The organism is Chryseobacterium sp. HNCC26DJ240 (assembly GCF_057180485.1).
On sequence record NZ_JBXUGK010000006.1, the window covers coordinates 288,357 to 395,443 of the forward strand.

At 35.5% G+C, this 107,087-nt stretch carries 103 protein-coding genes; 39 read left to right on the forward strand and 64 right to left on the reverse strand.

What is annotated here, in order from left to right:
• Positions 1-70 precede the first annotated feature (70 nt).
• From AC2A1G_RS13780 to AC2A1G_RS13800, 5 genes are all read right to left on the reverse strand, one after another.
• Entirely contained in the window at positions 71-418 is a 348-nt protein-coding gene (locus AC2A1G_RS13780) for a cupin domain-containing protein (RefSeq protein ID WP_484047489.1), read from the reverse strand.
• Between the two features lie 70 nt (positions 419-488).
• Positions 489-1,109 carry an alpha/beta hydrolase gene (locus AC2A1G_RS13785; protein WP_484047490.1) on the reverse strand — a complete coding sequence of 207 codons (621 nt, stop codon included), beginning with the start codon at positions 1,107-1,109 and terminating at the stop codon, positions 489-491.
• 2 nt (positions 1,110-1,111) lie between these two features.
• Positions 1,112-1,834: a VOC family protein gene (locus tag AC2A1G_RS13790; protein WP_484047491.1), complete on the reverse strand. Its 723-nt coding sequence runs from the start codon at positions 1,832-1,834 to the stop codon at positions 1,112-1,114.
• Between the two features lie 36 nt (positions 1,835-1,870).
• Positions 1,871-2,065: a VOC family protein gene (locus AC2A1G_RS13795; RefSeq protein WP_484047492.1), complete on the reverse strand. Its 195-nt coding sequence runs from the start codon at positions 2,063-2,065 to the stop codon at positions 1,871-1,873.
• A gap of 78 nt (positions 2,066-2,143) precedes the next feature.
• Complete coding sequence (locus AC2A1G_RS13800; RefSeq protein ID WP_484047493.1) at positions 2,144-3,076, reverse strand: ring-cleaving dioxygenase; 933 nt, start codon at positions 3,074-3,076, stop codon at positions 2,144-2,146.
• A gap of 253 nt (positions 3,077-3,329) precedes the next feature.
• Between AC2A1G_RS13800 and AC2A1G_RS13805 the strand changes: the two genes are divergently transcribed.
• The 12 genes from AC2A1G_RS13805 to AC2A1G_RS13860 all read left to right on the forward strand — a co-directional run bounded on the left by AC2A1G_RS13805 (position 3,330) and on the right by AC2A1G_RS13860 (position 14,875).
• Positions 3,330-3,803 carry a Dps family protein gene (locus AC2A1G_RS13805; RefSeq protein WP_484047494.1) on the forward strand — a complete coding sequence of 158 codons (474 nt, stop codon included), beginning with the start codon at positions 3,330-3,332 and terminating at the stop codon, positions 3,801-3,803.
• Between the two features lie 159 nt (positions 3,804-3,962).
• Positions 3,963-4,658, forward strand: coding sequence for a LytR/AlgR family response regulator transcription factor (locus AC2A1G_RS13810; protein ID WP_484047495.1), 696 nt, complete (start codon positions 3,963-3,965; stop codon positions 4,656-4,658).
• 282 nt (positions 4,659-4,940) lie between these two features.
• On the forward strand, positions 4,941-7,148 hold the full coding sequence (locus tag AC2A1G_RS13815) for a hybrid sensor histidine kinase/response regulator (RefSeq protein WP_484047496.1): 2,208 nt from the start codon (positions 4,941-4,943) through the stop codon (positions 7,146-7,148).
• A gap of 113 nt (positions 7,149-7,261) precedes the next feature.
• Positions 7,262-7,864, forward strand: a complete 603-nt coding sequence (locus AC2A1G_RS13820; RefSeq protein ID WP_484047497.1) for an antibiotic biosynthesis monooxygenase — start codon at positions 7,262-7,264, stop codon at positions 7,862-7,864.
• Positions 7,865-8,505: 641 nt separating this feature from the next.
• On the forward strand, positions 8,506-9,063 hold the full coding sequence (locus AC2A1G_RS13825) for a hypothetical protein (protein WP_484047498.1): 558 nt from the start codon (positions 8,506-8,508) through the stop codon (positions 9,061-9,063).
• Between the two features lie 53 nt (positions 9,064-9,116).
• Positions 9,117-9,560: a lipocalin-like domain-containing protein gene (locus AC2A1G_RS13830; RefSeq protein WP_484047499.1), complete on the forward strand. Its 444-nt coding sequence runs from the start codon at positions 9,117-9,119 to the stop codon at positions 9,558-9,560.
• A 27-nt stretch (positions 9,561-9,587) separates the two neighbouring features.
• Positions 9,588-10,556 carry an NAD(P)H-quinone oxidoreductase gene (locus AC2A1G_RS13835; protein WP_484047500.1) on the forward strand — a complete coding sequence of 323 codons (969 nt, stop codon included), beginning with the start codon at positions 9,588-9,590 and terminating at the stop codon, positions 10,554-10,556.
• Between the two features lie 561 nt (positions 10,557-11,117).
• Complete coding sequence (locus tag AC2A1G_RS13840) at positions 11,118-12,164, forward strand: cupin domain-containing protein (RefSeq protein WP_484047501.1); 1,047 nt, start codon at positions 11,118-11,120, stop codon at positions 12,162-12,164.
• 25 nt (positions 12,165-12,189) lie between these two features.
• Positions 12,190-12,891 (forward strand): YoaK family protein, encoded by a 702-nt coding sequence (locus AC2A1G_RS13845; protein WP_484047502.1) that lies wholly within the window; start codon positions 12,190-12,192, stop codon positions 12,889-12,891.
• 4 nt (positions 12,892-12,895) lie between these two features.
• Entirely contained in the window at positions 12,896-13,303 is a 408-nt protein-coding gene (locus tag AC2A1G_RS13850) for a redoxin domain-containing protein (protein ID WP_484047503.1), read from the forward strand.
• Between the two features lie 3 nt (positions 13,304-13,306).
• A complete protein-coding gene (locus tag AC2A1G_RS13855) occupies positions 13,307-13,822 on the forward strand; it encodes a DsbA family protein (protein WP_484047504.1) in 516 nt (171 codons plus the stop codon).
• Positions 13,823-14,053: 231 nt separating this feature from the next.
• The gene (locus AC2A1G_RS13860) at positions 14,054-14,875 is read left to right on the forward strand and encodes an alpha/beta fold hydrolase (protein ID WP_484047505.1); all 822 of its coding nucleotides are present in this window, start codon (positions 14,054-14,056) and stop codon (positions 14,873-14,875) included.
• 430 nt (positions 14,876-15,305) lie between these two features.
• On the opposite strand, the gene AC2A1G_RS13865 is transcribed toward AC2A1G_RS13860, so the two are convergent.
• The 3 genes from AC2A1G_RS13865 to AC2A1G_RS13875 all read right to left on the reverse strand — a co-directional run bounded on the left by AC2A1G_RS13865 (position 15,306) and on the right by AC2A1G_RS13875 (position 17,876).
• Positions 15,306-16,115 carry a helix-turn-helix domain-containing protein gene (locus AC2A1G_RS13865; protein WP_484047506.1) on the reverse strand — a complete coding sequence of 270 codons (810 nt, stop codon included), beginning with the start codon at positions 16,113-16,115 and terminating at the stop codon, positions 15,306-15,308.
• Positions 16,116-16,181: 66 nt separating this feature from the next.
• Positions 16,182-17,597, reverse strand: coding sequence for an aldehyde dehydrogenase family protein (locus AC2A1G_RS13870; protein ID WP_484047507.1), 1,416 nt, complete (start codon positions 17,595-17,597; stop codon positions 16,182-16,184).
• 138 nt (positions 17,598-17,735) lie between these two features.
• Positions 17,736-17,876, reverse strand: coding sequence for a helix-turn-helix domain-containing protein (locus tag AC2A1G_RS13875; protein ID WP_484047508.1), 141 nt, complete (start codon positions 17,874-17,876; stop codon positions 17,736-17,738).
• A gap of 593 nt (positions 17,877-18,469) precedes the next feature.
• Between AC2A1G_RS13875 and AC2A1G_RS13880 the strand changes: the two genes are divergently transcribed.
• Both AC2A1G_RS13880 and AC2A1G_RS13885 read left to right on the forward strand, forming a co-directional pair.
• Entirely contained in the window at positions 18,470-19,048 is a 579-nt protein-coding gene (locus tag AC2A1G_RS13880) for a hypothetical protein (RefSeq protein WP_484047509.1), read from the forward strand.
• 79 nt (positions 19,049-19,127) lie between these two features.
• Positions 19,128-19,835, forward strand: a complete 708-nt coding sequence (locus AC2A1G_RS13885) for an ABC transporter ATP-binding protein (RefSeq protein WP_484047510.1) — start codon at positions 19,128-19,130, stop codon at positions 19,833-19,835.
• Between the two features lie 103 nt (positions 19,836-19,938).
• On the opposite strand, the gene AC2A1G_RS13890 is transcribed toward AC2A1G_RS13885, so the two are convergent.
• Positions 19,939-22,023 (reverse strand): M13 family metallopeptidase, encoded by a 2,085-nt coding sequence (locus tag AC2A1G_RS13890; RefSeq protein ID WP_484047511.1) that lies wholly within the window; start codon positions 22,021-22,023, stop codon positions 19,939-19,941.
• A gap of 130 nt (positions 22,024-22,153) precedes the next feature.
• Between AC2A1G_RS13890 and gloA2 the strand changes: the two genes are divergently transcribed.
• On the forward strand, positions 22,154-22,531 hold the full coding sequence (gene gloA2, locus AC2A1G_RS13895) for an SMU1112c/YaeR family gloxylase I-like metalloprotein (protein WP_484047512.1): 378 nt from the start codon (positions 22,154-22,156) through the stop codon (positions 22,529-22,531).
• Positions 22,532-22,652: 121 nt separating this feature from the next.
• Here the strand turns inward: gloA2 and AC2A1G_RS13900 are convergent, their stop codons facing one another.
• Complete coding sequence (locus AC2A1G_RS13900) at positions 22,653-23,036, reverse strand: DUF1634 domain-containing protein (RefSeq protein ID WP_484047513.1); 384 nt, start codon at positions 23,034-23,036, stop codon at positions 22,653-22,655.
• Entirely contained in the window at positions 23,033-23,863 is an 831-nt protein-coding gene (locus AC2A1G_RS13905; protein ID WP_484047514.1) for a sulfite exporter TauE/SafE family protein, read from the reverse strand. The genes AC2A1G_RS13900 and AC2A1G_RS13905 overlap by 4 nt, the downstream gene beginning before the upstream one ends.
• A 74-nt stretch (positions 23,864-23,937) precedes the next feature.
• Between AC2A1G_RS13905 and AC2A1G_RS13910 the strand changes: the two genes are divergently transcribed.
• Entirely contained in the window at positions 23,938-24,498 is a 561-nt protein-coding gene (locus AC2A1G_RS13910) for a DUF1543 domain-containing protein (RefSeq protein ID WP_484047515.1), read from the forward strand.
• Positions 24,499-24,633: 135 nt separating this feature from the next.
• Positions 24,634-25,743, forward strand: a complete 1,110-nt coding sequence (locus tag AC2A1G_RS13915; RefSeq protein ID WP_484047516.1) for a 5-(carboxyamino)imidazole ribonucleotide synthase — start codon at positions 24,634-24,636, stop codon at positions 25,741-25,743.
• A 45-nt stretch (positions 25,744-25,788) separates the two neighbouring features.
• Here AC2A1G_RS13915 and AC2A1G_RS13920 read toward each other — a convergent pair whose 3' ends face one another.
• A complete protein-coding gene (locus AC2A1G_RS13920) occupies positions 25,789-25,971 on the reverse strand; it encodes a hypothetical protein (protein WP_484047517.1) in 183 nt (60 codons plus the stop codon).
• Between the two features lie 5 nt (positions 25,972-25,976).
• The gene (locus AC2A1G_RS13925; RefSeq protein ID WP_484047518.1) at positions 25,977-26,333 is read right to left on the reverse strand and encodes a hypothetical protein; all 357 of its coding nucleotides are present in this window, start codon (positions 26,331-26,333) and stop codon (positions 25,977-25,979) included.
• 131 nt (positions 26,334-26,464) lie between these two features.
• On the opposite strand from AC2A1G_RS13925, the gene AC2A1G_RS13930 reads away from it, so the two are divergent.
• A complete protein-coding gene (locus AC2A1G_RS13930; RefSeq protein WP_484047519.1) occupies positions 26,465-27,007 on the forward strand; it encodes a lipocalin family protein in 543 nt (180 codons plus the stop codon).
• Between the two features lie 314 nt (positions 27,008-27,321).
• Here the strand turns inward: AC2A1G_RS13930 and AC2A1G_RS13935 are convergent, their stop codons facing one another.
• The 7 genes from AC2A1G_RS13935 to AC2A1G_RS13965 form a co-directional block, all read right to left on the reverse strand.
• Complete coding sequence (locus AC2A1G_RS13935; protein ID WP_484047520.1) at positions 27,322-28,515, reverse strand: VWA domain-containing protein; 1,194 nt, start codon at positions 28,513-28,515, stop codon at positions 27,322-27,324.
• A gap of 127 nt (positions 28,516-28,642) precedes the next feature.
• Entirely contained in the window at positions 28,643-30,208 is a 1,566-nt protein-coding gene (locus AC2A1G_RS13940; RefSeq protein ID WP_484047521.1) for a DUF4139 domain-containing protein, read from the reverse strand.
• A gap of 167 nt (positions 30,209-30,375) precedes the next feature.
• Positions 30,376-31,050, reverse strand: coding sequence for an SIMPL domain-containing protein (locus AC2A1G_RS13945; RefSeq protein WP_484047522.1), 675 nt, complete (start codon positions 31,048-31,050; stop codon positions 30,376-30,378).
• Between the two features lie 98 nt (positions 31,051-31,148).
• Positions 31,149-32,297 carry a hypothetical protein gene (locus AC2A1G_RS13950; protein WP_484047523.1) on the reverse strand — a complete coding sequence of 383 codons (1,149 nt, stop codon included), beginning with the start codon at positions 32,295-32,297 and terminating at the stop codon, positions 31,149-31,151.
• Positions 32,287-32,874, reverse strand: coding sequence for a hypothetical protein (locus tag AC2A1G_RS13955; protein ID WP_484047524.1), 588 nt, complete (start codon positions 32,872-32,874; stop codon positions 32,287-32,289). Before AC2A1G_RS13955 ends, AC2A1G_RS13950 begins: the two co-directional genes overlap by 11 nt.
• 171 nt (positions 32,875-33,045) lie before the next feature.
• Positions 33,046-33,972, reverse strand: a complete 927-nt coding sequence (locus tag AC2A1G_RS13960; protein ID WP_484047525.1) for an SIMPL domain-containing protein — start codon at positions 33,970-33,972, stop codon at positions 33,046-33,048.
• A 152-nt stretch (positions 33,973-34,124) separates the two neighbouring features.
• The gene (locus AC2A1G_RS13965) at positions 34,125-34,529 is read right to left on the reverse strand and encodes a nuclear transport factor 2 family protein (RefSeq protein WP_484047526.1); all 405 of its coding nucleotides are present in this window, start codon (positions 34,527-34,529) and stop codon (positions 34,125-34,127) included.
• A gap of 182 nt (positions 34,530-34,711) precedes the next feature.
• On the opposite strand from AC2A1G_RS13965, the gene AC2A1G_RS13970 reads away from it, so the two are divergent.
• Genes AC2A1G_RS13970 through AC2A1G_RS13985 form a run of 4 tightly spaced genes read left to right on the forward strand, consistent with a single transcriptional unit; the run spans position 34,712 to position 38,930 of the window.
• The gene (locus tag AC2A1G_RS13970; RefSeq protein WP_484047527.1) at positions 34,712-36,433 is read left to right on the forward strand and encodes a sensor histidine kinase; all 1,722 of its coding nucleotides are present in this window, start codon (positions 34,712-34,714) and stop codon (positions 36,431-36,433) included.
• Positions 36,434-36,444: 11 nt separating this feature from the next.
• Positions 36,445-37,179: a PA3715 family protein gene (locus tag AC2A1G_RS13975; protein WP_484047528.1), complete on the forward strand. Its 735-nt coding sequence runs from the start codon at positions 36,445-36,447 to the stop codon at positions 37,177-37,179.
• A gap of 25 nt (positions 37,180-37,204) precedes the next feature.
• Positions 37,205-38,185 (forward strand): hypothetical protein, encoded by a 981-nt coding sequence (locus tag AC2A1G_RS13980; RefSeq protein ID WP_484047529.1) that lies wholly within the window; start codon positions 37,205-37,207, stop codon positions 38,183-38,185.
• 10 nt (positions 38,186-38,195) lie between these two features.
• The gene (locus tag AC2A1G_RS13985; protein ID WP_484047530.1) at positions 38,196-38,930 is read left to right on the forward strand and encodes a LytR/AlgR family response regulator transcription factor; all 735 of its coding nucleotides are present in this window, start codon (positions 38,196-38,198) and stop codon (positions 38,928-38,930) included.
• Positions 38,931-39,113: 183 nt separating this feature from the next.
• Here AC2A1G_RS13985 and AC2A1G_RS13990 read toward each other — a convergent pair whose 3' ends face one another.
• Entirely contained in the window at positions 39,114-39,590 is a 477-nt protein-coding gene (locus tag AC2A1G_RS13990; RefSeq protein WP_484047531.1) for a DUF7832 domain-containing protein, read from the reverse strand.
• A 114-nt stretch (positions 39,591-39,704) separates the two neighbouring features.
• Here AC2A1G_RS13990 and AC2A1G_RS13995 point away from each other — a divergent pair, with 114 nt between their 5' ends.
• The gene (locus AC2A1G_RS13995) at positions 39,705-40,955 is read left to right on the forward strand and encodes a CinA family nicotinamide mononucleotide deamidase-related protein (RefSeq protein ID WP_484047532.1); all 1,251 of its coding nucleotides are present in this window, start codon (positions 39,705-39,707) and stop codon (positions 40,953-40,955) included.
• 163 nt (positions 40,956-41,118) lie between these two features.
• Entirely contained in the window at positions 41,119-43,155 is a 2,037-nt protein-coding gene (locus tag AC2A1G_RS14000) for a M13 family metallopeptidase (protein ID WP_484047533.1), read from the forward strand.
• Positions 43,156-43,196: 41 nt separating this feature from the next.
• Here the strand turns inward: AC2A1G_RS14000 and AC2A1G_RS14005 are convergent, their stop codons facing one another.
• Positions 43,197-44,009: an erythromycin esterase family protein gene (locus AC2A1G_RS14005; protein ID WP_484047534.1), complete on the reverse strand. Its 813-nt coding sequence runs from the start codon at positions 44,007-44,009 to the stop codon at positions 43,197-43,199.
• Positions 43,970-44,452 (reverse strand): erythromycin esterase family protein, encoded by a 483-nt coding sequence (locus tag AC2A1G_RS14010; RefSeq protein WP_484047535.1) that lies wholly within the window; start codon positions 44,450-44,452, stop codon positions 43,970-43,972. The genes AC2A1G_RS14005 and AC2A1G_RS14010 overlap by 40 nt, the downstream gene beginning before the upstream one ends.
• Positions 44,453-44,634: 182 nt before the next feature.
• Here AC2A1G_RS14010 and AC2A1G_RS14015 point away from each other — a divergent pair, with 182 nt between their 5' ends.
• Positions 44,635-45,714 (forward strand): endonuclease/exonuclease/phosphatase family protein, encoded by a 1,080-nt coding sequence (locus AC2A1G_RS14015; protein ID WP_484047536.1) that lies wholly within the window; start codon positions 44,635-44,637, stop codon positions 45,712-45,714.
• 71 nt (positions 45,715-45,785) lie between these two features.
• On the opposite strand, the gene AC2A1G_RS14020 is transcribed toward AC2A1G_RS14015, so the two are convergent.
• The 7 genes from AC2A1G_RS14020 to AC2A1G_RS14050 form a co-directional block, all read right to left on the reverse strand.
• Positions 45,786-46,199 (reverse strand): META domain-containing protein, encoded by a 414-nt coding sequence (locus tag AC2A1G_RS14020; protein WP_484047537.1) that lies wholly within the window; start codon positions 46,197-46,199, stop codon positions 45,786-45,788.
• Between the two features lie 52 nt (positions 46,200-46,251).
• Positions 46,252-48,126, reverse strand: a complete 1,875-nt coding sequence (locus AC2A1G_RS14025) for a type VI secretion system baseplate subunit TssF (protein ID WP_484047538.1) — start codon at positions 48,124-48,126, stop codon at positions 46,252-46,254.
• Between the two features lie 44 nt (positions 48,127-48,170).
• A complete protein-coding gene (locus AC2A1G_RS14030; RefSeq protein WP_262152388.1) occupies positions 48,171-48,611 on the reverse strand; it encodes a GPW/gp25 family protein in 441 nt (146 codons plus the stop codon).
• Between the two features lie 61 nt (positions 48,612-48,672).
• Positions 48,673-50,085 carry an APC family permease gene (locus AC2A1G_RS14035; protein WP_484047539.1) on the reverse strand — a complete coding sequence of 471 codons (1,413 nt, stop codon included), beginning with the start codon at positions 50,083-50,085 and terminating at the stop codon, positions 48,673-48,675.
• A 100-nt stretch (positions 50,086-50,185) separates the two neighbouring features.
• The gene (pheT, locus tag AC2A1G_RS14040) at positions 50,186-52,588 is read right to left on the reverse strand and encodes a phenylalanine--tRNA ligase subunit beta (protein ID WP_484047540.1); all 2,403 of its coding nucleotides are present in this window, start codon (positions 52,586-52,588) and stop codon (positions 50,186-50,188) included.
• 168 nt (positions 52,589-52,756) lie between these two features.
• Positions 52,757-53,887: a DNA polymerase III subunit beta gene (gene dnaN, locus AC2A1G_RS14045; RefSeq protein ID WP_484047541.1), complete on the reverse strand. Its 1,131-nt coding sequence runs from the start codon at positions 53,885-53,887 to the stop codon at positions 52,757-52,759.
• A 169-nt stretch (positions 53,888-54,056) separates the two neighbouring features.
• Positions 54,057-54,671, reverse strand: coding sequence for a hypothetical protein (locus tag AC2A1G_RS14050; protein ID WP_484047542.1), 615 nt, complete (start codon positions 54,669-54,671; stop codon positions 54,057-54,059).
• A 79-nt stretch (positions 54,672-54,750) separates the two neighbouring features.
• Between AC2A1G_RS14050 and AC2A1G_RS14055 the strand changes: the two genes are divergently transcribed.
• Positions 54,751-55,110, forward strand: a complete 360-nt coding sequence (locus AC2A1G_RS14055) for a diacylglycerol kinase family protein (RefSeq protein ID WP_484047543.1) — start codon at positions 54,751-54,753, stop codon at positions 55,108-55,110.
• On the opposite strand, the gene AC2A1G_RS14060 is transcribed toward AC2A1G_RS14055, so the two are convergent.
• From AC2A1G_RS14060 to AC2A1G_RS14095, 8 genes are all read right to left on the reverse strand, one after another.
• Complete coding sequence (locus tag AC2A1G_RS14060; RefSeq protein WP_484047544.1) at positions 55,107-56,015, reverse strand: hypothetical protein; 909 nt, start codon at positions 56,013-56,015, stop codon at positions 55,107-55,109. The two genes, AC2A1G_RS14055 and AC2A1G_RS14060, sit on opposite strands and share 4 nt — an antisense overlap.
• An 87-nt stretch (positions 56,016-56,102) precedes the next feature.
• Positions 56,103-56,645: a helix-turn-helix domain-containing protein gene (locus AC2A1G_RS14065; RefSeq protein ID WP_484047545.1), complete on the reverse strand. Its 543-nt coding sequence runs from the start codon at positions 56,643-56,645 to the stop codon at positions 56,103-56,105.
• A 20-nt stretch (positions 56,646-56,665) separates the two neighbouring features.
• Positions 56,666-57,049, reverse strand: coding sequence for a barstar family protein (locus AC2A1G_RS14070; protein WP_484047546.1), 384 nt, complete (start codon positions 57,047-57,049; stop codon positions 56,666-56,668).
• 61 nt (positions 57,050-57,110) lie between these two features.
• Positions 57,111-58,082 carry a LamG-like jellyroll fold domain-containing protein gene (locus AC2A1G_RS14075; protein ID WP_484047547.1) on the reverse strand — a complete coding sequence of 324 codons (972 nt, stop codon included), beginning with the start codon at positions 58,080-58,082 and terminating at the stop codon, positions 57,111-57,113.
• 161 nt (positions 58,083-58,243) lie between these two features.
• Positions 58,244-61,942 (reverse strand): phosphoribosylformylglycinamidine synthase, encoded by a 3,699-nt coding sequence (locus tag AC2A1G_RS14080; RefSeq protein WP_484047548.1) that lies wholly within the window; start codon positions 61,940-61,942, stop codon positions 58,244-58,246.
• A 54-nt stretch (positions 61,943-61,996) separates the two neighbouring features.
• Complete coding sequence (locus AC2A1G_RS14085) at positions 61,997-62,521, reverse strand: hypothetical protein (RefSeq protein ID WP_484047549.1); 525 nt, start codon at positions 62,519-62,521, stop codon at positions 61,997-61,999.
• A 48-nt stretch (positions 62,522-62,569) separates the two neighbouring features.
• Positions 62,570-63,997 carry an adenylosuccinate lyase gene (gene purB, locus AC2A1G_RS14090; protein WP_484047550.1) on the reverse strand — a complete coding sequence of 476 codons (1,428 nt, stop codon included), beginning with the start codon at positions 63,995-63,997 and terminating at the stop codon, positions 62,570-62,572.
• A gap of 398 nt (positions 63,998-64,395) precedes the next feature.
• A complete protein-coding gene (locus AC2A1G_RS14095) occupies positions 64,396-65,307 on the reverse strand; it encodes a DsbA family protein (protein WP_484047551.1) in 912 nt (303 codons plus the stop codon).
• A 225-nt stretch (positions 65,308-65,532) separates the two neighbouring features.
• Between AC2A1G_RS14095 and AC2A1G_RS14100 the strand changes: the two genes are divergently transcribed.
• The gene (locus AC2A1G_RS14100; protein WP_484047552.1) at positions 65,533-65,910 is read left to right on the forward strand and encodes a winged helix-turn-helix transcriptional regulator; all 378 of its coding nucleotides are present in this window, start codon (positions 65,533-65,535) and stop codon (positions 65,908-65,910) included.
• Positions 65,911-65,946: 36 nt separating this feature from the next.
• Entirely contained in the window at positions 65,947-66,534 is a 588-nt protein-coding gene (locus AC2A1G_RS14105) for a hypothetical protein (RefSeq protein WP_484047553.1), read from the forward strand.
• Here AC2A1G_RS14105 and AC2A1G_RS14110 read toward each other — a convergent pair.
• The 9 genes from AC2A1G_RS14110 to AC2A1G_RS14150 all read right to left on the reverse strand — a co-directional run bounded on the left by AC2A1G_RS14110 (position 66,448) and on the right by AC2A1G_RS14150 (position 76,129).
• Positions 66,448-67,077 carry a peptide deformylase gene (locus tag AC2A1G_RS14110; protein WP_484047554.1) on the reverse strand — a complete coding sequence of 210 codons (630 nt, stop codon included), beginning with the start codon at positions 67,075-67,077 and terminating at the stop codon, positions 66,448-66,450. The two genes, AC2A1G_RS14105 and AC2A1G_RS14110, sit on opposite strands and share 87 nt — an antisense overlap.
• A gap of 215 nt (positions 67,078-67,292) precedes the next feature.
• Positions 67,293-68,165, reverse strand: coding sequence for a ChaN family lipoprotein (locus AC2A1G_RS14115; protein ID WP_484047555.1), 873 nt, complete (start codon positions 68,163-68,165; stop codon positions 67,293-67,295).
• Between the two features lie 216 nt (positions 68,166-68,381).
• A complete protein-coding gene (locus tag AC2A1G_RS14120; protein ID WP_484047556.1) occupies positions 68,382-69,410 on the reverse strand; it encodes a hemin-degrading factor in 1,029 nt (342 codons plus the stop codon).
• A 4-nt stretch (positions 69,411-69,414) separates the two neighbouring features.
• Complete coding sequence (locus tag AC2A1G_RS14125; RefSeq protein ID WP_484047557.1) at positions 69,415-70,065, reverse strand: class I SAM-dependent methyltransferase; 651 nt, start codon at positions 70,063-70,065, stop codon at positions 69,415-69,417.
• A gap of 1 nt (position 70,066) precedes the next feature.
• Positions 70,067-70,837 (reverse strand): heme ABC transporter ATP-binding protein, encoded by a 771-nt coding sequence (locus AC2A1G_RS14130; RefSeq protein ID WP_484047558.1) that lies wholly within the window; start codon positions 70,835-70,837, stop codon positions 70,067-70,069.
• Positions 70,837-71,877 carry a FecCD family ABC transporter permease gene (locus AC2A1G_RS14135; protein WP_484047559.1) on the reverse strand — a complete coding sequence of 347 codons (1,041 nt, stop codon included), beginning with the start codon at positions 71,875-71,877 and terminating at the stop codon, positions 70,837-70,839. Before AC2A1G_RS14135 ends, AC2A1G_RS14130 begins: the two co-directional genes overlap by 1 nt.
• Positions 71,861-72,739, reverse strand: a complete 879-nt coding sequence (locus tag AC2A1G_RS14140; protein WP_484047560.1) for a heme/hemin ABC transporter substrate-binding protein — start codon at positions 72,737-72,739, stop codon at positions 71,861-71,863. Before AC2A1G_RS14140 ends, AC2A1G_RS14135 begins: the two co-directional genes overlap by 17 nt.
• 122 nt (positions 72,740-72,861) lie before the next feature.
• Positions 72,862-73,983, reverse strand: a complete 1,122-nt coding sequence (locus AC2A1G_RS14145; RefSeq protein WP_484047561.1) for an HmuY family protein — start codon at positions 73,981-73,983, stop codon at positions 72,862-72,864.
• A 10-nt stretch (positions 73,984-73,993) separates the two neighbouring features.
• Positions 73,994-76,129, reverse strand: coding sequence for a TonB-dependent receptor plug domain-containing protein (locus AC2A1G_RS14150; protein ID WP_484047562.1), 2,136 nt, complete (start codon positions 76,127-76,129; stop codon positions 73,994-73,996).
• Positions 76,130-76,433: 304 nt separating this feature from the next.
• On the opposite strand from AC2A1G_RS14150, the gene AC2A1G_RS14155 reads away from it, so the two are divergent.
• Complete coding sequence (locus AC2A1G_RS14155) at positions 76,434-77,705, forward strand: choice-of-anchor J domain-containing protein (RefSeq protein WP_484047563.1); 1,272 nt, start codon at positions 76,434-76,436, stop codon at positions 77,703-77,705.
• 196 nt (positions 77,706-77,901) lie between these two features.
• On the opposite strand, the gene AC2A1G_RS14160 is transcribed toward AC2A1G_RS14155, so the two are convergent.
• The 6 genes from AC2A1G_RS14160 to AC2A1G_RS14185 form a co-directional block, all read right to left on the reverse strand.
• A complete protein-coding gene (locus tag AC2A1G_RS14160) occupies positions 77,902-78,192 on the reverse strand; it encodes a putative quinol monooxygenase (protein ID WP_484047564.1) in 291 nt (96 codons plus the stop codon).
• A gap of 161 nt (positions 78,193-78,353) precedes the next feature.
• On the reverse strand, positions 78,354-79,238 hold the full coding sequence (locus AC2A1G_RS14165; RefSeq protein WP_484047565.1) for a sulfite exporter TauE/SafE family protein: 885 nt from the start codon (positions 79,236-79,238) through the stop codon (positions 78,354-78,356).
• Between the two features lie 22 nt (positions 79,239-79,260).
• Positions 79,261-80,502, reverse strand: a complete 1,242-nt coding sequence (locus AC2A1G_RS14170; RefSeq protein WP_484047566.1) for a sulfate adenylyltransferase subunit 1 — start codon at positions 80,500-80,502, stop codon at positions 79,261-79,263.
• 164 nt (positions 80,503-80,666) lie between these two features.
• Positions 80,667-81,575 carry a sulfate adenylyltransferase subunit CysD gene (cysD, locus tag AC2A1G_RS14175; protein ID WP_484047567.1) on the reverse strand — a complete coding sequence of 303 codons (909 nt, stop codon included), beginning with the start codon at positions 81,573-81,575 and terminating at the stop codon, positions 80,667-80,669.
• A gap of 25 nt (positions 81,576-81,600) precedes the next feature.
• Positions 81,601-82,293: a phosphoadenylyl-sulfate reductase gene (locus AC2A1G_RS14180; protein ID WP_484047568.1), complete on the reverse strand. Its 693-nt coding sequence runs from the start codon at positions 82,291-82,293 to the stop codon at positions 81,601-81,603.
• Positions 82,294-82,377: 84 nt separating this feature from the next.
• The gene (locus tag AC2A1G_RS14185; protein WP_484047569.1) at positions 82,378-82,785 is read right to left on the reverse strand and encodes an RrF2 family transcriptional regulator; all 408 of its coding nucleotides are present in this window, start codon (positions 82,783-82,785) and stop codon (positions 82,378-82,380) included.
• Positions 82,786-82,989: 204 nt separating this feature from the next.
• Between AC2A1G_RS14185 and AC2A1G_RS14190 the strand changes: the two genes are divergently transcribed.
• The 3 genes from AC2A1G_RS14190 (at position 82,990) to AC2A1G_RS14200 (ending at position 85,360) form a co-directional block, all read left to right on the forward strand.
• Positions 82,990-83,418, forward strand: coding sequence for a DUF4268 domain-containing protein (locus AC2A1G_RS14190; protein ID WP_484047570.1), 429 nt, complete (start codon positions 82,990-82,992; stop codon positions 83,416-83,418).
• A gap of 31 nt (positions 83,419-83,449) precedes the next feature.
• Entirely contained in the window at positions 83,450-84,358 is a 909-nt protein-coding gene (locus AC2A1G_RS14195; protein WP_484047571.1) for a hypothetical protein, read from the forward strand.
• A 165-nt stretch (positions 84,359-84,523) separates the two neighbouring features.
• Positions 84,524-85,360 carry a YegJ family protein gene (locus AC2A1G_RS14200; RefSeq protein ID WP_484047572.1) on the forward strand — a complete coding sequence of 279 codons (837 nt, stop codon included), beginning with the start codon at positions 84,524-84,526 and terminating at the stop codon, positions 85,358-85,360.
• A 533-nt stretch (positions 85,361-85,893) separates the two neighbouring features.
• Here AC2A1G_RS14200 and gldG read toward each other — a convergent pair.
• The 5 genes from gldG to kbl form a co-directional block, all read right to left on the reverse strand.
• The gene (gldG, locus tag AC2A1G_RS14205) at positions 85,894-87,561 is read right to left on the reverse strand and encodes a gliding motility-associated ABC transporter substrate-binding protein GldG (RefSeq protein WP_484047573.1); all 1,668 of its coding nucleotides are present in this window, start codon (positions 87,559-87,561) and stop codon (positions 85,894-85,896) included.
• Between the two features lie 3 nt (positions 87,562-87,564).
• Positions 87,565-88,293, reverse strand: coding sequence for an ABC transporter permease (locus AC2A1G_RS14210; RefSeq protein WP_484047574.1), 729 nt, complete (start codon positions 88,291-88,293; stop codon positions 87,565-87,567).
• Positions 88,294-88,578: 285 nt separating this feature from the next.
• Complete coding sequence (locus tag AC2A1G_RS14215; protein ID WP_484047575.1) at positions 88,579-89,130, reverse strand: CopD family protein; 552 nt, start codon at positions 89,128-89,130, stop codon at positions 88,579-88,581.
• Between the two features lie 93 nt (positions 89,131-89,223).
• Positions 89,224-90,498, reverse strand: coding sequence for a hypothetical protein (locus tag AC2A1G_RS14220; RefSeq protein ID WP_484047576.1), 1,275 nt, complete (start codon positions 90,496-90,498; stop codon positions 89,224-89,226).
• Positions 90,499-90,621: 123 nt separating this feature from the next.
• On the reverse strand, positions 90,622-91,818 hold the full coding sequence (gene kbl / locus AC2A1G_RS14225; protein ID WP_484047577.1) for a glycine C-acetyltransferase: 1,197 nt from the start codon (positions 91,816-91,818) through the stop codon (positions 90,622-90,624).
• Positions 91,819-91,973: 155 nt separating this feature from the next.
• Here kbl and AC2A1G_RS14230 point away from each other — a divergent pair, with 155 nt between their 5' ends.
• Positions 91,974-92,852: a cupin-like domain-containing protein gene (locus tag AC2A1G_RS14230; protein WP_484047578.1), complete on the forward strand. Its 879-nt coding sequence runs from the start codon at positions 91,974-91,976 to the stop codon at positions 92,850-92,852.
• Positions 92,853-92,956: 104 nt separating this feature from the next.
• Here AC2A1G_RS14230 and AC2A1G_RS14235 read toward each other — a convergent pair whose 3' ends face one another.
• On the reverse strand, positions 92,957-93,349 hold the full coding sequence (locus tag AC2A1G_RS14235) for a hypothetical protein (protein ID WP_484047579.1): 393 nt from the start codon (positions 93,347-93,349) through the stop codon (positions 92,957-92,959).
• Between the two features lie 103 nt (positions 93,350-93,452).
• Entirely contained in the window at positions 93,453-94,130 is a 678-nt protein-coding gene (locus AC2A1G_RS14240) for a TIGR02117 family protein (RefSeq protein ID WP_484047580.1), read from the reverse strand.
• A gap of 423 nt (positions 94,131-94,553) precedes the next feature.
• Between AC2A1G_RS14240 and AC2A1G_RS14245 the strand changes: the two genes are divergently transcribed.
• From AC2A1G_RS14245 to AC2A1G_RS14260, 4 genes are all read left to right on the forward strand, one after another.
• The gene (locus AC2A1G_RS14245) at positions 94,554-95,012 is read left to right on the forward strand and encodes a hypothetical protein (RefSeq protein ID WP_484047581.1); all 459 of its coding nucleotides are present in this window, start codon (positions 94,554-94,556) and stop codon (positions 95,010-95,012) included.
• Positions 95,013-95,265: 253 nt separating this feature from the next.
• Positions 95,266-96,351: an efflux RND transporter periplasmic adaptor subunit gene (locus AC2A1G_RS14250; protein WP_484047582.1), complete on the forward strand. Its 1,086-nt coding sequence runs from the start codon at positions 95,266-95,268 to the stop codon at positions 96,349-96,351.
• Positions 96,352-96,366: 15 nt separating this feature from the next.
• Positions 96,367-99,528, forward strand: coding sequence for an efflux RND transporter permease subunit (locus AC2A1G_RS14255; protein ID WP_484047583.1), 3,162 nt, complete (start codon positions 96,367-96,369; stop codon positions 99,526-99,528).
• Positions 99,521-100,990 (forward strand): TolC family protein, encoded by a 1,470-nt coding sequence (locus AC2A1G_RS14260; protein ID WP_484047584.1) that lies wholly within the window; start codon positions 99,521-99,523, stop codon positions 100,988-100,990. Before AC2A1G_RS14255 ends, AC2A1G_RS14260 begins: the two co-directional genes overlap by 8 nt.
• A gap of 368 nt (positions 100,991-101,358) precedes the next feature.
• On the opposite strand, the gene queG is transcribed toward AC2A1G_RS14260, so the two are convergent.
• The gene (queG, locus tag AC2A1G_RS14265; RefSeq protein WP_484047585.1) at positions 101,359-102,297 is read right to left on the reverse strand and encodes a tRNA epoxyqueuosine(34) reductase QueG; all 939 of its coding nucleotides are present in this window, start codon (positions 102,295-102,297) and stop codon (positions 101,359-101,361) included.
• Between the two features lie 108 nt (positions 102,298-102,405).
• On the opposite strand from queG, the gene AC2A1G_RS14270 reads away from it, so the two are divergent.
• Together AC2A1G_RS14270 and AC2A1G_RS14275 are read left to right on the forward strand one after the other, a co-directional pair.
• Positions 102,406-102,684: a rhodanese-like domain-containing protein gene (locus tag AC2A1G_RS14270; RefSeq protein ID WP_484047586.1), complete on the forward strand. Its 279-nt coding sequence runs from the start codon at positions 102,406-102,408 to the stop codon at positions 102,682-102,684.
• A 295-nt stretch (positions 102,685-102,979) separates the two neighbouring features.
• On the forward strand, positions 102,980-103,597 hold the full coding sequence (locus AC2A1G_RS14275; protein ID WP_484047587.1) for an HD domain-containing protein: 618 nt from the start codon (positions 102,980-102,982) through the stop codon (positions 103,595-103,597).
• 277 nt (positions 103,598-103,874) lie between these two features.
• On the opposite strand, the gene AC2A1G_RS14280 is transcribed toward AC2A1G_RS14275, so the two are convergent.
• From AC2A1G_RS14280 to AC2A1G_RS14290, 3 genes are all read right to left on the reverse strand, one after another.
• On the reverse strand, positions 103,875-104,111 hold the full coding sequence (locus tag AC2A1G_RS14280) for a hypothetical protein (protein ID WP_484047588.1): 237 nt from the start codon (positions 104,109-104,111) through the stop codon (positions 103,875-103,877).
• A gap of 243 nt (positions 104,112-104,354) precedes the next feature.
• Entirely contained in the window at positions 104,355-104,762 is a 408-nt protein-coding gene (locus AC2A1G_RS14285) for a hypothetical protein (RefSeq protein WP_484047589.1), read from the reverse strand.
• 899 nt (positions 104,763-105,661) lie between these two features.
• Positions 105,662-106,294, reverse strand: a complete 633-nt coding sequence (locus AC2A1G_RS14290; protein WP_484047590.1) for a DUF6266 family protein — start codon at positions 106,292-106,294, stop codon at positions 105,662-105,664.
• Positions 106,295-107,087: the final 793 nt, after the last annotated feature.

A 107,087-nucleotide genomic window follows, 5' to 3' on the forward strand; every position in this document is an offset into this window, starting at 1 on the left:
GGGGATTATTTAAAATATCTTTTATCTTTTATCTTTTATCTTTTATCTTTTATCTTTTATCTTTTATCTTTTATAATTGTATAAAGAGTGAAGTTCTTTCCTTTTTTTCAAGGTTCTTGGTTTTATGGCCTTTTCCTGAAATATCTTCCACCAAAAGAATTTCATCGGTCTGGAATTTTCGGATTTCTCCAAGCGAGGTTTCAATCTCCACGCCGCCATCCAAAAGTACAATATATTGCTTTTGTGGAGCGTGATGAAAATCGTAGTCGTAATCCGCAGAAACCTTTCTGAACTGTAGTTTTTTGACATTAATATCTTCTGATAAAAATCCGATTTCGCCTTGACTGATTAATGGAATTTCGATGTCTTTGAAGTGAGATTCGCCGTTTTCGTCACTGAATATTTTTGTGATTTTCATATTGTTTTTTTTTTGCCACGAATGCACGAATATTATATTCTATTTTTATTCGTGCATTCGTGGCTATAATTTATTTAAAAATAATAGAATTCGCCAATTCAATTTCTTCCTGATTAATCGAGTGTCCGAAATTAGCGTAAACTTTCTCCGTCACATCAGCATTCATTTCTTTCAGAATATTGGCTGTTGCATACACTCTTTCCACAGGAACGTGGAAATCCGGATTGCTTGTTCCCAGGAAAATCGGGGTTTGAGCAAAATCGCCTTTATAATTTTCACGGTTGATTTTATCACCAATCACGCCACCGATAATGGCCACTGCTCCACCGAATTTCTGAGCATTTCTTGCTAAAAATTCCAAACTAAGACAAGCGCCCTGAGAAAATCCGAAAAAGTAAATGTTTTCAGTTTTAATTCCCGCATCCAAAGCCGATTTCACAGTTTTCCCAACAGTTTCAATGGCTGATGACAACCAAGGTTCGTTTTGCTCAACCGGAGCGATGAAAGATAACGGATACCAACTTCCATTGGTTGCCTGTGGCGCGAGCAAAGCATAATCTTCTACATTCAAATGTTGGGATAAGCTCAAAATATCCTGAGCGCTTCCGCCTCTGCCGTGAATCATTATTAAAACTTTTTCTGCTTCATTTAATGATTTTCCGCCTGTTTTTATATCTAAAGTGTGACTCATTTTTATCTAAATTTTTCTGTTGGATAATTAATTTTTGGAAGAACATCTATCAAATGTCCTCTGTTTTCTTCAAACTGCTCCGGCAACATTAGATTTTCACCTAAAGAAGCCAATTCCTCATCAATGTCAAATCCCGGTCCTGAGGTGGCGATCTCAAACAAAACTCCTCCCGGTTCTTTAAAATAAATCGAGGTAAAATATTTTCTGTCCTTGACTTCCGTATGCTGTAAACCGAATTTGTTTAATTTTTCAATCATTTCAAGTTGCGTTTCCGCATTTGGAGTGGCAAAGGCAACGTGATGTACTGTTCCTCTTCCTGCCAAACCTTTTAAAGCTGTTGGTGTGCAAAGCAAATCGACATATTTTCCGGGTCTGTCTTCCGTTCCAAATCTGAATCTGTCAGAGCTTTCAGCAATCAGCTGATGATCCATTTGCGTCGTTAAAAGTGAGGCAGTTCTTTCGTAAGCATCGACCCAGATTTCAACGTGATGAATTCCTTTTATTGCAAAATCTTTCGGAATAAAGCCATTGTCATAGCCTTTTCTATCGTCTTTTTCATTAAAAACCAGCTCCAAACCCAATCCGTCAAAATCTTCCAGATAAATAAAAACTTCGCCCGAAACCCTTTGCTGTGCCTGTTTGTAAGGAATATTAAATTGATCAAGACGTTCCAGCCAGTAATCAAAAGCATCCATTGAAACAGAAAAAGCGGTGGTATTGAGCATGCCTTTTCCGTGCCTTCCGTTAGCCAAACCTTTACCTTACGGAAAAGTTGTCATAATTGTTCCCGGCGTTCCAAACTCGTCCCCGAAATAAAAGTGATATACTTCAGAATTATCGAAATTGACCGTTTTCTTAACTAATCGAAGTCCTAAAACTCCGGTGTAAAAGTCTATATTTTCCTGTGCGTCGCCGGTGATGGCGGTTACGTGATGAAGTCCTGTGATGAGTGCCATAATTTCTGCTTATTGCTTATTGCTTATTGCTTATTGCTTATTGCTAAGGTATTTTGTTTCCTAAAATTGAGTGATGACCTATGATAATTTCGGTAATGATTCTTCTACCTGAGCACGGATTGCCTCGTATTGTTTTGGAAGTTTTAAGTTTTGTCCCAATTCATTCAGTGGTTCATCGACTGTAAATCCAGGATTGTCTGTTGCAATTTCAAATAAAACGCCGCCCGGTTCACGGAAATATAATGAGTAGAAATAATCTCTGTCGATCTTCGGCGTGATGCTCAAACCTGCGGACATTACTTTTTCACGATATTCCATTAAAATATCATCATTTGCAACACGGAAAGCGATGTGGTGATTGGTTCCGGCGGCATTTCTACCAAAAGGCACTTTATCATTCTCAATAATATCGATAAGGTTAGCCGTTTCTATCGCATCCGTTGCGAAACGGTATCTTTCACCTTCCTGTTTTTGAAGATTGTATCCAAGAACATCAGTCAAAACTTTGATGGTTGGGTCAGCTTTTTTCAGAGTCAGAGTAACGTTGTGAAAACCTTTCAAGCCATTTTCGCCCTTGATATCATCAGTTGTCCAGATTTTTCTATCATCGGGTGTTGACGATTCGATAAACTGTAGCAGAAGTCCGTCCGGGTCTTTGAATGAAATCAGTTTTTCACCAAAGATTTCGCTTTCTTCAACATTGACATTGAACTGTTTCAATCTGTTTTTCCAGAATTCCAAACTTCCTTTTGCAACCGAATATCCGATGTGCGTAGCCAAACCTGCGCCGTTGGTTCCCTGCCCGATTCCTTCCCAAGGAAAGAAAGTTAAAATTGTTCCAGGCGTTCCTTCTTCGTTCCCGAAATAAAAGTGATATGTTCCCGGGTCATCGAAGTTCACTGTTTTCTTTACCAGTCTCAACCCCAAAACCTGAGTGTAAAAATCTAAATTTCTTTTTGCGTTGTTGGCGATTGCTGTGATGTGATGCAATCCTAAAATTCTATTTTCCATTTTGTCTATTTTTAATTATTTGATTTGTTTGATTTTGATATGACAAATTTAGGACGATGGAAAATCCTGGACATTTAACTAGTTTAATAAATCACATTTTTTACAATTTATCAATTAAGCATCAGATCTTTTTAGTTTAGAATTCACCGACTCATTTTGCCCATTCACCGAAAAACCCATCATATTTTCAAGATTCGTTCTGAACTTTACATCAGAAAAAGAGCAATACCGCTCCAACTTAAATCTTAAAATTATGAAAACAAACATCGGACTTACAGAGCAAAACACAGAAGCTGTCGCAGAACAATTGGCAAAACTTTTGGCAGACGAAACTGTTCTTTACATCAAAACCCGAAACGCCCACTGGAACGTGACCGGCGATAACTTTCACGCCAATCATATTTTCTTCGAAGAACAATACAAACAATTGGACGAACTCATCGACAGCGTTGCAGAACGTCTTCGAAAAATCGGTCATTATGCACCTGCAACTATGAAAGCTTATTTAGAACTGACGCATCTTACCGAATACAGCGACAGAACAAACGACGGTTTGGGTTATATGAAAGATTTGTTAAAAGACCACGAAAGCATTATCGACTTTCTAAGAGGAAATGTGACGCCTTTTGCAGACAAATACAAAGATTACGGAACCAGCGACTTCATCACAAGTCTGATAGAAACGCACGAAGAAATGGCTTGGATGATTCGTTCGTACTTCAGATAAAAACGTTGCCACGAATGCACTAATTTCTTTATAATAAAAAAACATATTTATTCGTGTATTCGTGGCATTCAAAAAGTTCGCATTAGAATCCAAAAAATTAAGCAAAAAAATTCTTAGTAGTTTTAATTATATTTGTGTCAACCATAATAAACTATCCCTATGAAAGCCCTGATTGTTGATGACAATGATATCGCAAGAACTACGCTCGCCCACCTGGCAAAACAAGTCCCAAATCTGACGATTGTCAATGAATATTCCAACGCGATTGAGGCTTACAATCATTTGCAGAACAATCAGGTAGATTTGATATTTTTGGATATCGAAATGCCGGAAATGACCGGAATCGAACTCACCAAAAACCTTTCAGGGAAGGATATTATCATCATTTTCACCACATCCAATAAAGATTACGCACTCGAAGCTTTCGAATTGAATATTGCAGATTACATCTTGAAGCCCGTGATGCCGGCGAGATTTTTACAGGCCGTGAGCAAAGCGCAATCGATTTTGGAAAGCAGAAAAGAAGATGTGGAAGTCACCAAAGATGAGTTTCTTTTCGTGAGAGATTCCAATATCACAAGGCGTTTGAAGCTGGACGATATTTTGTATGCGGAAGCGATGGGCGATTATGTCAAGTTTTACACAAGAGAAAAAATGTTCGCCATCCACGGCAAAATGAAAACAGCGGAAGAACGTCTCCCAAAAGATGATTTTATCCGTGTTCATCGCTCTTACATCGTTTCTGTCGGCAAGATAGACACGCTTCAGGACGGCGGAATTATGATAAACGGAAAATTCATTCCCGTTGCAGATGCGTATAGAAAAGCGCTCAATATGAGAATGAATGTCTTTTAAAATTTTTATTTGGGCAGCTTAATCCGCCTTCCGCTCCCAAACCTAACGAAGTGGTTCGACGAAGTCAATCTTTTTTGCAGACGATTTCAGTTTTAAATAGAAATTAAGTCAAAGCAAAAAAGGATTTCCGCTCAAGTCGGGCTGCGAGAGATTTAACGTTCCAATTCGAATGTAAAATTCCCCTCCCTTGGAGGGGTGGCGAAAATTCAAAGAAATTTTGACGGGGTGGTTTTTTACAATTCTAAAGTGGTTTTCAACAATTCAAAATAAGTACAAACACTTATGAAAAAAATATCCTCAGTAATGGGAAACAAACGGTTCAGTTATTTCATCATCCTCACATTTATTGCGGGTTCTCTCCTATTGATAGCTGTTCAAATCAATTCGGCTAAAAATACCAAAGAGCTCATTCAAAATAACAACCGACTTCTCAACGAGTTGCGTTCAAGCAATCATTTGCGTGAAATAGACCGTGATATTCTGGGTGTTGAAAGCAGAATCCGAGCTTCTATAGCGACCAACGACACCACTCATCTCGAAGGAATTGACCAAAAAATCAGTCAGATAGAAAACTTTCTCGATTCCCTTTCCAAAGACAATTCAGACGATGTTGAAGAAAAGTGGATACACAGACTGAGCGTTCTTGCGATGGAAAAGAAGACAACGAAGGATAAATTGCTGCTTCGTTATCACACCCTTGGAAATATGGACGACAACACTTCCATTGCCAATCCAAGAGCCAGAAAAATCTCGAACGAAATCACTTCCATCACTGCAAAAATCTACGAAAGTCGAAAACTTCATATGGTCGACCTCAGCAAAGACACTGAAGCGATGGGACAAAAAGCGAGATTGTATGATATTTCCCTTTTGATTCTATTGATTTTAAGCGGTTCCATTGTCGGTTATCATATTCTTCGTCAGTTCAATCGTCAGAGAAAGTTGATTCAGGAGTTGGATATTGCGGAGAAAAAAGCTTCGGTCGCCGCGCAAACCAAAGAAAATTTCCTTGCCAATATGAGCCACGAAATCAGAACGCCTTTGAGCGGAATTTTGGGCTTTACCAACCTTTTACAGAAAAGACCTCTGGACGAAACTTCGAAAGAATTTGTCTCGTCAATTCAACGTTCTGGGGAGAATCTGATGGCGATTATCAATGATATTTTAGACTTATCAAAAATCGAAGCTGGAATGATGCGCATCACAAAAGGGATATTCAGCATCAATGGATTGGTGAATTCAGTCGAAACATTTTTTGTTGAAAGAGCCAAAGAAAAAGGCTTAACCATTTCCAGTAAAATAGATTCGTCTATTCCTGATACTTTGAATGGCGATGCAACGAGACTGACTCAAATTTTGGTCAACCTCATCGGAAATGCGATAAAATTTACACATCAGGGAAACATTAATATCGAAATTTACAATAAACAACAGACCGAAAACGAAGTCATTGTCGGTTTTAAAGTTTCTGACACCGGAATCGGAATTGATAAAGAAAAACTCATTGAAGTTTTTGAAAGATTCAATCAGGGAGAAGATTCGACAACCCGAAATTACGGCGGAACCGGACTTGGTTTATCGATTGTAAAAAGTCTGATTCAGTTGCAGAACGGTGATATCGAAGTCATCAGCGAACAGGGAAAAGGCACGACTTTCCATTTTTATATTCCTTACACAATCGCAAAAGAACAGCTGAATGTAATTCCTAAAATTGACACCGATTATTTTAAAGATAAAACAAACGCACCTTTGAAAGTGTTAATCGTGGATGACAATGCTATCAATCAAAGTCTGATGAAGCATCTTCTCTCACAATGGAACATCGATTTTGAAACCGCAAACAACGGTCTGGAAGCGGTAGAATTTCTCAGAAATAACGACTGCGACTTGGTTTTAATGGACATCCAAATGCCACAAATGGACGGTTATGTAGCTACACAAACCATCCGTGAAGAACTGAAACTGAAAACACCAATCATCGCAATGACCGCACACGCTTTAGCTGGCGAACGCGAAAGATGTATGAGCCGTGGAATGAACGAATACATCTCCAAACCGATAAAAGAGGACGAATTATTCAAATTAATTTCCAATTTCGGACTGAAAGAAAACGAAAAAACGGAAATAAAAACCGACGAAATCGCTTTTAGTTACGAGTTCATCGACCTTACTTATTTGAAGTCCATCAGCAATGGCGACAAAGATTTTGAAAGAACAGTGACGCAACAGTTTTTAGATAAAGTCCCAACTCATTTGCAGGAACTGAAACTGGCTTACGACAATAAAGATTTTAAATTGCTAAAATTAAGAGCTCACGATTTGAAATCGAGTGTGGCGATAATGGGATTGCTCACTTTATTAGAGGAAAAATTAGATATTTTAGAATTAACAACCGAAGAAAATCCGTCATCACAACTGGCTTTGGAAGAGGTAAAAGATGTTTTGTTGAAATCTTTTTTTGAAACTAAATTGTTTATGCAATCGATTTAAAGGCTCATCAATTGCGTCGGGCTTTAGCCCGATGATTAAAATGCAAATAAACTCGGCTTTAGCCAAAATCTAGATTAAGTTTTGGCTAAAGCCTAACTTATTATTTTTCACAAATGAACGGGCTAAAGCCCATTCTTATTGATTTTTTTAATACCAAAATGATTATGGAAACCCAAGGCGCATCGGTGGTCATCACCCATCACGTTCTCGACGGCAAGCAAACCGAATATGAAAAATGGCTCGATGAAATTCTGCCCATTTCCAAAAGTGCCAAAGGTTTTATCGACTGGCAAATCGTTCGCCCGATTCCGAATCTGACGTTTGTTTACACCGTGATTATCCGTTTTGATACGATTGAAAATCTGCGAACCTGGATGGAATCTGATACCAGAAGAAAGTTAATTGACAAAGCGCATCCGCTTTTTACAAAAGAAGATAATTACGAAATCAAATCGGGATTGGATTTTTTGTTCTATGGCGAAAAAACAGACAACAAAGTTCCTGTCCGATGGAAACAATATTTAGCGACTTGGTCTACTATTTTTCCTTTATCATTATTGATGCAATTATTACTGTTACCGTCATTAAGACAACTTAATATTCCTGCCAATCGCTATTTTGATACTTTCATCAGTACAGGATGTCTGGTATTTTTAGTGATTTTTGTAGTGATGCCGAATTATACGAAGTTGATTAGGAAATGGCTGTATAAATAATTTAAATTTAGTTCTAAAATAAAATCCGTCTCAAACAAAATTGAGACGGATTTTTTGTTTAAATCTTTTTCTTAAAAAACAACTCGTTCAGACTCAAACACAACTTGTAATCTCTCAAAACAACCCGATTAGATTAAAACACAATTTGTTTTTCCCCAAAACAACTCGTTTAAACTAAAACATAACTTGTAATCTCTCAAAAACAACCCGATTAGACTAAAACACAATTTGTTTTTCCTCAAAGCAACTTGTTTAAATTAAAACCCATTTTGTTTTTCTCCAAAACAGCTTGTTTTGAGCAAAGCAACTTTTACCATTGCTCACGACTACCGTTTTGCAACCCACACAACTTTGGCGGAAGTCTCAAAACGGCCGTTTTGTAACCAAATGACTTTTACTTTGGTCACAAATCAAACGTTTTGTAACAAACAACTTTGGCGGAAGTCTCCCACGGTCTGCGGAAAACAAAACAACTTTTATATAGGTCGGAAATCGAAGGTTTTGTAACGAAACAACTTTCTATTTCAAATTTCAAACGACAGTTTCTGCCTATTCATCGAACATCAATTGATTTTGAAATTTGTTGAATGTAGCTTTACACCATCAAATTAACACATACAAACAATTAAACTTTAAACATTATGGAAATTATTCAAACACCAGAAAACGCATTGTCTCACTCTACAGTTACAGCGATTATCAATGCCCCAATCGAAAAAGTAAACATCGCAGATTGGTTATTAAACTTACCAGATGCCGAATATCAAAGATGCTCAACGCAGCACATCGGAGCGGCTATTTCTACTACTTACGACGGACAGCCAGTTTCTTTAAACGTTGAAACAATCGGAGATGCTTTGATGGTTCAGCATTATGTAGCGGTAGAGCACCGTCCGGATTACTGCAGAATGTTATCTATCTCAGATTCCATTACCAAAGGCGGCCGTACCAAAGTTCAGGTTTTATGGGAACTGAAAGCCACAAAAATCGATGATAACACAACATTGTACACCAACGAAATTCACGCGACGGCAACTCCCGAAATGTTCGAATATTTAAAAGAACACAACGTGAATCTTGCAGATGCAGCCGCTTCCAGACAAGCTGCTTCCGACGCCCACAACCACGAAGAAACGCCCAACTTTGCGAAAAGCATCGAAAACAAAGCATTGACAGGAAAATACAATCAACCTTTCTAATTCAAAAAAAAAATAATGAGCGTATTTCAGTACGCTCATTTCATTTTAAAGTTATGGAAACACTTTTTGAAAAACTATTAGGAAGCTGGACTTTGGTAGAGCTTATCGAAGTTCCTGTCAACGGCGGAGAAATCACGCATCCGATGGGCGAAAATCCGAAAGGACTGATTATTTACAATCCCGACGGATATATGTCGGCACAAATTATGGATATGCACCGGGAAAACTTTCATCAGGAACATTGGACCAATGCCACGCCGGAAGAATATACACAGGAAGGCTCAACCTATCTTGCGTATTCGGGACCGTTCAAAACGGACGATGAAAAACAGTTGGTGAGCCACACGATGTACATCTCGCTTTTCCCCAACTGGACGGGACAAACGCAGAATAGAATCGTTATCTTGAAAGATGGTTTTCTGCATCTAGAAAGTGAAAAACCATTCACCAACAATTCAAGGTTGGTGACTCACAAACTGACCTGGAAGAGAGTTTGAAATTAATCTGATATTAAAATTAAAAAAATGAAAGCAATTGTTATCACAAAATATGGCGCTCCTGAAGTATTGAAATTACAGGATTATCCAACTCCCGAAATTTCCGAAGACGAAGTTTTAATCGAAGTGAAAGCCGCAGGAATCAACCGTCCGGATGTTTTCCAGCGTGAAGGCAATTATCCTGCTCCAGATGGAGTTGTAGCCGATATTCCTGGACTGGAAGTTGCCGGAACTATTGTGAAATGCGGACCTGACGTCGTAGATTTCACCGTTGGAGACAAAGTTTGTGCACTTCTTGCAGGTGGCGGTTACGCAGAATATGTCGCTGTGAGGGAAGGTCAATGTTTACCAATCCCGGCAGATTTAAGTTTTGCTGAGGCGGCAAGCTTACCGGAAACAGTCTTTACAGTTTGGTCTAATGTTTTTCAGAGAGGAAATCTTCAACCAGGAGAAACCCTTTTACTCCACGGTGGAAACAGCGGGATTGGAATCACGGGAATCCAGATTGCGCACGCTTTGGGTTCAAAAGTAATTGTCACGGTGGGTTCCGATGAAAAAGGCCAAAAATGTCTTGAACTTGGTGCCGATTCTTACATTAATTATAAAACCCAAAATTTTGAAACTGAATTGCAAGATGAAGGCGTCGACGTCATTCTCGATATGATTGGCGGTGATTATTTGGCTAAAAACATCAATATTTTAAAGCCTGAAGGCAGATTGGTTCACATCAATGCAGTAAGTGGCAGTCGTGTCGATTTGGATATCTGGAAAGTAATGACAAAGCGTTTGACCATTACAGGAAGTACTTTGAGAAGCCGGGAATATGAGTTCAAAAAACAATTGGCCAAAGATATTCAGAAAAATGTCTGGCCTTTGATTGAATCAAAGAAGTTCAGACCTGTTATTTTTCAAACATTTTCTTTCTCGGAAGCCGCAGAAGCACATCGATTGCTTGAAGACGGTTCACATACAGGAAAAATTATTCTTGTGAGATAGAGTAATACATAGATTAAGTAATAATCTGACCAAAATTTCAATCCTTCTCAATTCAAATTGTGAAGGATTTTTTTGTTACTAAAATCAACTGGATTAGGTTCTCGTAATTAAGAATTCGAATCTAAAGTCGTCTACCTCTCATCTATTTTCTTTATTCTAAAGACAATGACAACAGCCACGAATGCACGAATTAATTTGATGAAAGTATTGTAAATTCCGATTTTGATTTAAAAAAATATGAATGCCCGTAATTAGTAATAAATTAGTTTTCAACAGTTTATCTGTCATTCTGGAGGAATCTCAACACACTGAAAATAAAGCTGTTTAGATTCCTCCAGAATGACAAAATGACTGATGATTTTAGTGTTATGATTAAAAACGGACATTCATAAAAAAAATCGTGTATTCGTGGCATCCAATAAACTTATCAACTATCTCTTTCAAATTCCCACCGACTCATTTTGCCCATTCACCGAAAACCACTTCAAAATCCTTTGTTTCCGGGATAGCTTTACAGTAGAAATAAAGACAAACTATCATTAATCACAAAAACTTATCATTATGAATACTGCATCATTAAGTTTCAAATACGAATTAGAAAAAAAAGAACCAAGAACCAACGATGGCGGAACTACAAGAGGTGCTTCTGTAAAAGATTTCCCTGCTTCTATCGGCATTGCCGGCGTTTCTATGAGACTACAACCGGGAAGTATGAGAGAATTGCACTGGCACGCCAATGCAGCAGAATGGGCTTATGTGATTTCGGGAACAGTTCGTACCACAATTATCCATCCCGACGGACACAGTTATACAGACAATTTTGAACCGGGTGATGTTTGGTATTTCCCAAAAGGTTATGGCCACTCGATTCAGGCGACAGGAACGGAAGAATGTCATTTTATTTTGATTTTTGATAACGGTAATTTTTCCGAAGACCATACGTTCAGCGTGACGGATTTTGTTTCGTCTGTACCACCTGAAATTGTTGCTCAGAATTTAGGTTTAACTTTAGAGGAAGTGGCGGCTTTACCTCAGAAAGAAGCCTACTTCGCAGCAGGAATTGTTCCGGACGAGATGTCTTTCGTGGCTGAAGCTCGTCCGAATGAATCTGACATCGAATTAACCAGTTTTCACCGTTATCCTTTGCATTCTCAACAGCCGAGAATTGTTCCGGGGGGAGGTTTGCAAAGATTGGTAACTAGTAAAGAATTCCCTATCAGTAGTACGATGTCCGGTTCTATTTTGGAGCTTCAACCGGGCGCTTTGAGAGAAATGCACTGGCATCCAAATGCGGACGAATGGCAATATTTTATTTCAGGACAGGCGGAAATGTCGGTTTTCTTAGCAGAATCTACTTGTGTTACAGAACAGTTCAGTGCCGGAGATGTGGGTTACGTTCCGATGGGAGCCGGACATTACATCAAAAATACAGGCGATACCGTTTGCAGAATTCTGATTGGCTTCAACAGCGGAAAATATGAATCAATCGATTTGAGCGAATGGCTGGCTGGAAATCCGAAAGATGTTGTTGTAACGAACTTTGGTTTGAAAGAAGGTGAAATTGAAAAATTTCCGACTGAGAAAGTTTTCATTCAGGCTAAGAAATAAGATTAGAATTAAATCTCTCTAAATAATGGATAATTCTGTCATCAAAACAAGCACTTCCGTTTCATCTGATTCGATTAAGATGCAAGAGAGATTGGCCATATTTTTAGCTTTGATTGCAGGATATATCGATGCAACAGGATTGATACAATGGAAAACGTACGTCTCTTTTATGAGTGGAAATACCACTTCTTTGGGAGCGGCCATTTCAACGGGTAAATCTGGAATCATTATCACATCAGTTACCGTCATAAGTTGTTTTTTACTAGGAATTTACGCCGGAACCTGCCTTTCATTATGGAAGAGAATTAAGAACCAAATATTAACATTCTATATAGTTTCCGGAATTCTTATTTTCTATTCAATTATTACTTATTTTTATAATATCAATAATTTATTATCCATTGCAATCGTCGGATTTTCAATGGGAATGATGAACACAATTGTGACTTCTGTAGGAAAGCAAAAAGTGAATACAGATTTCGTAACAGGAACTCTGAACAGCTTGGCAAGAAACACCGCAATGCTGACGATGACGAAAGATAAAGCAGAAAAAAAGGAATATCAATCCAACGCCATTCATCTTTTGCTTTTGTGGATAGGATTTTTATCCGGTGCGTTTATCGTTCCTTTCCTACTCGGTTATCTTGGAAAATGGACTCTGATGATTCCAGCATTATTACTGATGATTTGTGGAATATTGATTTCAAAAAATAACTTTAAAAACTAATATTATGTTACAAAAAAATGATGTTGCCCCGGATTTTACTTTGTACGCAACGCCAGACCAGAAAATTACACTCTCAGAATTCAAAGGTAAGAATGTCATCCTTGCTTTTTATCCAGCCGATTGGAGTCCGGTTTGCAGCGACCAGATGGCTTTGTACAACGAAACTTTGAAGTTCTTTCATAAATATGATGCTGAAATCTTTGGAATCTCTGTGGACAGCAAATGGTGTCATCTTGCATTTTCGCAATCTAGAAATTTACATTTTCCTTTGTTGGCAGATTTTGAAGCTAAAGGCGAAATCGCAAAACAGTACGGCGTTTATGATGATGAAGAAGGTGAATGCAAACGCGCACTTTTCGTCATCAATAAAGACGGAATTTTAGACGCTTTAGAAACCCTTAACACAAAATAAATTATGTCACTAAAACCAAACGTTAGTCAAGCTGACCACGCACAAGGCAACTTAGAAGCCGACCTCGTTATTGTAGAATATGGCAATTACCAATGTCCTTATTGTGGCGCCGCATATCCGGTTCTGAAGGAATTGATGAAAGAATTTGGAAGTCAAATAAAATTTGTTTTCAGAAACTTTCCATTATCTGAGATGCATCAATATGCAAGACCGGCGGCCATCGCAGCAGAAGCAGCCAATCTTCAGGGGAAATTCTGGGAAATGCACGATGCGATTTATGAAAATCAGCAAAATCTGAATGAATTGTATTTATTCGAATTGGCAGAAAAAATAGGCTTAGATATTTCTCAATTTAAAGATGATATCCAGAAAGCTGAATTGGAAGAAAAAGTAGATTCGGATTTTGAAAGCGGGGTTATGAGCGGTGTGAACGGAACGCCTTCGTTTTTCATCAATGAAACTAAATTTAATGGTGGAGCGGAAGATTTGCTTGAATTGGTAAGGGAAAACGTGAATTAACACCGAATCTGCAGCCCGACTTGAGCGGAAATCCTTTTTTGCAGGGGATTTAGCTTGGGAAAAAATAGCGGGAGTGGAAGGCGGAAATTGCTGCCCAAATAAAAAATCATAAAAAATGTACGATATTAAACTAGATTAACGAGAAACGAATTGAACCATCCTACATTTGCTAAAGAATTAAGACAACAAAATATTAAAATAAATCAATCACAACATTTAAAAAATTAAATTATGAGCACACTAAAATTAAAAGACGGAACAGAGATTTTTTACAAAGACCAAGGCGAAGGACCAGTATTGATGTTTCACCACGGATGGCCATTGTCATCAGACGATTGGGATGCACAGGTGATTTTCTTCTTGCAAAGAGGTTACAGAGTGGTGACGCACGACAGAAGAGGTCACGGCCGTTCTAGTCAGGATATTTATAATCACACGATTGAGCAATATGCTTCTGACGCAGCTGAATTGGTTGAAGTCCTTGACCTGAAAGATGTAGTTCACATCGGTCACTCAACTGGTGGTGGCGAAGTTATTCGTTATGTGGCAAAATATTCTAACGGAAGAGCGAAAAAAGCGGTGTTAATCAGTGCAGTTCCGCCGGTAATGGTGAAAAGTGAAAGCAATCCTGATGGTGTTCCGATGGAGGTTTTTGATGGAATCAGAGAACAGACTTTGAACAACAGAAACCAATTTTATATTGATTTGACGTTCCCTTTCTACGGTTATAACAGAGAAGGTGCTGTGATTAAAGAAGGTGTACAGAGAAATTGGTGGAGACAAGGAATGATGGGCGGAATTGTAGCTCATTACGATGGAATCAAAGCGTTTTCTGAAACTGATTTTACTGAGGATTTGAAGGCTGTGGATATACCTGTTTTGGTTCTTCACGGTGAAGATGACCAGATTGTTCCTATTGAAAACTCAGGTATTAAATCTGCAAAACTGTTGAAAAACGGAAAATTGATTACGTATCCTGGTTTCCCTCACGGAATGCCGACTACGGAGCACGAGACGATTAATAAGGATCTTTTGGAGTTTATTGAGGCTTAATCAGAAATATATGGAAAGCAAAAGTGAATCGATTGATTCACTTTTTTTACTATAGATCACTAAAAGTTTATGTTACCAGAAAATTATTTGATAAAATGAGCCTTGCAATTCTTGTCTAATTTGGCTCAAATGAATTAAATCACTGACAAAAGTGTTTGAAAAAGCGTGCGTGAATTTCCTAAATAGCCAAATGGTGGCAACTACAAACAGTTGACACCATTTTATTTACTTAAAGTAATTGTTTTTATTATTTAATAGAATAAATTTTTACTTTTCTGAAAAAGAATCAACTCCTTGGATCTGTCGGTTTGAATGATCTTCACCACTTTATTAATGTACCAATCATAAACATAAGAATTATGTAAAACCTTATAAAAAGCCTTCATGTATTTTTATAAGGCTTTTTCTTTATAGTTCATTCAAAATAAAATCAATAAAGAATTTTCTGTTTATCTAAGATATTTTTCGGGCTAAACCCAAACTGTTTTTTAAAGGCATAAGAGAAATGAGAAAGGTCTTCAAAGCCTAAATCCACATAGATTTCCGAAGGCGACTGCTGTTTTTCTTTCATTAAAAAATAAGCTTCGTCAAGACGTTTCTGCAAAATCCATTTATGTGGCGAGGAGTGAAAAATCTTCTCAAAATCACGTTTGAAAGTCGCCAAACTTCTTCCCGTGAGATAAGCAAAACGTTCCAGATTCACGTTATATTTATAATTTTGAATCATAAAAGACTGCAAATCAATTTTAAAAGGCTCTGAAAAATCGAAAAGAATATTTTTGAGTTCAGGCTGCGATTCTATTAAAATAAATAAAAGCTCTTTAATTTTAAGGTCGATAAAATCTTTAGTCAGTAGTTTTGGATTCTCAAGAATGGTCTGCAACGATGTGATGTAATTCTGCAGCACAGCATTCACTTCGATAGAAACCAAAGGCTTGGAAACTTCGGAATGATTGGATGAAAAATGATATTCCTTTGCCATATTCTGCAAAACCTCCTGATTCAGGTAAATATTCAGGCTTTCAAAACTTCCGTTTTCAGGTGGACATTTCGTGAATTTTACCAGCTGATTTTTTCGGATTAAATTAAAATCGCCCTCTTTTGCAATGTATTTTTCCTGACCGTCGGACAACACAAATTGTCCCGAAATTTGAAATGCAAGAACGTGCTGAGGAACAAAATTTTCGCCTTTTCGGCTTACCTCGTGATAGCAAGAATAGACAATATCAGATTTTTCCATTTTGATTGAATGCTAAAAGACAAAACGCCATTTTTGAAAACAACGCTTTATCAAATGTACAAAATATTATTGCAGAACAGCTTTTGGTTCAAGATAAGCTTCCAGACCATAAACACCGTATTCTCTGCCAATTCCTGACTGTTTGAAACCGCCAAACGGAACCATCGGGTCGTGACGGAAACCGTTGATACAAACTCTTCCTGCGTCAATTTGTGAAGCGACTTTTTGAGCTCTTTCCACATCAGATGAACTGATATAAGCCGCTAAACCGTAAGGTGTATCGTTTGCAATTTCTATCGCTTCCTCTTCTGTTTTATAAGGAATAATCGACAATACGGGACCGAAAATCTCTTCCTGAGCGATTCTCATTTTATTGTTTACGTTGGTAAAAATGGTCGGTTTTACAAAGTTTCCGGCTTCTAATCCTTCGGGTTTGCCTTCTCCTCCGGCTAAAACTACTGCGCCTTCTTCCACTCCGATCTTGATGTAGTTTTGAACTCGTTCAAATTGTTTTACACTAACCATCGGCCCCACATTTGTGTTATCATTTTGAGGCAATCCTACTAACACTTTTTCTGCGGTTGCTTTAGCGATTTCATTCACTTTATCAATTTGATTTTCAGGAACCAAAAGTCTTGTTGGCGCAATACAGGCTTGTCCGCTGTTCATATACGCTCCAAAAATCGCTGTCGGTATCACTTCTTCCAGATTGGCATCATCCAAAATAATATTGGGTGATTTTCCACCTAATTCCAGAGTCACTCTTTTCATTGTATCGACCGCTGTTTTTGCAATGAGTTTTCCAACCGCTGTAGAACCTGTGAACGAGATTTTTGAAATAGTTGGATTAATGGTTAATTCTGTTCCGACTACATTTCCCAAGCCTGTTACAAAATTGATAATTCCATTTGGTAAACCCGCATCGTGAAAGGCTTCCATCAAAACCTGAGTCTGCAGACCGCTCATTTCACTTGGTTTGATAACAACCGTACAACCAGCTGCAATTGCTGTGGCAACTTTACTGCAAACCGAGCTGTTACTGGCATTCCAAGGAGTGATAATTCCGACGACGCCAACTGGTTGTAAAAGCACTTTTGAAGAATTAATGGTTTTTTCAAACTCGAAATTTCGGATGGATTCTATCATTGAATCGAACCAAAGTCCTGTAAACTCGTTACTCATTGAAGAAAACTGAAAAGTTCCTCCGTACTCTTCAATCATCACTTCTGTAAAATCCTGCTTTCTTTTCTCTACAGCGGTTTTCAATTTTTCAAGATAAGAAATTCGTTCTTCAACGGTAGATTTTGAAAAGGTTTTAAAAGCTTCTTTCGCCGCTGCAATGGCATTTCTGGTATCCACTTCGTCGGCAAGCGTTATCTCTCCTATTTTTTGGTTATTAGACGGATTGATTAAGTCTAAAGTTTCCGTTCCGTGAGGCGTTACAAACTCGCCATTGATGTAAATTCTGTTTACTGTTTTCATTTCTAAAAATTTATAGTACAAAATTAGATGAGAAATGAAAGATAAACTTTGTAAAAAAGCTCAATGTTAGTTTGTAAAAAAGTTCAGTTTTTAATTTTGATTATTATTTAACCGCTTCTTTTTTATACTGAACAGGTGTTACCCTAACCACTTTTTAAATAATCTTGTAAAATAAGATGGACTTTCAAAACCTAAATCATAGGCAATTCCTGCGACATTACTTTCTGAATTCAGCAACAGATTTATTTCTTTCTCTATAAGAAAATGATGATGACCCAATTTTCCAGATTAAAACTTTTCGCTATATATTAGCGAATGTATAACAGACTATTGTTATCCATATTTGTACAGCCACTAATCCTACTTATCAAAACTTTAGGTTTAATTGGGGTAGGTTTTTATTTTGATGTATCTAATAAGAGTTTAAAAGAAATACTTTCTTTAATAGAATAGTTTCAACCTATGCAATCGATTGCTTAAGAACAAATGTATAATTTTGATGAAATTTCAGTACTTTATAACAGTATTTTCTCCATTATTAGAAATTCGTAAATTTTGACCGAAATTGGCTTAAAGATTGTTGGCTTTTCTGTAAATGTGTGATATAATTCAACCCTATTTTCAGGTAAAATTTTATTTAAACTAAATTTAACACTATTTCAACAGTATTGAATTTTTATTATAAATATCTAAAAACGAGACTGAAAGAAAAGGTACCAAAACAATGGTAATACAATACCAAAAGAAATATCATATTCTATTTAAAATCTTGTTGAAAAAAAAATGTTACTTTTGCGGGAGAAAAAAAATGTCAATTTTGTTATTATCGCTATCTTAGCGTTACCATATCAAAAATATTAAAAGGAAGAAGCATGAAAAAAATATTTTTACTATTTGCTATTGTGATTGGCTTTACTGCATTTTCACAGATCAAAGTTCTTAAAAATGAGACTTTGGTAGAAATCGGAAAAGATAATTCTGTGGGCCTGTACAAAAAAGATAACAGATATACTTTCAACTATCAGGATATCAACAATTCAAATCTAAATACTTTCAGATCATTCTCTTTTATTGATCTGAATGGTGATGTAATAGGACTTTACAAGATGATTTCAGACGGTTTCATCGACGAGCCTTCAGGAAATATTTCGCTTGAACTTCCAAATGATATTATTGAGCTGCATTTTGAGAAAAACTATGGTCAGCCAACGATGCAGTTTATTCAGTACATCAACAAAAACAAAAAATACGTTGGTAAATCTCAGTTTTTAAACAAGAAACAACTGGATAAAATTTTCGGTGTAGGAACTCCAAAAGCTGCACTTTACAACAAACCTGTGAAGCAACAAACTGCGGTAACTACACAACCTGCAACAACTGTTCAGCAGACCTACACACAACCAACACCAACAGAGCAGCCAGCAAAAAAACCGAGCAAAAAAAGAAAATAAAGTTATCTTTAAACAATATTTAAACTCATTCTTTACGGATGAGTTTTTTGTTTTATTTTTGTAAAATATCAAAATAGACATGTCATTAATCATAAATAATTTAACCAAGACTTTCGGAAGCCAGGTGGCACTGAATGACGTTACAATTTCTACAGAAAAGAACGAGATTATCGGGCTTTTAGGTCCCAATGGAGCAGGTAAATCTACTCTGATGAAATCTATCGTCGGAGCTCTGAAAATAGAAAAAGGAGAAATCTTTTTAGACGGAAAAAACATTGCTGAAAACGAAATTGAAACCAAAAAGAAAATAGGTTTTTTACCTGAAAACAATCCGTTGTATTTGGAAATGTATGTGAAAGAATATCTGCAGTTTGTTGCAAATATCCATAAAATTCCGATGTCCAGAGTTGATGAAGTGATTGAAACTGTTGGTTTAACGCCGGAAAAATCTAAGAAAATAAGTCAGCTTTCTAAAGGTTACAAACAGAGAGTCGGTCTTGCGCAGGCGATTATTCACCAGCCGGAACTTTTAATTTTAGACGAACCAACCAATGGTTTAGACCCGAACCAAATTCTGGAAATCAGGAGCGTCATCAAAGAAATCGGCAACAAAAAAACTGTAATTCTTTCCACTCATATTATGCAGGAAGTTGAGGCTTTGTGCAGCAGAGTAATTTTGATTCATAAAGGAAATATTCTGCAGGATTGCGCTATTGAAGATTTTAAAGGAAAATTCAATAGTTTGGAAGAAGCTTTTACTGCATACACAACTCAGGAAACAGTTTAAAATTTTTTAGATTTAATTTTAAAACTTTTAAAATCTGCTAAACCCATAAAACCAGCGAGATATAATAAAAAAAGACCTGCAAAATTTGCAGGTCTTCTTGATTTTACCAAATCATAATTCTTTCAGCGGGTGCTTTATACATTTTATCACCTTCTTTTATATCAAAAGCTTTGATAAACGAATCCTGATTAACCAAAGGCCCGAAAGCCCTGAAAATTCCCGGCGAATGCGGATCTGTTTTCACCTGATTAATCATATATTGCTCAGTAGATTTTGTTCGCCAGACCGTTGCCCAACTTAGAAAAAACCGCTGATCCTGATTGAAACCACTGATTAAACCTGGATTTCCCTTGTCTTTGAGATACATCTGTAATGCCTCATAAGCCACAGAAACACCACCAAGATCGCCAATATTTTCACCACTTGTAAATTTTCCGTTGACGAAACTTCCTTTTACAGGTTCATAAGCGTTATACTGTGCAGCCAACTGAGCCACTTTTGCATCAAAGTTTTTACGGTCTTCGGCTGTCCACCAGTTATTTAAGTTTCCATCACCATCGAATCTTGAGCCACTGTCGTCAAAACCGTGTGAAATTTCATGACCAATTACGGCTCCTATTCCGCCAAAATTCACGGCTGCATCAGCTTTCGGATTGTAGAAAGGAGGTTGTAAAATCGCCGCAGGGAAAACAATTTCGTTGTTGGAACCACTGTAATATGCGTTGACTGTTTGCGGCGTCATCCCCCACTCTTTTTTGTCAACAGGTTTACCCACTTTCTCCAGACTTTTCCCGTACTGCCAAGCTGAAACATTCTGAAGATTAGAATACAATGAAGTTCCTTTTTCCAGTTTCAGTTTAGAATAATCTTTCCACTGATCCGGATAGGCGATTTTTACGCTGAATTTAGAAAGTTTTTCGTGGGCTTTAACTTTTGTTTCAGGAGACATCCAGTCGATTTCTGTGATGTGTTTGTCGAAAGCCTTTACGATGTAATCGATGTAGGTTTCCATCTGTTGCTTAGATTCCGGCGTGAAATATTTTTCTACGTACAATTTCCCGAAAGCTTCACCCAAAATAGAATTCACCATTGCCAAACCTCTTTTGTTCATCGGACGTGGCTCTTTTTGCCCCTGCAAATATTTAGCATAAAAATCAAAACGGATATTCTCTAAATTTTCATCAAGATTGGATGCATTTCCATTGATAACATGGTATTTCAGATAATCTTTCAGAAGAGGAATATTTTTCTGAGTAAAAATCTGATCCATATTCTGGTAATATTTCAGCTCTCCAACGATTACACGATCAGTATTTACTCCGGCATCTTTAAGGTATTTCGGAAGATTTACACTTTTCACCAATGCAGGCAATTCAGAAACTTTTTTCGGATTGTATCTTAAATTCGCATCCCGGTTTTGCTCTAAAGTCAAAAGATCATTAGCCATTTTTTTCTCAAAATCGACCACAGCTTTTGCGGCTGCGTCAGCATTTTTATAGCCTAAAATAACGAAAAGTTTAGAAATATAGCTTTGATACTCTGCTAAAGTTTTGGTGTTGGCTTCGTTTACTTTCTGGTAGTAATCTCTTCCCAAACCGAGATCTGGGGCTCCAAGGTAAACGGCATTCATATTAGAATCTTTCATATCTGCAGACACTCTCCATCCGTAGAAAGAATTGTCGCCCAATTTTGTCGCTTCAAGCAAATATTTCTGAAGATCTGCTACATTTTTAATGGCATCAATTTTAGCTAAATCAGATTTTATTGGTGCTAAACCTTCAGCATTACGTTTTGAAGTATCCATGAAACTTGCATACAAATTCTGGATTTTCTGGCCTTCAGAACCTTCAGGATAGGTTTCACTTAATATTTTGTTTAAAATATCCAAAGAAGCATCATCCACATTTTCTCTCAAAGCATTGAAAGAACCCCAGCTTGCTTTATCAGAAGGAATCTGTGTTTCTTTCACCCAGTTTCCGTTTACATAATTAAAGAAATCATCCTGAGGTCTTACAGATTTATCCATGTAGGCAAGATTGATCCCCTCTTCTTTGATTTCTTCATTTTCAGGAAATTTCATTGCGGGAACAGGCCTTTCTTCTGTTACAACAGCAACTTTTTTAGTTCCACAGGAATTCAAAAAAACAAGACCTGAAAATGCCAGAACGGCAATATTTATTTTTTTCATTAAAATTTTAATTTATGATTTAAAAAAGAATATCAAATATAATGAATACTTAGAAAAAATAATCACATATTCTCTTATTAATCTTCTTAATAAAGCCAAAAATTTAAATGAAATATTTTACTTTTGAGTTATGAAAATACATCACATTGCTATCATCTGTTCAGATTACGAAGCTTCAAAATCATTTTATACTAACGTTTTAGGTTTAAAAATTTTACAGGAAGTGTACCGTGAAGAAAGGAAATCTTACAAACTGGATTTAGGCATCGATGACCATTATGTGATTGAATTATTTTCATTTCCTAATCCTCCTGAACGACCGTCCAGACCAGAAGCTTGTGGTTTGAGGCATTTGGCTTTTTCTGTCGAAAATGTGAATAAAAAGCGTGAAGAATTAATTCAGAAAGGATTAAACTGCGAAGAAATCCGCACCGATGAATTTACCGGAAAAGAATTTTTCTTTACTCAGGATCCTGATGGTTTGCCGATTGAGTTTTATGAGGAGTAAATTTTTGAACACAGAGTGCACAAAGTTTATTTTAAATGATATCGCATAAAGTCTCACAAAGCCGTTTTACTTAGATAAGCAACATGTTAACTGCTAAAATCTCAAATCTCAAACTTCAAATCTAATGCGCATAACCCGTGAAAAAGCTCACAGCCATAATCGCCAAAACAATTGAAGAAATAATAACATAAGTATAATCTTTCTCTTTCAAATATCCGATGAGAGCAAAGATAATTCTCATTAATGGTGTGAAAATCAGCATCAAAATTCCCAGTTGAATAATGGCCATACCTTCGCCTTTACAAAGCGTTTCCCAAAAATGGCTCCATACTTTTTCAGATGAAGTTCCCATGTTGAGCATTGTGTATTTCCTAGGCATTTTAAAACCTTCTAAAAAAAGTTTTACAAAGCCAATAATAGAAGTTGTAACTGCTAAAATAACGCCTAAACGGAGAAGATTTCCTACCGAACGGTTCAGGTCGATGTCTGTAAAAGTCTTTTTCATTTGAAATTACTGCTTAAACCGTTATACATCATATAAACCGAAAGAATCGTAATTACGATAGCGAAAAAGGTCTTTAATTTTTTTGTTTTTGAAACCATTAAAGTTTTAGAACCGATGAAACTTCCAACCACTACTCCAACCAGAACGGGAGCAACGATGACAGGAATAATTTCGCCTCTTTGGAAATAAATCAACGAACTTGCAACCGCAGTTACGCCGATCATAAAATTACTCGTCGTTGTAGAAACTTTGAATGGCAACCTCATCATATTATCCATCGCCAAAACCTTCAAAGCTCCGGAACCGATGCCCAAAAGTCCAGACATTGCGCCAGCAAACATCATCATAAAAAATCCCGGAACTGTATTTCTTGCAGAATAACTTTTTAAAACACCTTTATCAGGGAAAGTTCCGTATAATTTTAATTTATCTTCTAACGTGCCTTTAATTCGGGGCTCCTGATGATCAGGCTTTCCTTTTAAGTTTAAAATTACGGTTAGTAAAAGAATACTTGCAAAAATAATCCCGATGGTATTCGGATTCAGCATTCCTGAAACCAAAGCACCTGCAATTGCACCAGCTGTAGTAGCAATCTCTAAAAACATCCCAATTCTCATGTTGGTGAAACCTTCTTTCACAAAGGCAACCGCTGCTCCCGAAGAAGTACCGATAACCGAAATAAGAGAAGCACCGATTGCGTAATGCATTGGAACGCCGAAACCCAGCGTCAATAAAGGAATAATGATAACTCCACCTCCCAAACCGGTGAGAGATCCTAATAATCCTGCCGATATTGCTCCGAGGAAGAGAATAATGATTTCTGACATGCTACAAATATAAAACTATTGGCGTTGTCTGCCAAACGTTTAAAGAAAGATAAATTTGACGTATTTTTGCATCCATGGAAATGCGTCTTAAATTATTCTACATTATTCTCGGAGCAACGCCAAAAGGCAGAAATATTGAGCAGCACGATGTATTTTTCGGTATTGCGGAAACGATAAAAGAGCTCGTTCCTGATATGAAAGAATTTTGGAAAGAAGCGGAAGGAAAAATTCACCTCGATTGCTATCAGGAAGTGAAATTTGTGGATGGTTTTGAAGTAAAAATCGTAGAAAAATCGCATGAAAGCTCAGAAAACCAGCTGTATTTTGTAAATCTTGGAGGATATAAAAAAGGTTATTTTGAAGAATTTCATCAGCAACATTTGATGGTTGGAACGTCAATGTCTGAAATTGTGAAAAAGGCGAAAAAAACTGAGTTTTATAAAACAATGGGATTCGAAAATGCAGTAAGCCATATTGATGACAAACACGGAGTTGATATTGACGATATTTTTAATGTCAATGATATTTTACCTTTAAAAATGAAAGAAAAACATTCAATTTTGCTGGTGAAATCTGATGAAGAAAATCAGGAGAACTTTGTGGATATTGGGTATCGGAAGATTGATAAGTTGTAGGATGATGGATGCGGGGTGTATGATGCTGGGTGCTAGATTTTAGATGACCGATGAAATTTACTTGAACGAATTTCAAATCTCAAACATCAAATCTCAAATTAAATTTTAAATAAAATTTTAAATAAAAAGTAAACAATGAAAATAGGAATTTTAGGAGGCGGACAGCTCGGAAGGATGCTCATTCAGGAAGCGTTGAAGTATGATGACGAATTTTATACATTAGATCCGGCAGCTGATGCACCTTGCCATAATATTTCTTACTTTACACAGGGAAGTTTTAATGATTATGAAACCGTTTTAAACTTCGGTCAGGGCAAAGATGTAGTTACGATTGAAATCGAACACGTTAACGCAGACGCTTTGCAGGAGCTTGAAAATCAAGGAATAAAGGTAGTTCCGAATGCTAAAATCATTAAAACAATTCAGCAGAAAATTCTTCAGAAGAAATTTTATGAAGAAAATAATATTCCAAGTCCTGAATTTGAAATTATGGACGGAAGTTCAGACGAAATAAAAATGCCTTTGCCTTTCGTGCAGAAAATGAATACAGGCGGTTACGACGGAAAAGGTGTTCAGGTAATCCGCACCAACGAAGACATGAAAAATCTTTGGACTCAGGATTCTGTTCTTGAAAAACTGGTCGATATCGATAAAGAACTTTCGGTAATTGTTGCCATCAACGAAAGCGGAGAAAAACAGACTTTCCCCGTAACAGAGATGGTTGCAGATCCGAAGTTGAACCTTTTGGATTTTAATGTTTGTCCGGTTCACTTAACTGAAGAAATTGAAAATCAGATTTACTCTATTACAGATAAATTTCTGGCAGCAGTAAATTCTCCCGGGCTTTTTGCGATTGAATTGTTTTTAGATAAAGAAGGAAAAGTTTGGGTAAACGAAACCGCTCCGAGATTGCATAATTCGGGACATCAAAGTCAGGAAGGAAACGCCAATTCACAGTTTGAGCAGATGTATCGTGTGGTAAAAAACTTACCTTTAGCTGATACCGACGCCATTATCTACAGCGGAATGCTGAATTTGGTGGGAGCAGAAGGGTTTTCTGGAAAAGTAATTTATGAAGGTATGGAAGAAGTTTTGAAACTTTCTGAAACTTACGTTCATTTGTATGGAAAAACAGAGACCAAGCCGGGAAGAAAGATGGGACACATCAATGTTTTGGCAGATTCCAGAGAAGAATTGATGGAGAAATTAATTCAGGTAAAAGCGATGGTAAGAGTGATTTCTTAAGATTTTTAAAATATATTGAGAAAGACTGCCGAAAAGCAGTCTTTTTTAGTTTTCAAAGAAAAAACTTGCTACAAATAAACATCCACCAGTAAGCATCAGAAGCAGGCCAACCACTAATGCTGATGTATTTAAATTTGGACCGGGTAAAATTGTCCAGGCAAGGACATTTAAAATAAATCCTAAAACAAAACTAACAATTGATATACTAAATCCTTTTACTTTACTCATTTCTCTTAATCAATAATTTTAGGAAAATCAATCGTCCATTTTTTCTCATTTGAATTCCATAAAAGATAAGGTCCGCCTAAACCGTCATCATAAATCAATTCATAATTTCCGTTTTGATCGTTATTGTAAATTGTTTTTTCTGCGTTGCCTTTTTGTAAACCCAGTTTTTCTAAAGTTTGCCAATCACTTTCCTGAGGAAGTTTACCGTTTGTTTTCTGGTAATTTTCAATATTCTGAATTATTTTATTTCCTGATTTTATATCAGATTTTCTGGTGATTTCTATGGGAAGATTCCAATAAATTGTGATGGATAAAATAATGACCACGATGACCGTGAGTGAAATTAGGAGTGCTTTTTTCATCGAAAGATTTTAGCTGGTAGAGATTTTCTTAATTCTTTCAAATTTAATAAAATTAAAACTTATCATTGATTCTAAATTTCCAAAGGCATCATATTTGAATTTAATAAAAATCAACTCACAAAATATTCAAAATGAAAACCTATCAAAAAATAATATTTCCGGTTGCATTAGGCGTTTTAGGATTGTTAATTTTAAATTCATGCTCTGTGGGAATTCCGGATAATGCTGTCGCTGTACAGAATTTTAATGCCGACAAATACCTCGGAAAATGGTATGAAATTGCAAGATTTGACTATAAGTTTGAGAAAGATATGGATAATGTCACGGCGACCTATTCTTTAAATGAAAAAGGAAATATTAAAGTTCAAAACCGTGGTTATAATTATGTAAAAAAAGAATGGAAAGAGTCTGAAGGCGAAGCAAAATTTGTCAATTCAAAAAATGAAGCAAGGCTGAAAGTTTCTTTTTTTAAGCCGATTTGGGCAGGTTACAATGTGATTGATATTGATGATGATTATCAATATGCTTTGGTCGTAGGTCATAATTTAAAATACATCTGGATCTTATCCCGAACCACCGAAATTCCTGAAAGCATCAGATTGAGATTTCTTGAAAAAGCTCAAAAATTGGGTTACAATACTGATAATCTGATTTGGGTAAAGCATAACCAATAATGGGTTTCACGCAGATTTTGCTGATTGAGTTGTTAGAATTTTATGTGAAAAATTACTAAAAAATGTTTCGGGCGGCGGCTTCGCCGCCGCCCGAAACTAATAAACAATACTAACACTCATCTGTATAATTCTATGAAATTTGCTCAATTTGTGGAACTGGTGTTTGAGACCAGTTCCGTAAATATTAATTTTAAAAAATAATGCTTTGATGATAGGATTCCATCCTATCCTTTGCTAAATCGTCCCTTTGGGACTTGTAAATTTCCTTAGATCAAAAATAATAGAATCATAATTTCAAACCTCAAATTTCAAACCTAAAAAGCATAGCCATTTTTCTTAGCAATCTCCGCAATCGATTTCTCAATGGCTTTTCCCAAATCATCCGCATCAGAACTACCCCGTTTTTTGGTTTCAGCATCGATGAATTCCTGTCTTTTCTTCGCCAAAACTTCAATTTCTTTTTGAATTTTGTCTCTGTTAGCCGATTTCTGAGTTATAATTTTTTGAATTTCATCTTTGCTTTTACCTTTTAATTCAGACGGTAATTCTTCCTCTTTCATTGATATAATGTAGCTTTTATCTTTCTCAACTCTGTCTACCAAATCCCAGTGATCATTTTTGTAGGCATTCTTTTTAGATTTACTTACTGCTCTTTCCACAGCATTTGAGGCTGAAACCGATTCGGCATTAGAATCCTGTAAATACTGTTTGCTTTTCATCTCAGAACCTCGGCTTCCGTAAGAAACGTATGTGTCATTAAGCAGACCATTGCATTCATAAATTCGTTTATCGAAAGGCGTTTCAATATAAATCACTTTTTGGTTACTGTCGATATTAAAATATTTTCCTTCTCCCAAAACAGCACCATTTTGCCACGAAGTGGAAATTCCCTCTTCTCTTCCACCACAGAAAATCGTGTTGGTGTAAATGTTCTTTTTCTTAGCCGCAGAAACCGTTTCTTTATAGCTGATCCTTCCCTGATCAAACGGTTCATTTCCGGCAATGTAAATCAGTTTCATGCTTTTTTCGTTTCCGTCCCAGTTCAGATTGTTTGATGCATCACGAATCACGGCACCGCAATATTCATTTCCGCCATTGGTTCTCAGAGCAAAGAGTTTTTCTGATACCAAATCCAAATCCTGAGTCAAAGGCGTGACTTGTCTGATGTAATTTTCATCCTGCAATCCGTCATTTCCATATTCGTAAAGAGCAATTTCAATTTGGGGAGCTTGTCCGTTATACTTTAAAGTCGTCAACGTATTTACAATGTTCCAAAGTCTTGATTTTGCCTGGTCAATCAAACCATCCATACTGTTGGAAGTGTCTAAAAGCAAAGCCACCTGAATTTTATTTTCTTTTAAAACCGTAATTTTTGGTTCACTAGAGATATTACTTTCCATTACTGCTCTGTCGTTAGCTTTACTGCTACAACGGATGTCTGAAGTTTTTCCTGCGCTTAAAAATGCAACTACACTTGTTGTTAATGTTAAAAATTTTAGGGTGTTCATATTGTATGTTTTTACTGATTATCTTTTTGACTTTGATAGGATTTTATCCTATCCTTTATTAAATCGTCCCGTTGGGACTTTGCTATTCTCGTTTTAATTTTAAATTTTAAACCTTGAATTTTAAATTTTATCTACTGTAATACTGAATCTGCATATCTTTTGGATATTTCAATTCGTAGGAGAAATTAATTTTCTCTGATGCTCCGCTGTTGATTTTTCTGTTCCAAAGAATACTTCCTGTTTTATCGTCGTAGCTTCCGTCTCCGATATTTAAAGTTTTCACAGATATTTTATCATGCTGACTGATTGGCAACTGGTCTAAAATTTCAAGCTCAATATTTTCTTTAGTATTATTTCTGATACTGATTTCGAAAGATTCGATTTGGATTCTGTTGGAGCTCAATGTTTTCTCAGAAGTTTTATCTTCTATTTTCATGCGTTTTACCACAATTCTTTCATCAACACCCAGAGAAATCGGGAATTCATCTTTTACGTAATTGCTGGTAATATTGGTTTTTCCGATATAATTGTCTTCAAAATAAATATTCGCTTCACCTGAAATCAGATTGAGATTCTGCCAGTTTTTCACAAAAGCTATTAAGAAAACCTGATTATTTAATTTCGGAACAACATGATATTTATAAACAGATTCCACATTTTTCTTGTCTAAAATCACATACTGCTCTTTTTCCTGACTGAGAATGGTTTGACTATAATTTAATTCATACAAAACATTCATCTGGTTATCCGAAACCGTCGCCACAGGAATCTGACCCGGTGCAGCTTTTTCTTCTCTCATCTGATAAGAATTTGACATTTCAGCCTTTTTTAGCTTAGCATAACCTACCGTAACATCTTCATTATTATAAGCCGTATATTCTGCAACATAAAGTGGTGATAAAATCGGACGGTTTTGATTGTACGAAGGTCTGTAAGTAGAGACGAAAAGTTTGATATTACTCCAATCCTGTCCTGTTTTCTGGTAAATTTTGCCTTTGTAGACAATTTCCAGAGGCTTTTTGGTTGAAAGCGCACGCAAATCATAAGACGGAACCCAACCTGCGTTTGACACGATATAACTTACTCCAAGATTCAGATTCATTTCGTTTTCAGCTAAAATCTCAAGAATTAATTCTTTTCTGTTGTTGTTTTTATTGGTCTGTTCTTCAGAGAATTGTTTGTTGATTTTAGCAATGCTTTCATCCAGAACAGATCTTTGTTCATTGAGAATAAACACCTGATTATCAATTTCGAGCATTCTTTTTCTGTAAAATTCAGTCAGTTTAATCAGTTGATCCTGAGGTGTTGCTTTGTCGTTGGTAGAAACTTTTAGATTGTCATTAATAATATTCTGTTCGCCCGTGAGGTTTTTAATCTGAATATTTAAAAGATTTACCTGTCTCTGAAATTTCTTTCTTTCGTCATCCAGTTTCTTCTCGCCATCCGTCAGTTCATCACTTTTCAGATAATTGCTTTGAGGCGTGATGGATAAAAGTGTTGTGTTTTTCTCCAGATTGATTCTGTAGGTGTTTTCATCTAAATCATTGGGTAGATTAATGATTTTCACTGTGTTTTTACCTTTTTGAAGATTCACATTCGTGCTTCCGAAAACTTTAGCTCCCTGTAAAAAAACGGTGGCCTGTTTTACTTCGATTTCCTTTTTAATTTCCTGAGATTTAAAAAGTGAAATCATAAAAATGAGTATTACAATAGAATGTCGCATTGTTTATTATTTAAAGTTCTATAGTAAAATTACCCTGATTTTAAACCTGATTTTTGAAGACTTGGTAAACTGCCTTTTTCACTTGGTGGAAGTTTTTTAACTAAAAAAAGACAGCCATTTCTGACTGTCCAAAAAAACTAAAGAATTTCGTATTTTGTTTTGATACTGTATTTCAGCTTGATATTTTCGATGTTTTCGAAAGAATAATCGAGACTTTGGTCGGCTGCCTCCATCTGGATATTGGCTCTTGCACTTTTGTAAGCGACCGGGAGAATTGCATCACTCATATAATCTTCGATTTCTATTATTTCTGTTGGGTTTCCTGTTTTTTTATTGATGCTTCCCAAAAGATAATCTGCTTTCTCTTTAGCGGCTTTCAATGCATTGATTTTTACTGTCTTTCTGAAATCTGCAATCTTGGTATTTTTTACTTCCGCAATATTCAGATTGCTTACCCATTTTTGATTCAGCTGTTCAAAAAGGGCGCTCATATTGGTTTTAGCATTCACTTTAAACTGAAAACTCTTAGTAAACTTGGTGGTTTTAGAATACAAATTCTGATACATCGATTTGAATTTGATATCTTCGTTTTTCACACCATTATTTTTTAAAGTTTCAAACAAAAGTTTTTCGCTGTCTGCCAATTGGTTTTTGTTGTCGGCTTTTATTCCGATGTTAAAAATAATTTCATCCGGTTCTACTTCCATTTCGGCAACGCCCGTTACTTCAATTGTGTTTTTTCTAATTTCCTGAGCATTCACCAAACTTCCTGCTGCAAAAATTCCTGCTAATAAAAGGTGTTTCAATTTCATAATTGTTTTATTTTAAATTTCTAATGTAAAATTAGCCTGATTCAAAACTGAAAATATGAAGACTTGGTGAAATGGGGATTTGGCTTGGTGGAAAAGCATTAATCTACCAAAAGATGAAATCTGTCCTGCAATGCATTCATGTTTTTAAAATCAATCGGTTTCGCATCAATCTTTTGATTTTCAAAATAAAAACTGATGTTTCCTGTTTTTTCATTTTTCAATAATGAACTTTTAGAAATATTCTGTGTATCATCTTCAAGAATCAATTGATGATCAAAAGTAATTTCATAATGCAAAGCCCTCATTTTTTCGGATGACTTTTCCATTAAAATTAAATATTGGTCTTTATGAAAAAACATATATTGATAAGGACTTTCGGGAGAAGCCACTTGATAAGCTTTGTCAAAATGAAATGAATTTTGTTTAAAAACATCAATTCTTTTAACAAAATATGGCATTACGATTTTAATAAAAATAATGCCTAAAATAATGATTTTAACAAATGTTTTAAGAGGAAGAAATTTAGTCCGATCGAAAAGTGTTTTTGCAGGAAGACTGATTATTTTGAGCAAAAGTTCCCAACCGCTTTTTCGCAATAAAAATATATTCATAGCAAGCAAAATGAATGAGAAAAATTTAACAGAAATATCAAAACTCAAATTAATTATCAGAATTTGACAAAAGCATACAATCGCAAGCAATAATCCTAAATAATGACAGCGCTTGAACCATAATAAAATTCCAGAAAAAACCTCAATAGAACCTGTAATGGTATTGTATGTTTTGGAAGTTCCAATTGTACTCCAAAACAAAATATCTTTATCTAAATTTCCAAATCTTGTAAAAAGAATATTGGGTTCAGGTTCGGGAAACTGGGTTTTAAAAATTTTATCCAAACCATACTTTATAAGAATTATTGAAATATAAATCACGCAAAAATATTCAGTTATCAATAAAAACTTTTCAATCCATTTCTCCTTTAAACCAAAACTGAAAACTATGGATGTAAAAACCAAAATCAACAATAAAACCAGCATAGAAGCGCTGTCTGAGCTGTAATCTATTCTTACATTTCTTTTGTTGGAAACAATTTTTAAAATGAATTCCGTAAGATTTCCAAATAAAAAACGGGTAATTTTCAGCTGGAAATTATTCACAAAATCCAACGGAAAAAAGAGAATAAACTGAAGAAAGTAAGCACAAAAAAAAGTGCTTACTCTTTCTGATAAAAGCGGTTTAGTGAGCACTATTACGATATTTTCTATATACAAAAACAGAAGCTAGCACGGCAATGCTTAAAACCAAAACATAAAGAAATTCTTCTTTCGATTGTACTTTTTTAATTTCAGCTTTCTTTACTGTTCTTTTCGTAGAAATAGGTTTATATTCTTTCGTTTTCGAATCATATTTCAGAAAAACCGTGCTGTCGATGTCATTTTGAAAATGATAATCTCTTTTCAGTATTTTTTTTACTTCATCAATATTCTGATTTGAAAAAACCGGATGATTGTAAACCGTATCTCTGCCTGGCTTCCATTTTTCCAGATTTTCGCTTCTTCTGTTTTGGCAGAATCTTGAGGTAATCATTACACTTTTTTTGTCATCAATGATGATCACACTGTCCAATTTTGAATTGACAACATACCTTTCGGGAGCCATGCCAAGATTAGAATAATTGATATTCAAGCGGTTCTCAACAATACTTTTTTCAAAAAATTTTATATCGCCACTGTGGCTTTTGTAGGAAATAAGTTTGGTCTGAGCCAAAAAATGACCGCTCGACAATAGAAAGGAGATTTGAAAGAGGATAGATAAATTTTTCATGATAATTATTTTTAATTTATAAGACAAACTTAGGGTTATATAACGCATCGCCTTTTGTGAACTTGGTGAGTGATATTTTTCACTTGGTGGAAGTTATCGTAATTAAATATTTCTTATAAAATCGTAACGGCTTTTCAAAAACCCGTTACTTTTAAATCATAGAATTATTGTTTAACGATTCTTTTTAAAATCATATTTAATGCTCATATTAATCATATACTGAATTCCGATTTCCGGATCTTCATTATTGATAACCTTATCAAAACCATTGTAGGGTGCACTTTCGTAATAGAAAGTTTTGCCCTTTCTTTCCATTTTTTTAATCAAAAGATCGTTATTATTATAGCCTCTCATTAAATCAAAATCCGAACTTTCATAAGCGGTATATTGTTGATACTGTGAAGCCGGAAAAATATAGCCAAAACTCGAATTCATCGTTGGTGTTCCTATAACTTCTTTTTTAAATCTTTTAAAATAATCCTCTTTATTCTTATTAGCGATTTGGTTTGCCTCATCAGCAAGATCCTGATGAATTTTTTCGAGATCAGTATTTATATAATCAATTTTTATAATATCGTAAATTTGATATTCGGAAGCTTCGTTTATGATTTTTTCAATTTTTGAATGATCATTGGTTTTGATGATAATATTTTTCTTGATTTCAAAACCTTTTATTTTCTCACTGATGAGTTTTTTATCATCAGAAATGATCACATCATACACTTTGGTCTGGGAAATAAAATCCACATAAAAATCTTCTTTTTTAATACCTAAAGATGAAAGTTTTTTGGTGAAGCTCTGAATTCTGAAGCTCATGTTTTCAGAAGCTTTTTTTGGTGTTTCGGCTTCTTCATTTAATCCTAGCGTAATTTTGAAGAGGTCTGCTTTTTTATTCATTAAAACATTTACATTAATCACCAAAGTAGAATCTGTAGCATACAACTGCTTTTTTTCCGGGAGACTAACCCTATTGTTTTCATAGGAATTTTGGTTTCTGTATACTTGATTTCCCGAAATTTGCGCATTTCCTGATTCGAATATTAAAAGAAGTACGGCAATGATTAAAAATGATTTTCTTTTTAATAACTGATGTTTCATAATGATTAAGTTTAAAATTACTCTGCAAACTTAATCGCCTTGCGAAAGGCATTTATTTAAAACTTGGTGAATGATAATTTCCACTTGGTGAAAACAAAAAAAAGACAACCCAGCATGGAATTGTCTTAACTTTTTAAACAAAAAAATTCTATCTAAGGTAAAAAATAAACCTTCACAATTTTACCGTCTTTGATTTCATAAATAGCCGAGGCAACCACTTTTTCGCCTTTTCTCATCCCGGAAATACTTTCCTGATCGATGATGAAATTACCGTTTACAATTCTGTTTATAATCTCACAATGCAGCTCCGGAAGTTCCTGAAACATTTTAGAATAATCTCTCCGCATCGCATCTTTTCCTTTGCTCAGTAATTCATTTGGGAACATATATAGTTCTGCATCCTCGGAGTAAGGTTTTAGAAAAGCTTCTATATCTCTTGCGTTGTACCCGTCAACCTGTGCCTGAACGAGCTTTTCGGCAATTGATTTTGTGCTTTGAGCATGAATCATAAAATTCGCAAATAATAGAAAAACAATAAGATACAATTTTGATTTCATTTTCATTAGATTTTAGCTAAGCAAAATTAAACATTGAAAATCAAAAAAAGAAACTTCAACTTGGTGAATGCCAATTTTCACTTGGTGAATCATTTCTTGTACTTCAATTATATGTATATCTTTGTTTTATGAAATCCAGTCATCTCTTTTTTGCTTTTATATTGATGCTTTTTGGGAATAAAATGTATTCTCAAAACAGTGCTGTGGAAGAAGTCGTTACAGAAAGCAAAAAACTTAAAAAAGCGGTTGACACAAAAGACGAATCTGCCCAGGCCGACTCTTACTACAATATTGGCGAAACCTATTTTAAAAATGGAAATTTTGCCAAAAGCGAAGAGTATTTTTTTAAGTCAAAAAACATCTATGACAAGATGGATGATAAAAAAAATCTCGAAAAAGTTACCCGAAAACTCGCTCAATCTCAGGAAAGCCAGAATAAACTGAAAGCTGCTGCCTCCAATTACGAAGGAGCATCAAAAATAGGATATTCGAAGGCAAGCAAAAGGATGAATTCTAACGATGCATCGAGAGTTTCGACACCATCTTCAACATTAAGAGCAGAAGCTATTAAAAGCAATTTGGCCATCAGCGAAAAGGAAAATAATAAGGAAGATCTCGCCGCCAGCTACAGCCAAATGGCAGACGTAAACATCGAAGAAAACAACATTCCTAAAGCTGAAGAAAACCTTAATAATGCTTACAAAATTTCAAAAGAAGAAGCTCCGCAACAGGCTTTAGTCATTAACCAAAAATTAGCAAATATGTATGTTGAAAATAAAAATTTCGACAAAGCGATTGAGGTTAAAAAGAAAGTTCTGAAAGAAGATTTCGTAAAAGAAAATTCAAAAAAAGAAGTAGAGCAAATTCAGGAACTTGCCGATATTTACATTAAAAAAGATGATCCTAAAGAAGCCATCAATCTTCTCAAAAAATCTTATGGAATTGCTTTAGAAAAAGGGCATACTTTAGAAGCTCAGAAAAGTGTAAAAAGACTCGACAGTTTGTATCAGGTTTCCAAAAATATTGATGAATCCATCGTTTTATACAGAGATTTTCTTGGAAAATTGCCCGATTTGGTTTCAAAGGACAGGAGTTTGGTGGATGAAAAAATTCTGGAAGATACCGAACAAAAAATTCAACAGCTGGAGGAGGAAAAAAAGCTCAAAGACGAGCTAATTCACAAAAAAAACCTATTCAATTACAGTCTCATTGGAGCTTTAGCTATTTTAATTGGTCTCATATTTTTCATTTTTAGAACCTTGAAAAAAGTTCAAATTAAAAATAAAAAAATTGCTTTACAATCGCTTCGCCGTGAGATGAATCCGCACTTTATTTTTAACAGTTTAAACTCTGTAAATCATTTTATTTCAACCAATAAGGAACTGGAAGCCAACCAATATTTAACCAAATTTTCAAAATTAATGCGTGGCGTCATGGAAAATTCTAAAGATGATTTTATTCCGTTTCAGCAGGAACTGGATTTGCTTCAGAATTATTTAGCTTTAGAAAAAACCCGTTTCTCAGATAAATTTGATTACGAAATTGAAGTGGATGAAAGTTTAAATACTCAAAGTCTGAAAGTTCCGGGAATGTTGGTGCAGCCTTTTCTTGAAAATGCAGTTTGGCACGGCTTAAGATACCGAACCACAAAAGGTTTTTTAAAATTAAGATTTGAGAAATCATCTGAAAATCTGAAAATCACTATTGAAGACAACGGAATCGGCATCGAAGAAAGCAAAAAACAAAAAACCGAACACCAAAAAACCCGAAAAGGCCGTGGAATGAAAAATACGTTGGAAAGAATTGCATTGCTGAATGATTTATATAAGCAAAATATTGAGTGCAAAATCACAGATAAACCCGACTCTCAAGGTGTTTTTGTTGAAATAAAAATGAATTATTAAATTTACAAATGATGAAAAATTTATTACAATTTAAAGTTGTATTACTCTGTTTTTTATTTTTTAGAACATTGTTTTCAGCGCAAGAATATGATCAACAAAGGCAAGAAAGTGTTTTCAAGCAACTTGGTTTAGAAAAGACTAAAGTTCACAATGAATTATATGTAGAAAAGAAGATGCCCAATCAGGAAGATTCATATATCATTGTAGTTCCTGTTTTACAAGGTGAAGGTGAATTTGAATATGATGGATTTAACGTAAAGAACACGATTGTAATCACCAACAAAGAAGGACAAATAAAAATAAAATATGTAGATCCTACAGAATTTGGTTCAGACGCTATAATGCTGTCAGGTTTTACAATTGACACAGGGCTTTATAATCTAAACTCAAATACAAGAGCGTTCGGTATTTCCGCAAATTATACTGGAAGTAGCAGACCAAACCCTTATTATTCTTCGGATATATCTTTATTTATTCAAGATGGAGTAACCCTTAAAAAAATTCTAGAAAGCTACAATTTGAGAACCTTTTCCGGAGAATGGGACACCAATTGTTCTGGAGAGTTTGAAGAGAGTACATCTGTTATTATGATAGATCAGTCAAAAACAAACAGTTTTGCAAATCTTAAAATTAAAACAGAGACTTCCAAAATTTTAAATAAACCAACAAATGATGATTGCAAAGAAACCAAATCATCGAAAATTTCTTACAAAACCTTGAAGTTTTCTAAGGGTAAATATCAATAAATCTAAGCTCTAATTAAAACATAAAATGATAAAAAAAATAAATTTCTTACTTTTCATGTTGATTCTCATACACGTTTCAGCACAAAATCAAAATTTTTACGAATTTCAGTATAATTACAAAATGGGCGTTGTAGATGCTGAAGGGAATGAAGTTGTAGAACCCAACTATGATTGGAAACTTTACACTTTAAATCATAAGTCACCATTCTTTGTGTTAATGAGCAAAAGCTTAGATCCACTTATCGTTAATAAAGAAACTGGTAAAACTGAAACTATCAAATACATTACTGGAGCATACACAATTGACTTAGATAAAGCGCAGTACATTTACATTTACAACGAAAAAGATGGATTTTTGATGAATAATAAAAACCTGGAAGAAAGAATCCGACTGCCAAAAAAGTATGAGAATACATTACAGGAAGATGATTATTTGTTTGGAATTACGGGAAAAGGAAAAGCAGATGTAATTGCAAAAAACAATAGCTCTAAAATTTTAATGAATATTGATTATGAGAGTGTTGATGCATACTCTGATTCCAAATCAGGTAAAGTTTATGTGGTTCATAGTACAAAAGGCACAACTTTCTTTGACCAAAAATTCAACATATTATTTAAAAACAAAAATCAATTAAAAGATTTTGAAAAGATTGCTAATTTCTTAAAAACTAAAGGAATACAGATTACAGATAAGCCTTATGCAGCTACTGAAGCGACGATTGGAGATCCACCAGATTACCCGCATTTCAATTTAAAACAGGCAGAAGGACAGAAAGTTCTTTGTTACATTAGCGAATCCAAAACGTCACAATATGATTTGTTCACCTTTAACAGGAAAAATTATAAATTAAGTACAGATCGGTACAACAACGAATTAACGTTTTCACGAAATGAAGACAATCGGGTGTTTGATTATATTTCCTTTTATATTAATGCAAAAAACAAACAGATTTTGTTTCCAAAAAAATATTGGAATGCCATTGATTTAAGAGAAATTACTAACTAAAAAATAGAGCATGAAAATAAAAGCCGTAATCGTAGACGACGAACTCATTGCAAGAGAAGTTCTCAGAAATTACCTCACAAAATATTGTCCGCAGGTAGAGATTTTGGGCGAAGCGGAAAATATTAAAGAAGCAGTTCCTCTGATTGCTGAAAAGCAGCCACAATTGGTGTTTCTGGATGTTGAAATGCCTTTCGGAAATGCTTTTGATGTATTGGAAGCTACCAAAGAATTTTCCTACGAAACCATTTTTATTACAGCATTTTCTCAATATTCTTTGCAGGCTTTGAATAAATCTGCGAGTTATTATATTCTAAAACCAATCGATATTCAGGAATTGATTGTTGCGGTGAATAAAGTCGCTGAAAGCATTCAAAATAAAGAAGAGCTCAACAGGAATAAAATTCTTCTGGAAAATTTAAAATTAAAACCTGAAAAACAACAGCTTATTCTCCCAACTTTACAGGGATTTGATGTCGTGAAAACGGAAGATATTGTAAGACTTCAGGCCGATGGAAATTTCACTCAGGTCTATTTAACGGATGGTTCAAAGAAAATGGTTTGCCGGTTTTTAAAGCATTTTGACGATCTTTTAGAAACCCCTTTTGTGAGAGTTCACCGTTCTCATATCATCAATACGGGATTTGTGAAATCTTATCACAAAAGCGGAACAGCAACACTTTCCGACGAAACAGAAATTGAGGTTTCGGGTAGTTTTAAAGAGCAGTTTTTAAAAGTTTTTTCTTAGAATCTGAACTAAAGATTTTAAACCATTAAGATTTTTAATTGGTTAAGATTTTTTAAGAAAATCAGACAGATTTTATTAAGCATGCGCTTAAAGCGGAGCTCGACTTAATCATTCTAAACAACTTAATAAATCTTAATGGTTCAAATTACCACTCAAACCTCACAGGTTTTTTAAAAAAAAATTTTAATTGAGATTTTTATATTCTTTCCATTCCTGAAAGCGATGGTCAATCACCTGTTTCATCAAATCGTAGTTTTCGTAAGTATCTTCAATGTGATAAAAAGTTTCATATTCAGAATCACTTTCCTCGGCGATACTGTCGAAAATATTGATGTAATCTGTGGCAAATGAACTGTATCGATTTGCAAAATCAGTTTCGTCAACGTAATAATCTTTAGCGAAAGCATTTCCAAAATCATTCAGATCATCTTCAGAAAATTTTCCATCTAAAGCACTGATAATAAATTCGGCTCCGGTAATTTCACGTCTTTTTAAACTTTCAATTTCAATTTCATTATCTTCCTGCAATTCCTGCGAATGCAGATTATGATTAATGCACCAATTCAGAAACATTCCGGTATGCGTCGCACCGTTTTTTTGTGGAAGTCCATCGGGAAAATCTCCGCTGTAATGCCACGAAGCATCATCATATTTTGTCATGATATTTTATTATAGTTAAAGACAGTAGAATTCAAAGATATAAAAAATCATATTCTTTTGCTTGCTACAGAGATTTTCACTTCATTTGTAAGGAATTTTTTCAAAATTAAAAGCATGCAAAACGCAGTTCTTATCACCATTGGAGACGAAATTTTATCAGGAAATACCGTAGATACCAATTCAAATTTTATTGCAACAGAATTAAAAAACATTGGAATCAAAGTCTCTCAGATCATCACCATTTCAGACGAAATAGAAACCATAAAATCGACCATACAATCAGCTTTTGACATAGGTAATTTAATTATTACCACAGGCGGTTTGGGACCGACAAGAGATGACAAAACCAAGAAAGCAATTGCCGAATTTTTCAATGATGAAATCGCTTTGGATGAAACCACTTTTGCCCATCTGAAAGCGTATATGGAAAAAAGAGGCAGAATAGAAATTCTCGAAAGAAACCGCGAACAGGCTTTTGTGCCTACAAAATCAACTGTTTTTCAGAATCATTTCGGAACTGCACCGTGCATGATGATGGAAGAAAACGGGAAACTGCTTTTCAGTCTTCCAGGTGTTCCTTTTGAGGTAAAACCTTTGATTAAAGATCAAATTGTTCCTTATTTAAAAGATAAATTCAGTTTAAATTATCTTTCGACAAGGATTGTTTCGGTAGTTGGGATTCCAGAAAGTATTCTGGCAGATATAATTGAAGACTGGGAATTGGCTTTACCGCAGAACATCTCACTCTCCTATCTTCCCGTTGGAACCCGCGTGAAATTGAGAATCACAGCAAGCGGAAATGATGAAAACCAGCTTCACAGACAGCTTGAAGAAGAGATTCAGAAGCTTTTACCTTTAATAAAACCAAATGTAATTGCCACTTCTGAAGATAAGATTGAGAAAATTCTTGCTGAAATACTAGCTGAAAAAAAACTGACATTATCTACAGCTGAAAGTTGTACGGGAGGCGAACTTGCCCGATTAATTACCTCAAATCCCGGAAGTTCAAAGTATTTTTTAGGTGGAATAATCCCTTATGACACTCAGAAAAAAGTCGATATTTTAAAAGTAAAGAAAGAAACTGTTGATCAATTTACCGTTGTAAGTGAAGAAGTTGCGGCAGAAATGGCTTCCGGTTGTCAGAATTTGTTTAAAACAGATATTTCGCTTTCTACAACAGGAGTTGCAGGTCCCGGAAAAGGTGAAGACGGAAAAGATATCGGATTGGTGCATTATTCCATAAAAATTGGCGATAAAATTCACAGTTCAAAATTATTTATGCCTCATTTAGAAAGAGTAGATTTTATGAATTTTGTTTCGCAAAAAGTGATTCAGGATCTGGTTTCTATTTTAATTTCTGAATAGATCCCCAAAGTTTTTATTAAACATGAATTATTGCTTCAAAAAGGCGATAGCGCTTAGATAAGCAGAAATATATTACCGAAAAATTCTTGAAAATTTTAAAATAATTCCAATTTTAAGTAACAAAATTTAATGATAACAGACATATTGTACAAATTATAAAAAAATGAAAAAACTAACATTATCTTTAGTTCTTTTGGCCGGAACTTTTGCTGTACAGGCACAAAAAACGGTAAAACCTGTAGGAGAAAAAGGTTTGGAACTGAATTATATAGATAAAAATGTTCGTCCTCAAGATGACTTTTACAATTTTGTAAACGGAAGCTGGATGAAAACCGCAAAAATTCCTTCTGATAAACCAACGTGGGGAAGTTTCAATAAATTGGCAGATGATACAGATAACAACTCGATGACAATTTTGAATTCTTTACTGAAAGATAAATTTGCAGAGGGAAGCGAAGGCAAAAAAATCCAGGATTTGTATGCAACTTACATGAATATGGAGAAGCGTAATGCAGACGGAATAAAGCCTATTCAGGAGAACATCAGTAAAATTGATAAAATTAAAAACCTTACAGATCTTCAGAATTATTTGGCTTCTGTAACTAAAGAAGGTGAAAATAATTTCTACGGATGGGGTGTTTATTCTGACCTTAAAGATTCTAATATGAATGCTGTTTATCTGGGGGACGCTTCATTGGGAATGGGAAGAGATTATTATCAAAAAGTGGATGCTAAAAATACAGAAGCTTTAGCTGAATACGAAAAATACGTTGCTTCAATGTTGAAAGAATTGGGCTACAAAAATGCTGATGCCGCTGCAAAAGGAATTGTGGGCTACGAAAAAAGCATTGCAAAACATTTATTAACAAACGAGCAAAGCCGTGACAATACGCTTCAGTACAACCCAAAAACAATGGCTGAACTGAAAACTTTAGTGAAAAATGTAGACATTCCTGCATACCTAAAGAAAGTTGGAGTAAATACAGACCGGGTGATCATTGGAGAATTAGGATATTACAAAAACTTCGATCAGTTGGTGAGCGAGAAAAATCTTGCTGTCATTAAAGATTACTTAAAATTTCACATGATCAGCGGAAACGCTTCTTACCTGAGCGAAAAACTGGGTAATATGAAGTTTGCTTTCTATGGTAAATATTTAAGAGGTCAGCAGGAGCAGAGAGCTTTAAACAAGAGAGGTTTTGAGTTGATCAACGGTTCTTTGGGAGAAGCTTTCGGTAAATTGTATGTTGAAAAATATTTCCCTGCTGAAGCAAAAGCTCAGATGGTGGAATTGATCGATTATTTAAAGAAAAGTTTCGTTGTTCACATCAACGGATTAAGCTGGATGTCTTCTACGACTAAGGTTAAAGCTTTAGAAAAATTAAACAAATTCACAGTAAAAGTAGCTTATCCAGACAAATGGAAAGATTATTCTAAACTGGTTATCACTTCAGAAGCTCAAGGTGGAAATTTATACAAAAACCTTCAAAACGTTGGAGAATGGCAGTATAGCAAAGATTTGGCAAAAATCGGTAAGCCGGTAGATAAAACCGAATGGGGAATGACGCCACAAACAGTAAATGCTTACTACAATCCTGTAAACAACGAAATCGTTTTCCCTGCAGCAATCCTTCAGCCGCCTTTCTTTAATCCTAAAGCTGATGCAGCGGTAAACTTTGGTGGAATCGGTGCGGTAATCGGTCACGAAATGAGTCACGGTTTTGATGACTCTGGAGCGCAGTTTGATGCAGACGGAAACCTTGTTGACTGGTGGACGCCGGAAGATAAAGCGAATTTCGAGAAAGCTACAAAATCTTTGGCTGCACAATATGACAAATATGAGCCTGTGAAAGGAACTTATGTAAACGGAACATTTACCAACGGTGAAAACATTGCAGATTTAGGTGGTGTGAACATTGCTTATGACGCTCTTCAAATGTATCTGAAAGACAAAGGAAATCCCGGAAAAATCAGTGGTTACACACAGGATCAGAGATTTTTCTTGAGCTGGGCAACAGTTTGGAGAACTTTATCAAGCGAAAAATACATGATCAACCAAGTGAAGACAGATCCGCATTCTCCTGGATATTTCAGAAGTTTTGGTCCGCTAATCAATGTTGATGCCTTCTACAAAGCATTTGACGTGAAAAAAGGAGACAAATTGTACAAAACTCCCGAACAGAGAATTAAAATTTGGTAATATAATTTGAGTCGCTCAGAAATGGGCGACTCTTTTTATTTTCAGTTGGATAATAATTTTGAAGCTGTAGAATTTTTAACAAAAATAATGTAATCAAAATCTTCTGAAAGATTTCCGGAATCATGGTCTTTCTTATGTATCGCAGCGCCCACCGTTCTGTATTCGATTTTGTTTAATAGCTTCTTAGCCAGCTTATTATTTTCTTTTTTAATGCTTTTCAAATCTAAAATGAATAGTGGAATGTCAAACGAATTTAAAATATCTTCTATTGAGTTCGCAGAATTTTTCTCTATAAAAACAGGTTTTACTTTTTGGTCTTTCAAGTCAACAATAGAATTGTGGCCTTCATAGAAAAACGTCCCTACACTGATGTATTCATCTTTAAGTTTTTCCTCTAAAAATTTCCCTGTTTCTTTTGCTTCTTTTTTGATGTGATTATTGTGAGCCCAGATAACGAAGGCAGATTCCGGATATTTATCCTTTAGCCATAAAATATTTTCTGCCATATATTTTGTTCGGGCCCAATAGGAATTATTCAGATACTGGTCTAAAAGAACGACATTCTGCAGAAACCAGGACTTATCTTTTTCATCTTCTATTTTTGAAGAAAGTACTTTAATCTTGCCAAGCTTATCTAAAGCTTCAGTTCTCATACTCTCCTTCTCTTTGAGTTGCTTCTTATCAATCTTACTGTATGCGTTAATTTTTTTCAAAAAGTCTATCAAATCATCAAGAGGAATTTTATATTTATTCATCAGTATTGTGAGCTGCGTAACCGAACCCCTATAGTTCTGGTTATCAAAACCGCTGAATGTTATTTTTTGATATAGGTATCGTTGTACACTTTCATCCATTCCATCATATTCAGAATTTCCTGTGTCTGATAAATCCAGGCATTGATATTCATCAAATACGTTTTTCCTGTTCTTTCCCCTTTTATAAGGTAGTCATTAACAAGATATGAATTTGGCATATCTGCTTCGATAGAAAAAATACCTCCACTGTTCTTCTTTAAAATATATCGGGTCAGTTTATCTTTAATCTTAAAAATTTCTGCCGAACCATGCGAAGCTTCTCCCAATCCAACAAATTTAGAATTTGAAAAAAATTTATTGAAGACTAAAGAATCTTCTTTGAAACCAATTTCCGGCTCATAAGTCTGTAGAGGATAAATAAAATTTCTCAGATATTTATTTTCATCAGGCGAGATTGGTGAACTCTGTTTTGAAGACTGTGAAAAAGTGAAAACAGTTGTAAAAGTGATGATAAAAAGAACGATTTTATTTACTAAGTACATTAATTTTAATTTTTGTAAAATTAAATTTTAATTCTCTTACAGATGTATTAATAAAAATGAAATTAGAGTTAAAAATTTTATAAAAATCACTGTAAGAACAAGCGTTGAAAACAATAAATTAATATCATTTAAGTCCATAAATTTTAAATTTTGTTTAAATTAGTGCTTTGTTTTGAAGCGTCATGTGGGAACTTTATTTAATTCTAAGTATTTTAATCGTACTATTTTCTGTACTACCCAAAATTCCAAGTTCTTACTGGATTTTCAGGGTTCCGGATTTTGGTAAAATTCAGGTTTTCGTCATCGCAGTTCTTACTTTTGGACTGGGATTTTTTCTTGAAAAAGATTTAACATGGAAAATATTTCAGGGAATTCTGTTGTTGCTCATTATTTTTCACGGAATTGTTTTGATAAAATACACTCCAATCTACCCTATCAAAGCACACAAACCATCTGATAAAGCTTCAAAACCAATTCAGTTTATTTCCGCAAATGTTTATCAGTTTAATACAGATTTTAAACAGTTTATTGATCTCATTAATCACTGTAAACCCGATGTTTTCCTCACAATGGAAAGCAATGGAGACTGGGAAAATGCGATGAAAGTTCTAGAAAAAGACTTTCCTTACCATCATAAAGTAACTTTGGAAAATACTTACGGAATGCATTTTTATTCTAAATTTGAAATTTCTGAATCTAAAACCCACTTTTTTGTAGCTGATGATATTCCCAGTATTGAAGCACATCTGAAAACTGAAGACGGTTTCGAATTTGTATTTTTTGGTGTTCATCCGCCTCCGCCGAGTCCGACTGAAGAGAAAACATCCAAAGAAAGGGACGGCGATCTTTTAAGTACGGCAAAAAGAGTACAGGAAATTCACAAACCAGTAATTGTTGTAGGAGATTTCAATAATGTTGCTTGGTCAAAATCATCCATATTATTTAGGAAAACAAGTGAATTGATTGATCCCAGAATTGGCCGAGCTTTTATTTCCACGTTTCATGCGAAATACAGATTTTTCCGATTCCCAATTGATCTGATGTTTCACAGTGAAGAAATTTTTATTGAAGATTTAAAAACACTGGATAATTTTGGTTCAGACCATCTTCCTGTTTACTGTAAGTTCAAAATTGATCACGTGAATGATGATCAGGAAGAAAGAATAGATTCTGCAGATGCCGAAGAAAAAGCCGAAGCCGAGGAAATGATTGAAGAAGGAAAAAAAGAAGATGGTGAAAGAGATGCCATCGTTACCGAATAAAAACATAAAAACCTGATTGATGAATCAGGTTTTTTAATGATAATTTTTAAGTATTATTCAGCTTTTAAGTATTATTCAGCTTTGTTGAATTTTAAAAGTAACAAACTATCCTGATAAAGCTCTAAGCTGGAATCTGTTACTACATATTTATTTACTTTCTGTAAAGCACCAAGATAGTTGCTTTCAACACTCATATTTTCGCAAGCCATTTTTGTTGAACCCACTCCTGAAGGGGTAAAGGTTCCTGACTGTGCATCCATAGCCACAGTTCCGAAAAATCTGTTGCATCCACCATTTCCGTTGATTTTACTGCCCTCAATATTTAATGTTGGTACAGTTCCTTTTACTTTATCAGCCAAAACCCATTTTGTATTGGCGATAGAAGCCTGCGTTTTTCCCACTTTTGATGAAGAAGAACTTCCGCCCATCGTTCCACAGGAAACAATTGTTGCAGCAGCTAAAATTCCTAAGATATAATTTTTCATTTTTTAAAATTTATTGATTCAAATTTAGGCAAAATAAATTATCTGCCCGAATTTAGTTGATTAAATCATCCTCGTCTTTCACTTCCAAAATATATTCCAGACCGTCGATGGCGCGGGAAATAATTTGATTTTTTAAAACTCCCGCCATATTATCCCAATATCTTTTGCCGTAGAAAGCATAATTCTGTGGGATAATTGTAATCTGGACTGTTCGGATGAAACCTTCTTTTGGCTTACTGCTGATCATGGTTCCGCGCGTCACCCGAATTTCCTTCAGTTCATCTTTCAGCACCATTTCACAATAGTTTTTCACATCCTGAATGGTAATAATTTTGTCTGTGGATGTCAAAGCAAATTTAAAAGCCTGAATGCTGTCTGTTCCGGTCTGCTCTTCTGTCCCTCCCAAACTTTCTGTGAGAAGCGTCATAAACTGTGATTTTTTCTGATTGGAAAGTTCAGTTCCCGGTCTCATTTGATTGGCTAAAGTACAGTTGGTGTACCAAAAAGCCGCAAAAGTATGCTTTGAATTTTCCAAAGGCTCAAGAATCACGTAATTAAAATCCTGTCTCGTATTTTGTCTTACGTTATTTATTTTCTGCATCATCGTTTTCATTTGACCGGAAATTTCGTTGAGAACCGTTTTCACATTGTCTCTGTTTAAAAGAGAAAATGCCGTGATTTCGTCTCTTGTCAATTCAAGAACATTGGCAATCATATCGACAGCATTTCTGTTGTTGAAACGCTCCATTCCGCCTTTTCTTACGGTATAAAGTCCTTTTTTCAAATGATCATTCGGAGTAAACGGAATTTCCTGATAATAATTTCCGTCGCCGTCCTGCACTTCATCTACGTAAAGAAAATGTTCTCCGACATCGGTAATGAGAGGAATATTATTTCCCATCACGTCGAGACTGTATTCAGTTTTTTTCCATCCTCTGTTGTATACTGGAAAAGCGTTTAAAACAAAGGAAAAATTATCCAAAATCTCAGCAGTGAACTGTGGTGGAAATTTTATGGTCAGCCAAAGCATATTTTTACCTGAAACAAAATTCTGCAAAGATTCCAATTCAGATAAATGCTGAATTTCCTGAGGAAGTACATTTTCAAGCAAAAGTTTATCTGAAAGTCCGGTAATTTCTATAAATTTCTGTTCGTAAATATTCTTAAGTGAAGTTTTAATTTTAGTTCTGATCGACTGCTCGTTAAAGATTTCTTCATAACCCTGATATGAAACATTCTTCTCATAGGAAAGACCGCCACGCACGGCAATTTCGTTTCCATTGGAAGTAATTTCGGTAAACGGTAAAAGTTTAAAAACATAATCCAAATGCTCAAAAGAAGGATTTGAACAGTAAAGACTCAAATGTTTGGGAAATTTTTCGTTTTTAAGCTGGCTTGCGTCGATTCCAATTGTAATCTTTCTATAATCCTCGATCTTTCCCTGAATTCTTCCCATCGGAATTTTATTGAGCTTTTCGTCTATGCCATAACAGGTGTTCCCAACGATCATCACCGAAGTCTGCAGTTTGTTTAAAACAACAGAATCTATCGGTGTAAACGGAATGCTTACCTGTCTGTCAGACTCGCCTTTTATGCTGGAAGCAATTGTTTTCTTGAAAAAAAACTCGGTATGCTCCCATAGTTTTTCTGAAATTTCAGAAGGGTTCACAAACGCAATCGCATGTGCGGGAAAAGGATGGGTGTAAATATTTGGGGTAAGAAGTTTAGACAGTTTCTCCAGAATTCGGCTGTTCACCGACTGTACTTCGTTGTTGGTTTTAAATATTTCGGTACTGAAAGCATCGATCAGCAATTTCACAAAAGGATCCAGCGATTGCGGACTTTTTACACCCCAGATTTTGGTGGCGTTCTGCAACATTCGTGCTTTTACAGATTCTTTTGAATATATATTTTGATCCAGATTCATAAATGTTTTTGAAAAAAATTAAAAATAATTAAACAGAAGAAGCCTTAGTCAATAGACATTGGGCTGAGAAAAATTTCGGTGGCAAAACTGTAGCGCTCGCCACTTGCCTCCATGCGGGCATTGACAGCAATTTTCACCTTCTTTTTGATTTCTGTATGCTCTTTGGTATCGTAATTATGCTCTACAAATTCGAGGTGAGCATCTACTTTTGCATCTACAATTCTAGGTTCGTAGACTCTGATCTGCTGTCTGAGACTGTTGATAAAAATGGTTTCCCACATTCCGGAGCTTACGCCGTTATCAAATTCGAGATTCCAGACTTCGTTTCCGTAGTTGTCATCATAACGGTTTTCGCCTTTTTTTGTAGTAATCAAAAGCATGATGTTGTGGGCAATACTTTCGGCTTCATCGCATGTATCCACACTTCCGCCCTCTACCATCAAACTGTCCGGAGAAAAGGGCATTCTGTAATTGGTTTTATCCATAAACTGACTTCATATTTATTAAGGAATTGGTTATACCAAAATAAACATTTTTTATGAAAAATCAAACATCCTTTTTGCTGGAATTGATGAAGTAATAAATGGGAAGACCAATCAGCACCAAAAGCAGTCCGGGCCACGTGTACTGGGTTTTAAAAAATAAAAGCAATACACAAAAAGCAGTCCCAATCACCAGATAAACAAGCGGTGTCACAGGATAAAGCCATGTTTTGTATGGTCTTTCAAGATCAGGCTTTTTAAATCTTAAATAAATCACCCCGAAAACGGTAATCATGTAGAAAAGAACGATTACAAATGAAATCATATCAAGCAGATTTCCGTACTGACCGCTCAGACAAAGAACGCTCGCCCAGACTCCCTGCATCCACAAAGCATTTTCCGGCACCTGATTTTTGTTGTTTTCGGAAGCCGATTTAAAAAACATTCCGTCTTTTGACATGGTCTGAAAAACTCTCGCACCTGATAAAATAAGTCCGTTATTACAGCCAAATGTTGAAATCATTACAAGCAAAGCGATAATCAATGTTCCTGTGTTTCCGAAAATTGCTAATGCAGAAGAAACTGCTACTCTATCATCCGCCGCAAAAGCAATTTGATCTCTCGATAAGGTTGAAAGATACACCAAATTAACAGCGAGATACAAAACCATCACAGCGGAAGTTCCGAAAATCATTGACCTTACAACATTTTTCTTTGGATTTTCAATTTCACCTGAAACGAAAGTCACGCTTTCCCAAGCCACAGAACTGAAGACTGCACCCACCATCGCCGATGCGATTCCGCCAAAAAGCGTCAATCCGGAAACTGATTTCCAGCCGGTCTGAAGGAAATTTCCTAAAGAATCTTTTTCTAAATTGTTAAATGCTTCAAATCCAAAACTAAAATTTTCAGTGAAAAAACTGTTTTTAACTAAGAAAATCCCGGCAACAATAATTCCTATTAAAGCTAAAATTTTGGATCCTGTGAAAAGGTTTTGTAAAAATTTACCGCTTTCCACACCTTTTGTGTTGATAAAAGTAAGAAGCATAATGACAAAAATTGCCAAAATCTGAATGTAAGTAATTTTAAATTCCCCCTGCTGAAAAATGGGTTGAGCGTTATTTAAAGCGGGAATCAGATACGCTGTAAATTTCCCGAAAGCTACCGCCACTGCGGCAATTGTTCCGGTTTGTATTACTGAAAAAAGTCCCCATCCGTATAAAAAACCGATTCTTCTTCCGAAGATTTCTTTTAAATAAACGTACTGTCCGCCGGCTTTAGGAAATATCGCTGACAGTTCGCCATAGCTGATTGCTGCTGCCACCGTCATCACACCGGTGATAATCCAGACGATTACGAGCCACCAGCCGGAGCCGAGATTCCTCATGATATCTGAGCTGACGATAAAAATTCCGCTTCCGATCATTGAACCCATCACGAGCATGATGGCGTCCCAAAGTTTTAGTTTTTTCTGCATTTAGTTTTGTAAAACGTAAATATAATTAAAAGTTTAGTGTTTAAACATAAAAAAAGACTGCTCTTGCGAACAGTCTTGTATTTAAATATGAATCTTATTGCTAAGACCTCAATTCTGCATTGAATTCTTTCTGGAAAGATTTAATTAAAGAATCCATCACAGAAGCAATTTCTTTTTCTTCCAAAGTTTTTTCTTCATTTAAAAGTTCAAAACTCATGGCGTAAGATTTCTTGCCTTCCGGAAGGTTTTTCCCATCATAAACGTCAAAAAGATTGATGTTTTTGATATACGGCGACTTATTCTTTTTCGCAGTCTGATAAAGATCCTGATACTGAACATTTTTATCAATCAGCAAAGCCAAATCTCTTCTGATTTTGTTGAATTTAGGAATATCTTTAAATTTAAGTTCGTTTTCAGATCTTAATTTTTGAGCCAATTCCAGTTCGATTTCTGCGTAGAAACAATCCTGATCGATGTCAAAATCTTTCAGCATTTGAGGAGCTACTTTTCCTATTCTCACTAAAGTTTTTCCATCAACCTCATATTCCAACGCATCAGAAAACCTTTCGTCAGATGAAGCAATCTCTTTGTAATCAATCGATAATTTTTCAAGTAAAACTTTTACATAAGCTTTCAGATTATAGAAATCTGTAGCAGATTTTGGCTGAAGCCAGTTTTCGGCAACATTTCTTCCTGAAACTAAAACCGCAAGCTGTTTTCTCTCTTCGTATTTCTCCTTTTTATGGTAGATCTTACCAAATTCGAAAAACTTAATGTCCTGATTTTTTCTGTTGATATTGTAGATTGCATTCTGCAAAAGTCCTTCCAGTAAAGACTTTCTCATAAATGCCAAATCGTTGCTAAGAGGATTTAATAATTTTACAGCATCTGTTTCATCTTTTACGGAAGTCAAAGAATTGTTCATTACTTCGTTGAAACCTAAGCTCTGAAGCGTTCTTGCCCAAGAGTTTTCAAGCTCGTCCTGATCTTTTGCATTCAATTTTACAGGTGTAAACGAAATTTTTTGCGGAGCATCAATTTTATTGTAACCGTATATTCTTAAAAGTTCTTCTATTATGTCGATTTCTCTCGTCACATCGGCTCTGTACGCAGGAACTGAAACTTCAAAACCATTTTGAATTTCATTTAAAACCTGAATATCAAGTGCTTTTAAAATCTCTTTTACTTTTTCTCTGTGAATTTTTGTTCCTAAAATCTGCTCGATTTTTGAGAATCTGATGATCACATAACTGTCTTTGATTTTCTCAGGATATTCCTCAAGAATTTCACCAACCAACTTACCTTCAGCTAATTCAGAGATTAATTTCACAGCGTGAGTAAGTGCAGTTCTGGTAATATTCGGATCAACACCTCTTTCAAATCTGAATGATGCGTCGGTATTCAAACCGTGTGCTTTTGCAGCTTTTCTTACTGCTACAGGATTGAAATAAGCACTTTCAAGGAAAATTGTTTTTGTTTCTGCGGAAACACCAGAATTTAAACCTCCGAAAACTCCGGCAATACACAAAGGCGTATCATTTCCGTCTTTTATGATGATTTCTGAACCGTTTAAAGTTCTTTCCACACCATCCAAAGTTGTGAATTTTGTTCCTTCGGCAACGGTTCCTACTTTTACTTTTTTGCCTTCAATTTTGTCAGCATCAAAAGCATGAAGCGGCTGACCAAGCCCATGAAGAATATAATTGGTAATATCAACAATATTATTGATTGGGCTCAAACCGATGGCTTTCAATCTGTTTTTCAACCAAGATGGTGATTCCGCAACTTTCACGTTTTCAACTACAGCTCCGATATATCTTGGTGTAAGTTCTGTATTTTCAACTTCTAAGCTGAAGCTGTGCGAACCTTCGTTATTCAACACTTCAGAAGAAACCTTATTGAATTCCGATTTTTGCTGGTTGGTTGAAAGATAAGCAAAAAGGTCTCTGGCAACACCATAATGCGACATGGCGTCAGTTCTGTTTGGCGTTAACCCAATTTCGAATACTTCATCATTTGAAATATCAAAATAGTCTGCAAATTTTTTCCCTACTTCATATTTGGTTTCGTCTAAAACCATGATGCCACCGTGGTCTTCGCTCAATCCCAACTCATCTTCAGCACAAATCATTCCCTGGGAAACTTCCCCACGGATTTTTGCTTCTTTGATTTCAAAAAAACTTCCGTCTTTGGCGTAAATTTTTGTTCCCACAACTGCTACCGGAACTATTTGCCCTTCTGCAACATTAGGAGCACCACAAACAATATTCAAAATTTTGCCAGTGCCTACATCAACCGTCGTTTTGTTGAGCTTGTCTGCATTTGGATGCTTTTCGCAGGTTAAAACCTTCCCTACTACAATTCCTTCAAGGCTTCCTTTAATGCTTTCAATTTTTTCTATTCCTTCTACTTCAAGACCAATATCTGTAAGAAATTCACCGATTCTTTCGGTTTTAATATCTGTTTTGATGAAATCCTGAAGCCAGTTGTTTGATATTTTCATTAATGATGAATTTAAAATTTAAGCTTTAAAAAAAGAATTTAAAGCTATTTTTTACGTCTACAAATATCGTGTTTTTTTAAGAATTGCCGAAATATTTTAACTCTTAAAAAAGCACAAAAAAAGGCTTTGGAAAGCCAAAACCTTTTATTTTCTATTCAATTTTTAATCTTACAATCCTATTACCGGCATTGAAAGCATTAAGATATTTTCATTTTCTTCCAGTCCATCCAAAGGCTCGATGATTCCAGGTCTGTTTGGCTGAGACATTTTCATGGTGATATCATCTGCGCTTAAAATTCCCAACATTTCCGTTAAAAATTTAGAGCTGAAACCAATGTTGATGTCCTCCCCGTTGTAATCGCAAGGAATCTGCATGTCTGCTTTGTTTGCATATTCTGTATCTTCTGCGTGAAGGTGCAAAATGTTACCTGAAAGCTTAAATCTTACCTGATTGGTAGATTTATTAGACATAATTGAAGCTCTTTTAATTGCACTCAATAAAAGATTTCTGTTGATTGTCAATAGATTAGGGTTTTCTTTTGGAATTACCGCAGTATAATTAGGATATTTACCGTCGATTAATCTACAAATCCAGATATTTTTATCAAAAGTAAATTTAGCCATGTTATCATTAAATTCAATGATAACATCACCGTTTGTACTTGCTAAAATATTTTTAAAGATATTCAAAGGCTTTTTGGGCATGATGAATTCCATTGGCTCAGGATTCACCAAGTCTGTCCTCTTATAAACGACCAATCTGTGAGAATCTGTAGAAACAAAATTGGTTTCGTTTTCTCCAAACTGGAATAAAACCCCTGTCATTACCGGACGAAGAGAATCATTACTTGTTGCAAAAAGTGTATTGGTAAGAGCTTCAGACAAAACTCCTGATGGAATGCTCACTATTTGTGAAGCATCAAATTCCGGAAGCTCAGGATAATCGTCAGCATGATCTAATGCCACGGCAAAATTATCTTTTTCGTCTAAAATCTCAAGAAGACTTCCTGTACCTTCCGCATTGTCTTTTACTACAAAAGTAAGCGGCTGCTCACCATAAGTTTTTATAAAATCCTGAAAAATCTTCGCAGGTACAGCGAATTTTCCTTTATCGTCAGATTTTACTTCAAGCGAAGTTACCAAAGTTGTTTCACCATCTGATGCTGTGATGGTAACGTTGTTTTCGTTGAGTTCAAAAAGGTAATTTTCTAAAATCGGTCTCGACTGAGAACTTGAAATCACTCCACTTACCGTTTGTAAAGCCTTCTGCAGTTCGCCACTTGAAATAATAAATTTCATATGTAGATTATTATTGTTTTTTATAGGTCATATGTAATCGCAAAACTAAAACAAAAGTTTATTTTAGAAAACAAACGCAATTTCATAGATTTAAAAATAAGTTTTTACAAATATAACAAATAGAAAATAGATGGAAAAGAATAATGTATAGAGTTATTAACAAAAATCATTATTCTGTTTTAAGGCTAATGATAATATTTAAATTTTTGTAATCATCAATTTTACTATCGAAAATCTGAGTATTATAATAACTGATAATCACTTTCTTTTTAAGAAGAGACTGGTATTCTTTAGGCAAATCCAGATCAGATTCAATATTTGAAATCCAATAAAATTTATTTAAAATCTTATTCTCACCCACCAAATGGAAAACGACGAAATTATCTTTCTCAATTTTTGTAATAGTACCACTAATCAACATTTCAGAAGATTTTTCAAACTCAGCTTCTTCATTTCCTTCTTTCATAATGTTTTTAAAAGCTTCAGGACATTCAGAGGCCATTAGTAAACCGACCTGCACACCAAATTCCTGCATTTTACTATGATCTCCAATATCGGCAACCAAGTCGATATTAAAATCTTTTTTTAATTCTTTTTTATAAGGCTGATAATGTTTAAAAGCACAAAGCCCGAACTGCAACTGTCTTTCGGAAGCTGTTTTGTTGGAAACATCCACGTTTTTTACACACTCACAAACTTCTTTTGTGAATTTCTGTTTGTAATCCTGTGCTATAAAATAATTTGAAAATAAAATGTAAAATAGAAGAAATATAGTTTTTTTCATCTGCAAAAATAAATTAGTCCTCAAATATAAGAGAAAAACCGCTGAATTATAAGAAAATGTATCTTTACTAAAACAAAAAATGCGAAAACCAACCATTATAAAAAGTTTAAAAAACGCTTTCAACGGACTCTTGCTCATGTCAAAATCTGAAAGGAATTTTCAGCTTGAAATTTTAGCTTTGTTCATCAATATCTTTTTAATTTTTTATCTAAAACTTTCGCCAATTGATACAATTTTAATTCTGATTGTTTCATTTGGAGTTTTGTCTGCTGAAATTTTTAATACTGCCATCGAAAAAATATGTGACTTTATCCAACCCGAATTCAATAAACAGATTGGTTTTATTAAAGATATTTCTGCAGGAGCAGTGATTTTAATGGCAATCCTGTCTTTAATTGTCGGAATTTTGGTGTATTGGAAGTATATTTTCAATATTTAATTAAAACCAAGCTTTCTATTTTTTCCGTCAATAAAAATACAGTGATTGAGGAAGATTTTATTACCAATCATTCCAGACATTCCTGTGAATTTCATTAATAAGAACTGTGCGTCGGAGAGACCTTCTACATAAGTAATTTCCTGAACAGGAATCTCAATATTTTCAAACTTTATACTCTCATTACATTCGGTTGTAAATGTCGTCAAAACACGATTCCAGGATTTTGCATTTTCAGTTTTCACTTCAGCATTTTTCAATTTCAATTTTTCCCATTCTTCTTTGTAGGTAAGAAATTCGTAAGCGCTCGTTCCGGAATCATAAAGAAATTTCCTTTCCTTGCCTTTCAAGACTCCTGAAATAACAATTTTTCTTTTATTAAATTTAAAATCGATCAGATTAGACTTAAATGCTTTTGGAATATCAGAAATATTCAAAAACACAAAATCATTCCTGAAATCAATCATCGTTTTTCTATCCTCCAAAACATCTGCACCTAAAGTTCCAATAATTTTTATAGAATCATTATCCGATTTTTTATTTTTAAAAATCTTAAACTGATTTGACGAAATTTCGGTGTTTCCAATATGAATTACAGCTTGAGCTCTTTCATTTTTTACAGAAATTTCCTTTATATTTTTAATGGAATTAAAATAGAACTGAGTGTACGGAGAACCTGTATCAAACTGTAAATAATAAGTTTCGGAATTACCTTGAAAATGAATTGGCAACAACATCACATTCTTATCACTTCCCAACCAGATTACAGGAATATTACCACTTTCATTTTTTATGTTTAAATAATTTTCTTCAGGTGTAAATTTTTGATTGAAATAGAAATATCCACCGGATAAAATCAAGATTAAAAGAATCAAAAAAGTAAGGGCAATTCGTTTAAAAAGTTTCATTATATTTTTTTCGGCAAGATTAGCTTTAAAAATCATTTCCAAACGAAAAAAACAGGCGACATTTTTACGACAGTTTCACAAAACAGATTACAAAACACTGTTTTTCAACCTGATAACCAGGTCTCTATTTTTACTCAAACTGACTCCGTTTTTTAGAATGACAAGCAATTTTGTGAGTATAAAGAGTAATAAAACAATAATAAAAAGAGGGAATTTAATTGATAGAAGTTTCTGAAGAAATGGTGTAATAATTAACAAAACGGAAATAAAAACAGCCAAGACAATCTGAAAACTCACAATCTCTATTCCCAACATCCTATTGGTTTCATCTTTTGTTTTTAAGGTAAGAATTAAAGGAAAAATTACCCCGCCAAACGGAATTATCAATCCGCATAAAGCTGAGAAGTTAATCAGTTTTGCACGTTCAACGCTAATACTTTTTTCTTCAGTGAAAAATAATTCTTCAAGTTCAGTATTCAAAGTTTTTGCAATTGCTTTCAGAGTAAACCCTTTCATCACACTCCCCGACTCGATTCTCTGGATTGTTCTTAAAGAAAGTCCGGAATTTTCAGCCAATTCAGCCTGAGTCAGATTCTTTTGTTCGCGAAGTGTTTTTACTTTGTTTTCCATTGAATCAAATTTAAACTTTATCAGTCTAAAACCAACTGTATATTTTGATGTGACTCTATAATCTCAACCAGAATTTCAAAAATGGTTTGTCCTTTTCCTGCAATTAAATAATCTAATTTCTGTTGAATCAATTCTATATTAAATGGTTTTCCAATTTTGATCTTGTTTTGATAAAATTCTTTAGTCAAATCAAAACCTAAATCTATTTTTGATTTCTGAGAATCTTTCCAAGTTATATCTGAATTGATCCCATACAAAATATCATCAAAACCATCCAAAGTTCCGATTTTCCAATCTTCATCTTTCATAAAAAGTTGAGAGACCTCTTCATAAAAACCTTCTAAATTTGAAAAATGACTGCCACTGATGACAGTCATTCTTTTATGGTGACTTTTATTACTCATTTTCACAATATTCAAATTTAAGTAGAAAAACCAATTTGTTTACTTTTTAAATTTCAGAAAATTATTTTTTAATAAACTTTATCCTTTCATTATCAATAAGAATAAAATAAATTCCGGAATTTAATTCCGAAACTCTGACTATGTTATTATTCTGATTAACATTACCTGTTTTAATAAACTGTCCTGAACTGTTGAAAATTGTGAAAACAGCTTTCTTCTTTAATCCTAAAATCTTAATTTCATTTTCTGCCGGATTTGGCGCTACTGAAAAATCTGAATTGCTGAGAGCATCTTTCACTGATAAAGTACTGTTTCCAACCCAATTGGAAGTAGTACCCGATAAAGCAAAATTCAACAATGTACCGTTTGCTGTGTTAAGTTCATCATTAGCGGTGGTGACAGTCGGGTTGTTTCCATTGGCTATTCCCTGATCAAATTTGTAGTATGAAACGAGTCCTACCTGTGGTAAAACCAAAGGACTATTCATGTTAGAAGCTATTTGAGATTGAGTTCTTACCGTATTCCAAATTCTGAATTCATCAATAGTTCCTTTAAAAGGCTGTGCTCCATCTGTTCTTGATCCAAGCGTCATTACATTTTGAGTTCCTGTAGAGGTAGTACCACCGTCTGAAAGAGTTTGTGCAATACCATTAAGGTAAATCGCCGTCGTGTTACTGGTCGAGGATCTTGTAACAGCTATATGATTCCAAGCATTCAAAGTAAGTGTACTGCCAGTGGTAAAATTATTGGTTCCACTTATATAAGCATAAAGATTTCCTGAAGCACTTATTAAAATAGTGACATAATTAGAATTTGTTGTCTGCATAAAAAATACACGGCTGATTGGAAAAGCAGTAGGCTTTATCCTTGCTTCAACCGTAAAATCCTGACTAGCAACATTATTAAACATTGAGGGTACACCACAAGTAACATAGTCATTTGAGCCATCAAAATCCAGTGCATTTCCGGATTGAGCCTTAGAAAAAATCATTGTAAACAATGAAAACAATAGGAAGTAGTAGTTTTTTATCATGATCTAGCTTTTAATTTGTTTAAAATTAGTAAAAAAAAATAAACAAGTATTGCATTGAAAATAAACTATTTAATATAAAATTTAAGATTCCTCAGGAAAATAAAAAGGATTCGAATATTTTTGTATCCGAATCCTTTTTTTATACTGAATTTTAATTTCTGCTATTTAAAATACTCCACTCCGTTTTTAAAGATATTGTGATAATTCGCTGTTGGAATATTTTTCATCAAACCTTTAGCAAAACGTTCAGGGTGCCCCATTCTACCGAAAATTTTTCCATCCGGACTTGTGATTCCTTCAATTCCGAACAATGAGTTGTTTGGATTAAATGGCATTCCGTGAGCGATGTTTCCTTCTAAATCTAAATATTGAGTAGCAATCTGTCCGTTTTCATACAACTTCTGAATTTCAGTTTCTGAAGCCATGAAACGACCTTCACCGTGAGAAATAGGAATCGTGAAAACCTGATCTTTCATTCCTTTCAACCAAGGAGATTCGTCATTTAATACTTTCACATTCACCATTTGAGAAATATGTCTTCTGATTGCATTGTGAGCTAAAGTTGGAGAATTTTCATCCAAATCCTTAATTCTTCCGTACGGCAATAATCCTGATTTTACCAAAGCCTGAAAACCGTTACAGATTCCGATGATCATTCCGTCTCTGTCGAGTAATTCGTGAACGGCATTTCTCATCTTTTCATTCTTCAAAACATTCACGATAAACTTAGCTGAACCGTCCGGTTCATCACCCGCAGAAAACCCTCCGGAGAATGCTAAAATCTGCGACTGTTTAATTTCTTCTACCCACGCATCGATACTTTCATCAAGCAACTGATGATTGATATTAATCAGAGGTAAACTGCTGACAATTGCACCTTCTTTTTGGAATGCATTCAGCGTATCGTATTCACAATTTGTTCCTGGGAAAACCGGTGCAAAAACTCTTGGTTTCGCCAGTCCGTGTTTCTTAATGATGATATTTCTTGGGTTGATTGAGTTCAATTTTGAATCTAATTCAACCGTTATTTTTTCTTTTTCAACCGTTGAGAAAAGGCCCTCAAAAGTTTTCGTATTGACTTCAAGTAATTTTTCGATTTCAAAATTCAAATCACTGATTTTTAGCAAATTTGAATTTTCAACTTCACCGATTAGTTGAAGATCAACAGAACTTAATTCTTCAGTCGATTCAATGATTAAACTTCCGATATTTTTAGCTAATAAAACGTTCTCATCAACGATATTTGTTTCAGCTCCCAATCTGTTTCCGAAACTCATCTTGGCTAAGGCAACTGCAACACCACCTTCTTTCACAGTCTTCACTGAAACAATTTTTCCAGCTTTGATATTTTCTAAAATCAATTCGAAAACTGTCTTCAGATTTTCATAGTTTGGAAGTCCGTTTTCCTGTGGAATATGATTGAAGAAATACAGTTTATTTCCTGCCTGTTTAAATTCCGGAGAGATCACATTTTTCTTTTCTCCGTTGGCACAAGCGAATGAAATCAACGTTGGCGGAACATTCAAATCCTGATACGTTCCACTCATAGAATCTTTACCTCCAATCGCTGCTAAACCGAAGTTAATTTGGGCATCATAAGCTCCTAAAAGAGATGCTAAAGGCTTGCCCCATTTTTCAGGATCCTGACCCAATTTCTCAAAATATTCCTGAAAACTGAATCTGATATTTTTATAATCGCCACCCATCGCAACGATTTTGGCAACACTTTCTACAACCGCATAAGAAGCTCCCAACAATGAGTTTTGCTTTGAAATTTCAGCATCAAATCCCCAACTTGCCAAAGAAACCGTTTCGATGTCTTTTGCTCCTAAAATAGGTAACGTTTGAGCGCTTCCTTCCATCAAAGTCTGCTGATATTTTCCACCTAGAGGCATCGCAACCGTAGTCGCACCAATCGATGAATCGAACATTTCCAACAAACCTTTTTGAGAAGCAACATTTTTATCGCTTAAAATTTTTAAGAAATTCTCTTCGTTAAAAGTCTGTGCTTCTTCTTTCAATTCATTAAGATGCGTGATCTTAACTTCCTGACTTTTAGAACAACCGTTTGTATCCAAAAATTCTCTTGAAAGGTCAACAATTTTATCGCCTTTCCAGAACATCTGCATTCTGCCGGAATCTGTAACTTTCGCAACTTCTACAGCCACAATGTTTTCAGCTTCACAGAACTTGATGAACTGCTCTTTATCTTTTGGTTCAACCACAACCGCCATCCTTTCCTGAGATTCAGAAATAGCAAGTTCAGTTCCGTTCAAACCTTCATATTTTAAAGGTAAAACATCTAAATTAACTTCCAAAGAATCAGCAATTTCACCGATAGCAACGGAAACTCCACCCGCTCCAAAGTCATTCGATTTTTTGATCAATCTCGTCACTTCAGGATTTCTGAATAATCTTTGGATTTTACGTTCTTCAACGGCATTTCCTTTCTGAACTTCAGAACTCATCGTGTGTATTGAAGTTTCATCCTGTTCCTTCGAACTTCCGCTTGCTCCACCAACACCGTCACGACCTGTTGCACCTCCTAAAATAATGATTGAGTCGCCAGCTTCAGGCTTTTCACGTCTCACCCAATCCACAGGAACGGCTCCGGCAACGAAACCAACTTCCATTCTTTTTGCTTTGTAGCCTTCATCGTAAATCTCAGAAACCATTGTAGTTGCCAAACCGATTTGGTTACCATAAGAAGAATATCCGTTTGCAGCCTGTTTTGTGATTGTTTTTTGAGGTAATTTACCCGGTAAAGTCTGATCTACTGATTCCAAAACATCTGCAGCTCCCGTTAATCTCATCGCCTGGAAAACGAAAGAACGTCCAGACAAAGGATCTCTGATGGCACCACCTAAACACGTAGAAGCACCACCAAAAGGTTCAATTTCCGTTGGGTGATTGTGTGTTTCGTTTTTAAATAATAAATACCACGGTTCTTTTTTACCATCGTACTCAGCTTCGATTTGGATGGTACAAGCATTGATTTCATCAGAAACCACCAAGTTCTCCAGGTTGCCTGTTTTATGGAAATATCTTCCGCAAACTGTTGCCAAATCCATTAAAGAAATAGGTTTCAATTCGCGTCCTAAGAATTTTCTTTTTTCGATATAGTCATTGAAAATAGTTTCCAATGTATGTTTAAACTGTCCTTCAAACTCAATATTTGACAGTTCTGTTTCAAATGTTGTGTGACGACAGTGGTCGCTCCAATACGTGTCTAAAACTTTAAGTTCAGTTTCCGTAGGATTTCTCTGTTCAGTTTTAAAATATTCCTGAATGAATTTTAAATCATCCAAACCTAAAGCAAAACCGTGATTGTTAAAGAATTCTTCCAGCTGAGCATCATCAAAATTGATAAAACCTTGGTGAACAATTACTTTTGACGGTGTTTCTTCCGCAGGAATATTTAAAGTTGATAAATCTTTCTCCTGAGATTCTACTTTATTGATCAAAAGGTCTTTGATCTTAACTAAGTCAGATTCAGAAACACCTTCGAACTCGATGAGTTTACCGCTTCTTACTTTAGACTTCTCATTCTCAGTCAGTAAAGCAATACACTGCTGTGCAGAATCTGCACGCTGATCGTATTGTCCAGGTAAGAATTCTAATGCGAAATGAGTTCCTTGTGCAGGATTTTCTTCGATTAAAATATCAGTAACCGGATCTACGAAAGTACTGTTGACCACTTTTTCGAATTCACCGTCGTTTAATCCAAAAATATCGTAAACGTTATACACTTTTACGCTTTGGATAGACGGCACCACCGCTTTTACTTCATCAAAAATTTTTGGACTTTCTACATCGAAAATTCCTCTTTTTTCTACGAAAATTCTTTTGTTTTGAGACATTAGATGTCAGATTTTATATATTAAATATTATATTTTCAATAATGAAAGATATTTTTAAAATTTCTTTCCCGAATAATTATGATGTAAACTTAAAATTTCAAAATGCGGATCTCTTTCATAAAGCAAGTATGAACCGTCAGCGAGAATAACAGCAGAACATCCACACTGTCTTTTCTTTTTGAAAATAATTCTTTTAAGTACTTCCTTCTCATCAATAATAATAGATTTATCCCACAGCTTTAATTTGTTGAAGCTTTTGCCTGGTTGTCTAAAATTATAAGCCACAGCTGTCTGAAATGTCTCGTTGAAATTTAAAACATGATCCTGAAAACCTTTCAAAACATTGTTCACATGATCACTATCCATTTCATCCAACCGATCCCAACAGTCTTCATTTTTAAAATCGTACTTAATAAAAACCGTATCTTTTAGTTTTAAGTTTTTTGAAATTAAATAATTTTTAAACTCTTCATGTTCTTGTTTTGTCAGTTGAAAATCTTTTAAATCAGATGACTTAATCTGAGCAAAAGTTTTAACGGAAATAAAACTCAGGAAAAATAAAAAAAGTATTTTTTTCATCATAATTAATTTAATAAAAAAAATGCAGCCCAAAAGACTGCATATCAATTATACTTTAAGATCAGCCTCCAAGCCAATCAGCTCTTTGTTTGCATCGATAATTGGCTGAACTTCATTAGCAATGAATTCTTCCGTCTGAATGGGTGCAAAACCGATGAAGTTTTTAGGGTCAAGAACTTCTTTTAATTTTGATTTGTCTAATTTCAACGAATTATCGTTTAAGATTCTTTCGATCAAATCGTTTTCTTTTCCTTCTTCTTTTACCTGCTTGGAAGCTTCCATAGAGTGAACTCTGATTACTTCGTGGATTTCCTGACGGTCACCACCAGCTTTCACTTCTTCCATGATGATGTACTCAGTCGCCATAAAAGGAAGTTCTTCCATAATATGTTTATTGATTCTGTTTGGATAAACAACAATTCCGTTCATGATGTTGTTCCAGATTAATAGAATTGCATCAACCGCTAAAAACGCCTGTGGAATCGTCAATCTTTTGTTAGCAGAATCATCCAAAGTTCTTTCAAACCATTGTGTTGAAGCGACCATTGCAGAACTCGTCGTCAAAGACATCACGTATTTTGCGAGTGCTCCGATTCTTTCACTTCTCATTGGATTACGCTTGTAAGCCATTGCAGATGAACCGATTTGGTTTTTCTCGAATGGTTCTTCAATTTCTTTAAGATTTTGAAGAAGACGTAAATCGTTTGTAAATTTATGTGCAGATTGAGCGATATTTCCCAATAAAGCTACCACTTTAGCATCGATCTTTCTGTCGTAAGTCTGTCCGGAAACTCCGAAAACTTTCTCAAAACCAAATCTTTTTGACAATTCCTTATCCAAATGTTTTACTTTAGAATAATCTCCGTTGAAAAGCTCAAGGAAACTTGCTGCAGTTCCTGTTGTTCCTTTTACCCCTCTGAATCTTAATGTTTCTAAAAAGAAATCCAATTCTTCGATGTCAAGAACCAAACTCTGTAACCAAAGTGTTGCTCTTTTCCCGACAGTTGTTAACTGAGCCGGTTGGAAGTGCGTGAAACCTAAAGTCGGTAAATCTTTATATTGAATGGCAAAATCAGAAAGATTTTTCATTACGTTGACCAACTTTTTCTTTAAAATCAAAAGTCCGTCACGGATTTGAATTAAATCTGTATTGTCTCCTACAAACGCCGAAGTAGCTCCCAAGTGAATAATTCCTTTTGCAGAAGGCGCCACATCACCATAAGCGTGAACGTGAGCCATCACATCATGACGGAATTTCTTCTCGTATTCAGCAGCTTTATCGTAATCGATATTGTCGACATTGGCCTTCAACTCTGCAATTTGCTCGTCTGTGATGTCAAGACCCAAGTCTTTTTCAATCTCAGCCAACGCGATCCAAAGCTTTCTCCAGTTCTGGAATTTGTTGTTGTGAGAAAAATTAAACAACATCTCTTCGCTTGAATAGCGTTCTTCCAAAGGATTTTTGTAGGAATTCATTCTTTACTTTTACTTTTTTATAGATATGCAAAAGTAAGATTTTTTGATGAGAATTGAAAGAGGTTTAAAAAACTTCAACTGGCGGAATTTTAAGTGAAAAGATGAAGTATATTTTGATTTTTTCAACGTAGTAAGTGCAAAACTTCAGGCGTGTTCTTATATCCGAAAAGGCTTTGCGCATTTAACCACAAAGAGCACTAGGATCTCACAAGGAACACTGGAAATTTGTAAACTTAGTGAAAAACCTTTGTGCTCATTGTGGTAAAAATAATGACACAAAAGGTTTTCAGATATGCTAAAGTGCACTAAGTACATTTTTAGATAAAAAAACGCCGCAGAAAAACTGCGACGTTAAAAAAGAAATGTTTTTTAGTAAGTATATAAATAAAATGTTTGGTCTATTTTATGGTCCACATCGAACCGTTTTTTGTGGTTGTCTTCTCCAGTTTCCCCTGTGAAGTCAGGTCGTTCAGCATATTTTCGCTGTCTTTTCTTCCGTTTCCGGAAAGTTCTGTAAACTCTTTTGCAGTTAATGAGCTGTATTTTTTAAATAAAGATTCCCAGTCTTTTGCAAATTCTGACTTTTCAGCTTTTGGATTAACTGTAAGAATTGCAGTTTCGTAAAAAGGATAAGGTTTTGAACCGTAAACCATTTGTTTTTCGCCTTTATTATTCACGAAAAAGATTGTAGGAAAACCTCTTACACCCAATTCTCTCGCCATTTTAAGATCATCTTCAAATAAAGTTTTTGCTTTACCTTCAAAATCTGATTTTAACTGTTTCACATCAAGACCCACTTTTTCAGCAGCCAAAGTCATATTTTGCCATTTGGCGATATTCTTCTTTTTCAGGAAAACCAATTCTCTCAGTTCTCTCATAAAAAGTATCGCTTTTTCTTCACTCTGCAACTGCGCTGCTTTGAAGGCAATCGACGGTGGATAAGAAGAATCCAATGGATCCTGCAACCATACATCGCCATCAATCGGCATGTCGTAGTAACCGCTTACTTCGTCCCAATGTTGGGCAACATCAGACGGCTTGCTGATGCCTCCGCTGTTGTAGCTCCAGTCTGGCAGAAGTCCGCCCATGTGGTATTCTACATCGATTTCTTTTCCGTATTCGAGTTTCATTTTTCTCAACTGAGGCTCGATTCCCCAGCAGGATGAACAGATTGGGTCTGTAAAATAGATTACTTTGACAGATTTTTCGGTTGTATCAATAGTTACTGAACCGTTTTCTTCACTTCCCGAAACTCCACAAACTCCTGTTTCAGGGTCGCAAAGAAGTGGGTTGTTTGTCTGTGTACTCATTTTCTTATTCTTTTTTTTGTCGGTCTGACCGCTGCAGGACAAAGACAGGATGCTCAGGCTACAGATGATCAAATTTCTATAAAATCTCATTAGAAATTCTCTTACTTCAGCAAATCTAAGACAATGAAAATTCTAAAATACCATGAGTTTCATTTTGGAAACCGGTTTCCTCGAAGAAACTACCTATCTGAAAATTTGTATCTTTGAACCCTAAATAAAAACAATATGAAAAAAACATCAACCGTAAACAATAACGCTATCTGCAAGCATCGCATGAATGCAATAAAAGATACTGTAGAACTGCTTTCAGGCAAATGGAAATTCCATATTGTGGGGACGCTTTTGCAGAGTAATAAGATGAGATTTATGGATCTGCTCCGTGAAGTGGATGGAATTGGCGCAAAAATGCTTTCAAAAGAACTTCAGGATCTGGAGATGAACCATCTAATTACAAGAGAAGTTCTCGACACAAAACCTGTAACTGTAGAATACGAAATCACGGAATTTGGCAAAACTTTGGCTCCGATTATTGATGAAGTGGCGAATTGGGGGATTAATTACAGGACGAGTTTGTATGGAAGTAAGACGGAAATATCTGAATAATATTTCACATATACTATTTCATAGAAAAATGTTAGTATGACAAAAGATGTATTTTTACAATTGTTACGGAAATGTTCAATCTCTTCATACGATTTTGCAAAGAATTATGTGCTTAATGATCTTCCAGCTACTTTTTTGTATTCTGTAAATTTAAATGATTCCTATGACGAACCCGCACAAACACAATTTGATATATATCCTGAAGATAGTGGAAAAAAGATAAAGTTGATCGACGAAAAACAAGTTGTGGAACTTCTGTGCAGAAAAAACAAAGTTCCTGTTTGGATTGATATCTCTGTAGAATGTGTACATAAAAACAAAACAATTTTCAGCTTAGATTGTGCCGGTCGTTATTCGGATGATGAAAACGAATTTTACTACAATAATGGAGGAACTGGATCATTTGGCATAAAAAGTCCTGTATTTCCTGTCGACTTTATTGAAGGTGAAAAATTTAGACTGAAAGACAAGTATAAAAAATCGTGGTTAACCCTTCTTAAGGAATATTTTAATTTAAGTAATGATTTGTTAGAAAAATTATCTTTTTACAGCATCACTCCTTTTAAACGCATCCACTTTCAAATAAGCATCATTCTTTTCTTTCTCATTTTTATCCGAAATTAAAATTCCGAAAAGATGGTCGATTTCGTGCTGGAAGATGACGGCTGTGAAACCTTCAACTATTTCGGTATATTTCTGACCTTTTAAATCAACATATTGCAGCTGAATGACTTTGCTTCGGTAAAACTGACCGTGAAAATCGGGGATGGAAAGATCGCCCTCGGGACCGAGATTCTGAAATTCGGATTTCCATGTGATGACAGGATTCAGGAAGTACTCCAACGGTTCGCCTTCTTTGTCGAAGCGCTGTACCCAGATTACTTTTCTGTTGATTCCCACTTGAGGTGCGGCAATGCCTACTCCACCGTCGGTGGATTGAAGCGACGCTTTCATTCTGCTGACCAAAACCGATGTATTTTTATCAAGCGGATCGATGTCGGCGGAAATGCTCAGTAATGTTTGATGCTGATGATCTTCTGTAGTCTGGTAAATAGGTAAAGCTATTGTTATGTCGCCTTGATTGATGATTTTCAGTTCATCAGGAGTGAATTTCTGGGCGTTGATAAAACTGATCAGCAGAACGAAGAGCAGAGAGATTTTTTTCATTTTGGTGGAATGTTGAGCAAAGATATTAATGTTTTTTTAAACAAAGTAATTGTCATTCGATGGGAAATCTAAGAGTTCTGATCCTTTCAGGATGACAAACAATGTGTATAAATTCTTCTCGCAGATTCAACAAATTAAGCAGAAAAAATCTGCGAAATTTCCATAATCAGCGTGACATTAAAACTTGGCTCCTTTTACTTTTTACCTGGCTCTTTCTAATAAGTTTTCGTCATATCTTCCGGAATGATAAGATTGAAATCTGTTGGGATATAATCTTTCGTGGGAACTTTTAATTCCGGGTCTTCTGATTCGAAGACTGAGATTACGGCCATTTTAAGGTTTGGGTTTTTCTGTTTGATGTACCAGTAGATGCCGCCAAATTCTTTGCTGTGGTAATTTCCGTTGTAGTGGATGAATGTTTTTCCGGACTGGAAGTTTTTTAAAATTGATTCAGCCATCGTTGCGTCTTTGATGGCTTGGGCTGAGACGAAATTCATTACTTTCATTTCGTCGGCGTGGTCGCCCATCATGGTTTTCATTTCAGGATAACCAGGAGTTTCGAGAGTGACTTTTATTGGAAGCTGAGCAATATAGGTTTTTTCTTTTGCTGATAATCTGTTTAACGATTCAAGACCTTCCTTTGAGGTTTGGGAAGCGTATTTTCTTGGAACATTGGTGGCGATGAATTTAAGTTTTTTGTCTTTCGCAAAATCTACCAAAGGTTTGTAATCTGTAGCATAATTATTCCACAATCTTGCGGAGTCCTTGAATGTTTTCGCATCAAATTTTCCGTTTAGATACTGATCCAACTGAGACTGATTATCTCTTTCAAACATTTCCGCGCCGAGAATTAACTGTCCATTTTTCTTTTCAAATAAGGCTTCGGTAATTTTGAGCTGAAGCCAGTGGTTGATGGAATTGTTGTGGTTTTCGCCAAAGAAAACGACGTCATATTCAGCTAATTCTTTAACCAGCTTTTCGGATTTTATTTCCTTTCCTTTTTTGTCGTAGAATTGGTAGGGTTTGAAGCTCTGCGCATTAAATGAACATAAAATGACCATTAGAAATAAAGAGAATATACTTTTCATTGTTATTTTTTTACAGTTTTTATTACTAGAATGTTTGTCATTCCGTAGGAATCTAGACACAAATCTTTCCAATTTAATCTCTAATAATTCTGCTTAGATCCCTACGGGATGACAAACTATGTGGAAATATTGTTTCGAAGGTAGACAAATTTACAATTTAAAATCAAAAAGGCCGCCTTGCAAAAACAAAACGACCCTATCAATTAATCTAACTTTTTAGTTTTCCAAGCCTGCTACAAGGTCTTTCCACTCCTGCAGTTCAGGGATTCCCGGTTTTCTTTTTCCGAAGAACTGTACGATGAAATCTCCTTCTTTATTGAATACTTCGATTGCGGTTACTTCGCCGTCTTCGGTTGGTTTTTTTACAATCCATGCTTCAGCGATTTTAGTTACATCAAGGTGTAAATTGAAGTCAGGATCCATCACGTTGAACCATTGCTGGTGCCACATTGTTTTCTTTACTTCACCGGTGTGGATCTGGATAATCCCTCTGTTTCCAACGAAAATCATGATGGGTAAGCTCTTTTCAGAAGCTTCTTCAAGAACGTTGACCACTTTTGAATTGTCGATTTTCTTGGCATAACCTTCCGGAGCCAGTCTCAAAGCCTGAGTTCTTGAAACACCGTATTTTCTGGTCATCATAAAGAAATCGTGGGTATCTTTTAATTCTGTCCATGACTTTTGGAAACCTACCACATCAATTTCAGAATCTGCTTTTTCTTCTGCTTTTGGAGCAACATTTTCAAATTCCAAAGCAGCATTTTGATCATCCGCTTTAAATTTCTCAACGATTGTATCGAAAGCTTCAGCATTGCTGTCTTTCGTTAAATAGATTTTGTGCAGAGCCAAACCGTCTTTTCCGAAAAACTGAAGACTTTTTCTGTCGCCTTCCACTACTCCGAAAGCAGATTTCCAGTGGTTCTGGAAAATTCTCAAGTCGATATCTTCATTCACGAAAAGCTGCGCGTGCGGGCTGCTGAAATCTCCGTTTTTGTAAACGCCTTTTCTTTCGTGAACACATTCGTCGTTTCTCGTTAAAGCCATTACTTTTCCTAGCTGCTCAACTTCGGTTAAGATGTTTGCAAATTCAGGTTTTAAAACGGTAACGCCTTCTCCAACGTTGGTTGCCAATAATTCAGCTTCGCTTACGCCTAACTGATCTGCTGCATTTCTTATTCTTAAATGTGGGTTTTCAGCTTTCAGAGCTTCCCATTTTTCTTTTAATTCGTTAACTAAAGTGCTCATTTATTTATTTTTTGATTGTTAAAACTGTGTATAATCTTGTAACGGTTTCGCCGCCTGCTTTACTTTTTACCTGCTCTTCTTTTTCTGAAATTTTCATTCTTTTGAAATGACTTTTAGCAACCGTTTCTTCCATTTCATCGGAGTTGTAGAGTTTAAAATCATACTGCGTGAAAGGCAGAGTTTCCATAAAATCACGCTGGCCGAACGTAAGAACAAAGGTTCCGCTGTCTTTTAAAACCCGGTAAATTTCATTTAAATAATCTACAGGCTGTTTCCAGAAATAGGCTGTGTTGACGGTAAATATTTTGTCGAAAGTCTGATCTTCGAAAGGCAGTTTCGTTCCTTCATACAATACAAATTCCGCCTGATCTTTAAATTCATCATTTAATCTTCTGGCTTCATTGTGCATGGTTTCAGAAATATCTATTCCTGTATATTTTAAATCTTTTGCCAAATTTAAAATACTTTTTACATGAGCGGCATTGCCGTGGCCGATTTCGAGAATACTTTCGCCATCTTCAATTAGAAGTGTTTGTATACTTTCAACCGTCATTCCGATGTTGGTGGCATTCATCATTTCGGCTACTTTCAAACCAGTTTCGCCTTCCGGATTAGCGAGATTCTGTGCTAATATTTTTAAATCTTTGTCTTCCATATTATCCAAAAATAATCATAGGGTTGCTGGTGATTGGGTGGTCACAAATGGTACAGGGAAAATTGTACGCTTCGCTGATATTTTCTGCTGTGAAAACTTCTTCGGGCGTTCCGTAGGCTGCTACTTTTCCGGATTTCATCAATAAAATTTTGTCTGCGTACTGAGCCGCTAAATTTAAATCATGAAGAACAACCACTGCTGAATTTTCATTCTGAGTGAAATTTTTAATGATCTCCAACGCTTTATACTGATGTTTTACATCCAGATTATTCAAAGGTTCATCAAGAAAAAGAAGTTTTTGGGTGATTTCATTTTGCAGCTGAGCCAAAACTCTCGACAAATGAACACGCTGTTTTTCGCCGCCGGACAAAGTGTTGTATTCTCTGTCTTTTAAATGGTATACGTCCGTGTGATGCATCATTTGGTCTGTTGCCTGAAGATCTTCCTCTTTCGGCTGGGCATCAAAATAGGGATAACGCCCCATCATCACAACATCTTTTACTTCCAGAGGAATGTCGTTTGAATTGTGCTGGGAGAATTTCGCTTTATGTTTAGAAAGCTCAGTAATTTTCCAGTCGGTGATGTTTTTATCTTTAAATAAAATCTCCTGTGCACTTTTCACTTCATTAGCCAAAACACTCAGAAGGCTTGATTTTCCGGCTCCGTTGGGACCGACGATGGCTAAAAATTCACCAAAGCCTAAAGACACATCCACATTATTCAGAATATGAAATTCTTTGTGTTTATAACTGATCTGCTGTGCCTTAATCATTAGATTGACTTTTTAAATTTCATTAAAATAGCGATGAAAATAGGACCTCCGATTAACGAAGTTAAAATCCCGATCGGTAATTCTGAAGGTGCAACAATACTTCTGCTGATGGTATCGGCAATTAAAAGCAAAATACTTCCCAAAACCGCTGATAAAGGCAGAATGAAGGTATAATTTGATTTGAATAAAAGCCTTAAAATGTAGGGAACAATAAGCCCTACGAAACCGATCGTTCCTGAAAAAGCAACGCAGGTTCCGATCATTAAAGAAGTAATGATGATAATCTGTTTTTTTAATCTCTCCACATTAATTCCCAAATGCTGAGCATCTTTTTCGCCTAAAAGCATTGCATTCAGAGCTTTTCCCTGAGGGAGTAAAATAATGTAGGAAACAGTGAGAACCAGTGCGAGAATCAAATTTTTCATCCATGTGGCACCTGCAAGACTTCCCATATTCCAGAAAGTAAGGTCTCTGAGCTGCTCGTCTTTTGAAATATAAATCAGAAATCCGGTAATTGAAAACCCGATGGATGTGATTGCAACACCGCTCAAAAGCATCATGACAACATTGGTCTTACCTTCACTGGTAGATATTCTGTACACCAGCAACATGGCTCCCAAAGCCCCGAAGAACGCTGCAATTCCTGTAAGCGAAAACTGAATCATCTCAGGAAGATACTGTCTGAAATATCCTCCTAAAACAATTGCAATTGCCGCAAGCAAAGTCGCTCCCGAAGTTAAACCAATCGCCTCTCCCGTTGCCAGAGGATTTTTAAACAAACCCTGTAAAGTTGTACCTGAAACAGCCAAAAGACTTCCCACTAAAATGGCCATGATAATCCGTGATGCCCGAACATCCCAAACCACATATCTGTCGCTCAAAGATAAGTCGGAATCGCCTTTTATCACTTTTAATAAAATTTCAAAGGCAGATTTTCCTCCAAAATCGTACACGCCAATATTAAGAGACCATACTGCTATCAAGGCGAGCAGTATGGTACTTAGTGTGATGTAAAAATATAGTTTACTTTGCGTTTTCAATTAGAAGTTTGTTTAATGAAACTGCAGCCTCTCCCAGTCTTGGTCCGAAACCTGAAATAAGGCCTCCATCCATAGCAATCACTTTTTTGTTTTTTCCGGCGTTGGTTTGTGCAACTCCAGGAGCTTTCAAAACACCTTCGATTCCTCCGGAGCTTTCCAGTCCGCTTGAGAATAAGAACAATATGTCAGGATTTGCTTTAACTACCGCTTCCGGAGTTAACGGTTTGAAATCTTCAAAATCATTCACTGCGTTTTCACCGCCTGCAATTCCGATCAATGCTGCCATCGGTGTGTTTCTACCTGAAACCATCATCATATTTCCTCTTGCGTAGATGAAAAGAACTTTTGGTTTTTTAGTCAGCGTCTGAACCTGTGCTAAATCTGAATCAATTTTATCATTTAATTGCTGATAATCATTATTTCCGATGGCTTTTGCTACGTCAGCGATTAATTTTTTTGTTCCTTCCACAGAATATTCCTGCTTGAACGTTTCAGTTTTGATGCCTGAAGATTTTATTTTACCCATTAAATCAGGGTTAATGTCTTTGTCTGAAGCTAAAATCAAAGTTGGAGAAACAGCCATAATCGGCTCGATTGTGATTGATCTTACGTGACCTAAATTTTCAGCAGAAGTTTTTAAACCTTCCGGATAAGTGCTGGTAACATCAGTTGCAACGATTTCTTTTTCGTGACCCAAAGCGGCAACGATTTCTGTAATTCCGCCGTTTAAGGTTACAATTTTATGGTTGGTTTTCGGAGCTTCAGCTTTTGCTTCGGTGTTGTTTTCTGTTGATTTTGTGTCTTCTTTTTTGCAGGAGTAGACTGCGATGAGCATGGATGCTGCTAATATGAATTTTTTCATTTTTATTTGAATTGTTGGATGTTTATATGATGGGTGCTGGATGTTGGGTGTTTGATGTTTGATGTTTAAACCAATTTTTCTTTTCCCCAACCCTAAAGGGAGGAAAAATTGTTTTCAATCTACTACAAAGGTTTGAATTCAAATGATGGGAAGCCTCTTTCTCCGGCCTGTCCTTCGCTGTCGTTTGTAGCTTTGGTTAATCTTGTGAACCTCAGTTTGAAATAATATCCGTCTGCATCTTTTACGACATAAAAGCGATCTCCGAGTACTTCAGGACCATTTACTCCTGCGGTTGATCTCCAGTTGGCCCCTAAAACCCTCTGGTCGTTGTAGATGAATTTGGACTGATCAATATTGGCAGCTTCAAATTTATTGTACGCATTCACCCCGGTTTCCGGTGCTGTAACTTTAACCTCATAAACACCGACATTCCCGACATTATTGTGTTGAATAAAATCTGCATAAATGTAACTTCCCGTTCCAGGAATAATATTCAGACCCACTGAAAAGCAAAGATCCCATTTCTTTTTCTCCGGCTGGATAGAAACCTGTGCAGCCGGTTGAGCAGTAAGATGATTCAAGGTAACAAAGCTGTAGTTGTATAACTGATTTTTAGCAACGGTAAATTCTTTGTGTGTGGTATCATCCAGTTTAGCATATTTGATTTTATAACCTTCGCCTGCTCTTACCACCTGAATTTTCATCCAGCCTCTCGGATCTCCGTTATACGTAACTGCACCAATTGCAACAGCGCCATGGTAGACATCTTTTCCCATGTTTACAAGATAAATTCCATTATCAGAATCTAAAGATTTAACTTCGCCGACAGCGGTGTATCCTGTAGGAAAATTTCCTGCAACATCATCTATATAAGCTTCGTTGGCAGCACTGAAACTGGCTACCTGCACCAAAGGCTGAAGAGTTGCAACATTAGCAGTGGTAACTGCATCTATATTGGTTGCACCAGGAATTTTGGTGGCTGCCATCTGAATAGATGAATTCAAAATTACTTTAAACGAACTTCCTGAATAGAAAGCAAAATCCCAGTCGGTTCTTTTTGTTTTAATGAATTGGTTTTCGCTTAAATCAAACCAGATTTGATTGGGCTGTGTAGCTCCGCCAACACTTAAATTTACCAAAGCTCCGTCGATAGGTGCTACTGCTATAGCGTCTTCGTTGTCATTGATACAAGATGTAGTTAGTAAAGCCGTCCCAAATAATAATCCAAACAGTATTTTTTTCATTTTCAATATTTTAAAAGTTATAGTTTAGTCTGGCAAAATAACTTCTGCCATAGAAAAGGTTTTGGTTTCCTAAAGCAGCATTGTGAGCATCACCCTGCACAATAGAGTTTCGTACTGTATCTATATCCAATATATTTTTAACACCGGCACTGATCTCAAAATGTTTAAACAAAGGCTGAGAGACTGTGAAATTTAACATATTGAATGATCCCAACTCACCAAGAATAAATTTAGGTTCTGCTGAAATATTTGCGGTCTGCTCCTGGGTAAACATTTTGCGGACACCCGTGTATTTGTAGTAAAGAGCAAACAATGTTTTTGTCTGAGGCAACGTATAATTTGCGGCAAGATTGGCTTCTGCATAGTAATTGAAATCTTCAGGAGATTTTACATTTCCCGCTGTAAGCGATTGTGAAATACCTAATAAAGATACTCCGGCGTTGAAAGAGAAATTATCTCTTTTAGCACTAAATCCGCCTCCAAACTGCATCGATCTGTACTGATCAACATTCAGATATGTATATCTTAAAGGACTGTTGCTGATGATTACGCTTTCAATTCTATCCTGCACATCAAGATACAACGCAGAAAGATTGACATCAAACTTCCAGATGCTGCTATTTTTTGTTTTATAATCCCAGAATAGTCCGACAGAATATCCTGTTTCCGGATTTAAATTTTCATTTCCTCGGATATCGTGATTGGCATCAACTACATACGTATATAATTCTGTATATGATGGAAATCTGTTTGATGAACCAAAAACAGCACGCAAGTCAGACTGTTCTGAAGTGCTGTATCTTGCTGTCAAGGAATAATTCTGTTGAGAATCAAATCTGTCGCTCAACGCAAGACGGTATCCCGGTCTTACTGATAAATCTTCTGTAATCTTCCATTCTGCTGAAATAAAATTAGCATAGCTGAAAATTGACCTGTTGATATCTTCAAGAGCTGCAGTATTGGTTGACTGGATCTGAGCATTCGTCGCAAAACCACTTGTTCTATCTAACTCATACCCTAACTGAAAATTAAATTTATCACTGTTTAAGAAATTACTGAACATCCCTCTTGAGTAAAGAATTTCAGAATCGAAGTAAGTGTTTTTAGAAGCTCTGGAAATCTCAGTTCGGTTTGGAACATCATATCTGTAATCCTGTTTTTCTCTTTTTTGTGTTTGATAAGAAAAATCTCCCATGTAGTTGATTCTTCCCAGTTTTGTCTGAATATTAAACTGATGGATCCAACGATTGGTAAAATAATCTGCATCATTTGCCACATAAGTTCTGTTTCCTCCACCCAGAGGAAAATCCTGTACACTCTGACTTCTGAAGTTGATCACCTCTCTTAAAAAGTTGACCTTATAAAATAATGTGGTATTGTTTTTCGCATATCTTATTGCTGCATTTGTCGTCAGAAGATCTTTAGGAAGCCATTCGTAACCTCTCAGTCCGTCGTTACCTTCAGAAAAATGTTTGTATCCGTTAAATTTCCCTTTGTAACCCTGAAAATCATTATGGTTAATATCAGCAGTTACCGTCCAGTGGTCATTAATTTTGTATCCTAAATTTAAAGACTGAATATGTCTTCCGTTTCCTTTTTTAAACCAATCATAGTCTTTCCCCACCGTTTCCTCCTGAAGGGAAACATTGATATTAACTTTTTTATTATACGTTTTTTTAGTGATAATATTGATTACTCCTGTTACAGCATTATTACCATATTCAACTCCCATTGCACCTTTTACAATCTCAATGCGTTCAATATTGTTGACATTCAGTTTGCTTAGATCTGCCTGGTTCCCACTTCCGGTATCTGTAACTACAGGAATATTATCAATCAAAATTTTAGTATATTCTCTACCAAGACCCATAATGTTGACTCCTGCATCACCCGTTTGCCCATTAGGTTCAATAAGTATATTTAGATTTTGATTTAAAACTTCAGCAGCGGTAGTTACTGCCATATTTTTGATCATTTCAGCATCAATTACCTCAACCTTGTAGATTGATTTGTTGATTGATTGCTGCATATATTGTCCTGTAATAACAACTTCACCGATGTTTTTTTGGTTTGCAGAATCTTTTTCTTGAGCATAAATGCTTGTAATTGCTGATAATGCCAGAATCGACAGTACTCTCTTCTTCATGTGGAAAAAAAATTTTGACAAATATAATGGTTTATTTAGAACAGATAAAAATAATTGAGAGAATTTATGGTATGACTTTTTCCCAAAGGACAGCTGATCAAAAAAAATCATTATCAAAAATTTGTGAATAAAACTAATCTGAAAGTCTTTATCCATGGTACTTTCAGATTGCAAGATCAATGATTCTTTTGGAGTCATAAATATGAATTTTGTGTGAAAACAAGACAAATGTCATCTTTTTATTTAGAATGTTTAAAAATAAATATTTACTTTTGTAGAATAATTCTAAATAATAAAAAACGTTATGAAATTAAAACTACTTTTCGGAGCTTTAGTTTTCACTGCAATATCTGCAAACGCACAAGTTGCAACAATCAACGAAACTTTTGAGTCATTTACCACAGGATTAGGCGCACCATGGCCTCAAAATAACTGGTCAAAGGTTGTATCAACAGCAGGACCGAGAGTTTATGCTGACGGAACTTCTGATAAGTACGCACAATTTTACAGCTTTTTCTATCCGGGAGTGGATGGCTATCTGGTAAGTCCACAAATTGTGGCACCGGATGGTACAAAAACGTTAACCTTTACATACGCTCAAACTGGTGGAACGGGTAGCTCAGGAACTCTACAGGTAGGATTAATTTCTGAAAGTTCAACAACAGGAACTGCTGCGTTTACATCGATAAGTCCGGTATACAACGTGACTTCTACAACAGAACAGACGGTTACGATCACCGTACCTTCATCTACAAAGCAGTACATCGCTTTTAAATTTATCGGAAGTGCGGAGCATGCTGCTGTTTTAGTTGATGATGTAATGTATGATACGCCGCCAGTAGGAACAATCAACGAAAATTTTAATGCATTTACCGGAGCCGGAAACCCTGCTTCACTTCCGCAGAACGGATGGAATAAAGTAATTGCAACTGTTGCTCACAATGTTTATACTGCTGCGAACAACGGTAGTACTGCAGTTCAGTTTTATGCGAACACTACTCCTAACACGAACATGTATCTTATTTCTCCAAAGATTGTAGCTCCAGACGGAAGTAAGAAAATAAGATTTACAACCAACATTTCTTCAAATTCTTTAGGAAATGCAACAATTGAGGTAGGAATGGTTTCAAGTATCACAGATATGACAACTTTTACATCATTAGGAAGCCCAATAGCTCTAACAGCAGGTTCAACTACACCTCAAATTCTTACGTTTGATGTACCAACCTCTACTAAGCAATACATTGCCTGGAGATTTAGCGGAGCAACAAATCACGCTGCAGCTTATGTAGATGATGTAATCTATGATGCGTTAGGTTCATTGGCAACTTCAGATTTTACAAAATCAAACAGCGACATTAAATTTGCAGTAAATGCAGAAAACACAGCTTTACAGTTTGTAGGAAAAGATTCTCCAAAATCTGTAGAAATCTATTCTGCACTGGGAACAAAAGTAGCTGCAGGAACTGTAGATTACAACAGATTCAGCATCAGCACACTTCAGACTGGAGTTTACTACATTCTTATCGAAACTAAGGACGGTAAAACAGTAAAGTCGAAGTTTATCAAAAAGTAATACTTTCTATTTTTTCTAATAAAAAGGCAGTCTCAGAATTTCTGAAACTGCCTTTTGTTTTTGAGCGGGGTGTTGGATGATTGATGATTAGCAAAATTACTTTATCAAAAACAATTTTCTCCTATCTTTTCTTTGATTTTTTCCCCTTCCTACCTGATTCTTGTTACTTTTGCCTTGGCTCTTCCAACCTGGCTCTTTAATAAATCTTAAACCCTTTGTAAACCTGTGCGGATTCTTCAGATATTTTAGAAGCATGTTTTCTAAATTCCAGAAGATGATTCGTGCCGTTGTGATGATTGTGGTGCTGAACCGTTTCCCAAAGCTCTACAAGGAAAAAAGTTCCTTTGTTTTCGTTATCTTCGATAAGGTCATACTGAAGACAACCCTCCTCTTTTCTGGTTTCCCTTACCAGAGTCTGAAATAATTCTACAGCTTCCATCAGATGATTCTCTTTAAATCTGAACAGCGCGACAATATGTAAATTCATGTGTTATTTTTAGGCTGTAAAAGTAGATTAATTTTGATTTTAATTTGAATTTAGTTTTGCTAAATTTTTCACAAAAAACACCTCTCTTATCTCAAATCACTTTTAAAATAAAATTCCATACAAAATCCCGAAGCACGCATCCCGTATCACTTATCCCGAAACTAAAAAATTGATTTAAAAATAGTAATCGAGCTCATCACAATGACCAATGTTCCGATGATGATAAACATATTTTTTACAGGAAGTTTTGAGGTGAGCATTGCGGAAAATGGCGCTGTGATAATTCCGCCAATTAATAGTCCTAAAATGATATTCCAATGCTGAATTCCTAAAGTAAAAAAGAACGTGACAGCTGCAGTGATGGTCAGAATAAATTTAGCAACCGTAGAACTTCCTACGGCAAATCTTGGGGTGAAAGAATTTTTAATTAAAGTTCCGGTCACCAAAGGTCCCCATCCTCCACCGGCAAATGAATCAATAAAACCACCAATAACACCGAGTCTTGTAAGATTTGTTTTTTTCTTTAAAGATTTATTTTGCTTAGGTTTAAAAGCATTCAAGAAAATTTTAAAACCTAGATAGAAGGTATAAAAAGAAATGACCGTTTTTGTAATTTTTGAATAGTATTCGCCTAAATAAGTCAATGAAATGGCTCCAATAATTGCTCCAATAATTGCAGGAACAGCCAACTTTTTAACCAAACTCTTGCTTACGTTTTTTAATCTGATATGACTGATACTTCCCGCAGCCGTTGTAAAACTTTCGGCAGAATGAATACTTGCACTTACCGCATGAGGAGGAATTCCCAGAAATAAAAGTGTCGTCGTACAAATCACACCATAACCCATTCCCATTGAACCTGCGACAATTTCAGCAAAAACTCCGACCAAAAGCATCCAGTAAAATATATAATTGTCTTTCGCCAAAACAATTTGAAGTTCATCCAAATATCCTAAACTGTAAAGTGTAAAAAACGCAACAATTAGAACTGCAATTGTCACCAAAAGCAAATTAATTCTAAACTGGATTTTCGGAGTAATCACCATATCATCAAGTGTTTAAATATAATTACAAAATCATCACAGCTCCTACTGTCGAATTACTCGTTTCATCAATCAGAATCGCATTTCCGGTTGATTTACTGTCGTCAAAACTGTCAAAAACTAAGGGTGATGCAGTTTTTAATCTTAACTTCACAACTTCATTCAGCTTAATACTTTCTGTAATCGGAGTTTGTTCTAAAGTGTTCACATCAATTTTGTATTCGATTTCTTTCACAATAGCTTTAACTGTTTTGCTTTTATGCTGAATGAAATATTTGTTGCCTTCGTTCAGTTCTTTTTTATCGAGCCAGCAAACAACAGCTTCAAATTCATTTTCAACTTTAGGCTGCTGATCAGTTTTCACTAAAAAATCTCCTCGACTGATGTCAATATCGTCTTCAACATGAATTACCGCAGGTTGGTTGGTAAACACAAAATCAATTTCCTTTCCTCCTGTTTCAATTTTAGAAATTTTAGTCTGAATATTTTGCGGAAGTACAGTAATTTCGTCTCCTTTTTTATAAATTCCCGAAATCACTTCTCCCGCATAACCTCTGTAATCATGCAATTCATCCGTTTGCGGACGAATCACATACTGCACCTGAAATCTGGGATTTTCATTAGTCTGCTTTTCATTAATTTCAACATTTTCAAGGAAATCTAAAAAGGGTTCGCCTTTGTACCAATCTGTTTTTTCAGATTTTGAAACAATATTATCTCCATGAAAAGCAGAAATTGGAAAATAACTGACGTTTTCCAGCTTCAGTTTTTTTGCTACTAAATCGTATTGTGCTTTGATGTCACTATAAATTTCTTCAGAATAATCCACCAAATCCATTTTATTAATGGCAACCACGACATTTTTCATTTTTAATAATGAGGCAATAATCGAATGCCTTCTTGTCTGCTCAATCACGCCTTGTCTTGCATCAATCAGAATCACAATCAGTTGCGAATTTGAAGCTCCCGTAATCATATTTCTGGTGTATTGAATATGTCCCGGTGCATCGGCAATAATGAATTTCCTTTTCGGTGTTGAAAAATACCGGTAAGCGACATCAATCGTAATTCCCTGCTCTCTTTCGGCTCTCAAACCATCTGTAAGAATGGCGAGATCAATCCCGTTTTCGTTTTTATTTTTTGACTGTTTTTCCAATGCTTCGAGCTGGTCAATCAGTATATTTTTGCTGTCGTAGAGAAGTCTGCCAATCAAGGTGCTTTTCCCGTCGTCTACACTTCCTGCGGTGATAAATCTTAGTATGTCCACGTTTATTTTATTAGTAATGAGTAATTGGTAATGGGTAATTAGGTTAAGGTTAAGGATGAGGTTAAGGTTGAGGCTAAGATTGAGAGTGAAAATAAATTTGATTTTAACATTAATTTTAAAACTTCGCTTTATAAACTTCCAGCTTCCCTCACCCAGCTTCCAGCTTAAAAATATCCTCCTTTTTTTCTGTCTTCCATTGCGGCTTCTGTTGCTTTGTCGTCAATTCTGGTTTCGCCACGTTCGGAGATTCTGGACGCGGTGATTTCACCTAATACATCATCCAAAGTTTCAGCAGAGCTTTCAACGGCGGCAGTGCAAGTCATATCACCAACAGTTCTATAACGTACTTTTTTATTGACAATCGTATCATTTTCATCAATCTGAATAAAATCTGAAACCGCAATTAATTGTCCGTCATATTCAATTACATCACGATCATGAGCAAAATAAATCGATGGAAGCTGGATATTTTCTTTTTTAATGTAATTCCAAACATCTAATTCAGTCCAATTTGAAATCGGGAAAACTCTTACGTTTTCACCTTTGTTGATTCTTCCGTTGTAAATATTCCACAATTCCGGACGCTGTAACTTTGGATCCCATTGTCCGAACTCGTCACGGACAGAAAAAAATCTTTCTTTTGCTCTTGCTTTTTCCTCATCTCTCCTTGCTCCGCCAATACAGGCATCAAACTGAAATTCTTCAATTGTATCTAATAAAGTATGCGTCTGCAACCAGTTTCTTGATGCAAATTTTCCTTTGGGTTCGGTTAAATTTTTAGCTTTAATCGTGTCTTCAACTTTTCTTACAATCAGTTCAGCTCCCAGACTTTCAGCAAAATAATCTCTGAACTGCAGTGCTTCCGGAAAATTGTGTCCCGTATCGATATGCACAAACGGAAAAGGGATTTTCATCGGAGCAAAAGCTTTTTTCGCCAGATGAACCAATGTAATCGAATCTTTTCCGCCACTGAAAAGCAAGGCAGGTTTCTCAAACTGAGCCGCAATTTCACGCATGATGTAAATGCTTTCGGCTTCCAGTTGTTCGAGATAATTTAGTTTATAGTCGCTCATTATAATTTGAAAGATTAAATTTGAATTAATTTGAATGCAGACCGCATTCTTTTTGTGAAGTTTCCCACCACCAACGTCCGGCTCGCGGATTTTCGCCCTCTTCAATAGCTCTTGTGCAAGGCTGACAACCAACGCTGATAAAGCCTTTTTTGTGCAGGGACAATTCCTGAACATTATTTTGTTTTAAATAATCTAAAACATCCTGATAAGTCCAGTTAATTAAAGGGTTGTATTTGTATAAATTTCTTTCATCATCCCACTCCAGAATTGGCATGTTTTCCCGATTTTCTGATTGCTCAGAACGCAGGCCTGTAATCCAGACTTTGGCATTTTCCAAAGCACGGTTCAGAGGTTTTACTTTCCGAATGAAACAACATTCTTTTCTGTTTTCTACGGAATGATAGAAAGCGTTGATTCCTTTTTCAACGACGTATTTTTCTACATCTGCAGATTCAGGAAAATAAACTTGAGTAGTTTTTTTATAACGTGAATTGTTTTTTGAAAGTAAATCGTAGTGCTCATAAAAAAGCCTTCCCGTATCTAAAGTGAAAACTTTAATCGGCAAATCATTCTTAAAAACAGCGTCGGTAATGACCTGATCTTCCTGACCAAGCGAAGTTGAGAAAACAATTCCTTCTGATATTTTAGACGAAATAAACTGTAATCCGTCTTCTAAAGTAAGTTGCTGTAAGGTAATTATATCTTCTTTTGAAAACATTTTTTCTGTTTGATACCAGCAAATATCCAACAAAAATATTATCCTACCAAATAAGTAGACTTTTAAAATTAAATAAAAGACTAATTAATCTTTTAAATCTAATAATGTTTTTTCTTCCAAAATTTTTAATGAAGCGTCTCTTACTTCAATTAAAACATCGTGTAAACTGCAGTGATCTTCGTTGCAGTCGGCACATTTTTCGTAAAAATTCAGACTTACACATGGAAGCATCGCAATCGGACCATTTACAAGCCTTATAATTTTTGCAAGACTTACATTTTGTGGATCTTCTTTAAAGAGATAACCGCCGCCTTTTCCTTTTTTACTGTCGAGGATGTCTGCTTTTTTCAGTTCGAGGAGAATATTTTCAAGAAATTTCAATGGAATTTTCTTGTGATCTGCAATTTCTGAAATAAGAATTGGACCCTCATTTCTCTTTTCTACGAGATATGAAAGTGCCTTAAAAGCATATTGAGATTTTTTTGACAGCATTACAGCAAAAATAGGAAAAGTTTTCTTAAAGAAACAAGGCAAAAGTAAAAAGAGACAAGTGTAATAGCAGCATCTAAAATTTGTAGAGAATTTTATTAGAAAATTTGAAAGTCTTTTGCCTTTTTCACCTGACCCTTTTTACTTCGCTCTTTTTACTTTTTACCTGGCTCTTTTTACTTGGCTCTTTTTCCTTAATTTTGTCTCATGTTCAGTAAAGAAGAAGCACAACAATTAAAGAAAGAATTTTGGACGGCATTCGGGAAATCTTTTCCGAGAAAATGGATCTTGTACAATACCAAAATCAAGGATTTTTCGTTTAAATTTTTCGCCGACAAGAAAAAAGCCGAAGTTTCTTTGGATATCGAGATGAAGGATGAAGTTTACCGAGATGCCTATTACAACAAAATCTGGTCGCTGGAAGACATTCTGAAAGATTTCATCGGCGATTTTCATAAAGAAGAATTCTACACTCTGGAAAACGGAAAAGTCATCAGCAGAATCTGGGTAGAAAAAGAAGGAGTTTCGGTTTTTAACAAAAATACATGGCAGGAAACCTTCGAATTTTTTGTTGAAAAAATGGATGGCTTTGAAAGGTTTTATTTTGAGTATGAGGATTTTATAAAGGATGTTTAAAAATTAATTTAAAAAAATAAAGCAAACACAAATGAAAAAACAATTAACAATACTGATTCTTTTAGTATTCAACTTTCTGTCTGCACAGAATGTGTTCAAATCGCAGAAGCAGATCTACTTAGCGGAGTATTATAAACATCTCAAAAATGATAAAAAAGCTCTCAATTATTATCTAAAAGCTATAGAATTAAATTCTAAAACCGAAAGCAATGATTACCTAAAAGCAACTTCCCTGGCATTTGAACTTGGTAAAAAAAGGCTTGCAAAAGACCTTCTCACCAAAAGTATTACCAAACAAAAAGCTCCTTTGGAATATATCAAAAGCTTCAAAAGTTTAAAACCTTATTTAGATTCTAAAGAAATGGTAGATGTCTTGGCTCACTATGACGACTTAGAAAATCAATACTATCGTGAATTGAAAAATCCAGCAGCATACATTGAAATTCAAAATCTTGTTGCGAGAGATCAGTTAATTAGAGAAGAGGAAGATGTTTTTCAGGAATTGAGCAGTAAAGTTGATTCTGTCAATATTATGAAATTACAGGAACTTTCGATAAAGTATGGTTGGGAATCAAGAGCATGGCTTTTGCTCTGGCATCATCGAGGATCATACAAAAAGGACAATTTTGTCTGGAATTTTTTCAGCCCTTTCATTCAGAAAGAAATTGAAAAAGGTAATGTGAATAAAGATTTTTTCGTTGCTTTTGAAGAACTTTATGCCTCAACAAATAACTTTCAGTCTCCCGCAATTTATGAGCTTGGCAGTGTGGGCCGAATGAGTATCAACCAAACTTATGAGGATATAAAAAATCTTGATAAAAGAAGAAAATCTGTAGGTTTACCACCGTTATATTTTGCACATTTTTTACACGGAATGGAACTTCCCAAAGATTATCAATACAACCCGGAAAATCTTTTGAAGGACTTGGAAAATTTGTAAGTATTAAATTTTTAGCAGAGTAAAAACAAAAATAATTTAAACCATCGTTTAAATATTTTCCTTATTTTAGTTAAGCTAAAATAATCGTCTTTTACTTATTCATCTTACTTTACGATAAATAGTATTTGATCTTTTTTAAATTAAATCACAAAAATTAAATCTTTTATGGAAAATAATCCCATTTTTTTTGCGGATGGAAATGACCCGAAAATGTTGGAAGCTTATAGAAAAGCGCACGAAACCTTTAAATATTTCTGGAGAGAACAGTCTTGGGAATACCGAAGAATAATCCCTGGGCTGAATGTTTCCTGTGTGAAAGTGGCTTTCTCTCAGGAAGATCCCGACTCTGAATATCCGATTGTAGAACAAATGTGGATCAATGAAATCGATTTCGACGGCGATTATGTGAAAGGATATTTAATTAACGAGCCCAACGAACTTACCAATGTGAAAGTTGGAGACTATGTTGAAATCCCGCTCAGTGAAATCAGCGACTGGCTTTTTGCTATTACTCCGACACAAAAAAAACCTAAAGGACTTTCAAAACTGTTTTCTTCATCTTCAACACCAAATCCAAAAGCGTATGGTGGATTTACCATTCAAAAAATGCGTGCCGACATGTCGGAATCGGAAAGAAGAGACCATGACGCAGCGTGGCAATTGGATTTTGGAGATTTCAACGATATCGAAATTGTAAACGGACAAAAAGAGAATCCTGAAAATCTTATCGAACATCCGATGAGCAAAAACATGAAAGAAAGTTTTGTAACATTTCTAAATGAATATCCTGCAGAACTCACCAACATCGACGAAAACGGATTTACACTTCTCCACAGAGAAACGATTGCAGGAAATTTAAGTTCAGTTGAAATTTTGCTTAAATCCGGAGTTGATAAAAACGTAAAAACAAACCGGGGAAAAACGGCTTTGGATTATGCAAAACAGCTGAATTGGGAGCATTTGATTCCGGTTTTGGAAGCTTATACGAATCATTTGAATTAAATTAAATATCTCAAGAATTCATATTTTATTGAAATTAACATTCCCTATATGAAGATTGGGAATTTAACTCCATCTAAAGGTTTGCAATAGGATTTATTAAACAATGTTTTTATGGAAATAAATTACAACATAAAACTTTTTACGATTGTATCAAATTCACTTTTGGCAATTACTGTTATGCTATCCCAATTAATTCTGAATCTCTGAGATATAGTGAATATCTATATATTTGGTCTATTTCAAGAACGGCAATTCTCTGTTTTCATGGATTTGTAATTTCACTAACTATTTTAAACATTAGTTTCATCATTCCAAGAATTAATGATAATAGAAAAAAATATTATGTTTTACTATTGCGTAACTTACCCATTATAATAATATGGCTGGGCATTTTTGCTACTCAATTTTTAATTTAAAAAAAATAGAGATTATGGAGCAGAACAAAATCATTTGTATTTTGCATCAAAAGTAAGTAGTCTTAAAATTTAAAAACAAAAAAGAGAAACGGTGTGTTTCTCTTTTTTCATTTTATATTATCCAAACTTCTTCTTTCTCAGCCAGAAGAACAATCCTCCTAAAAGTGCAATAATTGCTAATGGTAGAAGCAAATTCAGCCATTGCCATTTGCTTTTTTCTTCGGAGATTCTGTATCTGTCCAGAAGTCTTTCTTCGATGTTACGGTTTCGTAATTCTATTAAATTGCTGTCGTCTAAAAGATAATCTAAGGCGTTTCTCAAAAACTGCTCGTTACCAAACTGTTCGTCCGTTAATCTGTCGACACCTAAAGGCAATGGTTGTCCTTTGATGATTTTATTTCTCGCCAAATCGCCGTCGGCAATCACAATCATTTTGTTGTCATTGCTTTCCGCTTTAAAGCCTGGATAGTTTTTTCTTTCAATCCTGTTTGCGTAAGCAGAATTGAATTTTCCTTCCAGAGCAACCGCAAAAATCTTCGGCGTGCTTGGTCTTTCCATCTGTCCGAGACTGTCGACGCTGGCAATTTCTTTCAGATCTACATAGTTTGGAACCTGCTTCAATAATGTTCTCTCGCTGGATTCAAAAAGAACTTTGGTTTTAAATTTCTTTCCACCCAAAGTATCGATGGATGTCGGAAATTCAAATTTTACAGGATTTATATTTTTCGTAATCGGATTTGCATTTTCTGCAATTCCCAAAGGAAAATAAGGCCACGGAAGACTGCTGAACTGAGGATTCCCATTGATTTCGCCGGTCACCAGTTTCAGCAAAGCATATTTTTTCACATCCTTTACCAAAGCCGGATTGATTCTCAAACCGTAATTAAAAAAGAAATCGGTCATGTTGATATCTACAGGGAATGGCATTAGTTTTTTAGATCTCGTTAAAGTATCCATTTCCGCATTGACTGCATCGATCATCCACAGCGTTTTTCCGCCGTTCATAATGTATTGGTCGAGAATCAGTTTTTCGCCGTCTGTGAAAGCTTTTCGCGGTTTTGCGATCACTAAAGCATTCATCTGTTTCAGCATCGGCAGATCTTCCAGTGAAAGTTCTTTTGTATTTTTTGGAATCACCGGTCCTGCCTGATAATTTTCATTGGCAATCTGCATGAAACTTTCAAATTCAGACGGACTCAGCTCGTCCTGATTGACCAAAACACCAATTTTCTTTCGTTCGTCTGTTGCAACAGCTTTGATGTTTGATGCAAGATTGTATTCCAGATTCTCTATTGATTTTCTCAACTGATCCTGAGCATTGATATTATTCTGCTGCACAATTAAAGGAATTGAAATCCCTCTTCCCTGATATTTTACAACAGCGTAAGGATAAACTTCAATCTGAGTAATCTTCCCTTCTTTTTCGTCCGGAAGAATAGATTTCTGCATTCCCATTGCCATCAGAGTGTCTTCGGGAATTCTGTTTTTAATAGGATCTGTAAATCTGAAATCTACGTTTGAATTGATTTTTCTGAACTCTTCCAGCATAAATTTGGTTTCATTCTGAAGCTGCTTGAAACTTGCCGGAAAATCTCCTTCAAGGTAAACCTCAACCATCACAGGCTTTTTTATGGATTCCAAAACTTTTATAGTGTTGTCTGAAAGCGTGTATCTTTTTTCTTTGGTAAGGTCTAATCTGATGCCTGAAAATGCAAGTACAATAACCAAAGGCAGAATTACAAAAATTAAGATTCCGAGGGGCGATTTAAATTCTATCTTCTTCATTTTTTACTTCTTTTTTGTTATAAAATAATTAGACAAAAACAGCGTGATGCCGATAATTAAAACAAAATAAGCTACATCTTTAAAGTCAATTAAACCTCTTGTAAAACCTAAAAAGTGCTGATAAAAACCTACATTCTGAAGAATAAAATCTGCACCTCCTAAAAGTTTATAGCTCGCCAATTGTTCGATTCCGAAATACATGATGAATGACATGAAAACGCCCAGCAAATAAGCCATTATTTGGTTTTGAGAAATGGATGAAGCCAATATTCCTACACCGGCAAAACCGGCAATAAGAATGATTAAGCCTAAATAACTTCCCATCGTCATTCCCATATCGATATTTCCTTCGGGAACACCCAAAACGTAAACTGTGTACAGATAAATGAGTGAAGGAATTAAACATAAAACTCCGACTACCCAAACAGATAAAAATTTTCCTGTGACTAAATCTGAAATTTTCAGCGGTTGTGAAAACAGCCAATTCAATGTTCCGGTTTGCTGTTCCTCGGCAAAAGTTTTCATAGAAAGCGCCGGAATAATAAACATTAAAAGCCAAGGCACCAAAACGAAATAGCTCTGCAGCGAAGCAGAACCAATGTCGAAAATATTAGAATCATTCTCGAAGAAAAACAGAAACAGCGTCGTTATCAGACTGAAAGCAGCGATGATAATCCACGCGCTCCAGTTCCCGAAATAACTCCAAAGTTCTTTTTTTAAAATTGCAAACATAAATTAATTTGAGGTTTGAGGTTTGAGGTTTGAGATTTAAAATTTCGTGCTCAAATTCAGTTTTTTTTTATTTTTATTAACCGAAAGATTTCATCCAATATTTTTCATATTCAACCACTCCGTGGTTGTGTTTGGATCGGGTTTTCATTTCCATGGGTTTCACCCACGGCTACTAACATTCAACCACTTCGTGGTTTCCAAAAATGCTTTTAAATTTAAAATTATAAACATTTCTAATTGTGAATTATAATCTAAAAAAGCAATTACCTTGGCTCTTTTTACTTTTTACTTGGCTCTTTTACTTCTATTGACCAACTTCACCGTCATCATAATTAAAAATACAAGAACGAAAAATCCGCAGATTAATTGCCACCAATATTCGATAACCATTGATTTTAAAATTACTGTAAACACGACAAGAAACAATATAAAAGTAGCTATTTCATTAGCCTGTCTCAGTTTTATGTTAGCAGTTTCAAGGTCATTTCCGTTGAGGGCTTTTAATTTTAATACTTTTTTCCAGCACCAGAAATGATAAACTGCCAATCCGATGAGGAATGTTAATTTTAAATGAAACCAGGGCGTTTTCATTAAGTTGAAATTCAAAAAAATCATAACTAAACCGCATAAAGTCATGATTATACCAGCCGGAACCGTGATGATATTCCAGAGTCTTCGCGCCATGAAGGTGTATTGTTCTCTGAGAATATTTCTTTTCGTTTCATCAAAGGCGTCGGTATCTTTATAATACACAAAAATTCTGACGAGATAAAAAATTCCCGCAAAATAAGAGACCATAAAAATAATGTGCAAAGCCTTGATGATGGTATACAGCATCGTAAAAATTTGTGGGCAAAGATAAGTTATTTCAGAAAAAAAGCGAATTTAATCTGAAATCTTTAGGATAAAATAATAATGATTACAGAATTTTCACGTTTCCCAACCAGCTACTATCGTAACAATATATCCATTTCCACTTTTTTCTATTAAATAAGTATTACCATAGCCAATTTCATCAACTTTTAAAATATATGTATCTTTTAAATTATCACATTTAAAAATCTTGCTGTAATTTTCCACATATAAATTATACGGACTTAATTTTTGATATTCCTTAAATTCGGTTGAAGTTAAAAAAACTATTTTTTCACCATAAACGTTTATTCTTCTTAAATTATCATCATCAGTAACAATTACCTTAGCTTTTAAATTATCTACATAATCATTGGGTTTTGCAGGAAATTCATTGTTTAATACTTCCTGCTGTCTTTTAATATCTTTCTTAAAATTTACAATATCTATTTCGAAAGCATCTTCCATTGGATTTTTTGTTTCCAAATAAGTATAATTTCCATAAATAATAGATTCAAAAATTTTGGTAAAATCATTTTCGATTGTAGCGTACTTAGGATTTAAATCTCCAGAATCAAAAATCCCATCGCCATCAGAATCTTTAGAAAAAGGATTTGTAAAATAATTCATTATTTCATCCAAATCATTCCATCCATCTTCGTCACTGTCTTTTAAAATTTCTTTTAAATTAATGACTACTAACGCATTATTTTTAACCGTTTCATAAACCGGACCGCCACCCGGAAGAGATAACGGCTCTGTCATTCTTACAATATCTGCCTCAATCTGAAAATGATTTTCATCTTTCCATAACAGAAAATTTGAATTAGATTTAAAAACAAAATTACTTTCTTTATACAGACCTGTAAAATAATTCTTCCAGGTTTTCCCTTCGTCATTTGAAATTTTCAAATAATATGCAGGATTGAAAGAATGTTTTAAAACATAGAGAATTCCGATTTTTCTACCAATTTTTCCTGTCTTAATAATTAAAGGCCTTGGTATCTCATAATATTTTCTCTGAAAAGCAAGTTTAGAGATTGAATCTTCTATTTTATAAAATCCAAGTATTGAATCGGGTACTTTATTTAAAATTGCTTTATTGTACTCCAATTCCAAAGAATCTACAACAGCGTTTATTGAAGCAGGGTTTTTTACTGTTTGCACTTTTATAAAATCAAGTCTTTTTTTAAGTGCATTGCTTTTCAATTTTGTATTTTCAATAAGTTTTTCTGAAGTTGAGTAACTAGCCTGAACACTGTCTTCATATTTAATCAACAAATTGCATTTACAAGCCGAAGATCTTTGTGACTGCGCTGTATTGAAGACGATTAAGAAGGTTATCAAAAACATTTTTTCTATCATGCTATTTTTTAGTTTTTATAACGATAATAATTGCTTAAATATTCAAAATTAAAGAAATAAAAAACGGAATTTCAAAAATGAAACTCCGTCAAATATTTTTAAATGAAAATTTTAGGAAATCACACCAAGCTCCTTTCCTACCTTCTCAAATCCTGCAATCGCTTTATCCAAATGTTCTCTGGTGTGCGCTGCAGAAAGCTGAACTCTGATTCTTGCTTTTCCTTTCGGAACAACGGGATAGAAGAATCCGATCACGTAAATGCCTTCATCCATCAGCTTTTCAGCCATCTTCTGAGCCAAAGGTGCGTCGTACAGCATCACCGGAACAATCGCAGCATCACCATCCGGAATATCAAAACCTTTAGATTTCATTTCGGCTCTGAAATATTCTGCATTTTCCATTACCTTGTCACGAAGGGAAGTATCTTCTGAAATCATATCCAAAACCTTCAACGCCGCCCCAACAATTCCCGGAGCCAAAGAGTTTGAAAATAAATATGGTCTTGAACGCTGTCTCAGCATATCGATAATCTCTTTTTTTCCTGAGGTAAATCCACCCAAAGCCCCGCCTAAAGCTTTACCTAAAGTGGATGTAATGATGTCAACTCTGCCCATCACTTCATTCGCTTCGTGCGTACCACGACCTGTTTTACCTATGAAACCGGTTGCGTGAGAATCATCTACCATTACCAAAGCATCGTATTTATCAGCAAGGTCACAAACACCTTTTAAATCAGCGACAATTCCATCCATAGAAAAAACGCCGTCTGTAACGATGATTTTGAATCTGTGATTTTTTTCTGAAGCAGCAATCAACTGTGCTTCAAGATCTTCCATATTGTTATTTTTATAACGATATCTCGCTGCCTTGCATAAACGAACGCCGTCAATAATCGATGCGTGGTTCAATTCATCCGAAATAATCGCATCTTCTTCTGTAAAAAGTGGTTCAAAAACACCGCCGTTAGCATCAAAGCATGCTGCGTACAAAATGGTATCTTCAAGACCTAAAAAGTCTGCAATTTTTTGCTCCAGCTGCTTATGAATATCCTGAGTTCCACAGATAAAACGTACAGAAGACATGCCGTAACCGTGAGACTGTATCATATCCTGAGAAGCTTTCATTACTTCCGGATTGTTTGATAAACCAAGGTAATTATTGGCGCAGAAATTCAGAAGTTTTTTTCCGTTGGCTTCTATTTCGGCACTTTGCTGTGAAGTGATGATTCTTTCTTTTTTGAACAGACCATCGTTTTCGATATTCTGCAATTCGTTCTGTAGGTTTTCAAGATACTTTTTAGAGATCATTTTTGATAATTTTTAGGTGTGCTAATTTAACAAAATCAGAATAAACTAATAACTTTTATCATTCTATTCTATGAGATGTTAAAGAAATATTTATTTTTAATAGTCTATAATTTTAGTAGACTATTTGTTATATTTGCTTTTTTAAAATCGTTAAAATGAGATTATCTGCAATACAAAAGATTAAAAATATATCATCAGAAGACTTTTTAAGAAACTATTTAAAACCTGCAAAACCAGTTATTCTTGAGGATTTTGTTGACCCTAACAGTCCGGCTTTCCAAAAATGGAATTACGATTATTTCAAAGAAATTGCCGGTAATCAGAAAATAAATATCTATGGAAGCGAAATTGAATCTTTAGACCGTGTTGCCAGCAAACCTATTGGTCAAAGCACCTTTTCAGAATATCTTGATCTGATTGTTTCAAAACCAACTGAGCACCGCCTGTTTCTTTTTAATTTACTGAATATCAAGCCCGAGCTCAAAGATGACATTCATTATAATGATGTTACTAATGGAAAAATTTTAAAATGGCTTCCCTTTATGTTTTTTGGTGGAGAAGGCTCCATAACAAGAAATCACGTCGACATCGATATGTCTCATGTTTTTATCACACAGTTTCAGGGCATTAAAAAGATTTGGCTTTTTCCCTGGGAACAGTCGGATTTGCTGTACAAACTTCCTTATAATTTCCACAGCATCACGAATGTGAAGGAGCCTGATTACAAAGAATTTCCGGGTTTAAAATATATAAATGGCTATGAAGCAATCATCAAACCTGGTGAAACGCTGTACATTCCGTCTGGTTGGTGGCATTATATTCAATATGAAACTGAAGGTTATTCTGTTTCTGTGAGAGCTTTGCCTTCAAGCTGGCTCGAGAAATGGCGTGGTTTTAAAAACCTGGTTCTCATCCGCCATTTTGATAATGCAATGCGGAATTTATTTAGAGAAAAATGGTTTGATTTTAAAGTGAGAAAAGCAGTCAGAAAAGCCAACCGGTCTATCAAAAGGCAAAAGAGTTTTGAAATTTAAATCAGATTCAATTTTAATCAATATTATTGAACTTTTTAAATTCATTCAAATAGCAAAAAAGACCTCCAGGCGAAAGTCTTTACAATTAATATCTAATCTAATTGTTAATTCTGGTTTGTAAAAACAGCTTCCTTAAAGGTCTTTACACGATTGACACATTTGTCATCCACAGAAGTAAAATGCAGTTGATTACCTGTGATTTCAAAGGTATAATTCGCCACTGAACCCACAGCACACGGCGAGCCTCCGGAAACTTTCTCAAAATGGATATCTTTTCCCTTTTGAGTGTACTTCATGCTTTCAATCATGGCATCTTTTAGGTACGCCTCACAATGGGTCTTTGTAAATTTCAGCACAATTTCATTTGGATCTGGAATATTTGCCATTCCTTTCCAACTGGTTCCTTCCAGTGATTTCGTTTCAGAGCCTTTGCATGACAAGAGCAAGCCTGCAAAAAGCAGAGAAATTCCTATTACAATTAATTTTAAGTTTCTCATAGTAAATGTTTGTTTATTAGTTGAATAAATTTAATAAAAAAATCAAACGAAAAATAAAATTTACTGAAAAATTTAAATTAATTATCATTTTAAATTTAAAAAACTACTTATAATGCTGGAAAATCCCGACATCTGAAGCCGTCCAGAATGCAGCTTTTTGTCCGGCAGCTTTCAGGGCATCATTCGACCATGTGTTGCAGGTGTACAGAAAACTGTAAGTTCCTTTGGCATCGTAGAAAGCGTCGTTATCATCATATACGGCATCGGTTTTTATAAACATATAATTTCCTTTGGTGTCTTTATCGAATTTTGCATCAACAAAACTGACCAAATCTCTATACTGTTGTTCCGAAATCATTATTTTTTTGCAGTCGTCAGCTTCTTTCATTTCGTTGTAAAAACTGCAGTGCATCGCAGATTCACTCATCCAAAAAGCCGCTTTGAAAGCCGTTGAAGCTTTAAGGTCTGACCACGTTGGCGTGTCGAGATAAAAACCCTTATCACCCCATCCAATTCCTACATATTTGTAATCAGTTTTCTTGGATTTTACGTTTTCAAAACTGATTTTTTGGCTCCAGTCTGTGATATTATTTTTCACTGGCATCACGATGTCTGTGTGCACGCCATTGGTGTAGATGTAAATCGGGATATTTTTAGCATCACTGGTTTTCTTTTCTGAAGTTTCGATAAAGGGCAAAAGATAAGCAAGCAAGGCATATAGAAGTATGACACTTAGCAAAATTCCTATTGCTTTTAACAGAATAAAGATCATTTTTTTCATCTTGAATTATTAATAAAATTTCATATACAGTTTTGGCTGAAAACACATTGTATTTCAAAGATTATTTTTTATCTTTAGAAAACAAATCTCCACAAATATGCAGAAAAAAAGCAAATCTCAGAAAAAATTTAAGTTAAGAGTGAAAATTGCGCCAAAAAGAAAACAAACAAGACGCTGATTTCTTTTTCTTAAATCTTTATCTGGCCAGATAATTTCAATGCTTTACGTTCTCTGAAAGGGAATTAGTGATATTTTAAAATACCACTTAAAATTTTAACCCCTTTTATTTTCTTTCAAAAAACTGTCTCTCAGCAGTTTTCAGGGCATCGTCTCCCTTAAAAAAATCTAAATTTTCTTTTTTAACTTTTTTTTAATCTCAGTCTTTTGTCAGATTTCTATTCATTGTCTACCTTTGTCCCCGGAATGAAAAGAAGTCTATATCAATATTTTTTCTTTTTACTGCTTGTAATCCTTACTTGTGGCGGTGCAGATTCTCTACACCATCGCAATCCCGATGCACAGCCTGTTTCCAAAGCTGAAATCCCAACAATCAGCAGCTCGGTTTCCCGAAAAAATTCTATTTCTCATCAGGAAAAATTTGCGCTTCCGCACAGAAGTTCTTCTCATTACAGCAGAGATTATCAGGACAGACACCAAATTTTGGGAGAATTGAACGATGCCGATTCTGAAGAGGAAGAACCTTCAGAAACCGAAACTTCCACAGAATTAATCAAATTTGCAAAAGCAGACCTTTGGAATGCTGTTTTCGCCTTTGTAAAAACTTTTCACAACAACGAAAGTGCAGTATATTTTGCACATTCAGACTACCAAGATTTCCCTATTGATGCACTGTACATTCAGTACAGGGTCATCAGACTGTGATTCCCTTTTCTATTTTCAGGCTTAGAATCCTGATTCAAAATTTTTGTTTTTAAACAAATAATAATTTTCTCTAAATTAATAGAGATTATTACTAAAACTGCATGGACTATATTATAACATCGGTCTACAGGGTTTAAACATGATTCTGAATTTCAAATAGATTCTACAACTTTCTTATGCGCCAAAAAAGGCGACATAAAGATTACATCAATTTTATTTCAAAAATACCCGTTAAAAAAACTTATTCATGATAATGGTTAAGAAAAGTCTTATGTATGTAAGCATGTGCCTGTCTTTGGTTTTCACAAGCTGTCACTCAGAAAAAACAGAAAAAACAGAAGAGGCCACCTACAAAATCACCAGTCCGCTCGTGCAGGACACCCTTATTGATAAACCGTATGTTGCGCAAATCCGCTCTATCAATCACATTGAACTTCGTGCTCAGGAAAAAGGGTACATTCAGAAAGTGTATGTAGATGAAGGTCAGTTTGTACAAAAAGGTCAAATATTATTTAAAATTCAGCCCAATCTGTATCAGGCAGATGTAAGCAAAGCTCAGGCTGAAGCAAGATATTCTCAGATTGAATATCAAAACACCAAAAACCTTGCAGATAAAGACATTGTAGCTCCTCAGGAAAAAGCAATGGCACAGGCAAGATATGAAAAAGCTCAGGCTGAAGTGGCTACGATGAGAACTCACCTTCAGTTTACCGAAATCCGGGCTCCTTTCAGCGGAATTGTCGGAAGATTCCACGTAAGAGTCGGAAGTTTAGTTGATGATGGTGAATTGCTGACCGAACTTTCAGACAACAGCAAAATGTGGGTTTACTTCAATGTTCCTGAAGCGGAATATTTAAGCCAGATGGCAAATAAGAAAAACGGAGATAAACTTCACGTCAACCTTCAGATGGCAAACGGACAGATGTTTCCCCAAGAAGGTGTAGTAGAAACCATCGAATCAGATTTCGACAACGAAACCGGAAATATCGCCTACAGAGCCACATTTTTAAACCCTGAAAAACTGCTTCGTTACGGTCAAACAGGAAACATTATGATTACAACACCATTCAAAAATGCGATGTTGATTCCTCAAAAAGCCACGTATGAAGAACTTGAGAAAAAATATGTGTACGTGATTACCAAAGATAATGTGGTAAAAGCCCGCGAAATAAAGGTAGCCGCAGAGCTTCCTCACATTTATGTGGTGGCTTCCGGTTTACAGAAAGGCGACAGAATACTTCTTGAGGGTTTGAGAATGGTTTCAGAAAACCAAAAAATCAAAACCGAGTTTATCGCTCCACAGAAAGTGTTATCAAATCTTGATCTGTACGCAGAGTAACCAAATCAGAAAATCATGTTCAAAAAAATAATACACAGACCGGTATTTGCAATAGTAATATCGGTGATCATCCTCTTTGTGGGTGGTCTTTCCATCAAACAATTACCCACCGAACAGTTTCCGCAGATTGCCCCGACGACAGTTGCGGTAACTATAGCCTATCCAGGATCAAGTGCTGATGTTTTGGTTAAATCTTCCTTAATTACGATAGAAAATGCCATCAATGGTGTTCAGGGAATGCGTTACGTTACCAGTGACGCCACAAGTGCGGGTGAAGCAACAGTAAACGTAGTTTTCGAACCCGGAACAGATCCTAACCAGGCGGTAGTTTTAGTAAAAACAAGAATTGATCAGGTAATGCCATTGCTTCCGATTCTGGTACAGAAAGAAGGCGTTGTGGTGAACCCGATTCAGCCCAGCATGTTGATGTATGTAAACCTTTACAGCAAAAACAAAAGCATGGATGAAAAATTCCTGTACAACTATGCGACGGTAAATATTATTCCTGAGATCAACCGTATTCACGGGATTGCAAAATCACAGATATTGGGATCAAGAAGATATGCGATGCGTATCTGGCTGAACCCCGACAGAATGCGTGCCTACAACATCTCAACAGATGAAGTAATGAAAGCCATTGGCGAGCAGAGTATCATCGGGCGTCCGGGAAGAATCGGGCAGAGCTCAGGGATTGCGGCGCAGTCTTTAGAATATGTTTTAACTTACAAAGGACAGTACAACAAGCCTGAGGAATATGAAAACATCATTGTAAGAGCCAATTCTGAAGGTGAAAATGTAAAATTAAAAGATGTCGGAAAAGTAGAACTTGGAAGTGAATTTTTCGATATTTATTCGAATTTAGATGGTCATCCATCAGCTTCTATCGTTTTAAAACAAAACTACGGAAGTAATGCGAATGATGTCATTAAAGATGTGAAAGCCAAACTGGAAGAAATGCGACCAAACTTTCCTCCAGGAGTAGATTACAAAGTTTCTTACGACGTTTCGCAGTTTTTGGATGCTTCTATTGAGCAGGTGGTTCATACCTTGAGAGATGCATTTATCTTGGTAGCTATAGTAGTTTTCATCTTTCTGGGAGATTGGAGGTCTACTTTAATTCCGATTATTGCCGTTCCCGTTTCTTTGATTGGAGCATTCTTTTTCATCCAGCTTTGCGGTTTGTCGATCAACCTTGTGACACTCTTCGCATTGGTTCTCGCCATCGGTATTGTGGTGGATGATGCGATTGTTGTGGTAGAAGCCGTTCACGCCAAAATGGAAGAGAAACATCTTACACCGTATTTAGCGGTAAAAGAAGTAATGGGCGAAATTTCAGGAGCCATCATTGCGATTACTGCGGTAATGGTTTCCGTATTCTTACCGATTTCATTTATGACGGGACCGGTCGGAACATTCTACAGACAGTTTTCGATTACCATGGCAAGCTCAATTGTGATTTCAGCGGTTGTGGCACTGACTTTAACTCCGGTTTTAGCAGCCATGATTCTTAAAAACAATCACGGAGAAGAAAAGAAGCAGAATTTATTTACAAAATTCATCAACTCTTTCAACAGAGGGTTTGATAAGCTTACAGGAAAATACACTTCATTCCTGAGAAAAATCGTTAACAGAAAAGCTTTAACATGGGGAATTCTTGCCATCTTCTGTGCCGGAATTTTTATTGAAAACAAAACGTTGCCGGGCGGATTTATCCCGAGTGAAGATCAGGGAACCATCTATGCCATCATTCAGACGCCACCGGGATCTACTTTGGAGCAAACCAATAAAGTATCAAGAGCTTTGCAGTCAATCTGTATGAAAATAGACGGTGTAGAATCAGTTTCTTCTCTGGCTGGATACGAAATTATGACGGAAGGTCGTGGTTCAAACGCCGGAACGTGTTTAATTAACCTTAAAAACTGGAACGACCGTGAACATTCTGTAAAAGAAATCATGGAAGAAATGGAAGGTAAAACCAGAGAACTCGGTGCAACCATCGAATTCTTTGAACCGCCTGCAGTACCGGGATTTGGTTCATCAGGAGGTTTCTCTATGAGACTTTTGGATATGAACAGAACTACAGATTACAAAGATTTCGACAAGGTAAATAAATCGTTCATCAACGAATTGAAAAAGAGAAAAGAGCTTACCGGAGTTTTCACATTCTTTGCCGCAAACTATCCTCAGTATGAACTTGTTTTCGACAACAATGCTGCCATGCAAAAAGGAGTTTCCATAGGAAATGCGATGGAAAACCTAAATATTCTTATCGGAAGCACCTATGAACAAGGATTCATCAGATTTGGACAGTTCTTTAAAGTGTATGTACAGTCTGGTCCTGAATTCAGAAAGCTTCCTACTGATATTCTGAAGCTTTATGTAAAAAATGACAGAGACGAAATGGTGCCCTACTCTGCTTTTATGACCATGAAAAAAACGCAGGGGCCAAACGAAATTACCCGTTACAACATGTATAATTCTGCTGCAATAAGAGGTCTTCCTTCAGCAGGTAACACTACAGCAGATGCTATTAAAGCCATCAACGAAACAGCTGCCAAAACTTTACCACACGGTTATAAAGTGGCTTGGGAAGGTCTTTCTTACGACGAAGCTCAAAAAGGAAATGAGTCAATCTACGTATTCCTTGTGGTTTTGGTTTTCGTATATCTTGTATTAGCGGCTCAGTACGAAAGCTTCATTCTACCGTTTGCCGTGATTTTATCACTTCCTGTCGGGATTTTTGGTTCTTTCTTTTTATTAAAAGCAATGGGACTTCAGAATGATATTTATGCTCAGGTTGGTCTTATCATGTTGATTGGTCTTTTGGGTAAAAATGCCGTGTTGATTGTAGAATTCGCCGTCCAGAAAAGACAGGAAGGGCTTTCTATTTTCGAAGCCGCTATTGAAGGAGCTAAAGCCCGTTTCAGACCGATTTTAATGACTTCATTTGCATTCATTGCAGGTTTAATCCCTTTGATTTTTGCGCACGGAGCCGGAGCAATTGGTAACCACACCATTGGTGCATCTGCCATGGGAGGAATGGTCTTCGGAACCGTACTCGGTGTAATCATCATCCCGGGATTGTACTATATCTTCGGAAAGATGGCTGACGGCAGAAAAATGATTAAAGATGAAGAAGAAACTTCTTTAACTAAAGACATGATTCATTATGAATAAGAAAAAATTATATAAATACGCAGGTCTTGCAGTCCTAATGTTAAGTTTAGCAGCCTGTAAACCAATGGAAGTTGCGAAGCATGTTGAAAACAAAAATGTTCCGGAAAATTTCGGAACAGCCGTTACCGACAGCACCAACACAGGAAAACTGACGTGGAAAGAATATTTCGCAGACGAAAAGCTTCAGAACCTCATCGAAACAGCACTTCAAAACAATCAGGAGCTGAATATTACGATGCAGGAAGTTGAAATGTCGAGAAATGAAATCAGAGCCAGAAAAGGTGAATATCTTCCTTTCGTGGGTGCTAAAGCCGGCGTTGGAGTTGATAAAGTTGGCCGCTACACCAACATTGGCGCCATGGAAAAGAACACCGAAATAAGACCGGGAAAAGAAATGCCCGAACCTCTTTTTGATTTCGGAATCGGAGCTTATGCTAACTGGGAAACTGATATTTGGGGGAAACTTCACAATGCCACAAGAGCGCAGGTTCAGAAATACCTTTCAACTGTTGAAGGACGAAATTTCATGGTCACCAATATTATTTCAGAAATTGCCAACTCTTATTATGAGCTTTTAGCTTTAGATAATGAATTGCAGATTCTTGAGCAGAATATTAAAATTCAGAATGATGCTTTTAAAGTGGTTAAAATTTTAAAACAAAACGCCAGAGGAAACGAGCTTGCGGTAAAAAGGTTTGAAGCACAGGTTTTGAAAACACAGAGTATGCAGTTTGAAATCCGTCAGAAGATTACGGAAACAGAAAACAAGATTAATTATTTGGTCGGAAGATTTCCACAACACGTAGAACGTTCTGAAAACCAGTTTGACAACCTTGTTCCTCAAACTGTATTTGCCGGTGTACCTTCAGATTTGCTTGAAAACAGAGCCGATATCAAGCAGGCAGAATTTCAGCTGGCAGCGTCAAAATTTGATGTTAAATCTGCCAAAGCAAGATTTTATCCTTCACTGGATATTACTGCCGGAGTTGGTTTTAATGCTTATAATCCTGCTTATCTGTTTGATATTAAATCTTTAATTTTCAATTTGGTGGGCGACTTTACCGCACCAATCATCAACAGAAATGCAATAAAAGCCGGTTACGCCAATGCCAATGCAAGGCAGATTCAGGCCGCGTTTGAATACGAGCAGAAGATTCTGAATGCGTATGTGGAAGTGACCAATCAGCTTTCCAGCATTAAAAATCTTCAGAGCAGTTATGATCTGAAATCTCAGGAAGTAGATGCTTTAACGAAGTCTATTGATATTTCAAATGACCTTTTCAAATACGCAAGAGCCGATTATATGGAAGTTTTACTTACCCAAAGAGACGCCTTAGAAGCTAAATTTGAATTGGTAGAAACCAAAGTACAACAGCTGAAAGCAACTGTAAGTTTATACAGAAGTTTAGGCGGTGGATGGGATCAGCAACCTGTTGCAAACCCAAACATCATCAAAAGATAATCATTATCATTGTTTTTTTTTCGTAGCTGTCCTGATTTATTGGGGCAGCTTTTTTTATGTTCTTTTGGCTTGAACCAAAAGAATATAAAATTGCCTCAGCATAGTCGGCGAATGTTATTTCAAGACTTAGAAACTATGGCTAAAATCTCCAAATTGACTCCCGTAATTTGTCGGATTTAAAGATTATATGCTCAGACAATTCTTAAAATAACCGAAGGCAATTCTTAAAATGTTTTAACGATTTGTTTGTCATTCCGGAGGAATCTAAGCTGCATGACAATATTCAGTTGAGATTCCTACGGAATGACAAAATTACTGCTGATTTTGGGTTATCAGGAAAAATAGAAATTTATGCAATCTGGTCTATTTCAACATGAATATTTGTCCAAAAACTCAATATTCCTTTTTAAACCGGCGAATTTTGTACGTTTTACAGGAGATTTCCTAAAGATTTCAGAGAATAATTCCTGAGTAATTTCTTTCCACTCTCCTTTTTTAAGATTTTTAAGGAAATCATTGGGTTTAAATTTACTCTGCTGATGTGGAGCTGCAAAACGGTTCCATGGGCAGACATCCTGACAGACGTCGCAGCCAAACATCCAGTCATCCATTTTATCTTTAAAATAATCGGGAATTTGATCTTTTAATTCGATGGTTGCGTAAGAAATACATTTGCTTCCATCAATCAGTTTTTCAGAAATAATAGCGCTGGTCGGACAGGCATCAATACATTTCCTGCAGCTTCCGCAGTGGTCTGTTGTAGGATAATCAGATTCAAGCTCGAGATCGCAAATAATTTCTGCTAAAAAATAGAAAGATCCACTTTGTTTGGTGATGAGATTGGCATTTTTTCCAACCCAGCCAATTCCTGATTTTTTAGCCCATGCTCTTTCTAAAACCGGTGCAGAATCTACAAAAACACGGAATGCAAATTCGCCGATTTCCTCCTGCAATTCGGAAACCATTTCAAGGAGAATTTCTTTAATTACCTCATGGTAATCTTCAGCGTAGGCATATTTTGAGATTTTAAAATTGTCTAAAGTCGATATTTTTTCTTCAGGAAAATAGTTGTAAGAAAGTGAAATCACCGATTTTGAACCTTCTACCAACAATCTCGGATCAAGTCTTTTGTCGAAATGATTTTCCATGTATTTCATTTCACCATGGAAGTTGTTTTTGAGCCAGTTCTCAAGAGGTTTGGCTTCATCTTCCAAAAACTCAGCTTTAGAAATACCACAATCCTGAAATCCAAAACTTTTGGCTTTGGTTTTAATAAGGTTGCTGTATTTTTCGGCGTTGTCTGTCATAATTTCGTGTTGCAAAATTAGGATTATTTTATAAATTTGTGAGACTTTGAATTTTTCACTTTTAAAACAGATTCAAAGCTTATTTTTTAACTTTAAAATATAAATATTATGTCATTACAGGAAGTAATAGAATCAAAGAACTACGAATTAATCGACGTGCGTGAACCGATGGAATTGGAAATGGACGGAAATATAGAAGGTGCAATCAACATTCCTTTGGGCGAAGTTGAAGACAGAAAAGACGAAATTCTTTCAATCGAAAAACCTGTCATCTTGTTCTGCAGAAGCGGTAACAGAAGCGGTAAAGCTTTAGAGTATTTAAATTCTCAAGGTCTAAAAGAAGGCTACAATGGTGGCGGATGGGCTGATTTGAAAGCGGCTTTGTAAGATTTTAAAAGGTTGTCAAAATAGACAACCTTTTCTTTTGCCTTGTTCTTTTGTCTTGAAACAAAAGAACCAAAAATTCAAGACTTGGAAACTACGGCTAAAATTTCAGAATATTTTCTAAAACTTCCAAAACTCGGGCGGAAAGTGTATTTATTTTCTTTAAATCTAATTTTTTGCCGCCACTCAAACAGTGGAAGTTTCTTAACGGAAATCTTCTAAAATTTCTTAACGCCTTCATTTCCGAGGTCATATGCTAAAATGGTGTATTTTTATTGGAGTCTAAAATCTAAATTCAATGGTGCTGAAAAACTTATTTCTTGAAATTTCACAAAACTACTGTTCAGATTTGCAGTTGATTGAGAAGTTATGGGTCGAAATTGAAACACAGTATTCAAAAACTTCAAGATATTATCATAATCTGAAACATCTTGAAAATATTTTTATAGAACTGGAAGAAGTGAAATCTGAAATGAATGATTTTGATTTAATTGCTTTTTCTGTTTTCTATCATGATGTGATTTACAAATCAACATCGAAAGATAATGAGGAAAAAAGTGCAGAATTGGCAGTTTTAAGACTAAAAAACTACAATCTTTATGAAACTCAGCTTCAAAAAATAAGCAGTCAGATTTTAGCTACAAAAAAGCATGAAAATTCTTTAGATTCTGACACCAATCTTCTTACTGATGCTGATTTGTCCATTCTTGGTACTGAAAGAAACGTTTATCAAAAGTACATTCACAATATCAGGATAGAATATTCTGTTTATCCGGACTTTCTGTACAAACCGGGACGAAAAAAAGCACTTCAGCATTTTCTGGAATTTGATTTTATATTTAAAACTGAACATTTTAGGAATAAGTATGAAAATCAGGCAAGAGAAAATATTAAATGGGAGATTGAAAATATGTAGATTTTGGCTAAAGCCAATGCAAATATTGAAAATAAAAGACGGTCTAAAGCCCGCTCCCAGTAATACTTTGAGACCATAGCATTCTTGAAATAACTTTCTTTGAGCCGTTACAATGTAATTAAAATCGAAATCATAAATCTCAATGCGATGAAAATAAAGCTGTTTAGATTCCTACGGAATGACAAAAAGGCTTCTGATTTTTAAATTATGTGAAAAAGGATAATTACATTTCTTTCCTGTACAAATGATAAAAACTGCGCTGGGCAGTTTTTATACTTTAAATAGCAGTATTTAAGTTTCCGGAAGCCCCTCTTGGGAGAAAAACAACTTTTCGTTTGATGCTTTTTGCTTTTTCAAGAACTTTAAGTGCTTTTTGGCGTTCAATTTCTTTAGTCATGCTCGAGGCTGACTGATCGTAGTTGGTAGAGGATTGCATAATTTTGGTGTTTTGGTTAATACTTTCTGTAAAACGAAAACCGTACCATTTTACATTAAAAATTCTTAACAATACCATTTTTGATTTGACGCTCACCATTTTGGTGATATTGATCTGTGCATAATTTTTAACTTCTTAAAAAAATCAGGAGTATCTGTTATTTTAGGCATAGTACTTGCAAGGTACCCAACTGAAAAATACGACACCACACTTATCACTCTTTATATGAAAAATCCCGCAGTTTGTTAGCAAACGTGGGATTTTGTTTTTTGGATGTTGCTTTAGAAAACACGCAAACTACCACCTCAACAGGCAGCCACTTCACAATTTTGTGATGCTCCAGAAATTATTTTCAGGTTTTCTTTCAAACTTCGTTCTGCCTTTTTCAGCGAAACCTTTTTTCCGGATCAGCTCTGGATCGGCAGTTCTGTCGAAACTGTTCTTCCAGATTTTAAACAAACTGTCGTAGGTTCCGTGCAGATTCTGAATATTCCAGCCATTAAAATTGTATTCATAGATAATGTACAGAAAGTCTTCTTTATGGTTGGGATTATAAAATATGTACTGGTTAAAATCACTTCTTTCCTTATCCTGAATATAGGGAATCTCAGTAGTCTGGATAAAAGAATCAATGATTTTATAAAATTTTAAAGAATCCAGCTTAATGTAGGGACTTTGAGCCAGAGAGAAAAGCGGCAGAAACAAAAGTAAAAACAGTATCTTTTTCATAGTTGGATGTTAGGTTTTAAAATCATTGGTTTACATGAACATAAAAATAAGAATATACTGAGTTGCTATTTTCGAGAGCATTACAATAAAAGATGGTATTATCATTTATAAATGAATTTTAAAGATAATGCTTTTTTTTACAAAATAATGATCCAAAAAGGGATTTCGGACAGGTAGTAATGGCGATTCTTTTGAGATTTGTATGTGCTTTTCTTCGGGTTTGAAATGTTGAATTTTTATTTGAGCTTTTATAGTAGCGCTTTCCCCGACCCTAAGTGTAGCACAAGACTATTATTATTTTTTTTGAGTGCTTCACATTTTGAATTTTGTATCACTTCGGGTAGGTTTTTAAAGAAAACCGTATCGAGAAGTTGTTGAGCTATGAAAAAACACTTGAACTGACGGGAGGTACTTTACAATCTTTAATTAAATTTTTCTGCACTTAAATTGTCATGTCGTAGGCCTCTTTGCAGTGGGAATTTATCTTAGGTTGCATTTATTTTTCACTAGATTGCTTATTTTAATTCATTTTTGTTTGCCCCCTTCCCTAAAGGGAGCAAAAATGATTTAAAAATATCGTTGGGGTAGCTATTGCTCTATTCTTCGATTGATACAGTTTTATTTCTTTTAAGTTTTGGTTTTTTGACGCAAAGATTTCTTTAGAGGCTGTATAATTTTAAGAAACAAAAGCAGGGAACTGCTGCGCGAAGCTTGAAAACAATGATGGAGTCTGGTTTCATGGTTCCGCTGTATCCGATGATTCCAGATACATCCCGATTAGCATCGGAACACTTGAACTGACGCAGGATTTTACTTAGGTAAATTGAAAAAAACATCCTGCAGCGAGGATGTTTCTAATTTTTAAAGGTTTAAATTTTTCAACAGTTTTTACAGGACTGTTACTGAACCAACGTACGCCGACGTAGAAGAGTTAACTGAGAGTGCATCTTTAAAAGCAATGTACAGATGTACTGTTTTTCCGGATACCATTGGCGGTAGGGTAACAGTTGCCTGCCCGTCTGTGCGTGTGCCACACCTGAAAAGAAAAGTGTTGAGGCCTCTTCCTCAATGGCACAGAGTACCTGCAGTTCATCTGTTTCTCTTTCAGTGTTTCCTGCCGAATTATCATACCATTCTACCTGTACCTGCTGTGCCACCGACGAGGTGATTGCAGTAGGCTGAGGGATGAGCAGATTCCCTTTTGAGAACTGAATTTCGGGATAGGCTATATCCAGCTCCATCTGCGCATAGTTGAGTTTGAATGCATGCAGGAGGTTTGACATTGCCTGATTGTAGGATGATTTCATTCCGATTTTAGAACCGAAGAAAACCGATGCGTAGGTTTTGTATGATTCTATAAAACTGAAACTCATCTTCATTCTCAGGCGGATCAGTTCCTGCTTGGGAGACACTGCCTTGGTTGATTTTTTCGGACGTACTTTCAGCACTTCCACACCGTTTACGTTTGCTACTACCAGTCTGCCTGTACGTCCTCTTGAACCTGAAAGCAGTGAGTCATCTAATTTTGCCATAGCTTTTATTTTTATGGGTTTATGGTGTAAAGGTAAATCGCAGATGGATTGGTTTGAGATTGCTTCCGTGTATTTCCGTTTTATGACATTTTTTTCCATGATTTTCCGTTTTGGGGTATTCATCAGGAATATTTCTGTTGTTTTCTATATCGTTTCGTTACCTTTTCTTTACCCTTTGGTTATCCATTCGTTACCCTTTGGTTATGCACTGTTCGATTACTGTAGTGCGTTTAGGGTTTGCTTGACAGTGAAGAAATTACAGTAAGTATCAGCAATGTTACTCTGAGCGGAGTCGAAATGATTCCTGTTTTATCGCAAGGTTAGACAAAGAGTTTTTATTAGAGGAATTTAAGTTTTAAGATAAACTAAGGCGTAAACTTAAGAAGGAAATACAATGCTTTGTTACCCGAACTAAGGTTTCGACAGGCTCAGCCTGACAAATGCAAAAAACTACAGTTAGTATTAGCGATGTCACACTGAGCGAAGTCCAAGTGATTCCTGTTTTATCGCAAGGTTAGACGAAGAGTTTTAGAAGGGTATGTTAATTTTTAAGATAAACTAAGGCGTAAACTTAAGAAGGAAATACAATGTTTTGTTACCCGAACTAAGCTTCGACTACGCTCAGCCTGACATTGGAAAGGACTACAATTAGTATCAGCGTTGTCACACTGAGCGGAGTCGAAGTGTTTTTGAAAGAAGCGAAAGTCTGGTTCTACTCCATCCATCATTTATAGACTAAGGCTTCGACAAGCTCAGCCTGACAGTGTAAAGACTACAGGTAGTATCAGCGATG

Excerpts from the sequence above, each read along its gene's own strand:
- AC2A1G_RS14065 (WP_484047545.1), bottom strand. The coding sequence starts at position 56,645 with ATGGAAAACAAAGTAAAAACACTTCGCGAACAAAAGAATCTGACTCAG.
- AC2A1G_RS13825 (WP_484047498.1), top strand. The coding sequence starts at position 8,506 with ATGGAAATTATTCAAACACCAGAAAACGCATTGTCTCACTCTACAGTT.
- AC2A1G_RS14215 (WP_484047575.1), bottom strand. The coding sequence starts at position 89,130 with ATGCTGTATACCATCATCAAGGCTTTGCACATTATTTTTATGGTCTCT.
- queG (WP_484047585.1), bottom strand. The coding sequence starts at position 102,297 with ATGACAGACAACGCCGAAAAATACAGCAACCTTATTAAAACCAAAGCC.
- AC2A1G_RS14075 (WP_484047547.1), bottom strand. The coding sequence starts at position 58,082 with ATGATAAAAAACTACTACTTCCTATTGTTTTCATTGTTTACAATGATT.
- AC2A1G_RS14050 (WP_484047542.1), bottom strand. The coding sequence starts at position 54,671 with ATGAAAAAAACTATATTTCTTCTATTTTACATTTTATTTTCAAATTAT.
- AC2A1G_RS13855 (WP_484047504.1), top strand. The coding sequence starts at position 13,307 with ATGTCACTAAAACCAAACGTTAGTCAAGCTGACCACGCACAAGGCAAC.
- AC2A1G_RS13850 (WP_484047503.1), top strand. The coding sequence starts at position 12,896 with ATGTTACAAAAAAATGATGTTGCCCCGGATTTTACTTTGTACGCAACG.
- AC2A1G_RS14120 (WP_484047556.1), bottom strand. The coding sequence starts at position 69,410 with ATGAGCACTTTAGTTAACGAATTAAAAGAAAAATGGGAAGCTCTGAAA.
- AC2A1G_RS14030 (WP_262152388.1), bottom strand. The coding sequence starts at position 48,611 with ATGGATAAAACCAATTACAGAATGCCCTTTTCTCCGGACAGTTTGATG.
- AC2A1G_RS14000 (WP_484047533.1), top strand. The coding sequence starts at position 41,119 with ATGAAAAAACTAACATTATCTTTAGTTCTTTTGGCCGGAACTTTTGCT.
- AC2A1G_RS14125 (WP_484047557.1), bottom strand. The coding sequence starts at position 70,065 with ATGGAAGACAAAGATTTAAAAATATTAGCACAGAATCTCGCTAATCCG.
- AC2A1G_RS13885 (WP_484047510.1), top strand. The coding sequence starts at position 19,128 with ATGTCATTAATCATAAATAATTTAACCAAGACTTTCGGAAGCCAGGTG.
- AC2A1G_RS13930 (WP_484047519.1), top strand. The coding sequence starts at position 26,465 with ATGAAAACCTATCAAAAAATAATATTTCCGGTTGCATTAGGCGTTTTA.
- AC2A1G_RS13870 (WP_484047507.1), bottom strand. The coding sequence starts at position 17,597 with ATGAAAACAGTAAACAGAATTTACATCAATGGCGAGTTTGTAACGCCT.
- AC2A1G_RS13790 (WP_484047491.1), bottom strand. The coding sequence starts at position 1,834 with ATGCTCAATACCACCGCTTTTTCTGTTTCAATGGATGCTTTTGATTAC.
- AC2A1G_RS14200 (WP_484047572.1), top strand. The coding sequence starts at position 84,524 with ATGGAAAATAATCCCATTTTTTTTGCGGATGGAAATGACCCGAAAATG.
- AC2A1G_RS14095 (WP_484047551.1), bottom strand. The coding sequence starts at position 65,307 with ATGAGTACACAGACAAACAACCCACTTCTTTGCGACCCTGAAACAGGA.
- AC2A1G_RS14140 (WP_484047560.1), bottom strand. The coding sequence starts at position 72,739 with ATGAAAAAATTCATATTAGCAGCATCCATGCTCATCGCAGTCTACTCC.
- AC2A1G_RS14005 (WP_484047534.1), bottom strand. The coding sequence starts at position 44,009 with ATGGATGAAAGTGTACAACGATACCTATATCAAAAAATAACATTCAGC.
- AC2A1G_RS13980 (WP_484047529.1), top strand. The coding sequence starts at position 37,205 with ATGATAAAAAAAATAAATTTCTTACTTTTCATGTTGATTCTCATACAC.
- AC2A1G_RS13805 (WP_484047494.1), top strand. The coding sequence starts at position 3,330 with ATGAAAACAAACATCGGACTTACAGAGCAAAACACAGAAGCTGTCGCA.
- AC2A1G_RS14055 (WP_484047543.1), top strand. The coding sequence starts at position 54,751 with ATGCGAAAACCAACCATTATAAAAAGTTTAAAAAACGCTTTCAACGGA.
- AC2A1G_RS13830 (WP_484047499.1), top strand. The coding sequence starts at position 9,117 with ATGGAAACACTTTTTGAAAAACTATTAGGAAGCTGGACTTTGGTAGAG.
- AC2A1G_RS13995 (WP_484047532.1), top strand. The coding sequence starts at position 39,705 with ATGCAAAACGCAGTTCTTATCACCATTGGAGACGAAATTTTATCAGGA.
- AC2A1G_RS14085 (WP_484047549.1), bottom strand. The coding sequence starts at position 62,521 with ATGAAAAAAATACTTTTTTTATTTTTCCTGAGTTTTATTTCCGTTAAA.
- AC2A1G_RS14010 (WP_484047535.1), bottom strand. The coding sequence starts at position 44,452 with ATGTACTTAGTAAATAAAATCGTTCTTTTTATCATCACTTTTACAACT.
- gloA2 (WP_484047512.1), top strand. The coding sequence starts at position 22,154 with ATGAAAATACATCACATTGCTATCATCTGTTCAGATTACGAAGCTTCA.
- AC2A1G_RS13905 (WP_484047514.1), bottom strand. The coding sequence starts at position 23,863 with ATGTCAGAAATCATTATTCTCTTCCTCGGAGCAATATCGGCAGGATTA.
- AC2A1G_RS14195 (WP_484047571.1), top strand. The coding sequence starts at position 83,450 with ATGAAAAAACAATTAACAATACTGATTCTTTTAGTATTCAACTTTCTG.
- AC2A1G_RS14155 (WP_484047563.1), top strand. The coding sequence starts at position 76,434 with ATGAAATTAAAACTACTTTTCGGAGCTTTAGTTTTCACTGCAATATCT.
- AC2A1G_RS13880 (WP_484047509.1), top strand. The coding sequence starts at position 18,470 with ATGAAAAAAATATTTTTACTATTTGCTATTGTGATTGGCTTTACTGCA.
- AC2A1G_RS13965 (WP_484047526.1), bottom strand. The coding sequence starts at position 34,529 with ATGAAATCAAAATTGTATCTTATTGTTTTTCTATTATTTGCGAATTTT.
- AC2A1G_RS13865 (WP_484047506.1), bottom strand. The coding sequence starts at position 16,115 with ATGGAAAAATCTGATATTGTCTATTCTTGCTATCACGAGGTAAGCCGA.
- AC2A1G_RS13920 (WP_484047517.1), bottom strand. The coding sequence starts at position 25,971 with ATGAGTAAAGTAAAAGGATTTAGTATATCAATTGTTAGTTTTGTTTTA.
- AC2A1G_RS14240 (WP_484047580.1), bottom strand. The coding sequence starts at position 94,130 with ATGAAAAAAATGATCTTTATTCTGTTAAAAGCAATAGGAATTTTGCTA.
- AC2A1G_RS14130 (WP_484047558.1), bottom strand. The coding sequence starts at position 70,837 with ATGATTAAGGCACAGCAGATCAGTTATAAACACAAAGAATTTCATATT.
- AC2A1G_RS14180 (WP_484047568.1), bottom strand. The coding sequence starts at position 82,293 with ATGTTTTCAAAAGAAGATATAATTACCTTACAGCAACTTACTTTAGAA.
- AC2A1G_RS13955 (WP_484047524.1), bottom strand. The coding sequence starts at position 32,874 with ATGAAAAATTTATCTATCCTCTTTCAAATCTCCTTTCTATTGTCGAGC.
- AC2A1G_RS13780 (WP_484047489.1), bottom strand. The coding sequence starts at position 418 with ATGAAAATCACAAAAATATTCAGTGACGAAAACGGCGAATCTCACTTC.
- AC2A1G_RS14080 (WP_484047548.1), bottom strand. The coding sequence starts at position 61,942 with ATGTCTCAAAACAAAAGAATTTTCGTAGAAAAAAGAGGAATTTTCGAT.
- AC2A1G_RS13785 (WP_484047490.1), bottom strand. The coding sequence starts at position 1,109 with ATGAGTCACACTTTAGATATAAAAACAGGCGGAAAATCATTAAATGAA.
- AC2A1G_RS13990 (WP_484047531.1), bottom strand. The coding sequence starts at position 39,590 with ATGACAAAATATGATGATGCTTCGTGGCATTACAGCGGAGATTTTCCC.
- AC2A1G_RS14115 (WP_484047555.1), bottom strand. The coding sequence starts at position 68,165 with ATGAAAAGTATATTCTCTTTATTTCTAATGGTCATTTTATGTTCATTT.
- AC2A1G_RS14190 (WP_484047570.1), top strand. The coding sequence starts at position 82,990 with ATGTTCAGTAAAGAAGAAGCACAACAATTAAAGAAAGAATTTTGGACG.
- AC2A1G_RS13945 (WP_484047522.1), bottom strand. The coding sequence starts at position 31,050 with ATGAAATTGAAACACCTTTTATTAGCAGGAATTTTTGCAGCAGGAAGT.
- AC2A1G_RS13960 (WP_484047525.1), bottom strand. The coding sequence starts at position 33,972 with ATGAAACATCAGTTATTAAAAAGAAAATCATTTTTAATCATTGCCGTA.
- AC2A1G_RS14220 (WP_484047576.1), bottom strand. The coding sequence starts at position 90,498 with ATGTTTTTGATAACCTTCTTAATCGTCTTCAATACAGCGCAGTCACAA.
- AC2A1G_RS14060 (WP_484047544.1), bottom strand. The coding sequence starts at position 56,015 with ATGAAACTTTTTAAACGAATTGCCCTTACTTTTTTGATTCTTTTAATC.
- AC2A1G_RS14250 (WP_484047582.1), top strand. The coding sequence starts at position 95,266 with ATGGTTAAGAAAAGTCTTATGTATGTAAGCATGTGCCTGTCTTTGGTT.
- AC2A1G_RS14100 (WP_484047552.1), top strand. The coding sequence starts at position 65,533 with ATGAAAAAAACATCAACCGTAAACAATAACGCTATCTGCAAGCATCGC.
- AC2A1G_RS13800 (WP_484047493.1), bottom strand. The coding sequence starts at position 3,076 with ATGGAAAATAGAATTTTAGGATTGCATCACATCACAGCAATCGCCAAC.
- AC2A1G_RS14260 (WP_484047584.1), top strand. The coding sequence starts at position 99,521 with ATGAATAAGAAAAAATTATATAAATACGCAGGTCTTGCAGTCCTAATG.
- AC2A1G_RS14015 (WP_484047536.1), top strand. The coding sequence starts at position 44,635 with ATGTGGGAACTTTATTTAATTCTAAGTATTTTAATCGTACTATTTTCT.
- AC2A1G_RS13940 (WP_484047521.1), bottom strand. The coding sequence starts at position 30,208 with ATGATTTCACTTTTTAAATCTCAGGAAATTAAAAAGGAAATCGAAGTA.
- purB (WP_484047550.1), bottom strand. The coding sequence starts at position 63,997 with ATGAATTCCTACAAAAATCCTTTGGAAGAACGCTATTCAAGCGAAGAG.
- AC2A1G_RS14035 (WP_484047539.1), bottom strand. The coding sequence starts at position 50,085 with ATGCAGAAAAAACTAAAACTTTGGGACGCCATCATGCTCGTGATGGGT.
- AC2A1G_RS14290 (WP_484047590.1), bottom strand. The coding sequence starts at position 106,294 with ATGGCAAAATTAGATGACTCACTGCTTTCAGGTTCAAGAGGACGTACA.
- AC2A1G_RS13915 (WP_484047516.1), top strand. The coding sequence starts at position 24,634 with ATGAAAATAGGAATTTTAGGAGGCGGACAGCTCGGAAGGATGCTCATT.
- AC2A1G_RS14150 (WP_484047562.1), bottom strand. The coding sequence starts at position 76,129 with ATGAAGAAGAGAGTACTGTCGATTCTGGCATTATCAGCAATTACAAGC.
- AC2A1G_RS13925 (WP_484047518.1), bottom strand. The coding sequence starts at position 26,333 with ATGAAAAAAGCACTCCTAATTTCACTCACGGTCATCGTGGTCATTATT.
- AC2A1G_RS13810 (WP_484047495.1), top strand. The coding sequence starts at position 3,963 with ATGAAAGCCCTGATTGTTGATGACAATGATATCGCAAGAACTACGCTC.
- AC2A1G_RS14235 (WP_484047579.1), bottom strand. The coding sequence starts at position 93,349 with ATGAGAAACTTAAAATTAATTGTAATAGGAATTTCTCTGCTTTTTGCA.
- kbl (WP_484047577.1), bottom strand. The coding sequence starts at position 91,818 with ATGATCTCTAAAAAGTATCTTGAAAACCTACAGAACGAATTGCAGAAT.
- AC2A1G_RS14275 (WP_484047587.1), top strand. The coding sequence starts at position 102,980 with ATGGTGCTGAAAAACTTATTTCTTGAAATTTCACAAAACTACTGTTCA.
- AC2A1G_RS14285 (WP_484047589.1), bottom strand. The coding sequence starts at position 104,762 with ATGAAAAAGATACTGTTTTTACTTTTGTTTCTGCCGCTTTTCTCTCTG.
- AC2A1G_RS14165 (WP_484047565.1), bottom strand. The coding sequence starts at position 79,238 with ATGGTGATTACTCCGAAAATCCAGTTTAGAATTAATTTGCTTTTGGTG.
- AC2A1G_RS13890 (WP_484047511.1), bottom strand. The coding sequence starts at position 22,023 with ATGAAAAAAATAAATATTGCCGTTCTGGCATTTTCAGGTCTTGTTTTT.
- AC2A1G_RS13910 (WP_484047515.1), top strand. The coding sequence starts at position 23,938 with ATGGAAATGCGTCTTAAATTATTCTACATTATTCTCGGAGCAACGCCA.
- AC2A1G_RS14255 (WP_484047583.1), top strand. The coding sequence starts at position 96,367 with ATGTTCAAAAAAATAATACACAGACCGGTATTTGCAATAGTAATATCG.
- AC2A1G_RS14185 (WP_484047569.1), bottom strand. The coding sequence starts at position 82,785 with ATGCTGTCAAAAAAATCTCAATATGCTTTTAAGGCACTTTCATATCTC.
- AC2A1G_RS13795 (WP_484047492.1), bottom strand. The coding sequence starts at position 2,065 with ATGGCACTCATCACAGGACTTCATCACGTAACCGCCATCACCGGCGAC.
- cysD (WP_484047567.1), bottom strand. The coding sequence starts at position 81,575 with ATGAGCGACTATAAACTAAATTATCTCGAACAACTGGAAGCCGAAAGC.
- AC2A1G_RS14020 (WP_484047537.1), bottom strand. The coding sequence starts at position 46,199 with ATGAAAAATTATATCTTAGGAATTTTAGCTGCTGCAACAATTGTTTCC.
- AC2A1G_RS14105 (WP_484047553.1), top strand. The coding sequence starts at position 65,947 with ATGACAAAAGATGTATTTTTACAATTGTTACGGAAATGTTCAATCTCT.
- AC2A1G_RS13975 (WP_484047528.1), top strand. The coding sequence starts at position 36,445 with ATGAAAAATTTATTACAATTTAAAGTTGTATTACTCTGTTTTTTATTT.
- pheT (WP_484047540.1), bottom strand. The coding sequence starts at position 52,588 with ATGAAAATATCAAACAACTGGCTTCAGGATTTCATCAAAACAGATATT.
- AC2A1G_RS14160 (WP_484047564.1), bottom strand. The coding sequence starts at position 78,192 with ATGAATTTACATATTGTCGCGCTGTTCAGATTTAAAGAGAATCATCTG.
- AC2A1G_RS13860 (WP_484047505.1), top strand. The coding sequence starts at position 14,054 with ATGAGCACACTAAAATTAAAAGACGGAACAGAGATTTTTTACAAAGAC.
- AC2A1G_RS13820 (WP_484047497.1), top strand. The coding sequence starts at position 7,262 with ATGAACGGGCTAAAGCCCATTCTTATTGATTTTTTTAATACCAAAATG.
- AC2A1G_RS14230 (WP_484047578.1), top strand. The coding sequence starts at position 91,974 with ATGAGATTATCTGCAATACAAAAGATTAAAAATATATCATCAGAAGAC.
- AC2A1G_RS14070 (WP_484047546.1), bottom strand. The coding sequence starts at position 57,049 with ATGAGTAATAAAAGTCACCATAAAAGAATGACTGTCATCAGTGGCAGT.
- AC2A1G_RS13835 (WP_484047500.1), top strand. The coding sequence starts at position 9,588 with ATGAAAGCAATTGTTATCACAAAATATGGCGCTCCTGAAGTATTGAAA.
- dnaN (WP_484047541.1), bottom strand. The coding sequence starts at position 53,887 with ATGAAATTTATTATTTCAAGTGGCGAACTGCAGAAGGCTTTACAAACG.
- AC2A1G_RS14245 (WP_484047581.1), top strand. The coding sequence starts at position 94,554 with ATGAAAAGAAGTCTATATCAATATTTTTTCTTTTTACTGCTTGTAATC.
- AC2A1G_RS14280 (WP_484047588.1), bottom strand. The coding sequence starts at position 104,111 with ATGGTATTGTTAAGAATTTTTAATGTAAAATGGTACGGTTTTCGTTTT.
- AC2A1G_RS13900 (WP_484047513.1), bottom strand. The coding sequence starts at position 23,036 with ATGAAAAAGACTTTTACAGACATCGACCTGAACCGTTCGGTAGGAAAT.
- AC2A1G_RS13970 (WP_484047527.1), top strand. The coding sequence starts at position 34,712 with ATGTATTCTCAAAACAGTGCTGTGGAAGAAGTCGTTACAGAAAGCAAA.
- AC2A1G_RS14145 (WP_484047561.1), bottom strand. The coding sequence starts at position 73,983 with ATGAAAAAAATACTGTTTGGATTATTATTTGGGACGGCTTTACTAACT.
- AC2A1G_RS14110 (WP_484047554.1), bottom strand. The coding sequence starts at position 67,077 with ATGAAAAAAATCTCTCTGCTCTTCGTTCTGCTGATCAGTTTTATCAAC.
- AC2A1G_RS13985 (WP_484047530.1), top strand. The coding sequence starts at position 38,196 with ATGAAAATAAAAGCCGTAATCGTAGACGACGAACTCATTGCAAGAGAA.
- AC2A1G_RS14270 (WP_484047586.1), top strand. The coding sequence starts at position 102,406 with ATGTCATTACAGGAAGTAATAGAATCAAAGAACTACGAATTAATCGAC.
- gldG (WP_484047573.1), bottom strand. The coding sequence starts at position 87,561 with ATGAAGAAGATAGAATTTAAATCGCCCCTCGGAATCTTAATTTTTGTA.
- AC2A1G_RS14210 (WP_484047574.1), bottom strand. The coding sequence starts at position 88,293 with ATGTTTGCAATTTTAAAAAAAGAACTTTGGAGTTATTTCGGGAACTGG.
- AC2A1G_RS14025 (WP_484047538.1), bottom strand. The coding sequence starts at position 48,126 with ATGAATCTGGATCAAAATATATATTCAAAAGAATCTGTAAAAGCACGA.
- AC2A1G_RS13815 (WP_484047496.1), top strand. The coding sequence starts at position 4,941 with ATGAAAAAAATATCCTCAGTAATGGGAAACAAACGGTTCAGTTATTTC.
- AC2A1G_RS13840 (WP_484047501.1), top strand. The coding sequence starts at position 11,118 with ATGAATACTGCATCATTAAGTTTCAAATACGAATTAGAAAAAAAAGAA.
- AC2A1G_RS13935 (WP_484047520.1), bottom strand. The coding sequence starts at position 28,515 with ATGAACACCCTAAAATTTTTAACATTAACAACAAGTGTAGTTGCATTT.
- AC2A1G_RS13845 (WP_484047502.1), top strand. The coding sequence starts at position 12,190 with ATGGATAATTCTGTCATCAAAACAAGCACTTCCGTTTCATCTGATTCG.